105 protein-coding genes and 4 pseudogenes (1 of these 109 running past the window's edge) are annotated in these 113729 nt (G+C 55.4%); 69 read left to right on the forward strand and 40 right to left on the reverse strand.

Going from position 1 to position 113729, the window contains the following annotated elements:
- Positions 1–341: 341 nt before the first annotated feature.
- The 6 genes and pseudogenes from AC2FLE_RS09235 to AC2FLE_RS09260 all read left to right on the forward strand — a co-directional run bounded on the left by AC2FLE_RS09235 (position 342) and on the right by AC2FLE_RS09260 (position 8066).
- Positions 342–2000, forward strand: a complete 1659-nt coding sequence (locus AC2FLE_RS09235; RefSeq protein ID WP_496696606.1) for an AMP-binding protein — start codon at positions 342–344, stop codon at positions 1998–2000.
- 134 nt (positions 2001–2134) lie between these two features.
- A pseudogene (locus tag AC2FLE_RS09240) lies at positions 2135–2893 on the forward strand (IS5 family transposase).
- A 292-nt stretch (positions 2894–3185) separates the two neighbouring features.
- On the forward strand, positions 3186–4211 hold the full coding sequence (locus tag AC2FLE_RS09245) for an ABC transporter substrate-binding protein (RefSeq protein ID WP_496696608.1): 1026 nt from the start codon (positions 3186–3188) through the stop codon (positions 4209–4211).
- Positions 4212–6428 (forward strand): ABC transporter permease, encoded by a 2217-nt coding sequence (locus tag AC2FLE_RS09250; RefSeq protein ID WP_496696610.1) that lies wholly within the window; start codon positions 4212–4214, stop codon positions 6426–6428. It abuts the gene before it with no gap.
- Positions 6425–7498 carry an ABC transporter ATP-binding protein gene (locus tag AC2FLE_RS09255; RefSeq protein WP_496696612.1) on the forward strand — a complete coding sequence of 358 codons (1074 nt, stop codon included), beginning with the start codon at positions 6425–6427 and terminating at the stop codon, positions 7496–7498. The genes AC2FLE_RS09250 and AC2FLE_RS09255 overlap by 4 nt, the downstream gene beginning before the upstream one ends.
- Position 7499: 1 nt before the next feature.
- Entirely contained in the window at positions 7500–8066 is a 567-nt protein-coding gene (locus AC2FLE_RS09260) for a histidine phosphatase family protein (RefSeq protein ID WP_496696614.1), read from the forward strand.
- 6 nt (positions 8067–8072) lie between these two features.
- On the opposite strand, the gene AC2FLE_RS09265 is transcribed toward AC2FLE_RS09260, so the two are convergent.
- From AC2FLE_RS09265 to AC2FLE_RS09280, 4 genes and pseudogenes are all read right to left on the reverse strand, one after another.
- Positions 8073–8864: an inositol monophosphatase family protein gene (locus AC2FLE_RS09265; protein ID WP_496696616.1), complete on the reverse strand. Its 792-nt coding sequence runs from the start codon at positions 8862–8864 to the stop codon at positions 8073–8075.
- A gap of 271 nt (positions 8865–9135) precedes the next feature.
- Positions 9136–9246: pseudogene (locus AC2FLE_RS09270) on the reverse strand (integrase); the annotation flags it as partial.
- Between the two features lie 67 nt (positions 9247–9313).
- Positions 9314–9661, reverse strand: coding sequence for a cupredoxin domain-containing protein (locus tag AC2FLE_RS09275; protein WP_496696617.1), 348 nt, complete (start codon positions 9659–9661; stop codon positions 9314–9316).
- On the reverse strand, positions 9661–10185 hold the full coding sequence (locus tag AC2FLE_RS09280) for a DUF4142 domain-containing protein (RefSeq protein ID WP_496696619.1): 525 nt from the start codon (positions 10183–10185) through the stop codon (positions 9661–9663). The genes AC2FLE_RS09275 and AC2FLE_RS09280 overlap by 1 nt, the downstream gene beginning before the upstream one ends.
- Positions 10186–10324: 139 nt before the next feature.
- Here AC2FLE_RS09280 and AC2FLE_RS09285 point away from each other — a divergent pair, with 139 nt between their 5' ends.
- Positions 10325–11278 carry an AraC family transcriptional regulator gene (locus tag AC2FLE_RS09285; RefSeq protein ID WP_496696621.1) on the forward strand — a complete coding sequence of 318 codons (954 nt, stop codon included), beginning with the start codon at positions 10325–10327 and terminating at the stop codon, positions 11276–11278.
- A gap of 60 nt (positions 11279–11338) precedes the next feature.
- Here AC2FLE_RS09285 and AC2FLE_RS09290 read toward each other — a convergent pair.
- A pseudogene (locus AC2FLE_RS09290) lies at positions 11339–11434 on the reverse strand (IS6 family transposase); the annotation flags it as partial.
- Between the two features lie 144 nt (positions 11435–11578).
- On the opposite strand from AC2FLE_RS09290, the gene AC2FLE_RS09295 reads away from it, so the two are divergent.
- From AC2FLE_RS09295 to ccoP, 7 genes are read left to right on the forward strand one after another with little or no spacing between them, the layout of a single operon-like run.
- Positions 11579–11998 (forward strand): group III truncated hemoglobin, encoded by a 420-nt coding sequence (locus AC2FLE_RS09295; RefSeq protein WP_496692021.1) that lies wholly within the window; start codon positions 11579–11581, stop codon positions 11996–11998.
- Positions 11995–12735: a DUF2189 domain-containing protein gene (locus AC2FLE_RS09300; RefSeq protein WP_496692022.1), complete on the forward strand. Its 741-nt coding sequence runs from the start codon at positions 11995–11997 to the stop codon at positions 12733–12735. Before AC2FLE_RS09295 ends, AC2FLE_RS09300 begins: the two co-directional genes overlap by 4 nt.
- A complete protein-coding gene (locus tag AC2FLE_RS09305; protein WP_496692023.1) occupies positions 12736–13026 on the forward strand; it encodes a TehB family protein in 291 nt (96 codons plus the stop codon).
- Complete coding sequence (gene ccoN, locus AC2FLE_RS09310) at positions 13016–14635, forward strand: cytochrome-c oxidase, cbb3-type subunit I (RefSeq protein WP_496692024.1); 1620 nt, start codon at positions 13016–13018, stop codon at positions 14633–14635. Before AC2FLE_RS09305 ends, ccoN begins: the two co-directional genes overlap by 11 nt.
- 6 nt (positions 14636–14641) lie before the next feature.
- Positions 14642–15373, forward strand: coding sequence for a cytochrome-c oxidase, cbb3-type subunit II (ccoO, locus tag AC2FLE_RS09315; protein ID WP_496696623.1), 732 nt, complete (start codon positions 14642–14644; stop codon positions 15371–15373).
- The gene (locus tag AC2FLE_RS09320; RefSeq protein ID WP_281973918.1) at positions 15370–15537 is read left to right on the forward strand and encodes a cbb3-type cytochrome c oxidase subunit 3; all 168 of its coding nucleotides are present in this window, start codon (positions 15370–15372) and stop codon (positions 15535–15537) included. The genes ccoO and AC2FLE_RS09320 overlap by 4 nt, the downstream gene beginning before the upstream one ends.
- The gene (gene ccoP, locus AC2FLE_RS09325; protein WP_496696625.1) at positions 15528–16400 is read left to right on the forward strand and encodes a cytochrome-c oxidase, cbb3-type subunit III; all 873 of its coding nucleotides are present in this window, start codon (positions 15528–15530) and stop codon (positions 16398–16400) included. The genes AC2FLE_RS09320 and ccoP overlap by 10 nt, the downstream gene beginning before the upstream one ends.
- A gap of 184 nt (positions 16401–16584) precedes the next feature.
- Here the strand turns inward: ccoP and AC2FLE_RS09330 are convergent, their stop codons facing one another.
- Complete coding sequence (locus AC2FLE_RS09330; protein WP_281973916.1) at positions 16585–17049, reverse strand: RrF2 family transcriptional regulator; 465 nt, start codon at positions 17047–17049, stop codon at positions 16585–16587.
- 106 nt (positions 17050–17155) lie between these two features.
- Between AC2FLE_RS09330 and AC2FLE_RS09335 the strand changes: the two genes are divergently transcribed.
- The 12 genes from AC2FLE_RS09335 (at position 17156) to AC2FLE_RS09390 (ending at position 30634) form a co-directional block, all read left to right on the forward strand.
- Positions 17156–17665, forward strand: coding sequence for a cupredoxin domain-containing protein (locus AC2FLE_RS09335; protein ID WP_496696627.1), 510 nt, complete (start codon positions 17156–17158; stop codon positions 17663–17665).
- Positions 17666–19126, forward strand: coding sequence for a cbb3-type cytochrome c oxidase subunit I (locus AC2FLE_RS09340; protein ID WP_496696629.1), 1461 nt, complete (start codon positions 17666–17668; stop codon positions 19124–19126). It abuts the gene before it with no gap.
- Positions 19126–19725, forward strand: coding sequence for an SCO family protein (locus AC2FLE_RS09345; RefSeq protein ID WP_496696631.1), 600 nt, complete (start codon positions 19126–19128; stop codon positions 19723–19725). The genes AC2FLE_RS09340 and AC2FLE_RS09345 overlap by 1 nt, the downstream gene beginning before the upstream one ends.
- Entirely contained in the window at positions 19722–20282 is a 561-nt protein-coding gene (locus AC2FLE_RS09350; protein WP_496696633.1) for a hypothetical protein, read from the forward strand. The genes AC2FLE_RS09345 and AC2FLE_RS09350 overlap by 4 nt, the downstream gene beginning before the upstream one ends.
- A 6-nt stretch (positions 20283–20288) precedes the next feature.
- Entirely contained in the window at positions 20289–21104 is an 816-nt protein-coding gene (locus tag AC2FLE_RS09355; protein WP_496696635.1) for a formate/nitrite transporter family protein, read from the forward strand.
- Positions 21105–21375: 271 nt separating this feature from the next.
- Positions 21376–22596 (forward strand): hydroxymethylglutaryl-CoA reductase, encoded by a 1221-nt coding sequence (locus AC2FLE_RS09360; RefSeq protein WP_496696637.1) that lies wholly within the window; start codon positions 21376–21378, stop codon positions 22594–22596.
- The gene (locus AC2FLE_RS09365; RefSeq protein ID WP_496696638.1) at positions 22593–23504 is read left to right on the forward strand and encodes a UbiA family prenyltransferase; all 912 of its coding nucleotides are present in this window, start codon (positions 22593–22595) and stop codon (positions 23502–23504) included. Before AC2FLE_RS09360 ends, AC2FLE_RS09365 begins: the two co-directional genes overlap by 4 nt.
- The gene (locus AC2FLE_RS09370; RefSeq protein ID WP_496696640.1) at positions 23501–25960 is read left to right on the forward strand and encodes a PEP/pyruvate-binding domain-containing protein; all 2460 of its coding nucleotides are present in this window, start codon (positions 23501–23503) and stop codon (positions 25958–25960) included. Before AC2FLE_RS09365 ends, AC2FLE_RS09370 begins: the two co-directional genes overlap by 4 nt.
- Entirely contained in the window at positions 25950–27050 is a 1101-nt protein-coding gene (locus AC2FLE_RS09375; RefSeq protein ID WP_496696642.1) for a BtaA family protein, read from the forward strand. Before AC2FLE_RS09370 ends, AC2FLE_RS09375 begins: the two co-directional genes overlap by 11 nt.
- Positions 27047–28378: a hypothetical protein gene (locus AC2FLE_RS09380; RefSeq protein WP_496696644.1), complete on the forward strand. Its 1332-nt coding sequence runs from the start codon at positions 27047–27049 to the stop codon at positions 28376–28378. The genes AC2FLE_RS09375 and AC2FLE_RS09380 overlap by 4 nt, the downstream gene beginning before the upstream one ends.
- Positions 28375–29220, forward strand: a complete 846-nt coding sequence (locus tag AC2FLE_RS09385; protein WP_496692038.1) for a hypothetical protein — start codon at positions 28375–28377, stop codon at positions 29218–29220. The genes AC2FLE_RS09380 and AC2FLE_RS09385 overlap by 4 nt, the downstream gene beginning before the upstream one ends.
- Positions 29213–30634 carry an AMP-binding protein gene (locus AC2FLE_RS09390; protein ID WP_496696646.1) on the forward strand — a complete coding sequence of 474 codons (1422 nt, stop codon included), beginning with the start codon at positions 29213–29215 and terminating at the stop codon, positions 30632–30634. Before AC2FLE_RS09385 ends, AC2FLE_RS09390 begins: the two co-directional genes overlap by 8 nt.
- Before the next feature lie 482 nt (positions 30635–31116).
- On the opposite strand, the gene AC2FLE_RS09395 is transcribed toward AC2FLE_RS09390, so the two are convergent.
- Positions 31117–32061: a hydrogen peroxide-inducible genes activator gene (locus AC2FLE_RS09395; RefSeq protein ID WP_496696648.1), complete on the reverse strand. Its 945-nt coding sequence runs from the start codon at positions 32059–32061 to the stop codon at positions 31117–31119.
- A 96-nt stretch (positions 32062–32157) separates the two neighbouring features.
- On the opposite strand from AC2FLE_RS09395, the gene AC2FLE_RS09400 reads away from it, so the two are divergent.
- Positions 32158–33618 (forward strand): catalase, encoded by a 1461-nt coding sequence (locus AC2FLE_RS09400; RefSeq protein WP_496696649.1) that lies wholly within the window; start codon positions 32158–32160, stop codon positions 33616–33618.
- Between the two features lie 169 nt (positions 33619–33787).
- Here the strand turns inward: AC2FLE_RS09400 and AC2FLE_RS09405 are convergent, their stop codons facing one another.
- A complete protein-coding gene (locus AC2FLE_RS09405) occupies positions 33788–34318 on the reverse strand; it encodes a redoxin domain-containing protein (RefSeq protein ID WP_496696651.1) in 531 nt (176 codons plus the stop codon).
- 52 nt (positions 34319–34370) lie between these two features.
- The gene (locus AC2FLE_RS09410) at positions 34371–35120 is read right to left on the reverse strand and encodes a hypothetical protein (RefSeq protein WP_496696653.1); all 750 of its coding nucleotides are present in this window, start codon (positions 35118–35120) and stop codon (positions 34371–34373) included.
- 86 nt (positions 35121–35206) lie between these two features.
- On the opposite strand from AC2FLE_RS09410, the gene AC2FLE_RS09415 reads away from it, so the two are divergent.
- Positions 35207–35752: a MarR family winged helix-turn-helix transcriptional regulator gene (locus tag AC2FLE_RS09415; RefSeq protein WP_496696654.1), complete on the forward strand. Its 546-nt coding sequence runs from the start codon at positions 35207–35209 to the stop codon at positions 35750–35752.
- Entirely contained in the window at positions 35749–36441 is a 693-nt protein-coding gene (locus AC2FLE_RS09420) for an MOSC domain-containing protein (protein WP_496696656.1), read from the forward strand. Before AC2FLE_RS09415 ends, AC2FLE_RS09420 begins: the two co-directional genes overlap by 4 nt.
- 251 nt (positions 36442–36692) lie before the next feature.
- Here AC2FLE_RS09420 and AC2FLE_RS09425 read toward each other — a convergent pair whose 3' ends face one another.
- The 3 genes from AC2FLE_RS09425 to AC2FLE_RS09435 form a co-directional block, all read right to left on the reverse strand.
- Positions 36693–37265, reverse strand: coding sequence for a TetR/AcrR family transcriptional regulator (locus AC2FLE_RS09425; protein WP_496696657.1), 573 nt, complete (start codon positions 37263–37265; stop codon positions 36693–36695).
- Positions 37262–37783, reverse strand: a complete 522-nt coding sequence (locus tag AC2FLE_RS09430) for a dihydrofolate reductase family protein (protein WP_496696658.1) — start codon at positions 37781–37783, stop codon at positions 37262–37264. Before AC2FLE_RS09430 ends, AC2FLE_RS09425 begins: the two co-directional genes overlap by 4 nt.
- An 89-nt stretch (positions 37784–37872) precedes the next feature.
- A complete protein-coding gene (locus AC2FLE_RS09435; protein ID WP_496696659.1) occupies positions 37873–38745 on the reverse strand; it encodes a LysR substrate-binding domain-containing protein in 873 nt (290 codons plus the stop codon).
- Positions 38746–38847: 102 nt separating this feature from the next.
- Here AC2FLE_RS09435 and AC2FLE_RS09440 point away from each other — a divergent pair, with 102 nt between their 5' ends.
- Positions 38848–40416 (forward strand): trimethylamine methyltransferase family protein, encoded by a 1569-nt coding sequence (locus tag AC2FLE_RS09440; protein WP_496696661.1) that lies wholly within the window; start codon positions 38848–38850, stop codon positions 40414–40416.
- Positions 40417–40870: 454 nt separating this feature from the next.
- Here the strand turns inward: AC2FLE_RS09440 and AC2FLE_RS09445 are convergent, their stop codons facing one another.
- The 5 genes from AC2FLE_RS09445 to AC2FLE_RS09465 all read right to left on the reverse strand — a co-directional run bounded on the left by AC2FLE_RS09445 (position 40871) and on the right by AC2FLE_RS09465 (position 48218).
- Positions 40871–42535: a Na/Pi cotransporter family protein gene (locus tag AC2FLE_RS09445; RefSeq protein ID WP_496696663.1), complete on the reverse strand. Its 1665-nt coding sequence runs from the start codon at positions 42533–42535 to the stop codon at positions 40871–40873.
- Between the two features lie 304 nt (positions 42536–42839).
- On the reverse strand, positions 42840–44192 hold the full coding sequence (pbfA, locus tag AC2FLE_RS09450) for a (R)-1-hydroxy-2-aminoethylphosphonate ammonia-lyase (protein ID WP_496696665.1): 1353 nt from the start codon (positions 44190–44192) through the stop codon (positions 42840–42842).
- A 107-nt stretch (positions 44193–44299) separates the two neighbouring features.
- Positions 44300–45763 carry a phosphonoacetaldehyde dehydrogenase gene (gene phnY, locus AC2FLE_RS09455; protein WP_496696667.1) on the reverse strand — a complete coding sequence of 488 codons (1464 nt, stop codon included), beginning with the start codon at positions 45761–45763 and terminating at the stop codon, positions 44300–44302.
- Positions 45764–45766: 3 nt separating this feature from the next.
- A complete protein-coding gene (gene phnA, locus AC2FLE_RS09460) occupies positions 45767–47011 on the reverse strand; it encodes a phosphonoacetate hydrolase (protein WP_496696668.1) in 1245 nt (414 codons plus the stop codon).
- Positions 47012–47030: 19 nt separating this feature from the next.
- Entirely contained in the window at positions 47031–48218 is a 1188-nt protein-coding gene (locus tag AC2FLE_RS09465; protein WP_281995490.1) for a 2-aminoethylphosphonate--pyruvate transaminase, read from the reverse strand.
- A 119-nt stretch (positions 48219–48337) separates the two neighbouring features.
- On the opposite strand from AC2FLE_RS09465, the gene AC2FLE_RS09470 reads away from it, so the two are divergent.
- Positions 48338–49228: a LysR substrate-binding domain-containing protein gene (locus AC2FLE_RS09470; RefSeq protein ID WP_496696670.1), complete on the forward strand. Its 891-nt coding sequence runs from the start codon at positions 48338–48340 to the stop codon at positions 49226–49228.
- A 32-nt stretch (positions 49229–49260) separates the two neighbouring features.
- On the opposite strand, the gene AC2FLE_RS09475 is transcribed toward AC2FLE_RS09470, so the two are convergent.
- The 3 genes from AC2FLE_RS09475 to AC2FLE_RS09485 all read right to left on the reverse strand — a co-directional run bounded on the left by AC2FLE_RS09475 (position 49261) and on the right by AC2FLE_RS09485 (position 53546).
- Positions 49261–51282: a putative 2-aminoethylphosphonate ABC transporter permease subunit gene (locus AC2FLE_RS09475; RefSeq protein ID WP_142637689.1), complete on the reverse strand. Its 2022-nt coding sequence runs from the start codon at positions 51280–51282 to the stop codon at positions 49261–49263.
- A complete protein-coding gene (locus AC2FLE_RS09480) occupies positions 51279–52394 on the reverse strand; it encodes a putative 2-aminoethylphosphonate ABC transporter ATP-binding protein (protein WP_281973207.1) in 1116 nt (371 codons plus the stop codon). The genes AC2FLE_RS09475 and AC2FLE_RS09480 overlap by 4 nt, the downstream gene beginning before the upstream one ends.
- Positions 52395–52526: 132 nt before the next feature.
- Positions 52527–53546 (reverse strand): putative 2-aminoethylphosphonate ABC transporter substrate-binding protein, encoded by a 1020-nt coding sequence (locus AC2FLE_RS09485; RefSeq protein ID WP_281973206.1) that lies wholly within the window; start codon positions 53544–53546, stop codon positions 52527–52529.
- A gap of 471 nt (positions 53547–54017) precedes the next feature.
- Between AC2FLE_RS09485 and AC2FLE_RS09490 the strand changes: the two are divergent.
- Positions 54018–54280 (forward strand): annotated as a pseudogene (locus tag AC2FLE_RS09490) (transposase); the annotation flags it as partial.
- A gap of 49 nt (positions 54281–54329) precedes the next feature.
- Here AC2FLE_RS09490 and AC2FLE_RS09495 read toward each other — a convergent pair.
- Positions 54330–55169 carry a DMT family transporter gene (locus AC2FLE_RS09495; protein ID WP_496696673.1) on the reverse strand — a complete coding sequence of 280 codons (840 nt, stop codon included), beginning with the start codon at positions 55167–55169 and terminating at the stop codon, positions 54330–54332.
- Between the two features lie 1079 nt (positions 55170–56248).
- Here AC2FLE_RS09495 and AC2FLE_RS09500 point away from each other — a divergent pair.
- From AC2FLE_RS09500 to AC2FLE_RS09550, 11 genes are all read left to right on the forward strand, one after another.
- On the forward strand, positions 56249–56434 hold the full coding sequence (locus tag AC2FLE_RS09500) for a hypothetical protein (RefSeq protein WP_142637697.1): 186 nt from the start codon (positions 56249–56251) through the stop codon (positions 56432–56434).
- 21 nt (positions 56435–56455) lie between these two features.
- Positions 56456–57604: a TRAP transporter substrate-binding protein gene (locus tag AC2FLE_RS09505; protein ID WP_142637699.1), complete on the forward strand. Its 1149-nt coding sequence runs from the start codon at positions 56456–56458 to the stop codon at positions 57602–57604.
- A 113-nt stretch (positions 57605–57717) separates the two neighbouring features.
- The gene (locus AC2FLE_RS09510) at positions 57718–58230 is read left to right on the forward strand and encodes a TRAP transporter small permease (protein WP_281973202.1); all 513 of its coding nucleotides are present in this window, start codon (positions 57718–57720) and stop codon (positions 58228–58230) included.
- Between the two features lie 12 nt (positions 58231–58242).
- Complete coding sequence (locus AC2FLE_RS09515; RefSeq protein ID WP_142637703.1) at positions 58243–59571, forward strand: TRAP transporter large permease; 1329 nt, start codon at positions 58243–58245, stop codon at positions 59569–59571.
- A gap of 12 nt (positions 59572–59583) precedes the next feature.
- Positions 59584–60891, forward strand: a complete 1308-nt coding sequence (hisD, locus tag AC2FLE_RS09520) for a histidinol dehydrogenase (protein ID WP_271949931.1) — start codon at positions 59584–59586, stop codon at positions 60889–60891.
- The gene (locus AC2FLE_RS09525) at positions 60884–61645 is read left to right on the forward strand and encodes an SDR family NAD(P)-dependent oxidoreductase (protein ID WP_496696676.1); all 762 of its coding nucleotides are present in this window, start codon (positions 60884–60886) and stop codon (positions 61643–61645) included. The genes hisD and AC2FLE_RS09525 overlap by 8 nt, the downstream gene beginning before the upstream one ends.
- On the forward strand, positions 61642–62622 hold the full coding sequence (locus tag AC2FLE_RS09530; protein ID WP_496696677.1) for an alcohol dehydrogenase catalytic domain-containing protein: 981 nt from the start codon (positions 61642–61644) through the stop codon (positions 62620–62622). Before AC2FLE_RS09525 ends, AC2FLE_RS09530 begins: the two co-directional genes overlap by 4 nt.
- Positions 62623–62655: 33 nt before the next feature.
- On the forward strand, positions 62656–63069 hold the full coding sequence (locus AC2FLE_RS09535) for a universal stress protein (RefSeq protein ID WP_281973199.1): 414 nt from the start codon (positions 62656–62658) through the stop codon (positions 63067–63069).
- A 40-nt stretch (positions 63070–63109) separates the two neighbouring features.
- Positions 63110–63616 (forward strand): sulfopyruvate decarboxylase subunit alpha, encoded by a 507-nt coding sequence (comD, locus tag AC2FLE_RS09540; RefSeq protein WP_142637714.1) that lies wholly within the window; start codon positions 63110–63112, stop codon positions 63614–63616.
- A complete protein-coding gene (gene comE, locus AC2FLE_RS09545) occupies positions 63613–64167 on the forward strand; it encodes a sulfopyruvate decarboxylase subunit beta (protein ID WP_496696679.1) in 555 nt (184 codons plus the stop codon). Before comD ends, comE begins: the two co-directional genes overlap by 4 nt.
- A complete protein-coding gene (locus tag AC2FLE_RS09550) occupies positions 64167–65258 on the forward strand; it encodes an alpha-hydroxy acid oxidase (protein ID WP_496696681.1) in 1092 nt (363 codons plus the stop codon). The genes comE and AC2FLE_RS09550 overlap by 1 nt, the downstream gene beginning before the upstream one ends.
- Positions 65259–65486: 228 nt before the next feature.
- On the opposite strand, the gene AC2FLE_RS09555 is transcribed toward AC2FLE_RS09550, so the two are convergent.
- Positions 65487–66365: a LysR substrate-binding domain-containing protein gene (locus AC2FLE_RS09555; RefSeq protein ID WP_496696682.1), complete on the reverse strand. Its 879-nt coding sequence runs from the start codon at positions 66363–66365 to the stop codon at positions 65487–65489.
- 98 nt (positions 66366–66463) lie between these two features.
- Here AC2FLE_RS09555 and AC2FLE_RS09560 point away from each other — a divergent pair, with 98 nt between their 5' ends.
- Entirely contained in the window at positions 66464–67168 is a 705-nt protein-coding gene (locus AC2FLE_RS09560; protein WP_496696683.1) for an SDR family oxidoreductase, read from the forward strand.
- A 24-nt stretch (positions 67169–67192) separates the two neighbouring features.
- Here the strand turns inward: AC2FLE_RS09560 and AC2FLE_RS09565 are convergent, their stop codons facing one another.
- Genes AC2FLE_RS09565 through AC2FLE_RS09580 form a run of 4 tightly spaced genes read right to left on the reverse strand, consistent with a single transcriptional unit; the run spans position 67193 to position 70976 of the window.
- On the reverse strand, positions 67193–67981 hold the full coding sequence (locus AC2FLE_RS09565) for a heme ABC transporter ATP-binding protein (protein WP_496696684.1): 789 nt from the start codon (positions 67979–67981) through the stop codon (positions 67193–67195).
- A 3-nt stretch (positions 67982–67984) separates the two neighbouring features.
- The gene (locus AC2FLE_RS09570) at positions 67985–69061 is read right to left on the reverse strand and encodes a FecCD family ABC transporter permease (RefSeq protein ID WP_496696686.1); all 1077 of its coding nucleotides are present in this window, start codon (positions 69059–69061) and stop codon (positions 67985–67987) included.
- The gene (locus AC2FLE_RS09575; RefSeq protein ID WP_496696687.1) at positions 69058–69924 is read right to left on the reverse strand and encodes a heme/hemin ABC transporter substrate-binding protein; all 867 of its coding nucleotides are present in this window, start codon (positions 69922–69924) and stop codon (positions 69058–69060) included. The genes AC2FLE_RS09570 and AC2FLE_RS09575 overlap by 4 nt, the downstream gene beginning before the upstream one ends.
- Positions 69921–70976 (reverse strand): hemin-degrading factor, encoded by a 1056-nt coding sequence (locus AC2FLE_RS09580; protein WP_496696689.1) that lies wholly within the window; start codon positions 70974–70976, stop codon positions 69921–69923. The genes AC2FLE_RS09575 and AC2FLE_RS09580 overlap by 4 nt, the downstream gene beginning before the upstream one ends.
- 238 nt (positions 70977–71214) lie before the next feature.
- Here AC2FLE_RS09580 and AC2FLE_RS09585 point away from each other — a divergent pair, with 238 nt between their 5' ends.
- From AC2FLE_RS09585 to AC2FLE_RS09610, 6 genes are read left to right on the forward strand one after another with little or no spacing between them, the layout of a single operon-like run.
- Positions 71215–73245, forward strand: a complete 2031-nt coding sequence (locus AC2FLE_RS09585) for a TonB-dependent receptor domain-containing protein (protein WP_496696691.1) — start codon at positions 71215–71217, stop codon at positions 73243–73245.
- Positions 73246–73265: 20 nt separating this feature from the next.
- Complete coding sequence (locus AC2FLE_RS09590; RefSeq protein ID WP_496696693.1) at positions 73266–73712, forward strand: hypothetical protein; 447 nt, start codon at positions 73266–73268, stop codon at positions 73710–73712.
- A gap of 4 nt (positions 73713–73716) precedes the next feature.
- On the forward strand, positions 73717–74385 hold the full coding sequence (locus AC2FLE_RS09595; RefSeq protein ID WP_496696695.1) for a MotA/TolQ/ExbB proton channel family protein: 669 nt from the start codon (positions 73717–73719) through the stop codon (positions 74383–74385).
- Positions 74375–74746, forward strand: a complete 372-nt coding sequence (locus tag AC2FLE_RS09600; protein ID WP_282022023.1) for a biopolymer transporter ExbD — start codon at positions 74375–74377, stop codon at positions 74744–74746. Before AC2FLE_RS09595 ends, AC2FLE_RS09600 begins: the two co-directional genes overlap by 11 nt.
- A complete protein-coding gene (locus AC2FLE_RS09605) occupies positions 74746–75138 on the forward strand; it encodes an ExbD/TolR family protein (RefSeq protein ID WP_496696697.1) in 393 nt (130 codons plus the stop codon). Before AC2FLE_RS09600 ends, AC2FLE_RS09605 begins: the two co-directional genes overlap by 1 nt.
- Positions 75135–75956, forward strand: coding sequence for an energy transducer TonB (locus AC2FLE_RS09610; RefSeq protein WP_496696698.1), 822 nt, complete (start codon positions 75135–75137; stop codon positions 75954–75956). Before AC2FLE_RS09605 ends, AC2FLE_RS09610 begins: the two co-directional genes overlap by 4 nt.
- Positions 75957–76022: 66 nt before the next feature.
- Here AC2FLE_RS09610 and AC2FLE_RS09615 read toward each other — a convergent pair whose 3' ends face one another.
- From AC2FLE_RS09615 to AC2FLE_RS09665, 11 genes are all read right to left on the reverse strand, one after another.
- Entirely contained in the window at positions 76023–76757 is a 735-nt protein-coding gene (locus AC2FLE_RS09615) for an ATP-binding cassette domain-containing protein (protein WP_496696699.1), read from the reverse strand.
- Positions 76754–77965, reverse strand: a complete 1212-nt coding sequence (locus tag AC2FLE_RS09620; protein WP_496696701.1) for an alanine racemase — start codon at positions 77963–77965, stop codon at positions 76754–76756. The genes AC2FLE_RS09615 and AC2FLE_RS09620 overlap by 4 nt, the downstream gene beginning before the upstream one ends.
- A gap of 16 nt (positions 77966–77981) precedes the next feature.
- A complete protein-coding gene (locus AC2FLE_RS09625; protein ID WP_282022025.1) occupies positions 77982–78935 on the reverse strand; it encodes an ABC transporter permease in 954 nt (317 codons plus the stop codon).
- A gap of 61 nt (positions 78936–78996) precedes the next feature.
- Positions 78997–80046, reverse strand: a complete 1050-nt coding sequence (locus AC2FLE_RS09630; protein WP_496696703.1) for a substrate-binding domain-containing protein — start codon at positions 80044–80046, stop codon at positions 78997–78999.
- An 11-nt stretch (positions 80047–80057) separates the two neighbouring features.
- Complete coding sequence (locus AC2FLE_RS09635) at positions 80058–81323, reverse strand: M20 family metallopeptidase (RefSeq protein ID WP_496696705.1); 1266 nt, start codon at positions 81321–81323, stop codon at positions 80058–80060.
- Positions 81320–82504, reverse strand: coding sequence for an ROK family transcriptional regulator (locus AC2FLE_RS09640; protein ID WP_281995501.1), 1185 nt, complete (start codon positions 82502–82504; stop codon positions 81320–81322). Before AC2FLE_RS09640 ends, AC2FLE_RS09635 begins: the two co-directional genes overlap by 4 nt.
- Positions 82505–82761: 257 nt before the next feature.
- Entirely contained in the window at positions 82762–83775 is a 1014-nt protein-coding gene (locus tag AC2FLE_RS09645) for an Ldh family oxidoreductase (protein WP_496696706.1), read from the reverse strand.
- Between the two features lie 12 nt (positions 83776–83787).
- Positions 83788–84417, reverse strand: a complete 630-nt coding sequence (locus AC2FLE_RS09650; protein WP_496678016.1) for a DUF3726 domain-containing protein — start codon at positions 84415–84417, stop codon at positions 83788–83790.
- Entirely contained in the window at positions 84414–86102 is a 1689-nt protein-coding gene (locus tag AC2FLE_RS09655; RefSeq protein WP_496696708.1) for a hypothetical protein, read from the reverse strand. The genes AC2FLE_RS09650 and AC2FLE_RS09655 overlap by 4 nt, the downstream gene beginning before the upstream one ends.
- Before the next feature lie 4 nt (positions 86103–86106).
- Positions 86107–87081 (reverse strand): membrane dipeptidase, encoded by a 975-nt coding sequence (locus tag AC2FLE_RS09660; RefSeq protein WP_496696709.1) that lies wholly within the window; start codon positions 87079–87081, stop codon positions 86107–86109.
- Positions 87081–88523 (reverse strand): aldehyde dehydrogenase family protein, encoded by a 1443-nt coding sequence (locus tag AC2FLE_RS09665; protein WP_142637761.1) that lies wholly within the window; start codon positions 88521–88523, stop codon positions 87081–87083. The genes AC2FLE_RS09660 and AC2FLE_RS09665 overlap by 1 nt, the downstream gene beginning before the upstream one ends.
- Before the next feature lie 98 nt (positions 88524–88621).
- On the opposite strand from AC2FLE_RS09665, the gene AC2FLE_RS09670 reads away from it, so the two are divergent.
- From AC2FLE_RS09670 to AC2FLE_RS09690, 5 genes are all read left to right on the forward strand, one after another.
- Positions 88622–89509, forward strand: a complete 888-nt coding sequence (locus AC2FLE_RS09670) for a LysR family transcriptional regulator (protein ID WP_142637763.1) — start codon at positions 88622–88624, stop codon at positions 89507–89509.
- Between the two features lie 340 nt (positions 89510–89849).
- Positions 89850–90800: an ABC transporter substrate-binding protein gene (locus AC2FLE_RS09675; RefSeq protein ID WP_142637765.1), complete on the forward strand. Its 951-nt coding sequence runs from the start codon at positions 89850–89852 to the stop codon at positions 90798–90800.
- A gap of 77 nt (positions 90801–90877) precedes the next feature.
- Positions 90878–91915 (forward strand): quaternary amine ABC transporter ATP-binding protein, encoded by a 1038-nt coding sequence (locus tag AC2FLE_RS09680; protein ID WP_142637767.1) that lies wholly within the window; start codon positions 90878–90880, stop codon positions 91913–91915.
- Positions 91908–93497, forward strand: a complete 1590-nt coding sequence (locus AC2FLE_RS09685; RefSeq protein ID WP_496696712.1) for an ABC transporter permease — start codon at positions 91908–91910, stop codon at positions 93495–93497. The genes AC2FLE_RS09680 and AC2FLE_RS09685 overlap by 8 nt, the downstream gene beginning before the upstream one ends.
- Positions 93498–93548: 51 nt before the next feature.
- Positions 93549–94523 carry an arginase family protein gene (locus AC2FLE_RS09690; protein ID WP_496696714.1) on the forward strand — a complete coding sequence of 325 codons (975 nt, stop codon included), beginning with the start codon at positions 93549–93551 and terminating at the stop codon, positions 94521–94523.
- Here AC2FLE_RS09690 and speB read toward each other — a convergent pair.
- A complete protein-coding gene (gene speB, locus AC2FLE_RS09695) occupies positions 94520–95488 on the reverse strand; it encodes an agmatinase (RefSeq protein WP_496696716.1) in 969 nt (322 codons plus the stop codon). The genes AC2FLE_RS09690 and speB overlap by 4 nt on opposite strands.
- Before the next feature lie 60 nt (positions 95489–95548).
- The gene (locus AC2FLE_RS09700) at positions 95549–97066 is read right to left on the reverse strand and encodes a trimethylamine methyltransferase family protein (protein WP_496696718.1); all 1518 of its coding nucleotides are present in this window, start codon (positions 97064–97066) and stop codon (positions 95549–95551) included.
- A 184-nt stretch (positions 97067–97250) separates the two neighbouring features.
- On the opposite strand from AC2FLE_RS09700, the gene AC2FLE_RS09705 reads away from it, so the two are divergent.
- Together AC2FLE_RS09705 and AC2FLE_RS09710 are read left to right on the forward strand one after the other, a co-directional pair.
- Positions 97251–99686: a GcvT family protein gene (locus tag AC2FLE_RS09705; RefSeq protein ID WP_496696719.1), complete on the forward strand. Its 2436-nt coding sequence runs from the start codon at positions 97251–97253 to the stop codon at positions 99684–99686.
- Positions 99687–99774: 88 nt separating this feature from the next.
- Positions 99775–100746: a LysR family transcriptional regulator gene (locus AC2FLE_RS09710; RefSeq protein WP_271949993.1), complete on the forward strand. Its 972-nt coding sequence runs from the start codon at positions 99775–99777 to the stop codon at positions 100744–100746.
- Positions 100747–100748: 2 nt separating this feature from the next.
- Here AC2FLE_RS09710 and AC2FLE_RS09715 read toward each other — a convergent pair whose 3' ends face one another.
- A complete protein-coding gene (locus AC2FLE_RS09715; RefSeq protein ID WP_281973175.1) occupies positions 100749–101768 on the reverse strand; it encodes a LacI family DNA-binding transcriptional regulator in 1020 nt (339 codons plus the stop codon).
- Between the two features lie 262 nt (positions 101769–102030).
- Here AC2FLE_RS09715 and AC2FLE_RS09720 point away from each other — a divergent pair, with 262 nt between their 5' ends.
- The 12 genes from AC2FLE_RS09720 to AC2FLE_RS09775 all read left to right on the forward strand — a co-directional run.
- Positions 102031–104325: a bifunctional salicylyl-CoA 5-hydroxylase/oxidoreductase gene (locus tag AC2FLE_RS09720; protein ID WP_496696720.1), complete on the forward strand. Its 2295-nt coding sequence runs from the start codon at positions 102031–102033 to the stop codon at positions 104323–104325.
- Positions 104322–105053: an SDR family NAD(P)-dependent oxidoreductase gene (locus AC2FLE_RS09725; RefSeq protein WP_142637785.1), complete on the forward strand. Its 732-nt coding sequence runs from the start codon at positions 104322–104324 to the stop codon at positions 105051–105053. The genes AC2FLE_RS09720 and AC2FLE_RS09725 overlap by 4 nt, the downstream gene beginning before the upstream one ends.
- The gene (locus tag AC2FLE_RS09730; RefSeq protein WP_496696721.1) at positions 105050–105514 is read left to right on the forward strand and encodes a MarR family winged helix-turn-helix transcriptional regulator; all 465 of its coding nucleotides are present in this window, start codon (positions 105050–105052) and stop codon (positions 105512–105514) included. The genes AC2FLE_RS09725 and AC2FLE_RS09730 overlap by 4 nt, the downstream gene beginning before the upstream one ends.
- Complete coding sequence (locus tag AC2FLE_RS09735; protein ID WP_271949998.1) at positions 105507–106307, forward strand: enoyl-CoA hydratase family protein; 801 nt, start codon at positions 105507–105509, stop codon at positions 106305–106307. The genes AC2FLE_RS09730 and AC2FLE_RS09735 overlap by 8 nt, the downstream gene beginning before the upstream one ends.
- On the forward strand, positions 106307–107458 hold the full coding sequence (locus tag AC2FLE_RS09740; RefSeq protein ID WP_496696722.1) for an acyl-CoA dehydrogenase family protein: 1152 nt from the start codon (positions 106307–106309) through the stop codon (positions 107456–107458). The genes AC2FLE_RS09735 and AC2FLE_RS09740 overlap by 1 nt, the downstream gene beginning before the upstream one ends.
- Complete coding sequence (locus tag AC2FLE_RS09745; protein ID WP_496696724.1) at positions 107458–109068, forward strand: AMP-binding protein; 1611 nt, start codon at positions 107458–107460, stop codon at positions 109066–109068. The genes AC2FLE_RS09740 and AC2FLE_RS09745 overlap by 1 nt, the downstream gene beginning before the upstream one ends.
- Before the next feature lie 126 nt (positions 109069–109194).
- Positions 109195–110325, forward strand: a complete 1131-nt coding sequence (locus AC2FLE_RS09750; protein WP_271950002.1) for an ABC transporter substrate-binding protein — start codon at positions 109195–109197, stop codon at positions 110323–110325.
- Between the two features lie 52 nt (positions 110326–110377).
- Positions 110378–111298: a branched-chain amino acid ABC transporter permease gene (locus AC2FLE_RS09755; protein ID WP_281995512.1), complete on the forward strand. Its 921-nt coding sequence runs from the start codon at positions 110378–110380 to the stop codon at positions 111296–111298.
- Positions 111299–111300: 2 nt separating this feature from the next.
- The gene (locus tag AC2FLE_RS09760; RefSeq protein WP_496696945.1) at positions 111301–112281 is read left to right on the forward strand and encodes a branched-chain amino acid ABC transporter permease; all 981 of its coding nucleotides are present in this window, start codon (positions 111301–111303) and stop codon (positions 112279–112281) included.
- Positions 112274–113023, forward strand: coding sequence for an ABC transporter ATP-binding protein (locus AC2FLE_RS09765; RefSeq protein WP_496696726.1), 750 nt, complete (start codon positions 112274–112276; stop codon positions 113021–113023). The genes AC2FLE_RS09760 and AC2FLE_RS09765 overlap by 8 nt, the downstream gene beginning before the upstream one ends.
- Entirely contained in the window at positions 113020–113706 is a 687-nt protein-coding gene (locus AC2FLE_RS09770; RefSeq protein WP_496692991.1) for an ABC transporter ATP-binding protein, read from the forward strand. The genes AC2FLE_RS09765 and AC2FLE_RS09770 overlap by 4 nt, the downstream gene beginning before the upstream one ends.
- A protein-coding gene (locus AC2FLE_RS09775; RefSeq protein ID WP_142637803.1) for an acyl-CoA thioesterase crosses the window boundary here: on the forward strand, positions 113706–113729 show its 5' portion. It continues 384 nt past the right edge of the window; only the first 24 of its 408 coding nucleotides appear in the window; it begins with the start codon at positions 113706–113708; its stop codon lies beyond the right edge, outside the window. Before AC2FLE_RS09770 ends, AC2FLE_RS09775 begins: the two co-directional genes overlap by 1 nt.

Raw genomic sequence — 113729 nt, forward strand, 5'->3', positions numbered from 1 at the left:
CGATGAAATTCGCTGAGAGGCAAAGTTCCGATAGTCGAACGAGCCTGCCCTGACCTTGACCATTTGCACGAGCATTCACTGCATGATTTACAGTCTGGTCGCGTATCCCCGAAAATGTGAATCTTGACGCGTTTAGGTATCTCTGTAACGAGCGTCGGCTCACTCCCATTTCATCTGCCATGCATTGGACCGTTGCCCTACCGTCTCGTGCCAAATCGAGCTTTGGTTCGGGACCAATGGACCACTCATGGCGCGCTGATGTTCGCGTAATCTCCAACGTAGAAATTCGACCTATTTGAGTGCAAGGTAATTACGGGTTGCATTTGGAGGAATACGTTTTGATGGAATCGAATTCTGACTCTGGGACTTCCTCAGAATACTCCAAAGCGGTGGAGGGCTTTGATCTGGACCTCGCAAAGTCTGTCTTTCTCGGCAATTTCAGCGGCGGGATCAATGCATGCGTAGAATGCTGTGACGCCCATTTGCAGGGCAATCCCATGGCTTTGAACTGGATTGCATTGGAAGGGCACCATGAGACCCGCTACTTTAAGCAGTTGCGCGACGAAGCTGCGCGTTTTGCCAATTTGCTTAAGGAACAAGGCATCCAACCCGGCGACATCGTGGCGGGTCTGTTGCCGCGCACCCCGGATCTTGTGACAGTTGTTCTAGGCGCCCTCCGGGCAGGTGCGGCCTATCAACCTTTGTTTACAGCCTTTGGGCCCAAGGCCATTCAGGACCGTTTGACCATGAGCGGCGCGAAGATGGTTGTGACTGACGCCGCGAACCGCAAAAAGCTCAACGAAGTGGAAGGTTGCCCGCCTGTCGCGATGATTGCTGACGCGCGACAAGAGGTTGTTGGGGGAGACATTGATTTCCGCCGGGCAATGGCCTCGCAATCGCCTGAGTTCGTCCCGGTATTGCGGAACGGCGATGACCTGATGTTCATGATGGCGACATCTGGAACTACAGGTCCCGCAAAAGGAGTTCCCGTGCCCCTAAAGGCGCTGCCTGCCTTTCGATCGTACATGGTCGAAGGGATCGGTCTGCGGCATGAGGATGTTTTCTGGAACATTGCCGATCCGGGCTGGGCCTATGGTCTATACTATGCGTTGATCGGCCCGCTACTATTGGGTCATGCAACCACTCTGGTCGAGGGACCATTCACAGTGGACAGTACATATGACGTGATTTCGAGATTGAATGTGACTAACTTTGCAGGCGCGCCTACTGCGTTTCGTCTAATCATCGCCGCCGGAACCGAGCGCGCGGCACAGCTGCGCGATCAGATCCGGTGCATCAGCAGCGCAGGCGAGCCGCTAAACCCCGAAGTCATCCGCTGGTTCGAGACCGAACTGAATGCGCCGATTAAAGATCACTATGGGCAGACCGAAACGGGTATGCTGGTGAATAACCATCACGGGCTCGAACATCCGGTTCGCCCAGGATCTGCAGGCTATGTGATGCCGGGATACAGTGTTGAGGTTCTGGCTGAGGACGGCAGCATCGCCGATTTCAATGAGCCCGGTCAATTGGCCGTCAACATCGCGGATTCACCTCTCTTGTTCTTTAGCGGCTACCTGAACAAGGGCAACAAATCGATCGAGAACGGATACTATCTTACCGGGGACACGGTGGAGCGGGATGAACACGGATGTATCACTTTCGTAGGGCGGAACGACGACGTCATCACCTCTTCGGGGTATCGCATCGGACCGTTTGACGTTGAAAGCGCCCTGATCGAACACCCTTCTGTGACGGAGGCGGCAGTCGTAGGCGTGCCGGACAAGGAACGGACCGAAATAGTGAAAGCGGTGGTCGTACTGGCGGAAGGCACAGAAGGTAATGAGGCGTTGGCTGCAGTGCTGAAGGATTATGTCAAACAGCGCCTTTCTGCACACGCCTATCCTCGGCTTATCGAATTCGTTAAAGAACTGCCAAAGACACCCAGCGGCAAAATTCAAAGGTTCCTGCTCCGAGAAGCGAGTGTCGGCGCCACGTGATCGAGCCTATCGAAGGCAAGCTTCGTCGTTCAACTACATGGCAATTCTGCTGGGCAGCAACCGGCGACTTAGGGTCAGGACCCATTGACTTTCACCGCTCTGCATGATTCACGGGTGGAAAATCAAGCGGTGACATGAGAGATCTTTATTGGCTAAATGACGTGCAGATGGCACGTCTCGAGCCCTACTTTCCAAAGTCACATGGCAAGCCACGTGTCGATGATCGACGCGTGCTGAGTGGTATTATCTTCATCAACCGCAACGGTTTAAGTTGGCGAGATGCACCCAAAGAGTATGGACCGCATAAGACCCTGTACAACCGCTGGAAGCGATGGAGTGAGAAAGGTATTTTTGCCCGGATCATAATGGGATTGGCCACCGAGCACGGCGAAGAAAAGACTGTCATGATCGACGCCACCTATTTGAAGGCCCACCGGACTGCGACCAGCATGGGCGTCAAAAAGGGGGGCGTGGACGCCTGATTGGACGGACCAAAGGCGGTATGAACACCAAGCTGCATGCTGTCTGCGACTGTCAGGGACGCCCCATCAGCTTCTTTGTAACGGCTGGACAAGGTCAGCGATTACATTGGTGCAAGGGCACTATTGAGCAGCCTGCCGAGCGTCGAATGGCTGCTTGGTGATCGCGGCTATGATACTGATTGGTTCAGAAAAGCCCTGCAAAATAAGGGTATACGGCCATGTATCCCTGGTAGAAAGTCGCGTGCCAAAGCCGTGCGCTATGACAAGCACCGGTACAAACGGCGCAATCGCATCGAGATCATGTTCGGCAGATTGAGAGACTGGCGGCGGGTCGCAACCCGCTATGACCGATGTCCAAAGGTCTTCCTCTCAGCAATCGCTCTCGCAGCAACTGTCATCTATTGGTTATGAGTCCTGACCCTAAACAATGCGGCATCAAAATACGCTCCCGATACTCAAACTTGGTGCTGTAAACAGGCTTGGCGGTTCAAATCCCACCGGTGCAAAAAACCAATGCTCGTTGAATTTTCTTGCAGAACCAGCAGTACAGTGTTGAGATTGCTTCTGTCATTGGGAGGCTGGTCGGATGTTGATCTGGCCAACGCAAGTAGATCAACTAGCGACTTAGAGCGACCGCCACTAGCGACGAATTGACGAGTATCGCGCTGAAAATTTCGGCACGACACATAGGGGAGGAAAGAAATTGAAAAATCTGACGACGACGCTGGCGGGATCGCTGATAGCATTTGCGGCTTCGCTAACTGCGGCCCAAGCTGAGAAGCTGACGCTTTACTGCTCGGCACAGGAAGATTGGTGTCAACTCATGGCGCGCAGTTTCGAGGATGCCACCGGCATAGACGTCAATATGACCCGCAAGTCCTCGGGCGAGACGTTTGCACAAATTCGCGCGGAAAGTTCTAACCCTAAAGGCGATGTATGGTGGGGCGGTACCGGTGATCCCCATTTGCAAGCCGCCGAAGAAGGCCTGACGATGGAATACGTGTCGCCGATGCGTGACCAGCTTCACGACTGGGCGATCTCGCAGGCTGAAAGTGCAGGTAACAAAACCATCGGAATTTATTCAGGCGCACTCGGCTACGGCTACAACTCCGACCTCTTGGCCGCGAACAGCTTGCCCGAGCCCGCATGTTGGAAAGACTTGCTGAAGCCCGAATATAAAGGGCACGTGCAAATGGCGAACCCGAATTCCTCGGGCACCGCTTATACGACGCTTGCCTCGATGGTTCAGATATTTGGCGAAGACGACGGCTTTGAGTTCATGAAGGGCCTGCACTCGAACATCAACCAATACACCAAGTCGGGTTCGGCCCCAATCAAGGCCGCCGGCCGGGGTGAGAACACCATCGGCATCGTCTTTATGCATGATGCGGTCAAGCAGGCCGTATCAGGTTTTCCGGTCAAGGTCGTGGCCCCATGCGAAGGCACAGGTTATGAGATCGGCTCGATGTCGATCATTGACGGCGCTCGAAATGAAGAAGAAGCCAAAAAGTTCTATGACTGGGCGCTCAGCCCCGAGGCCCAGAACCTTGCGCTTGAGGTTAACGCCTTCCAGGTTCCGTCCAACAAAAATGCGGAAACCTCTGAAAGCGCACCTGACATGAGCCAGATCAAGCTTATTGACTATGACTTCAAAAAGTACGGCTCGTCTGACGAACGCAAGCGTCTCTTGCAGAAATGGGACGAAGAGGTCTCAGTACTGCCACAGTAAGTGACTGACACCACACCAAAAACGAACCACCCGGTTCTGATCTTCTGGATTGTTGCCGGGTGGGTCGGTTTCTGTCTGCTGCCATGGTTCATGGTGGAGGATGGCATTTGGTCATTCGTATGGCTGGTCGATGGATATCCGTTCGATGAAGATTATGCGCCCGCCGCTTTCCTGATCGGACAGGGCGAAAAGCTGTGGCTTACGCCGCTTTTGGTCCCGCTTACCTTGCCTTTGTTGATACTCGGCAAACCGAAGTCCGATCCACAATACGCACGTATCCTGATTTTGGCTGGTGCCTTGGGTTTTGGCTGGCTGATTGCGCAAGGGTTCTCAATTGGCATTCGCGGGTTCAATTTCGACTGGATGAAGGCGCTGTTCGGAGAGCCGAAGATCCGCCAGTTCGGCATGGGATACGGCGCGATGATCTGCGCCACAGCGTTCCTGTTCCTTTTAACTCAGGGTATTGCGGCCCGCGGCGCAATAAATGGCGACGTTTTCGTCGTCAGCGCTATTGGTGGCGTAATCACCATTGTTACAATTTTCGTTTTCTTTCCAATTGCGAAGATGTTGTTTGCCGCCTTCGTTACCGAAGATGGTGCCTATTCAGTTTCGGTTTTTGCCTCGAAATTCTTTGATGACCGACTTTGGGGATTGGGCTGTTTTGCCGGTGCCAAATGCGGGGCCGCGTGGAACTCTCTGTTTCTTGCAGTTCTTGTGGGCTTCATCACAACCGCGCTTGGCCTTTGTTTCGCGCTTGTCGTCACACGGTCAGGTTTTCGTTTTAAACGCGGGATGCGCGCGTTGACAGTTTTGCCGATTATCACACCGCCCTTCGTGATTGGTCTTGCACTGATCCTGCTGTTTGGGCTTTCCGGTTCGGTCACCAAATTTGTTGCCGAGATCTTTGGTGTGCAGCCTACGCGCTGGCTTTATGGCATGCCCGGGGTGCTAATCGCTCAGACTCTGGCATTTACGCCGATCGCCTTTCTGGTTTTGATCGGGGTGGTCGAAGGGGTGTCACCTTCTATGGAGGAGGCCGCCCAAACCCTTCGAGCCAATCGTTGGCAAACCTTCAAGACTGTGTCCCTGCCTCTGATGCGCCCGGGCCTGGCTAATGCTTTTCTGCTGGGGTTCATCGAATCCATGGCCGATTTTGGCAACCCACTTGTTTTAGGCGGAAACTTCGATGTGCTTTCGACTGAGATATTTTTTGCCATCGTCGGTGCGCAGTACGATCAGGGCCGGGCTGCTGTTCTGGCCATGGTGCTCTTGTTCTTCACACTTTCTGCCTTCTATGCGCAGCGCGCGTGGTTGGGGAAAAAGAGCTATACCACCGTTTCCGGCAAAGGCGACGCGGGTGTACATCCCTTGATGCCAAGGGGCCTTGCCATACCGGTTCTGGGCATTGCAGTTGCCTGGGCGGTTTTCACTGCTGTGGTTTACGGGATGATCATCTACGGAAGTATTGTCGAACTGTGGGGCGTCGATAACTCGCTGACGTTCAAGCACTACGTCACTGCCTTTTCGGTCCGCTTCGAGGAAGAGGGTATTCGCTGGACCGGAGCCGCCTGGGACAGTTTCTGGACCACGATCACTATTGCCGCAATAGCCGCGCCATTGACTGCCGCCGTGGGGCTGGTCACGGCCTACCTGCTGACACGGCAAAATTTTGCGGGCAAAAATGCGTTTGAATTTGGCACGATGCTCTCTTTCGCAATTCCCGGCACCGTTATTGGCGTCAGCTATATTCTGGCATTCAACGTGCCCCCGATCGAGATCACTGGCACGGGCGTTATCCTTGTCGTCAGCTTTATCTTCCGCAATATGCCGGTTGGGGTCCGCGCGGGTATCGCGTCGATGTCGCAATTGGACAAATCCCTCGACGAGTCCTCGCTAACGCTTGGTGCGAACTCGTGGCAGACATTCAGGCGTGTGATCCTCCCGCTTTTGCGGCCGGCAATCCTGGCTGCGCTGGTCTACAGCTTTGTCCGGGCAATGACGGCGATTTCGGCGGTGATATTCCTTGTTTCCGCCGAGTATGACATGGCCACCAGCTACATTATCGGTCGGGTCGAGAACAACGATTACGGTCTTGCAATCGCATACTCCACAACGCTGATCTTCGTGATGCTGGCGGCAGTCGGGATGTTACAAATCCTCGTAGGCCGTGTTCAGATCGGGCGACGTACACAACTCGGAGCAGAGAAAACAACATGACCGAAACGACTATTGCAAGTAAGGCCGCGCCTGTTCGTTTCGACGGTGTTTCGAAAGTGTTCGGCAAGGATGTGGTGGCCGTTGATGGCATCGATCTGCACGTCCAAGCGGGCAAACTGGTGACGCTTTTAGGCCCCTCAGGCTGCGGTAAAACGACGACGTTGCGCATGATCGCAGGTCTGGAAATGGCGACCTCGGGCCGAATTCTGATCGGCGACCGAGACGTGACCAAATTACCCGCTACCGACCGTGACGTGTCGATGGTATTCCAATCCTACGCGCTTTTTCCTCATATGAGCGTGCTAGAAAACGTCATGTATGGGTTGACCTTCTCCGGCTTCGACAAGCGCGAGTCCCGATCGCGCGCGCTGCATGGGTTAGACTTGGTTGGCCTGAAGGGCTTCGACAATCGTTTGCCAAGCGAACTTTCCGGCGGGCAGCAACAGCGCGTTGCCGTCGCTCGTGCATTGGTTTTGGAACCGCAGGTTTTGCTCTTTGACGAACCTCTCTCAAACCTCGATGCGAAACTGCGTCGCCAAGTGCGCGAAGATATCCGTGCCATTCAGCAAGATCTTGGTTTGACCGTCGTTTATGTGACACACGATCAGGAAGAAGCCCTTGCCGTTTCGGACGAGATTGTCGTCATGCGCAACGCTGCCATCGCTCAGATCGGCACACCGCGTAAACTCTATGATGCGCCGGTTGACCGGTTCGTGGCCGACTTCATTGGTGAGGCTAACCTGATCAATTGCACTATCCTTTCCGTCGAAGGCGGCTTAGCCACGATCGAGATCGAGAGCTATCAACACACGCTCCCCTCTCGTGGTCTAACGCCTGGTCCCGCAACGCTGGCCGTGCGTCCGTCACGGATTTTGATTGGATCTGATACCGGCATCCCGGCCAAAGTCGCCAAGGCGACTTATGTTGGCGTGCGGATGGAGTACACTCTGGCCGGTGCCTTCGGGCAGGTATTTGCTGTGCAGGACGACGTGGACGAACCGCTGGAAATCGGCTCGGAAGTCAAAATGTCTTTTGCCGGACGTGGCCCTGTTCTGTTGCCGGAAGGGTGACGTGGGTAAGCTTTTAGTCGTCTCTCACCCGGAGGTCGTCGTCGAAACTGAGACACCGATCACCGAATGGGGTTTGAGTGAAATTGGCCGCGCCCGAGCCGACACGTTTGCACAAAGTCAGACCCTGTCGTGCGTGACAGATATATGGTCCAGCACCGAGCGAAAAGCGTCCGAGACGGCGGCTATCCTTGCAAAGCCTTTGGGGCTGGTCGCGAAATCCGATCCTGAACTGGGAGAGAACGACCGAAGCACTACCGGTTTCCTTCCCCCCTCGATATTTGAGTCCGCCGCTGACACCTTCTTCGGTGCACCCAATTCCAGCTTCCGCGGCTGGGAAACAGCCCATGCTGCTCAATTGCGTATCGTTCGAACAGTCCTGTCAATCGTCAAAAACCACGACGGAAGAGACCTGGCCATTGTAACCCACGGCGCGGTCGGAACGCTGCTTTGGTGCCATCTGGCAGGGAAGGAAATTGACCGGCGGTTTGATCAACCTGGGCAGGACCACTTCTGGCGCGCGGATATTAAAACTCTTCAACCCGAATTCGGGTGGCGCCCGATTGCCTGAAAGACGTCATTCGTTCCAAGCGTCGTCGCAGATCATTTTCAACGCCTCGAACACAGCTGGCGTACCAGCGATCACGCGACCACCGTCCCGGATCATCCCGTCGGCGTCTTGATCCTCGATCTCGCCACCTGCCTCGGCAATCATCAACTGACCGGCTAGGCAATCCCAGGCGTTCATGTGCTCTTCAATGTACCCCAAAAGACGTCCCGCCGCGACATAGGCCAGCGAAAGCGCACCGCTTGCATTGCGATGATAGAGAGCGCCACGTTCGATAAGGGCCGCAATCACCGGAACGACGTTTGATGCTTCGACCCGGTTCGAATAGCCAATTGAGACGGTTCCACTTGCCAATTCCACGCTTGAGGCAACCTGCATGGCGTGTCCATTCAAAGTGGCACCTTCGCCTCGGACCGCCACGTAAGTTTCACCAACGTTTGGCTCGAAAATTACGCCGACCTGCGTCTGACTGTCTGAGACGCCCGCTAAGACAATCGTCCAGGCCGGAATGCCATTGACGAAGTTCGTTGTCCCATCAATCGGATCGATCACCCAGTCAAAACCGCTGGAGCCAGCTTTTTCCGCGTGTTCTTCGCCATAAATCCCATCATCGGGAAAAGAGTTCATAATCTTTTGACGAATGAAGGTTTCGACGTTGCGATCCGCCTCGCTGACCCAGTCTTGCGCGCCTTTTTGATCAATGACCAAGGTATCTCTGGAAGCAAAATACTCTAGTGCAAGCGCGCCTGCCTCTTCTGCTACCGCAACGGCGAAGTTTCTTCGAGCAATGATGTTATGCATAGGTCGGCTCACTTCCTGCTAAATGCAACACCATCCCTAGTGGATGGGGTGTCAGAACACAAAACAGTGTTTGCCAGACAAAAATCCACTTTCTTCGAGTCGCCCGAGTTTCTGTCGAAAGAATATGCCAATTAAAGCACTCATTCACTTCCGTGCAGTGAAGTCGCATATTGCTCGTGACCCTCGCCGGATTTTGAGAACACTGCATCGCAGCACTTGAAGTTGCGATGATGGTCCGCTTCGGGTTGCCAGCGAGAGCGGCCCAGAGATGTTATATTTCAATGGCTTCAGAGATAGCCAAGGCATCTTCAAGTTCAACGCCAAGATACCTGACCGTGCTGCCCATCTTTGTGTGCCCCAACAGAAGCTGGAAGGTGCGAAGCACAAAGTTCCATATGCTGCGACCTGCATCATAGTCCGCTTTCGTTCAGTCGATCCAATGAGCCAAATCACATAATCACAATTGTTCCCTTCATATGTGGATGAAACGCACAGAAATATTTTGTTTCCATACCTTTAGTAACCTCAACTTTGGCGCTGACACCGTTTGGGATCTCCCCAGTGTCCCATCCGAACTCATCGGCCGTGGCCGTATGTGGTGCCAGATCTTCATTGGTCCATTGAATGGTATCACCAACAGACACGTTCAGAAGCTTTGGCGTGAATGCAAATGCTTTGATCTTGACTTCGTGGACTACGGGTTCTGCCGCCCGGGCCCACGTTCGGGTTAAAGCGAGAGCGGCCGCCGATGCGACCGCTCCAACCATTACGCGACGGCGTGAATGGGCTTTTCCCATCACTGCAGTGCCTCGACCATCATTTCGGCGTGACCTTCATGGGCTTTAAAGATCTCAAGCCCCTGCTCGAACAGAGCCTTCACCTCGGCATTGTCGATATTGGGGATCATCGTGTTCTCCACCAGATCATTCACCGCCTGGTGATAGGCCAATTCATTGGCTGCATAAGCGGCATCAAACTCTGCTCCACGCAGCTTGACGAAGCCATCGATGATCTCTTCGGCATTGGCATTCAGCGTTTGGCTGAACGCATTGTCCTGCGCTGACGCGCCCAGTTTTTCGAGCAGGCCCAAGGCCGCTGCGTTCACGGCAGTATGGTCGCGGATCATCGTGTTTGCGAATTCATGGATGTCGGGGTTCGAAGACAAAGCCAGCGCCAGATAGGCATACCGAATGTCGATGTTGTCGGCCGTATAGGCAATGTGAGCGTATTCGAGATCGCTCATCTCGGCGACGTCCTGCGCAGAGGCTTGAGCGCCAGTCATGGCAAGTGCCACAGCAAATGCGGAAATCAGTTTCTTCATTTTGGAGACTCCACTGAGTGTTACGATGGCAATAGGAGTAATCCGAACCGGGAAGTGAGATATATGCGGGAACGTTCGATTTTCTGTGCAGATCGTTCAAGCTGCTGTACAAAAACGCCAAATACTGCCATGAAAATGCATGCTTGATTTGCTTAGCGATATTCTTACGAAACTGTCTGTTCAAGGCGCGCTCTATTTTCGAACTTCGTTGACCACCCCTTGGGGGATTGAAGTTCCCAAGTTCAAAAACGTCGCCCGATTTCATTTTGCTCATAGGGGCAATTGCCTGATCGAAGTTGAAGGATATGAAAAAGTGGTGGCGCTGGAGCAGGGCGATCTGTTGATTGTTCCGCATGGCGCGTCACACAAGTTGTACTGCGCGGCTGAAACAAGAAATGCAGTTTTGCCGCTGGACACGGTCATCGAACGGTCGGGATACACTGGGACTGGGGTTCTGGTTTACGGCGGCGACGGCGATGAACGTGACACGCAACTTATCTGCGGCCATTTTTCATTCGACCCTCATGCAAAACATATACTGTTGGAACGCCTTCCACCGATCATTCACCTCAGGAATTACGGGGAATCCGCTGGAAAATGGATGGAGGCTACACTGCGCATGATCGGAGATGAGGCCGGGGGTCTTCGCCTCGGTGGCGATCTCATTGCTTTGAAAATGTCAGAAGCCATTCTTGCGCAGGCCATACGTTCGTTTGTGGAAAGTGACGAATCCTCGAGGTGGGGCTTGAACGGATTCTCTGATCACCATCTGGCCCGGGCTCTTGACGCGTTTCACAAGGATCCAAGCGCATCCTGGACGATAGAAACAATGGCGCGCATTGCAGGCATGTCACGAACAAACTTTGCGGTTCAGTTTCAGAAAAAGATGGCGATGTCGCCAATGCAATACGTAACAGCTTGGCGGCTGGAGATCGCCAAACGCTGTCTTACTGACCCATCAAGTTCTGTTTCGGATGCGGCAGAACGTGCTGGATACGCATCGGATTCTGCTTTCGCACGCGTTTTCAAGAGGGAAATTGGCCTCTCACCTGCCGGCTTCCGTCGGCAAATCACGTTATCATCAGCGCAATAAACCGGACGGGATCTGTTGCGAAGTTTTAACTTGCCACAGTGATATCTTTGTACCGGCGGACTAAGCCGCCAGCTCCGCAAATTGCCGAAACGGACAGACACCGGGCGTGATTTGTCCTTTGCGGATTATGTGCACCACTTCTATTCCGTCGAGCGTTTTGCTGTGGATGTCGCCGGTTGGGTAAAGATAGACCCACGCGCCTTTCCCCTTGATGTAGGTCGTACCATGCGCACTATAATAGGTATTGACAATACCTATTATAGTGCGCAGATAGTGAGGCGTATCGTTAAGGTAGATCCGATGACTCGTACCATGCCAATTCGGCCACATATGTTTGACATCACAGCGGATGAAATCGCGACTTTGGTCAACCGGTTCTATGCGCGCATCAGAGTGCATCCTGATCTGGGGCCGGTATTTGACAGGGCAATCGAAGATTGGCCCGAACACGAAGAAAAGATCGCAGCCTTTTGGCGCGGCGCCATTCTACGAGAGACAGGCTATTCGGGTAACCCGATGCAGGTTCACCTGGCGAACTCTGAAATCCTGCCAGAACATTTTCGCCTGTGGCTCGACCTGTTCGAAGACACCGCAAAAAAAGCCCTTAAACCTGCAACCGCCGAAGCGTTCTCACATTTGGCCAGGAGGATCGGTAAGGGCTTGTCATTCGGAATTGAGAACTTTCGTCGAGAGGCTGACGCTCCGCCGGTGTTGTCATGACGGTCTCTGTCTATACCAAAGCTCAGGTCATCTCTGATCCTCCCGCACGCGTTGTCAAACGTTGGCTGCAGTCGGGCTGGGGCGACGTGAAACGCAACCCGGGATATTCCTTGCTTTACGGTGGTTCACTCGTAGTTCTGGGGTGGATTTGCGTTGCGGCCCTGATGCTCAACGATCTTGGTTGGGTTTTGTTGCCTTTGCTAGCTGGCGGCGTTTTGGTCGGACCACTTGCAACGATTGGTCTTTATTCCGTAGCAAGCGGTAAAACAGGGCTCAGAGCGGCCACGGGTCAGATTACGTTGGTGGGCGTCATACTGATGGTTTTTGCCCTAATCTGGATTCGCGCGGCCACAGTTATGTTCGCCATAGTCTACGGGCTGCGCCCATTCTCAAGCTTCGCAGATACGCTGCTTTTGCTGATTACTACGCCATCAGGATGGGCGCTGTTGATCGCAGGATCATTGGTTGGCGGGCTGTTTGCGGCATTAGGGTTTGCGGTGTCAGCGTTTTCATTGCCAATGCTGATCGACCGCAAGATCGATGGCTTCTCGGCTATGGGGCTCAGCTTCAACGCCACCACTCACAACTTCAAGCTTTGCTTGTGCTGGGGAGCCATCATCACTCTTTTGACTTTGGTTGGAATACTGTCCGGGCTACTGGGTTTGGTCGTGGTGTTCCCATTGCTCGGGTACGCGACCTGGCATGCTTATGCCGAGCTTTTTCATGGAGATGCATAAATGACTGAAGCGCTTCCAAAAGGCGTGGTGCACTATGCGACCTCGCGGTTCACGCATGAGACATTGCCAGAAAAGCTACGCAAAGATCACAGCACCAAAGCGGGTGTCTGGGGTCAATTGGCTGTGCAACATGGGCAGCTTCTACTGTGCCGGGATGACAAGGATGACCTAGTTCTGGGCGCAGGGGATACTGCTGTGTTCGCACCACAGCAAACTCATTCGGTGAATCCGATTGGCGAAGTCGAGTTTGAAGTACGCTTCCACCGGCAGGAGGCGCCCGATGCAGCGTGAGAGTTTTCTTGAGGATGCTGCCGTCCTGTGTGCCCTTGCTTTGATCTTTGTCGGTGGCGTAGCCATACTTGGTTGGGGGGTTCCTACCGCCTACGTGCTGCATGGTTGGTTGATCGCAATAGCCGCTGGTTGGGGGTTGATGTGGATGATCAACCGTTTGAGCGAGGCCCCAAAGGACATCCCTTTAGAATACAATGACAAGGTCATTCGGTTTGGTGTCATCGCCGCGCTGATTTGGGCAATCATAGGGTTCACGGTTGGAGATATCCTCGCCTGGCAGTTGGCGTTTCCAGCACTGAACGGCGATATGTTCTGGTCGAACTTCGGCCGGTTGCGCCCGGTTCATACATCTGCCGTGATTTTTGGTTTTGGCGGCAACGCGTTAATCGCGACGTCGTTTTATGTGGTCCAACGTACCTCGCGCGCCAGATTGGCCAGTGAATCGCTGCCCTGGATGGTGTTCTGGGGGTACAATCTGTTCATGGTCCTTGCGGCGACCGGCTACCCCTTGGGGATCACCCAATCCAAGGAATATGCCGAACCGGAATGGTATATGGATCTGGTTTTGCTGATCGTCTGGGTTGGTTATCTTGGTCTGTACCTAAAGACGCTCTCTCGCCGGGCTGAACCGCATATCTATGTGGCTAACTGGTACTACCTGGCCTTCATCGTTGTCATCGCGATGCTGCATACGGTGAACAACCTCTCGGTTCCGGTTTCCATTGCCTATCCCAAAAGCTACTCGCTATTTTCCGGCACACAGGATGCAATGACGCAATGGTGGTATGGGCACAATGCTGTTGGCTTCCTGCTGACCGCCGGGTTCCTAGGGATGCTGTATTACTTCTTGCCCAAAGCTGTGAACCGGCCAATCTACTCTTACCGAATGTCAATTGTTGGCTTCTGGGGGATCACCTTCCTGTATCTCTGGGCTGGCTCACATCACCTTCACTACACGGCACTACCGGACTGGGTTCAGTACCTTGGCATGACCATGTCGATCATCCTGCTGGTCCCGAGCTGGGCCTCTGTGTTCAACGGCATCCTTACGATCAACGGGGCTTGGGATAAGGTCCGGACGGATCCGGCGGTCCGGTTTATGATGGTCGCGATTCTGTTCTACGGACTGTCGACATTCGAAGGGTCGTTCATGGCGATCCGTCCGGTCAATTCGCTGAGCCACTACACGGATTGGACCGTCGGCCATGTACATGCGGGGGCGTTGGGCTGGGTCGCCTTCATCACCTTTGGTGCCATGTATAAAATGGTGCCCTGGATTTGGAAACGAGATGGCGTGTATTCATTGCGGCTGGAGGCATGGCACTTCTGGCTCGCCCTGAGCGGGACGCTGATTTACGTCGGCGCAATGTGGAACAGTGGCATCACACAATCACTGATGTGGCAGACCTATGATGCGGATGGTGCGTTTCTTTATTCCTTCCTCGACAGTGTGATCGCGATGCATCTTTACTATGTCGCCCGTGCGATCGGGGGGCTGCTGTATCTAATCGGAGCGTGCATCGGTGCATACAACATCTACATGACGGTCAGTGGGCCGCGGCAAGCCGAGACCAGGCAATCCGGACCTTTGGTCCAGCCGGCGGAGTAGCAGCCCATGAGTACACAACACCAAAAGCTCGAACGCCACTCACTTGGCTTTGCCATGGCTATCCTGCTGGTTGCATCAATCGGTGGCATTGTTGAAATCGCCCCTTTGTTCACCATCGAAAACACGGTGGAAGAAGTCGACGGCATGCGGCCCTACACTCCGCTGGAACTGGCAGGGCGCGATATTTATGTGCGCGAGGGCTGCTATGCCTGCCACAGTCAAATGATCCGCACCCTACGGTCGGACATCGAACGCTATGGGCACTACAGCCTGGCCGCCGAAAGCATGTATGACCACCCGTTCCAATGGGGCTCGAAACGTACAGGGCCGGACTTGGCGCGAGTTGGCGGTAAATACTCTGACGCATGGCATGTGGCGCATCTGGAAGCGCCACGAGAGCTGATGGAAGGCTCGATCATGCCTGGTTATGCGTTTTTGTCTGACGCGCGGCTGGAAACAGGCCACCTGCCTGCCTCTTTAAGAGCCCTTAGCCGCGCCGGGGTGCCTTACACAGATGCTCAGATCGAAAATGCGGAAAAGGATGCTGCATGGCAAGCAGATGCCGAGCAATATTATGAAGGTGAACTGCAAGAAAGTTACGGTGAAAACGTTCAGGTCAGGGATTACGACGGGCACCCGAGTGAGTTGACGGAAATGGATGCCCTTGTGGCCTATCTGCAGGTTCTTGGCACATTGGCCGATCTGGATTCGGTAGATCACGAGGAGATTAATCGATGACACATGATACCGTTCTTGTCTTCTCCAAGACCTGGGGTGCAATCTACCTGCTGGTCGTCTTCCTTGCCGCAGTTGTCTGGACCTACTGGCCCTCACGGCGAAAAGTCTACGATGACGCTGCGCAATCTCCGCTGGACCATCAGGAGGATCAGCCGTGGCGCTAAAGGAAAAGGATCCGATTTCCGGTACTGATCTGACCGGCCACGAGTGGGACGGTATCAAAGAGTTGGACACACCTGTTCCCTGGGCGGCCCGATGGGCTTTGTGGATCAGTATCATCATCGCAGCACTGTTTTGGGTGTTCTACCCATCCTTCCCAGGTGCGCGCGGCTATGCAAAAGGGCTGTTGGGGTATTCATCCCGATCAGAGGTTGTCGCAGAACTTCAGCAAGCGAATGCTGATCGTGAAATGACATTTGCGCCTTTTGCGTCACAGGATCTCGAAGAACTGGCCGCAGACCCAACACTGGAGGCAAGGTATAGCGCGTCGATTTCCAAGCTTTACGCTGACAATTGTGCCGCTTGTCACCGGAATGACCTGAAAGGGCAGCCTGGTTTTCCCAATCTGGTAGACGGACATTGGCTGTGGTCAGGCGCACCGGAAGAGGTTGAGGCGACCATACGCTATGGGATCAATGCGCAGCATGACGATACACGGATTGCACAGATGCTGGCGTTTGGCGCAGACGGCATGATCGAAAAGCAGCAGGTTGAAGAGGTTACAGAATTTGTCTTGGCCCTCTCTGGAAAGCAGCATGATGCGACGGCGGCTGGCGCCGGTAGATTGATCTTCGAAGAAAACTGCGCGGCCTGTCATGGCGATGACGGGCGCGGGGGCTATGAAATCGGCGCGCCCGATCTGGGTGATGAACGCTGGATCTATGGAGGCGACCGGGATGAGATTTACCATAGCATTTATCACGGTCGGCAAGGTGTGATGCCTGCGTGGGAAGGACGTCTGAGCGACGCCCAGATTCGAATGCTCACGTTGTATCTACTGTGGAATGCAGAAGATGCACCAAGTTGAAGAAAATCCACGATTCCGAAGGGCAATGTATCTGATGATACTGGCCCTTCTGGTCGGCTACATCGGGTTCAAGGCATGGCACCTTTCCATGGCTTTCGAGGCATGGGAAGGACAGGCGATTGTAAAGGCTGTGCCTGGCGCGGCCAAGTAACAATCAAATTATTATAGGACTACAGTTTGCGTATTAATCGCTTGATGCCAGCGCATGGCTGACTTCCAACGCTCGGATCAGGTTTTTCATGCCACGGTTCCCTTCCAATACGTCCTGTAAAGTCTTGGTGTCCAAGGCAGCAAAAAACGCCTCCTGAGCTTCGTTCAGAATTGGCAACAATCCACAAGCGGGCGTCATTACACAACAGCCGCCGTCTTCCTTCATGCATTCCACCAAAGGTGTGCCGCGTTCGGATTTACGCAGCAGGCCGCCAATCGATATCGCATTGGGAGGTAGGGCCATACGCATGCCACCGTTGCGCCCACGCATGGATTCTACATAGCCCTCGTGTGTAAGCCACTGCGAGATCTTGGCCAGGTGATTAAAGGGCAAGTTTTGCATAGCCGCGATCTCACGCGTCGACATCAACCCTTCTTCGTGGGTGGCAAGATGGATCAGGATGCGCAGGGCATAGTCGGAGAACTTGGTAATTTGCATAGTTATTCTTCCCATAAAAAATAGGCTTTGAAAATGCCTATTTTATTGACATCTTTTTCTTACCTTTATAATAGGTATTCAAGATACTTAATAAAGGAGATGGCTCATGCAGCCCGTTGTGTTATTGATCTCGCTGATCCTGATGGCAGTGCTGTCACTTGTCTTCTGGTTGGCCGTGCGGGCTTCTGATGGGCCGGAACCCGGACCCAAGGCCAACTCGAAACGTTCGGGCTTGATCTGGGCAATGACGATTGTCGGCGTAATTGTTGCGGTTGGCACATTGCGACCGTGGCCGCATGCCGTAGCCAGCACAGACGACGCCTTGACCGTCTCTATCACCAGCGGGCAGTGGTGGTGGGATATCGACACCGTCGAGATCCCCGCTGGAATACCCATAAATTTTAGCGCCACGACCGAAGACGTTACCCACGGATTGGGCATTTACACCTCAGACCTTCGCCTTCTGACGCAGGTCCAGGTGATCCCGGGCTACACAACCGAAGTCACGTATACGTTCGATGATCCGGGCTCCTACCAGATCCTGTGCATGGAGTTCTGCGGAGTGGCACATCAGGACATGGTCAACGAATTCGAAGTCGTCGCGGTGGAGGACTGAATGAGCACTGCATCTGAACCTTTTGCGGGGAAATCAATCGCCGCTGAACCTCAAACCGGAGCAGTCAAGCTCACGATGATCCTTTCAGGCGTGGTTTTTGCCTTGATGATGGTCTTTGGCCTGATCATGCGCGCCGCGCAGGGTCAATGGATCGAAGTGGATCCGGCATTGTTCTATCAGCTCCTGACGGCCCATGGTGCCGGAATGGTCGGTACAGCGGCGCTGTCTGGCGCCGCGATCATGTGGTATTTTTGCGGACGTCACATTGTCCTGACAGCTGCAATTTTCTGGGCTTTCCTTGCCCTGTTCATGTTGGGTCTAGTTCTGATCCTAGGCTCGATCTTTATTGGCGGATATGGAGGCGCATGGACATTCCTGTTTCCGTTGCCCGCGATGTCCGGCGGAGCGTGGGAAGCGGGTGCAGCTGCAACGTTTATGCTGGGTTATGTTTCAATTGGCGTTGGTTTTCTGCTTTATTACCTCGAGCTTGGCCGCCAGATCCATGCCCGCTATGGCAATCTTGTCCGGGCGCTAGGTTGGAATCTGATCCTCGGGCGAGAGGACGACAATCCTCCACCACCAACCATCGTTGCAGCGGCGGCGGTGACCATATTCAATTCGATCGGGATCATCCTGGGCGCAGCGGTTTTGGTGGCAAGCCTTGTCCATCTGCTGGTACCGGGATTTGAAGTTAATGCGCTGCTGGCCAAGAACCTGATCTATTTCTTTGGCCACGTTTTCATCAATGCCTCGATCTATATGGCGGTGACTGCGGTTTATGAAATCCTGCCGGAATACACCGGTAAGCCTTGGAAATCGAACCGACTGTTTGCGATAGCCTGGAATGCAGTACTGATCTTCGTGATGGCTGTATACTGGCACCATCTGCTTCAGGATGTGGTCATGCCACCCTGGATGCTGGTGGTCGGGCAATTGGTCTCGTACTTCAGCGGCATTCCCCTCATCGCGGTCACGGCGTTTTCCACATTCCTCTACGTGCGCGGCTCAAAAATGACCTGGGATCTGACGTCCTCGCTGCTGGTTCTGTCCGTGGCAGGCTGGGCGGTTGGCTCAATCCCCGCGTCGATCGATGGAATGATCAGCGTGAACAAGGTGATGCACAACACTATGTGGGTCCCCGGGCATTTCCACACCTATCTATTGCTGGGTGAAGTGGCGATGGCTTTTGGTTTCATGACCTGGTTGGTCCGTGGCAAAACCATCGCCCAGATGAGCGGGCTGGACCGTGCCGCCTTTGTGACCTACCTCGCGGGTGCTGCTGGGTTTGTGACAGTGTTTCTGTTCTCTGGCGCGGCTTCGATTCCCCGCCGTTGGGCGGTGCACTACGAAGAATGGCTGACCCATGACCGTATTGGCACTTTGTTCAGCGTGCTTGTTGTGTTGGGAACGTTGCTCTTTGTTCTGCGCTTTGTGCTGCGTCTTGGGCGGAGTAACAGCTGATGATGGTCCGCGCTCTTCCCTCGGTTCTGGTTGCAAGCATAGGCTTGGGGACACTCTGGCATGCCACCGACGGAGTGCAGGCATTCACTAGCGAAGCCGCGCGGAGACTGGATGTGGAACGCGCTCCACGTCCAGTTTCAGCCCTGCAACTGGAAGATATGTCAGGTCAGTTGCTGCCTCTGTCGCCGCAAGGGCAAGAGGTGGTTCTGGTCGAGTTCATCTACACTGTCTGTGGCGACATCTGTCAGGTTGCAGCAGCGGATTTTGCCGAGATCCGAGATCAACTGAAGCTGCGTGAAATGCCCGTCCGGATGATCTCGGTCAGCTTCGATCCTGAGCGGGATACACCAGAGCAGATGGCAGTTTATGGAGAGGCCCATGAGGCAGATGGCAAAATGTGGACCGTCGCGCGGCCTAGGCCGGAAGAGTTGCCGGCATTGTTGAAGTTGTTTGACGTGACTGTCATCCCGGATGAGTGGGGCGGGTTTCAGCACAATGCCGCGATCCATGTGATTGACAGCGACGGCAGATTTTCGGCGGTGTTTGATACCGATGCGATCGACGCTGTTCTAAACCATTTGGAGGAGCGTAACTCATGAAGTTGCTTGGTAGTGCCTTCCTCGCGGCGGCCGAAGCTGTCGCACTTCGTTATGCGGTCATTGAAAGCCCGATCCAGCATGTCTTGGTGCAGATGCCATTGCTGGTTTTGGCCGGGGTTTTGTTAGCCTGGAACAGGCAGGTTCGGCAAGAATGGGCGGTTCCATTGCTGCTTGTGGCTTTGACTGTCTTTCTGTTCTGGATGTTGCCAAGAAACGTTGATTGGGCGCTGACTCCAACAGGTGAAACGGTCAAATACCTAAGCTTGCCACTGTTGTTGGGCGTTCCTCTAAGGGTGTCCTGGCCCAGGCTGGGCCCGGTCCTGAGGGGGTTTCTGAAGGCGAATGCGCTGTCGATGCTGGGCGTGCTGGGATTTCTGTACACGCATGCACCTGTCAGGATCTGCAACTCTTACTTGGTCTCGGCTCAGAAGGATCTGGGCATGGCCTTTCTCTACCTCGCTGCTGGCTTGGCCTGTCTCTGGGCTATCCCGATCCTGTTTGGAATTCCAAACGGCCAAAGGTCGAATGCGACCAGCTGCGCAAGCTGTGGAGTGTAATACGAAATGACCTATGCTGACACAGTCATTGGGTTTGCAGAACTGGCGCAAAAGAAAAGCGTCAACCTGCGAGCAGATCCAATCGCCTTTCTGATCCTCGCTGTAAAGGCAGGTGCGTTTGTTGGGGCGGGCATCCTGCTGATCTTTTCCCTGGGGCAGGGCGCGGATCCATCCATCCGTCCCATCGTCATGGGGGCTAGCTTCGGTATCGCCTTGACCCTTGTGGTCTTTGCAGGGGCCGAGCTGTTCACCGGTCACACCATGTACATGACGCACGGATTGCTTGCCAAAAGTATTGCGTGGTCGGATGTGCTGCGCTGTTGGTTTGTCAGTTGGGCAGGAAATCTGATCGGGGCCATATTGTTGACGTTGCTGTTCGTCGTAGGCGGTGGCGGACTTATCCTGGGAGCAGGAGAAGACGCTTTGCTTTACAAGGTGGCCACCAAGAAGATGCACGGCACCGAGTTGGAGCTGTTCGCCAAAGCGATCCTGTGCAATTGGCTGGTTTGTCTCGCCTTGTGGTGTTCGGCGCGCGCAAAAGACGATGTTACCAAATGCATCGTCATCTTCTGGTGCCTGTATGCATTTATCGCCGCCGGGTTTGAACACAGTGTTGCGAACATGACTGTGTTTTCACTGGCGCTACTCTCAGATCATCCCGACAGCATCACCCTGGCCGGAGCCGCCCACAATTTGATGTATGTCACCTTGGGCAACGCACTCGCCGGTGCCGGGATCATGGGCTACGGCTATTGGCGAGCGGCGTCGAAACCCACGGTCAAGGGTGTCGCGACGCCCGCGTCAACCAGACATCCTGTCTAGTGGGGGCGTGATCATGAGCGTGATACAACTTGCCAATATCCCCGTCTCCAAAGACCGATAAGCAAATGCCGGGCCTGTGTCTGGGGCCGAGCAACTCAAAAAGGTAGGATCACTCACAATCTCCAACTGGATGTATTCGCTGGAAATCGCATACTTTCTTGTTAGGGTGCAGCCGGCGCAGAATTCAATCTGCAGCCGTTTGCACAGCGTTTATTGGAGCTGCCATTTGATCATTCCATTTCATGTGCGGGAGATGCTGCGGCGCATCAAAATGCGATATGATGTTGAACGCACGCCACAGCAGATGGCCCCAAGCGACGAAGTGTTTTCGCCTTTACGCCCTTCTCGCAAGGCTGACCGTAAGACAGTTGCGCGGTTCTGGGATCATCTAAAGCCCAAGGCAAGCGGCGCAGATCAGGCATTGATTGCGGATCCTGCAACAGTCGGGGCAGCTGAAACCTACAGCGCCAATATTGAAAACTTCATTGGAACTGTGAAAGTGCCAGTTGGCATCGTCGGGCCTTTGCGCTTGAACGGTATGAACGCCAACGGGGATTTTTATGTGCCTCTGGCGACGACTGAGGCCGCGCTTGTTGCCTCTTATGCGCGGGGGGCCTTTGCAGCTGGCCGGTCTGGTGGGGTCAGCACAGCTGTTTTGTATGAAGGTGTTTTGCGTACGCCGGCCTTTGTGTTCGAAAGCCTTTTGCAGGCCGGTCAGTTCGTGGATTGGGTGGTCAGCAATGTCGATGAACTCCAGGCGGCGGCTGATGCCACAACCGGGCATGGTAAACTTGTCTCGCTGGAGCCTTTCATAGACACAAATATCGTCTTTCTGATTTGCCGCTACACCACAGGTGATGCGGCCGGTCAGAACATGGTAACCATTGCAACGGATGCGCTGTGCTGCACCATCACCAAAGACTGTCCAGTTCCAATTGAGAACTGGTATATTGAGGGAAATTTTTCAGGCGACAAAAAAGCCTCGGCGCTTGGATTGGTAACGGGTCGTGGCCGAAAGGTTAGCGCGTCGGTAACCTTGCCTGCGGACGTCGTGGAAAAGACGCTTGGCACCACCGTGGATGCCATGCTGGCTTATGGTCGGGTCGCCAATCTTGGGTCACATCTGTCGGGTCAGCTTGGAGCTCAGGCCCATTATGCCAATGGGCTTGCGGCCTTTTACATAGCAACTGGGCAGGACGCGGCCTGTGTCGCCGAAAGCGCGATGGGGGTGACGCGGATGGAGCCCAGAGGGGATGATCTTTTCTGCTCGGTGACGCTCCCGAACATTCTTGTCGGCTCCGTGGGCGGTGGTACCGGTTTGCCCAGCCAGACTGCGGCACTGAACATTCTGGGATTGAAAGGCGCCGGCCACGGCACGGCGCTGGCCGAAGTGGCTGCCGCCATATGCCTGTGCGGAGAAATATCGATTGTCGCCGCAATCGCTGCGGGGCATTTCACGCGAGCCCATGAAAGTTTGGCCCGCCAAAGATGACTTTGCTGGCTCGACTGTGGATATATCAATCCGAACGCTTCCCACTGAAGAAAACTGTTCCGCTTTTGCTGGTGTTTTCAGCAGCAAGTATCTGCGTATCGGCCCGGCTTGCTGATCGACCATTGCCCGAGTGGTCTGCCTTTGTGGTGGGGTTCGTACTGGCGATGACGCTGTTTTTTCAGATGCGCGTTTGCGACGAATTCAAGGATGCCGAAGAGGACCGCCGCTACCGGCCCGAGCGACCGATACCCCGAGGGCTGGTGTCCCCGGCTGAGGTGCTTGTGCTTGGCTTGCTGACCCTTCCCATGGCCGCCGCCGCTGCATGGTTTTGGTACCTCCCGGTTCTGTGGTGCCTTTTTTTGGTTTGGGTATGGCTGGCGGCAATGACGGCCGAGTTCGGGGTGCCAACCTGGTTAAAGGCGCGCCCAGTTCTATATCTCGTCAGTCATATGGCGATCATGCCGCTGATCGACTTGCTGCTGACCAGCATCGAATGGCTTCCGGCCGGAAAGGCCGCATCAATGCTGTGGTTATTTCTGGCGTTGTCTTTCGTGAATGGCTGCGTTCTTGAGATCGGTCGCAAGCTATGGTCGCCCGAAAACGAAATTGACGGGGTGGACACCTATTCCGGTCTTTGGGGGTATCGCCGCGCCGCTATCATTTGGCTGTGCTGCGTTGTGCTGTCATTCGTGTTTCTGGTTGGCACGGGGTTTGCGTCTGGAGCTGGTTGGTTAACCGTATTGGTCGGGGCCGCTGCGTTCGTGCCTTGTGGTCTTGCGGCACGCAGCTATGTGAAGGCTCCAACACCCAAGGCACAAGACAGGATGGACGCAATCGCGGGACTATGGGTATTTTTCTGCTATGCCACTGCGGGCTTTCTGCCGTTCCTGATTGGAGGCTTTAGATGACCCTTATCATCAATCAATCCGATGCGACTGACCCAACAGTGGTCGGAGGAAAAGCCGCTGCGCTATCAAACCTCGCTCGTCGCGGATTCAATCCACCTGCGTTTTTTGTTATCACCGATGCCGCATTCCGTGCAGGTAAGACAGGGCCTGTGGCAGCACGTGGGTTGAGTAAGGCGCTTGCCGCTGCGCTGGATGCGTTGGGTCCGGGATATTATGCAGTGCGTAGTTCCGGTCGGGCCGAAGATGGTGTCGAACACAGCCATGCAGGTCAGTTTGATACGGTTTTGAATGTCACCGGTAGCAAGGTCATACAGGCGGCAAAACAGGTTTGGCAATCGGGGTTTGCGGATACAATCGCCACCTATCGCTCGGTCAAATCCGGGGGCGAGACAGAAGCGCCTGCGATAATCGTACAGCGCATGATTGATGCGACGACCGCGGGTGTTGCTTTTTCGGCCGATCCAGTGACCGGGCAGCGAAACACCGTTGTCGTGTCTGCCATCAAAGGTTTAGGCGATGCGCTAGTAGCAGGTGAGGTCGATGGTGAGGATTGGATTATTGATCAAGCCAAACAGCCCGAGTGCGCGCAAACCACGCCTCAGGTTTTGACACCGGAACAGGTGCTGCAGGTTGCGATGCTGGCGCGCAAAGCGGAAGAGGCTTTTGGCGTCCCCCAAGACATCGAGTGGGCGTTCGATGCGGATGGGCTGCACATTCTTCAGGCTCGGCCGATTACGACCGAGCTGCGACCAGTGGCGGTGCCGGATGATGCACTTACCATTTTTGACAATTCGAACATCGTCGAAAGCTATCCGGGCATGGTCAGTCCACTGACCTATTCTTTTGCCCTGCACGTCTACTCACGGGTTTATCGCGCTTTTGTGCGGCTTCTGGGCGTTTCGAATAAAACTGTCGCGCAGAACTCAGCCATATTCGACAATTTTCTTGGGCGTATTGATGGGCGTGTCTACTACAATCTGGTCAACTGGTATCGGGCGCTGTCGTTGCTGCCGGGGTTCTCGCTGAATCGCGATTACATGGAAACGATGATGGGTGTGTCCGAACCCATGCCCCGCGAGATCACAGATAGCATTGGACCTGCTCCTGCCAGAGGTGTGCGCAAGATACTGGAATACGCCAAACTAGCGACGGTAGCGGGCAGTCTGATCTGGCAGGCCGTGCGTTTGCCGCGTACGCGGCGTAAATTCTATGTCAGGCTGAACGATGTTCTGGACCGTGGTCTGGACATAGAAGCTGCGAATGCAACCGAACTGGCCGCCGAGTATCGTCAGATCGAAAGCACCCTACTGGATCGCTGGGATGCGCCGCTTATCAATGATTTCCTTTGCATGGTTGCGTTTGGTGCATCGCGCAACTTGCTGCACAGGTGGTTGGGTGAAGACGGGCTGTTGCTGCATAACGACGTCATGATTGGTCAGGGTGATATCGTCTCAGCCGAACCGGCGCAGCGTATTGCCCGCATGGCCGGCTTGGTCCGCAAGGCCGGGATTGCTGATCAGCTTGGTGCGAAATGCCGGTTGGAAACCCTTGCTCCTTACCCTGAGATTGAAGCCGAGGTTCGGTCATATCTCGATAAATTCGGGGATCGATGCACTGAGGAGTTGAAGCTGGAGAGCATTCCGCTGCGCGATGATCCCACCAGCCTGTTGATGGCCGTCGCAGCCAGTGCCGCCCGTACTGAGGGTAAGCGACACATCGGCACCGAGCCGGATTGGAAAGCCCTGTTTCCCGGCAATCCGCTGAAACGCTACCTATCCAAATGGTTCGTAGGCTGGGCCAAGGGCCGCGTACGAGACCGTGAAAACCTGCGCTTTGAACGCACCCGTATCTTTGGCCATGCGAGACGTGTTTTTCTGGGAATTGGTCGAGAGTTTTCGGCAAGGGGGCTGCTTGCAGAACCCCGCGACGTATTTCATCTGACGACGTATGAGGTCTTGGGAGCCGTCGAAGGGTTCAGCCTATCGCCTGATCTGAAAACCATAGTCGCGCAGCGTCAGCGCGAAGAATCCGCTGCGTCCCAGCGTCCGGATCCGCCAGAACGTATAGAAATTCGAGGTCCCGCCATTGCTCCGATTTGGGCGGAAATAGAAGAGGTAGACAGCGATCCGGAGCGGATAAAATCCGGTACCGGCTGTTCAGCTGGACAAGTTATCGCAAAGGCCCGTGTGATCCGTGACCCGCGGACTGAGGCGCTGCAACCTGGTGACATCCTCGTGGCGCGTCACACCGATCCGGGCTGGATCGCAGTATTTTCGAACGCCTCGGCCATTGTTGTGGAACGGGGGTCACTTTTGTCGCATTCCGCAATAGTGGCGCGAGAGTTGGGAATCCCTTGTGTGGTCGGTCTGAAAGGGGCCACTCAATGGATCATGGATGGCGAAACCCTGTCGGTCGACGGGGCAAGTGGCAAGGTGGAACGGTGCGATGGGGCATAGTGAAATCGAGGGCAAGGCTGATTTTGATCACATCCGCTATGCACAGCTGTGGGAAGATGCAGACGTTTTGACCGACGCGCTGGGCGATTGTGCGGGGGGAACGCTGGTATCCATCTGCTCGGCCGGGGATAATGCGCTGGCTATGTTGACACTCGATCCAGCGAAAGTTGTGGTTGTCGATTTGTCGCCAGCACAAATCGCCTGCCTAAAGCTACGAATTGGCGCTTTCCAGACCCTGACTCATCCCGAGTTTCTGGAGCTGACGGGATCGCAGCCCAGCAAGAGGAGAGCAGCCCTGCTGGCGCGAGCTTTGCAGGGCACCGACCCTGAAACCCGAACCTTCTGGAGTGGTTTTGTCCCTGACGTGGAACGTTACGGGGCAGGCGGGGTTGGCAAGTTCGAGCGGTATTTTCGCATCTTCCGCACCCGGCTTTTGCCGTTTGTGCATTCACGACGTACGATTGATGACGTTTTTACACCCCGGTCACCTGAGGCGCGCGAGGTTTTTTTCGATACGCGCTTTGACACCTTCAGATGGCGGCTGTTGTTGAATGTGTTCTTTTCCCGCTTTGTGATGGGGCGCATGGGCCGCGATAAGGCGTTTTTCGATCACGTAGAGGGTAGCCCCGCCCAGCATGTGGCTCGTCGCATTCGCCACGCGGGCGTTGATACCGACCCGTCACAGAATCCCTATTTGCACTGGATTCTGAAAGGCACGCATGGAGACGCGTTGCCGATGGCATGGCGGCCCGAGCATTTTGACACGATCCGCACCCGCTTGGATCGTCTCGATATCCGTCCGGGATCATTAGAGGCTTTTGTCTCGACCGGTGAAAAAGCCAACGGGTTCAACCTGTCTGACATTTTCGAATACATGTCGCCTGATGTATTTGAGCAAGTCTATGGCTCGATCCTGTCAGCTGCCGCGCCCAAGGCACGTCTCGTGTATTGGAACATGATGGCACCGCGCCGCGTGCCTGCGCGATACAGGAGCAAAGTTGAAACACATCGCACGACTGAGGATCGACTGAAGTCACGCGACATGGCGTTTTTCTACTCGGATTTCGTCGTGGAAGAGGTGCTTTCGTGAGCATCCAGGCCCAGATTTTACTGGCCTTGGCGTCTGTTGCGGCCCTGTTGGGATTGATGGCCGTTGTCCGATGGCTGGCGCAAAAGGTCGGCTTGAGCGCAGAAGTGCAACGTAAACTGATGCATGTTGGAACCGGGCTCTTTACACTGGTTCTGCCGTGGATTTTTCCGGAACGCTGGCCAATATACATGCTAATCGGGGTAACGCTGATCGTCATGCTGATCTTGCGCCTGCCCCGGTTCTCACAAGGTCTGGGCGCAACCCTACACAGCGTCGAGCGCACGTCATACGGCGATTTCCTGTTGGCACTATCCGTTGGGCTTTGCTTGTTGCTGGCCGGGGAAAACACCCTGTATTACGTGCTTCCGATCGCCGTTTTAACACTGGCTGATGCCGCAGCCGCGCTTGCCGGGACCACGTACGGGACCAAACGCTATGTGGTCGAAGATGGCGAAAAAAGCCTAGAAGGGTCAGTGGTGTTTTTTGTCGTAACGCTATTGGTTGCGATCATCTGCTTCTTGTTTTCGTCGAAACTCCCACCGTCCAACATCATGATGCTGTGCCTTATGGTTGCGGCCTTTGGCACATTGGTCGAGGCACAAAGCTGGCGGGGGTTTGACAACTTGTTCCTGCCGCTTGGCTTGCTGATTTTTTTGAAAGTTCACTACTACAGCTCCTTGGCAGAGCTGGCTTTGCTGGCCATTTTGTTCTTTGCCGCACTTGCCAGTTTTGGGGTGGTGGGAACCAAGCTGGGCCTGACCAAACATACGACCCGTGTGTATGTTGTTGCGGTTTTTCTGCTGCTGGCGACCGCGAAACTGCAAAATACAGTACTGCCGATAATGGTTCTCGCGGCACACGGCTGGGCACGTACTGCTTCTCCTTGCGACAGTAAGTTCCCCGATTTGGATATCGTAGCCGCCTTGGGGCTAATAGGGTTCGGCTGGCTTGCAGCGGGAAATGCAACGGGATGGGATGCAATATCCTTTTTTGGACTGAGTGCAATGGGGTTGGCCATGGGGCTCACAGCTGTGGCGCTGCGTGCCATTCCTATTGCGATACCGCTTGCTGCCGCTGTCCTGTTTCTAATCCGTACCTGGGCGGTTTCCCTGAATTCTGACCAGTCAAACTGGGCCGAGCCATTGACCGCGCTCTCACTTGTATCACTCGCATTTATGGCGATTGTGCCCTTGGTGCTTCCGCATTTGCTCCAAAAGAACCGCGTTTCGAGGCTCACGCTTTTGGCGCTGTTACCTCCGCTTGCCTATTACATCTGGTCCATAGCAGGGTCTATTGACGGCGGGATTGTTGCTAGAGTTGTATCATGACGAAAGAAAACATTCAGACCAAAGGCGCCAAACTATCTGTTTATCTGCAGGGCCCTGATTGGGATGGTGCCCCAGCGGCAACAATAGGCGACTTCTCGTGCGAGACCCCAGAGGCCGGTCTGGAGGTACTGCAAACGGCTATTGGACGGGTCCGGTACGCCGGGGTTGATCGGATAATTGGACCTATGTCCGGTGATACATGGCACAGCTATCGGTTTGTATCGGACAGTGACGGATCAGCACCCTTTTTAATGGAGCCGACGCACAAGTCACATGAGCCCGATGTGTTTAGGGCGGCAGGATTTGCCGCCATCAGCAAGTATTTCTCGGCGCGAGTATCATTGGCGCAAACGGCCAATTCGTCTCTAGCTGCAGTTGATGGGTTCGACGTAGAACCCTGGGACGGAACCAACCCTGAGGAGTTGTTCCGGCAGGTGTATCAACTATCTGTCGAGGCTTTTTCTCGAAACGCTTTCTATAAACCTATTTCTGAGCGCGATTTTCTTGCAATGTATATGCCTGTCGTTCCGATGTTGAAGCGCGAGCTTATCTTTTTTGCCCGCCGTCCCGACAGCTCATTAGCGGGCTTTCTGTTTGGTATTCCGAACTATGCTGAAGGCCCAAACCCAACAGCCGCGATCCTGAAAACTTATGCAAGCCTTGAGCGTGGTGCGGGTCGCCATTTGGCCAGTCATTTCCACAAGTCTGCTCTGAAGCTAGGCTTTGATTCCGCTATCCACGCGCTGATCCATGATGACAACCAATCCGCGGATCGCAGTGTTGTTGAAGGGGCCACCGTATTTCGACGGTACAACCTGTTAGGACTGCGCCTGGATGACTAACTTGTTGGATCAATTTGCCGTAGCGGTTGATAGACACCCGGACCGGACGGCCATTGTTGAAGGCAGCGGTCGCGAAGTCACCTTTCGTGATGTGCAGATACGCGCGCAGCAAATGGCTAGGAAGTGGAGACGTAAGGGGATTGGGCGTGGCGACCGCGTTCTTCTGGCGATGCCGGTCAACGCTGATCTCTACGCTAGTCTTGCGGCCTTGTGGTCGTTGGGCGCAACGGTGGTTTTGCCTGAACCCGCGATGGGACTCGCGGGGCTGCGTCATGCAGCGAGAACGACCCGGCCCAAGGCTTTTTGCGCGTCGGGTTATTTTGCGTTGCTCAGGTTTGTTGTGCCGGAACTCTTGAGGCTGCGCCTTTTGCTACCAGGCAACGCCCGGGGTGATCTGAGCGTCGCGCCCGTTCAAGACGGTGACACGGCGCTCATTTCCTTTACATCCGGCACTACAGGTCAGGCCAAGGCCATCCCCCGCAGCCACGCGTTTCTGATGGCACAACATGATGCCATTGCGCCGCTTCTGGACAGTGATGCAGTTGAACGGGATCTGGTAGCGTTCCCGGTGTTCACCCTGATCAACCTGGCGGCTGGGCGCACGACAGTTCTGCCGAATTGGAGAATGAGTAATCTGGATCGACTATCCTCCGAACAGTTTGCGGGCTGGATATCGAAGCAGCAAGTGACCCGTCTTTTGATACCTCCGTCGTTGTGCGAAAAACTTGCACAGCGTAAAGATACGGGCCGGCTGCACACAGTCTTCACCGGCGGCGGTCCGGTATTCCCTGACCTGATTGAAAGGCTTCTCGCCAATTCCGATCTGGACGTGGTCTGTGTCTATGGGTCGACTGAAGCTGAACCGATTGCGCATCTTGATGCGCGGGAAATCACCGAAGTTGATCAACTTGAAATGGCGGCGGGCAAGGGGCTTCTTGTTGGGCATCCGGTTTCGCAAATCAAACTCCGAATTCAGGACGATGAAGTTCAGGTGGCGGGCGATCATGTAAATGATGGCTATCTTGATCTCGCACACTCCAAGGAAAACAAAATCAAAGACGGTACTACGATTTGGCATCGAACCGGTGACGCGGGTCGGTTAGATGATCAGGGGCGATTGTGGCTGTGGGGCAGACTGGGGAGCGATGTGACAACCCCGGCTGGTCAAACCTATCCTTTTGCAATCGAAGTAGCTGCCCGGCAATGGCCGAGCGTGACGAACAGCGCGCTCATGAGCTTCGATGGGCGTCCGATTTTATGCATTGAAGGCGACGCGGATCAGCTTTCAAACTGGAATAGCCTGGCGCAGGAATTCGGTGTTGCCAATGTGACCCATGTGAAAAAAATGCCTATGGACAAACGGCACAGGTCCAAAGTTGATCGGAAAAAACTCACCCAATTATTGGGTTATTAAATCACAGAATTTTCACCTTAAGAGCTCCAACGGAAAACCGTGGTCGAGCACACTTTTTGCCTTCCAACCGAAAGGCAGGAAAGTCCGGGTGCTTATGAAAAACCAGTGCCAGCATAGCTGCTCGCCGCATGAATGACTATTCCTCCCACTGCAAGTTGGCTGTGAGAAAGCGCAAGGGACAGGTCGGGCTCATTTGAGACATTTATCGCAGCGTCGATGAGTGGTTGCTGTTCGTTCTGGGTTAGATACGCTTGATGTTTGGGTCAGAATTAAATGAATCAGACCCAACCGTCACAGTTGGACTAGAAATGTGATGAACGTTCGACGTCAGAAGGCGCCCCAATGTAGGGCATCAGCCGAATTTGATCTTTGGGTGGCTTTGTTGATGGCTTAAAAAACATCACATTAGCACATTGCGATGTCGTCAGGAGGAGGCATCCACGTCATCAGCAAAGCCTATCCCAACCTTGGCTGGTCTCGCTCTAGGCATTTCCGTTCAAATATCGCGTCATATCCGGAGCGGCCATAAGTGTCTGAATGAAAGTCCCGAAGTGTTCAAGCGACCCTGCGCGCGGGTCGCTGTCGCGCCATGCCAGTCTGATAGAACGGCCAAAGATACCATCAGCAATGGGATGTGTCGTTGCCAAGCCGCCGAAACGATCAGGGCCACTCACAGACAATGCCGGAAACAGCGCACAACCCTCTCCGAGTGCGACCATTTGCCGGAGCATTTCAAGGCTGCTCGCCACCCTCTGTCCAGGTCGGTCAATCCGGTCGCAAAATGCTACGGTCTGATCCCTTAGGCAGTGCTCTTGAGAAAGCAGAACGAGCTGAGAGGACAGAACCTTGGACCAGCGAACTTTCTCATTGGGTCTGAAGTCGAGATCCTTGGGGCAGGCAAAAACAAATGGTTCGTGAAACAACGGAAGCGCTCTCAGTACAGGCTGTTTCGGGGCCGTCGCAATTAGTGCAGCGTCCAGCGTCCTCCTGACGAGCATCTCTTCAAGAACGTGAGTGGGTTCTTCGAACAATGACAACTGGAGGTTGGGGTACGCATTTTTGAGAGACTTGAGGATAAGCGGCAGCAAGTAAGGCCCAAGTGTTGGAAGTACACCAAATTTTAACTCTCCCTCCAGATTGTCACTTAGGCTCAGCGACAATTCCAGCAATTCACGGGCCTCTGTCAGAAGGATTTCTGCTTTTTGCAGAACTATCTGGCCATTTTGCGTCAACGAAATATGCCGTCCGTGGCGTTCGAATATCGAAAAGCCAAGACGCGCCTCCAGCTTGGATACCTGTTGGCTGATTGCAGGTTGTGAAACCCCACAGATATCAGCCGCCCGGCCAAAATGACCTTCTTCGGCAATGCTTTGAATGTACTCAAGATCTCTGAGTGAAAGGCCGGCGACTGAGGTTCTTCTAACCATGCATCACCTCTGATTATCGATCGGACAATTTATATAAGTTGGAGTAACTTGGCGGATTTCGGTTTTGTCCTTTTCATACCAACACAGGAGATTGACATGACGAGCAAATCGAAGCTGACCACCGCATTTGGCGCGCCAGTGCCTGACAACCAACACACACTGACGGCGGGGCCGCGTGGACCAGCGCTGCTTCAAGATGTTTGGTTTCTCGAGAAGATGGCCCACTTTGATCGCGAGGTGATCCCCGAACGTCGGATGCATGCCAAAGGATCCGGCGCTTACGGCACATTCAAAGTGACCCATGACATCACCCAGTATACGCGTGCCAAAATGTTCTCTGATGTTGGCAAGAAGACGGATCTCTTCCTGCGGTTCTCGACCGTTGCGGGGGAGCGCGGCGCAGCGGATGCAGAACGGGATATCCGCGGTTTCGCTATCAAGTTTTATACGGAAGAGGGCAACTGGGATCTTGTGGGCAACAACACCCCTGTGTTCTTCCTTCGCGATCCGCTGAAGTTTCCCGATCTCAACCATGCCGTCAAACGCGATCCGCGGACGAACATGCGCAGTGCGGATAACAATTGGGATTTCTGGACCAGCCTTCCCGAAGCCTTGCTTCAGGTGACGATTGTTATGTCTGATCGGGGGATTCCGGCCACCTACAGACACATGCACGGCTTTGGCAGCCACACGTTCAGTTTTATCAACTCGGACAACGAGCGGTTCTGGGTCAAATTCCATTTCAAAACGCAACAGGGGATAAAAAACCTCACCGACGAGGAAGCAGCACAGATCATCTCCGGTGACCGTGAAAGCCACCAGCGTGATCTTTTTGACGCAATTGAAAACGGCGATTTTCCTAAATGGACGCTTTATGTCCAAGTCATGCCAGAGAAGGATGCGGGTACATATCACCTCAACCCGTTTGATCTGACCAAGGTTTGGCCACATGGGGATTATCCGTTGATTGAGGTTGGCGAGCTGGAATTGAACCGGAACCCCGAGAACTACTTTGCCGAGGTTGAACAAGCAGCCTTCGCCCCCTCTACAATCGTGCCTGGTATCAGCTTTTCGCCGGACAAGATGTTGCAAGGACGTCTGTTTTCTTATGGTGACACTCAGCGGTATCGGTTGGGTGTCAACCATTCCCAGATCCCTGTGAATGCGCCTCGTTGCCCGTATCATTCCTACCATCGTGATGGCGCGATGAGGGTCGACGGCAATGCCGGATCTCGGATTGGCTATGAGCCCAACATGCATGGCGAATGGTCCGAGCAACCGGATTTCTCTGAACCACCTTTGTCCATCGAAGGTGCTGCGGATCATTGGAACCACCGCGAGGATGATGACTACTTCTCGCAGCCCGGTGATTTGTTCCGCCTGATGACGCCAGAGCAGCAAGAAGTACTGTTCGAAAACACTGCCCGCGCAATCGGGGCTGCACAAAGAGAAATTCAGATCCGCCACATATCGAACTGTCTCAAGGCAGATCCTGCATATGGTGCCGGTGTAGCAAGGGCTCTTGGTTTGACCGATGAAAGTGGGTTCCCCGCGTAAAGACAATTGGCAAGCCCCCGATCTTCGGGGGCTTGCCTGATACTGCGGGGTATTCGACGGCGGGCACCGTTTGGTGTGATCGGGTATTCCGTCGCTGCGTGTGGCTAAACTGCCTTTTGGCGATGACCTTGGGGAAAGACGGTTTCCATACGCGGGCGCATTGGCCGGCTCACACATTGCAGCTACCTGATGCGCCTTCGTTTTGATTGACGGTGGCGGGATTGCTTGTGACCGATGCGGCCCCTCGTGTCAGAAGACTGCCAATCTCAGACCCCAACTGCAGTTCTGAGACCTGTCCAAGGTGATGCACAACGATCCGTCCCGACTGATCCAACAAGACAAGGCTTGGTGTACCGCGCATGCCAAAGCGGGACATCGTGTTTGGCAATTGCCCCACCCCCTGCCTGTCCACGCCGACAGGGAAGGTGATGCGATATTCATGCAGGAAGGCTTTCAGAGACACCGGTGTCATGGCGTCGTGATGCTCGAACACAGTGTGCAAGCCAATCACGGCTACCTTTTCTTCAGGAAACGTCTTCTGAATCGATTGCGCCAAGGGAATACCGTGCAGGACGCATCCCGGGCACAACATTTGAAATGCCTCAATAACAACAATCCGTCCCCTCAGACCGCCTAATGTTAGGGGTGTGTCTGTATTTAACCATTCCGAAACGTCTAGTTCTGGTGTTTGCATTTTCATTGCCCTCAATAACACGCAGCCGCCTTGGGTTCGGCGGCTGCGTGGTCGAATGTCAGTGAAGCTTCCCCGGCAGGCTCAGGTCACCAGATGCGACGTCGAAGACATCAGTGACGCACAGCAAGGGCGCATGGATGTTAGCGTTCACTCGCAATGCAGAAGTGACACCATCGTAAGCGACACCATCCAGTTCTACGTCGCTGGCAAAGCCTGCGTTCACCACAATTTCGGGCCCATCAAACAGCGGTGTAAACCCTGGGCTGTCCAGAAAGATCGGGAACCCAGGCCATGTCGCAGGTAGCTTGGGCGAGGAACCCTCGGGGATGTCACGTACGGCAAGCGCGTCGGGTCCGCACGCTTCGGTCGGGGTCAACACAACCCAGTGGCTGTGCCATTCGATGCCGTCATTCGCCGGATCTCCGTCGCCGTTCTCGTCAAAAAGCGGTGTGTCATCAAAATCTGGATGACTGGTTGCGGCCATTGCAAGGATGCCTGTGCCGCCTTCGAACCCAACGGCCGAAGGGTCCAAAGAAGTAGGCCAGACATATGACCAGACGTCTGATCCACCGACCTCTCCGGTTGCCGCTGGAACCGAAGCGCCAGCCGCTCCATTCGTTGTCATGTGAAAAGTGACCGTGTTTCCATTGCGATGCGCATGCGCTGCCAGAATGTCAAAGTCCGCGACTTTACTGGCGTCCGGCGAAGATATGATGGCGCCATCTTGATGGATAGCATGGTTCCCATCTGCAAGAGCCGTGCCTCCGATGACCAGTGCCAAAGTAGAAGTGAGCGTTGAGAGTTTCATGAGCGTCTCCAAATAAATAATATCGAGTCGCTACTATAATGAGAAATGCATTGCAACTATAATTTCGACTCGCTACTAAAAGTGTTATGAACACAGACCACCGCATACGCACGCTAATCAACCGTTTGGCCCGTATTGATGCTTCCGAAGGATGGGCGGGAGATTTGAACCCGACTCAGAGGATGGCGCTGGAATACCTCGCAGAGGCGAACATGTTTTCGCGCTCGCCGTCGCAAGTTGCGGAGTATATCGGAACAACCCGTGGAACGATGTCACAAACGCTCAAGGCTTTGGCGCGCAAGGGCTATGTAGAAGAGCAACGCAAAGAGCTTGATCAACGGTCGATCTCTTATGACCTGACCAAGGAGGGGGTCAAAATTGTACGTCAGCCGAACCCTGTTGCACAGGCAATTGGAGATATGCCCGTAGAAAACCAAGCCATGCTTGAGCAGGGGTTGATGCAAAGCCTCAGTCTGGCTTTGGCCGCAAATGGAGGTCGGTCATTCGGCCAATGCAAATCCTGCACATACCATGATGCCACGACGGAAAACGGTTTCTGCAAACTGTTGGGTGTATCATTGGACGTCGGTGAAAAAGACAAGATCTGTATCGAGCACGAGGAAGCCAGATGAACCATTTTAATTTATCGGCGAACATCGACGGCATATTCTTCGGAGCGGTCAAAGATTGTTGGGAAGGCAAACCGCCATCGGCCATTCAAAAAGACAGGGTGAACGGGCGGCAGTTGATTACCTCGCTCGGATTTTCCGAGGATGCACAGGCAGATTTGACCGTGCATGGAGGCGAAGACAAAGCCATCCATCATTATGCTTTTGATCACTATTTGGTTTGGCAAGCAGAGGGCCTATTGGCACCCGGCACAATGCCAGTGGCGTTCGGTGAGAACATTTCAACAACGGGGCTGACCGAGGAAAACCTCTGCATTGGCGACATCCTGTCACTGGGTACGGCGGTTGTTCAAATCAGTCAGGGGCGGCAACCGTGCTGGAAACTCGGGCTACATACGGGGCGCAAGGAAATGCCTTACCAGTTTCAGAAGACGGGCCGAACCGGATGGTACTATCGTGTACTCGAACCTGGCGAAGTTGGTTCCGGTGATCGGATCACCTTGGTTGAAAGGTTAAATCCCAATTGGTCTGTATTGGCCGTCACACGTGCAAGGTTGACTCGTCGCATTCTGCCAGAAGATGCAGAGGTGTTGTCTCAGATGAAAGAACTGGCTCAAGGTTGGCGACAAGCGTTCTGCCGAATGGCGGAAGGCAACGCCATAGAGGATACATCGGCGAGGCTAGGTGCCTGAGGCATCGTATGAAGCATTTAAGCCGTGGTTGGCGATAACGCACCTCCCTCGAGCCGAAAACAATCGAGAACACGAAAGCAGCTAACCACCTACTATCAGTCCTTTGGCAAACCGAACTCATTTGAGACATAAGCCTCAGCCTCGATGAAAGTTAGTAGCCTTGGGGCAGAAATACTTGACGTTAGGGTCAGAATTGAATGACGCAAACTGCTCATTGCTTGAGGACACCCTCTGATGGGCATGTTTTCATATCACGTCTCCGCGAAGTCACCCGCCGCTTGCGCAAGAATCCAGTCAACCCCCCGCAGAAAATCGTCTATTGTCAGGGGATTGTCTTCTCCGCTCGAGGCTGAGAGCACAAACCCATGTGCATAGTCGATCAGCACGTGAACAAGAACATCACCGCCATCGCTGCATTCGAGTTGGTCCGTGCTGACCTTTAATTCCTCGGCCACGTTCATGAGGTCCGCGCTCATGAGCGTTACATCGTCTAGGATTGCACGGAGTAGATTGGCGTTCTTCAAAGCGCAACCATGGTAAGCCGCCATAATGCAGCGGGCGCGTTTGACCGGGTTGCCACCATTCACTCCATCCAAGACGCCTGCAAAGGCAAGTTCCACCAGATCGGACAATAGTTGCTTCTTGCTACCTGCGTGATAGGTCACGGCCATCGGAGTGACGTCAAGCTGATCGGCAAGTATGCGAAACGATAGCGCATCAACACCTTTGCTTTGGACGATCGGCAATGCGGCCTGCAGGATCACTTGCTTCGAAAGGCGCTGTGCAGCCTTTGACGGTCGCCCTGGTGGAGAAGCTTTCGTCACCTGGTTTTCAGTCTGTAATCGAGATCTACCAGACCGGAGGAAAAGCTGCTAACCGAAACCAATTCCAGATCAACGTCACCTTCTGTTTCACCAAAGATCCGAATGCCTTCACCGATCAGAATGGGAACCAAGGTAATCCGCATGTCCTCAATCAGCCCGGCTTTGAGGAAGGATTGGATGATTGCACCGCCATCCACATAAACTCGATTGTAATCACGCGCGCCAAAATCCTCCATCAAATCAGTGGGTGTTTTGTCTGAAACTTCAACTCTATCGCGCAGTTCATCTGGAATGCCTGAGGGTTTCATTGAGCGACTGAGAACCACCACCGGTTTCGTGTAAGGCCACTCTCCAAATCCCAGAACTGTCCGGTACGATCCGGACCCCATCACGATCACGTCGACGCTACTCTGAAACGCGGCAAACCCGTGATCTTCGTCTGCAGTGGGTTGCTTTTCCAACCAGTCCAGCCTGTGATCTGGCCTTGCGACAAAACCGTCTAGGCTCATTGCCATCATGATATGTCCTGTGGGCATCCTCTGGGTCCCTGTAATTTATTTATATGCCGTATAATAATGGCTCTGAGGATACTCAAGGGGAATGACTGCTACGATTGACCCAGAATCCAGTCCGAGAAGGACTGTACTGCGCCGGTTGGTGCGGAGCTATACGGTTGAACCAAAAAATACCCATAGTCGGGCAGATCGGTTTCCGACAACCGAAACAGTCTTTCAGCTTTTAGATCGTCCCGAACCAGATCATCCATCAAAGCTATTCCCTGTCCGTCGATGACTGCTTGCGCCCGGACATTTGGGTCAGGAACGATTAGCGCATCTCTCCTTGATTGTCGGGGAAGCTTTGCGACGTTCAGCCAATCAGACCAGGCTTTGCTGTCATCACGATCTCTCAGCAGCGTAAGATGCGATATTGCCTCTTTCATTCCTAACTCTATCACTAGGTCAGCTGCCGCCCGGTCACCCACAGGATAGGGCGGCATGGGCATGAACGGAGTAACGGTGCCGCCGATCCAATTCCCGTTACCCCACCTGATTGCAAGATCCACATCCTGCATCCCAGCTTGTGAAAACTCGATCATCGGTTGAATGCGAATCTGTACGTCCGGGTGGCTTTGCATGAATGACATCAGGCGTGGCGACAGCCAGCGCGCAGCGAAATAGGTCGAGACCCCAACGGTTAGAGAACGCGTTGAAATCCCCTTTAACGCATGAATTTCAGCTTCGATTTCTTCGTATCGGGTCTGACAGATCGCGAGCAGTTTTAATCCTTCATCAGTGAGTGTGACACCACGCGATGTGCGCTGGAACAGGATCATTCCAAGATCGGCTTCAAGCGTTTTGATCTGATAGCTGATGGCGCCCTTTGTCATGTTGAGCGCCGATGCTGCCGTCGAGAAGCTGGAATAACGAGCTATCTCAGCAAATAGCCTGAGTAAGTCATGGTGATGAAATCGGGTACTCATATTCTTAGTGTACAAATTTTCTAAACGCTAAGAGTAGTTTTTTTCGATTTTCAAACATGTTTTTAAGGTCGACAACCGCATTCAAGCTCGTGGAGCGATGAAATGACGTTGGACTCGTTGAACGCAATAGCAGAAACACCGACACCGGCGGGGCACCGCGGCCGCGCGCGCAGACGCCGCTTGGCCCGTAGTATTGCCCCTTCTGAGAGCACACCGTTCACGGGTCGCAGGATACCTGCATACAATCTACTAAGTGAAACGGTATTGGCCCGGATCGAAGATCAAGCCGACTGGATTCTAAGCAATATTGGCGTCGAGTTTCGGGGGGATCGAACGGCACTGGATCACTTCGCCCAAACGGGTGCCCGCATCGATGGCGAACGCGTGCGGTTTGAACCGGGTCATGTCCGTGCGCTTTGTGCTACGGCCCCAGGTGAATTTCAGTTGCATGGCCGAGACCCGGTCAGAACGGTGACACTTGGCGGTGACAACGTTGTGCTGATGCCGGGATACGGCTCTCCCTTTGTCAGCGATCTGGTGAAGGGCCGACGATATTCGACGCTGAAGGATTTCCGCAATTTCGTCAAACTGGCCTACAGTGCGGCTGCCTTGCATCATTCCGGCGGCACGGTTGTCGAGCCGACAGATGTGCCGGTGAATAAACGGCATTTGGACATGATGCTGGCGCATCTGACACTCTCAACCAAGCCCTTTATGGGCTCTGTTACGGCACCCGAGCGCGTGCGTGACAGTATCGAGATGGCACGCCTCGTCTTTGGACGCGACTTCATGGAGCACCACGCGGTGATGCAGGCAAATATCAACGTCAATTCGCCGCTGGTTTATGATGATACCATGTCGTCGGCTCTGCGTATCTATGCGGAGGCAGGCCAATGTGTCTGCGTCTCCCCTGCGATTTTCGCGGGTGCCATGGGGCCGCTTTCGCCGGCGGCGGTGGCGGCGCAAACTCTGGCAGAAGCGATGGTTGGCATTGCGCTTGCGCAACTGGTGCGCCCCGGTTGTCCGGTGGTGTTCGGCTCGTTCCACTCCACAATGAACTTGCGCACGGGCGCTCTGACCTTTGGATCGCCCGAGGCGAACATGACCACGATGGCGCTGACACAATTGGGACGAAGGCTTGGCGTACCTGTGCGCTCTGGCGGTGGGCAGATCACCGCCTCCAATGCGCCAGACGGGCACGCTATGCAGGACAGCACAGGTGCCATGTGGTCCACGCTTTTGTCCGGAGCCCATCAGGTCTGGCATGCGGCAGGCTGGCTCGAAGGTGGGCTTGTGATGTCCTACGAGAAATTCATCATGGATCTAGACCACTGTGGCGCGATGCTGAAACTGTTGCAGGGCTTCGAAACGGATGAAGAGGCCTTTGGCAGTGATGCCTATTTTGAAACGGGCCCGGGCGAAAATTTCCTGTCGACCAAACACACGCTGCGCCACTATGCGGCAGCAAATTATGAGCCACAAATTTCTGATGCAGGGCCATTCGAGACCTGGTCTGAAAATGGTGCTCTCACGTCAGATCAACGCGCCACCGCGCGGTGGCATCAGATGTTGAACGATTACCAGCGTCCTGAAATGAAACCCGGCATACAAGCCGCGCTTGAAGACTTCGTGTCAGAACGCAAAGCGCGAATGCCGGATGAATGGTACTAGAACGGAATACCCAATACCTAAGAACTCTGCCGGGATTGCCAACTTGCTTGAGCAAGATTGAAGAACGTCGGCGCCTATGTCGTCAGGAGGACATTTCGCGGGCATAGCTGATCCAAAACTGGAAGGCATCTGATCGGGCATGGTGGTATAAAGCTGAAGTAAGTTGATAGCGGGGAGACGGGAGCTGATGGTGATCTGGTCATGGGCAACCAGAAATCTCTGAGTCTGCCAGAGTGACTTGTCGGGACCGATGATCTTTTCGCGTTTTCGGGTTGATTGGTGGGATCCTTCAATCCGGTTACTTAGACCCTTGTGCACTGCGCAGTGCTGGGCTCCGGTTTTGGAAGACACTGAACAATTTCAAAATTTGATTTCGAGAACGAACTCACTTCGGTGTTTCCAGTCGCCTTTGTTCTCGCGCTTTTCTTGTCTTCGCATTGAGACCGGCCCGGGCCTATTCAGCAATTTCGTTGATCAATCGTGTCTCGAGAAGTTGACCGTTCTGGTAAAGGACCGGGTAAGCAATCGATGCAATATGACTGTTGAACTCCCGGAAAGCCCGCAATGTCTCTAGATGAATATCACTGGTTTCGAAGCTTTCCGTTGTTCCATGCTGCAACCGGCGCAGGTGACGCTTGCGGCTTTCACGTTCCACGCGTTTGATTTCGGTTTTCTCAAGGCTGAGAAGCCGGGCGCTTTCCAGATCGTCTGAAACAAGTACATTTGATGCCAGTTTCATGTTTGCAAGGATACCTTCATGCATCTGAACAAGTTCAGACCAGCCATCTTGCGAAAAGCTAGAGCCTTTGGCCCGCATTTCACCGGCCAATACAGTCAGGCGTTTGGCGACAACGTCACCCGCCGTTTCAAGCCTGATCGCAAACTCCATAAGGTCGCGCGCGGTTTTAGCATCGTGTTTTTCATATAGCTCAGGGGGTATCGCGGCGACAAAGGCTCGAATACCCGAGAGGCACCGGTTTACGTCCTCGTCAATGGCCTGAACTGACCGGATCTGTTCTTTGTCTCCGCTGCGGTAAAGTTCAAGAGCAGGACGGAACATGGTTTCGAGAAGATCGCTCATCCGCAGCAGCTCACGCTTGAGGCTCGGCAAGGCCTGATTGGGATTTGCCACATCTTCCATGTCCAATGCGCTGACCGGTTGTGCGGGTTGCGACTTCTGTACTTTCTGCTGGTCTGGCAAGAGCCTTTCGAACAAGTTCTGCCAGTGTCCACAAAACGGAAGGGCTAAAACCAAAAGCGACAGGTTGAAAGCAAGATGCACGTTGACTAGCATTTGCCCCCCTTGCGGGTCGCCCAAAAGCCCGGTTCGTAGGGCAAAATTTGCTGCAAACAAACTAGCCAACGCCCAACTGCCTCGCAGCGCCAAATTTGCATAGGGTATTCGTCGGGCAGTCACTGGCATTCCTCGGGTTAGCCATACCGGAATGAAGGCCGAGCCAAAGTTCGCGCCAAAAACCAAAGACATTCCGGCGGCAAATGGGATCGCTCCAATTTGCACAAGTGTCACACACATAAGGATGGCCGCTACCGAGGAATGCATGACGAAGGCTAAGGCACTCCCGACAAGAAATGCAGTGATATAGTCGCGCGACAAGTAATCCGCCACTGCGGGTAAAAATGCACTGTCCCGAATTGGGTCCATCGCCTCACGAAGGAACCGAAGTGAGATCAGGATAAAGGCAACGCCCATCAGAATGCGCCCTAGTTGTCGGGCTTTTTTGGCTTCGGTCTTGACGAATAGATAGCCTCCAATCGCCAGCAGCATTGGAATAAGCCAGTCCAACCGGAACGTAAGAATCTGGATGATCAGTGCTGAACCCAGATCGCCTCCGAGCACAATCGCCAGACCGGCAGGAAAACTCAACATTCCACTGGCAGCAAACCCAGAGGTCAACAGCGCCACTGCCGCCGAACTTTGCAGTACAACCGCCATCATCAGACCTACAAGTGAGGCCTGCAGGTAACTGTGCTGTCGCGTCAAAACGCGCTGGAACGACGCTCCATAGCTGCGCTCAATTCCAGTGCGTACCATTCGAACTGCAAAAAGCAGCAACATCGTCGCGCCAGCAAGGCTGATTAAAAAGCTGACTATCGCCATGCTCTACCTCACTCCCACGGTTTGCTTGGAATAACAGGGTGCGCTGCAATCTTGCCAACCAACGACCGGAGACCGACCCGGTGATTTTGCGGCCGAGTAATTTCGATAAAACGCTCAGCGCCCGAGTTTGCTGAAATAAATCGGACGCGCCTGTTCCACCGGGAAAACGCATTCACTTTCTTGGCGGTAGGTAATGGCCCTTGGCGCCATAACTGAGAATTGATCTCCACGTCCATTGACCACTGTTTTCCTGGAAGCAGACAGAGCAACGGCGTGTTTTGCTCTAAAGGTATGGCCACAAAGATCAACATTCGTCCTTAATCGCGTTGACAACAATGTCGATTGCACAGTCGAGATCCTTGCGCGTGATCGTTAGCGGCGGTGACAATGTAAGCACACATCCCTGACTGATTTTGTAGCTTAGGCCAGCTTCCAAACAAGCATAATAGATCCGCTCGGCTCGTGCATTTCCAGGTGTCTTGTCGGCACGGTCATCGACAATTTCGACACCAAACATCAGACCACGGCCGCGAATGTCACCGACGATCGGGATATTCTGAAGCTCGCCCATCAGACGATCCATAGCGTGCTCGCCCAACTCAGCCGCCCGGTCAACCAACCCCTCATCTTCGATGATTTGTATTGTGGTAAGCGCGGCGCGTGCAGTCACCGGGTTTTTTTCGTGTGTATAATGTCCAATGGCAAAGTCTCCGCAGACGTCCAGTTTGGATCGCGCGATACAAGCTGCAATCGGCAGGATGCCTCCGCCAAGTGCCTTACCCAAGGTGACGATGTCAGGGATAATCTCGTCATGCTCAAAGGCAAACATCTTGCCGGTCTTTCCAAGCCCCGTGGGAATCTCGTCCATGATCAAGAGAGCCCCGTGACGATTACATGCCTCCCGCACAGCTTTCCAGAAGCCCGGTGGCGGCACATAAGGCACCGCGCGCATAGGCTCAGCGATGACCGCAGCTACGTCTCCCTCGCGTTCTAGAACGAACTCGACCATTTTTGCACAAGCCAACCCACAGGTATCTGGGCCGGCGTGATTGTACGGGCATCGGTAACAGGCAAAAGGTGCCACGTGCTCTGCACCCGGGAGAAGCGGGCCGGCTATATGGCTGCGAAATGTCGCCTCGCCGCCGACGCTTGCGGCGCCAAAACCGGCACCGTGGAAGGCATCCCAGAAGCTAATTGTTTTGAACCGACCGGTGGCAGCGCGCGCTATCTTGAGAGCGACCTCGTTTGCATCAGAGCCGCCGGTCGTAAACAGCATTTTCCCAAGGTCGTCTGGCGCGATTTCGGCGAGCTTTTCGGCCAATTCAACCGCGGGATCATTGGTGAAGCGACGGGGTGCGAAAGACAGGTCATCCAGTTGCGCCTTGATCGCGGTGATCAAACGGGGATGTCCGTAACCGATATGATGCACTGAATTGCCATGGAAATCCATGTAACGGCGGCCGTCCAGGTCTTCGACCCAAATCCCCTCAGCTTTGGCAATGGTGCTAACGCATGGCGAGGACAGTGACTGGTGGAGAAACGCGTTAGCGTCGCGTTTCAGCAAGGGTGAAGATTTAGGCCCTATAGATTCCTTCATCCATGCTTTTCGCGCGCTGGAAGTATTGGATTCGCCTTCCGTGTGGACGATTTGTGACATGCTTTTTCCTCAACGCCGCTTGTGAAAAAATGCGGACCTCGCAAAGTCCGCCAGTACCAGGGAGGAACTTGTGGTGCCCCGACCCGGGTCGGGTCGGGGCACAAAAACTAGCGTGGCCAGGGCAGCGAGTAAGTTTTTACGTTAGTAAAAAACTTCATTGCCTCGATGACACCTTCTTTAACCCCATTACCGCTGTCCTTGATGCCTCCGAAGGGGGACATCTCGATACGGTATCCGGGTTGTTCCCAAATGTTGCAGGTGCCCACGTTCAGACCGTTGATAAAGGCAATCGCACGGTTCAAGTCGTTCGTACAGACGCCTGAGCTGAGGCCGAATTCGGTACCGTTCGAAATACGCATCACCTCGTCGTCATTGTCCGGAACCCGAACGATGGGCACAATCGGGCCAAAGGTTTCTTCCATCACCAGCTCGCTGTCATGGGGGACCTTATCGACCACGATGGGCGGCAGTAGTGCGCCCTGACGGCCCGGATGATAGAGGATTTCTGCGCCGTCGGCCTCGGCCATGTAAACGCGTTTTTCGAATAGTTCAGCTGCCTTGTCATGGATGACACAGCCCAGTTCGGTCTCGGGGTCTTGTGGGTCGCCGAACTTGATCTTCTTCGCCTTTTCCAGAACCAATGGCACAAACTTGTCGGCCACGCTTTCTTGCACCAGAATACGTTTGATCGCAGTGCAGCGCTGACCCGAATTGCCGGTGGCGCCTGCCACAGCAATGGTCGCGGCCTTCTCAAGGTCCGCGTCAGGAAGATCGTTCAAAACGATCAGAGGGTCATTGCCCCCCAGTTCCAGAGCTTGCCGCTTGTAAACGCCTTTTTCGGCGATCATCTTACCCACCGGCACGCCGCCGGTGAATGTGATGATGTCGATGTTGTCATTGGTGATCATCTCATCGCCAATGTCACCTGGCCAGCCGGTAACCACTTGGAACATCTCGGGTGGTAGACCCGCGTCGTAGAGGATGTCAGCTAATGTCAGCGCCGTCAGTGGCGTCAGTTCCGTCGGCTTACACACCATGCAGTTGTTGGTCGCGATTGATGGCGCGATCTTGTGGCTGACCATGTTAAGTGGATGATTGAATGGTGTGATTGCCGAAATCGCATTCACCGGCTCGCGCATGGTGAATATTTTTCGATCTTTGCCATTATGGGTCAGGTCGCATGAAAAGATCTCGCCATCATCCTTCATCGCTTCAGCGGCGGCGAACTGATAGACATCTTGCGCACGCTTGGTCTCATAAATTGCATGCTGGTGACAGATACCCAGTTCCAACGTCAGCCATTTGGCAAGGTATTCACGACGTTCACCAATCAACTCGCCCGCACGCTGCAGGATCTGGCTGCGCTCATACCGTGTGAGCTTTGGAGTGTAATTCGCCGCGATTTCGAACGCTTTGCGCGCATGTTCTGCCTTGCCGGCGGGTACATGCCCGACAATCTCGTTTGTGTATGGGTACAGAACCGGCACCGTTTCGTCGGTAAAGACGATCTCGCCCCCGATGCGCATTCCTTCATTGCGGATTTCGATTTTCGACATGGTTTGATCTTTCATGGATTACTGCGCCGCCGCTGTGGTTGCATAGAAAAACGCATCAAAATTGCGCAACTCGGGCGCAGTCCCCAAGTCGATAACCCGGTTTACGATGAAAGGAACTTCCTGCTCGGTCAGTCCACCGTGGCTGCGCAGCGGCTCGTTGAGAGCGGCCAGATCGTGGCGGTCTTCAGAGGTACCGATACAGATGTTCTCACCCGAGACCATCACAATATCACCAATGCGGTCACCGGGCAGTTCAAAACGCTTGATCGCTTCTTCCTTGGTCAACACGTGGGTGATGCCGGCTGTGGCTTTCAGTTTGCCGATGATGTCGCTGAGATCCGCGTCTTCGGGCAGATAGCAGGTGGCAAACGACCCGAGTGCGCCGTGGTGCACCACATAGGGGTCCGTGATCGGCAGGATGACACGGGCCGCGTCCTTGCCCAGCCATTCATCCACCAGATCCTGCACATATACTACGCTGGGCGATCCATCGGCGTGGTGCTTGGGCTTCATGCCGTGGTCGGCGGTGACCACGATGGCAGCGCCCATGGCGTCCAGTTCGGTCAGATATTTGTCAAACATCTCATAGAATGCCTTGGCCTCGGCCTGATCGGGTGCGTATTTGTGCTGCACGTAGTCGGTGGTGGTCAGATACATCACATCTGGTTTCCACTCTTTCAGCAACTTGACACCCGCAGCAAAAACAAACTCGGACAACTCTGCCGAATAGACCTCGGGTTGGGCCATGCCCAACCATGCGCTTGCTTTCTCCTGACCATGCTCAGCCTGGGTCGACGTGTCGGACTTTTCCGCAGAGAAACATTTGGCCCGGTCGTCGTCGAACTTCAGACCCGCCCCCAACAACGCGCGCAGCTTGTCCTTCGCGGTGACTATGGCCACCTTGGCGCCAGCGTCATAGAACTGCTTGAACACGGTCGGTGCACGCAAAAAGCGCACATCGTTCATCATCACTTCTTCACCACTGTCCGGATCAATCAGATAGTTTCCACAGATGCCGTGCACGATAGGTGGACGGCCTGTCGCAATGCTGAGGTTGTTAGGGTTGGTAAACGACGGGATCACCGAATGGGCCAGCCGGTCAGTGCCGGTTTCGCGCATCCGCTTGAGAGTCGGCATCAGACCGTCAGCAATAGCTTTGTCCAGGTATTCTGGCTCACAACCGTCAAGGCAGATGGCAATGGCGGGCACTTTGGGCATCGGGTAGACACGCTCGTTGGCTTCAACAGGGGTGTGGATGGTCATTTGGTTTGTTCCTTGATCCTTAAGCGGCCAGTTTGGCGCGTTCTTCTAAAGCTTGGAGAGGAGGTGTGGCACTCGACACACCCATTTTTTCCAAAGTTTCCTTGGCGGCAATTACAACTTTCCGCATAACCTTGTCGTCCATCTGACCGATGCACCCAACGCGGAAGCTGTCGACGACGGTCAACTTGCCCGGGTAAATGATGAACCCTTTTTCTTTCATCAGATTGTAGAACTGATCAAAGACAAAGTTTTCATCGGCCGGGCAGAAGAATGTTACGATGATTGGGCTCAGCCAGCGATTGTCGAGCAGAGTTTCGAAACCCAGCTCACGCATGCCGGCGACCACAACATCCCTGTTGCTGGTGTATCGGGCTCCGCGACCGGAAACGCCGCCCTCAGCCGCATGTGCCCTGAGGGCTTCGATGAAAGCGGCAACCACATGGGTGGGCGGCGTAAATCGCCATTGACCGGTTTTGTTCATATGCGCCCACTGCGCGTGAACGTCCAGAGACAGCGAATGACTGTTACCCTTGGCATCCTCAAGCTCGTTCTTGCGCGCGATTATGAACCCAAACCCCGGAACACCCTCAATACACTTGTTGGCGGACGAAACCATTGCCTCATAGCGGACTTCCGTAGGCTTCAACTCGATCGCACCAAAGGCTGACATTGAGTCGACAAGAAGCTTGCGACCAGCGGCGTAAACCGCCTCCGATATTTCCTCTACCGGATTCAGAATGCCCGAGCTTGTTTCGCAGTGGATAGCAACGACATGGGTGATCGCGGAATCATTCGCCAGAATCTCGGCAACTTCTGAACCACGCGGCGGCAGATAGTCGCCCTTGTCCAAGACAACATGATCGCGTTCCAGATACTCGAGCGTTTGCGCCGAGCGTTGACCGTAAGCGCCATTGGCCAGCACCAATGCCTTGCCATCGCGCGGAATGAACGAAGCCAGCATTGCCTCTACTGAAAACGATCCGCTCCCCTGCATCGGTACGCAGTCAAACTCATCGGCGCCCTCGCCAAGCAATGCCAAAAGACTGGAGCGCAACTCCTGGGTCATACCCCGAAAGTCATCATCCCAGCTTCCCCAATCCCTCAACATGGCTTCTTTCACGGCGTATGACGTGGTCAAGGGGCCAGGAGTTAGTAGATAGGGCTCGCCGAGACGCGGTTGTTCAATTTGAGGAAAAGAAGACGTCATAACCAAGCTCCAGATCAACGTTTCAAAGACACAGTTGCAGCAACCGCAGCTATATGTGAAATTGCAAATATCAATCTAATTATAAGCTCAGCCTATGCTCGAACCTTCAGGAGTTTGAAATGCGACATAGCCAGCTCAAAGCCTTTCATTTCGTGGCCAAATATGGTGGGTTTTCGCGTGCTGCAGAGGCGCTTTTTTTGACGCAGCCAGCAATTTCAGAGCAGGTTCGCAAACTTGAGCAGGATCATGATTTGTTGTTGTTCAAGCGTGAGCGAAAAAGAGTGAACCTAACCCCGGAGGGGACGCAGCTTTACCGGTACACCAAGCAGTATTTTGAGATCGAGGATCAGATCGAGGACTATCTGTCTGAAACGAGGGCTGCGATCGACGGCGAGCTGCGGATCCTTGCCGATTCCGCGCACCACTTGACCGACTTTCTGGGGCCGTTCCGAGAAAAATATTCAAACATTACGATTACCGTTCGCGCTGGCAACACCGAGGACATTTTGGAGGAACTCAGATCTTACAACGCAGAAATTGGTGTTGTTGGCAGCGTGTCTCCCGGCAAGGACATGAGCGTTCTTAGCCTCGGTTCGACCGAGATCGTGGCATTCACGGCCCGCAGTTTGCTTCTCGCCTCAAAACCTACATTGTCCCTCGCAGAGCTGGCGGAGTTGCCTCTCATCTTCAGGGAACAGGGATCAAAAACACGTCAAAAGCTCGAAGATGAAGCCAGTAAACGGGGGGTATCCCTGAAACCGGCAATTGTGGCCGAAGGAAGAGAGGCCGTCAGAGAGTTGGTGGCATCAGGTGCAGGTATCGGGTTCGTGTCCCAGGCAGAATACGGTCACGACGACCGTCTCAGACAAATCAAGTTGCAAGACGTCGACCTGCAAATGGGAGAAAGTATGATCTATCTCTCCCAACGGCGTGAGGTGAAGACCATTCGCGCCTTCATGAAATTCGCCTATTCTGTTCTAGAAGAAAAACAAAACCCCACCAATCAGTGATCGGTGGGGAGATGCCTAAATGGGTTTTCTTGTTAGCGGGTTCGCCAGGCTTGCGTGCGACCGAGGACGCCTTTGGAAGCAATCAGGTGGATGATCCGCGCTGCGGCGTTTGTGTAGAAGATCATCATCCCCATTGCGGCAGCCGGCGCAATATCGCCCGCATCGTCCATGTTTAGCACTGCAATAGATGCCAACGTGGTTTTGGGCGAGTATAGGAACACAACCGCAGATACCGTCGTCATTGCGTTTACGAACAGATAGATTGATATGTCCAGCACGGCTGGCAGGCAAACAGGGACCGTGACACGGGCAAACAACTTCATCGTCGGTTGCTTGAGCGAGGCTGATACCGACTCGAATTCTCTGTCCATCTGCTTGAGCGCTGTCACTGCCGTCAGGTGCGACACAGTATAGAAGTGTGTCACCGTACAGATCACCAAAATTGCCATTGTTCCGTAGATACCGTTCAGCGGATTAGACGGGCTATTGAAGAAGAAGATGTATGACAGGCCCAGTACCATGCCCGGGATCGCCATTGGCAGCATCGCGAACATCTGAAAGATCGATCGACCTGTTCTGAACCCGTTCGACTTTTCAACCAGATAGGCACCAAAGAAGACGACTGAAGTACCGATCACCGCCGTCAAAAGCGCTAGCTTGATCGAGTTAATGTAGGAGCCCCAACCGCCACCATCCATCTTGTTGAAATCGTAGTTCTTCAGGCTCAGGCTCAGGTCGTAGGGCCAAAACTTGATGAGCGCCGCGAATTGGCACACAGCCAGCAGCCCAACGATGAACAAACCGATCAGACAGCAATAGACTAGAAAGAACCGATCTGCCTTTCGATTTGGGGTTGGCTGGTACGGGACCGACCGGGCCGACAATAAGGCAACCTGCTTTGATTGCACCATGCGGTCGATCGCGAACGCCAGGATTGCGGGGATCACCAGAACGACCGAGACTACGGCACCCATTTCAAAGTTCTGCTGGCCGATCACCTGCTTGTAGATATCAACCGCCAGAACGTTGAACTGACCTCCAATCACTTTTGGCAGACCAAAATCAGTTATGACCAGATTAAATACAACGAAAGCGGCCGAGATCAGACCATATCGCGCGCCAGGAACGGTGACCGTCCAAAAAGTACGCCAGGGCGTCGAACGCAGGCTGACTGCAGCTTCGTATAGTCGTGCATCAGAGATCGCCAGCGCCGTTGAAATGATCAGGAAGGCGTGCGGGAAGGTGAAGAACACCGAGCCTATCACGATGCCAATCGGACCATAGATACTGGCGCCGAACAGCAACTCTTTTATCATGCCCTGATTGCCGAACAGATAGACCAGCGCGATCCCGGGCAACAGCGAAGGCACCAGGATCGGAGCCATCGCAATCAGACGAAACACACCCTTGAACCGCATGCAACTCCGGTTCAGCGCATAAGCGAACCAGAACGCCAAAGTTACTGTGACAATGGTGCTAATTACAGAAATCCAAAGGGAGTTCTTGATAGAATTGAACAGTGCCGGGGTTGAGAAGTAGTTGACGAAATTTTCCAAGCCTCGCGATTGAACTGGCCTCAGCTGAACCCGCCGGAACTGATTGGAATCGAGCGTGACCCAATCCGTATTGTCTTGCAGCGTAGAACCGACAAGAAACCGCCCGGTGTCGCTCGTGTTACGGATTTGGTACATGACCGGACTGCGAAAGCTGAAATCGGGAAAAAGCTCGGTTACCGATAGCCGCCCGTCTGAGCCGGTAGACAGTTCGGTGCCTGAAAAAGCCCCGATTTGTTCGTTCAGTGTGTCGGCTGACAGGATGGTTCCGTCAAATTGCCCCGCTTCATCACTGACCTGAAACTCGTATTGTGACAACTCCATCCGATAGGTCGAGAATGACTTGGAAAGCATCGTGTAAAGCGGCAGGACCAACGTCGCGACCAGATAGAGTGCGATCACGATCATGCTGCCGCGCATCAGGATGTCATCCCTGCTGAGCTTGGGTTTGATGTCAGGCCCGGCTGGAAGAGTCCCCGGGTTGGTTGAAATCTCGCTCATGCTGCCGTCTCCGGAACATCAAAGGCCATTAGCCGGTTTTCGGGCAGTTCAATCACCATGGTCCTACCCTCTTCCAGTTCTAGGCGGCGCACGGCATTGATCGAAAAATCTGCGATCAGTTCCGAAGATCCAAATCGCTCGTTGCTCAAGCGGCATCGCCAGAATGAACCGAGGAATTCCATTTCATCGAGAGTGACGTCGATGCAATTCCTGTTGCCGCCGGTATCGAGATAACCAGCCTCATGCGGGATGATATCCTCCGGTCGGATCGCCGCAATCGCTGGCATTCCGTCGTTGAACGTGTGGCTGAGGCACGCAAAGGTCTTTTCGCCGACGCTCAGTCGACCACCCTTGGTGACCTGAGACTGGATCTGGTTCATTTCCCCGATGAAGTCTGCCACGAACAAGTTTGCGGGTTCTCGGTAAATTTCTGTAGGTGACCCCACCTGCTCGATAACCCCATGATTCATGACCACGATCCGGTCCGCCATCGCCAGCGCTTCTTCCTGATCATGCGTAACCATCACAGTAGTCACACCCAGTTTGCGCTGCAGCTCTTTGATTTCGTGACGTAGATGGACGCGCACCTTTGCGTCCAATGCCGAAAGCGGCTCATCCAGCAACAAGAGACCGGGGTTGGTCGCAATGGCGCGGGCCAACGCAATCCGCTGCTGCTGGCCACCGGACAATTGCGCAGGATACTTTTTGCCTTGTTCAGGCAACCCAACCAAATGAAGCAGTTCGCTGACACGAACGGCAATATCCGATTTGCTGCGACCAGTGTTTTCCAAGCCGAAAGCAATGTTCTTTTCGATCGTCAGGTTCGGGAACAAGGCGTAAGACTGAAACACAATCCCGAAATCACGCTCTGACGGCGGCAGATTTGACACATCCTTGCCGTCTTGCATGACAGTGCCCTTGGTTTGCAGATCGAGACCCGCAATCGCCCGGAGCAAGGTTGTTTTGCCGCAACCCGAAGGCCCCAGAAAGCAGACAAATTCGCCTTCGTTGATTTCCAGGGATATGTCCTTGAGTGCAAGAAAGCTGCCGAACGCTTTCCACAAATTCTGGATGCTTAGATACAGTTCACCGGGTGGGGTTTTCTGAAGCACGGGAGCGGTCCTCATATCTGCACCTCGGGAACGGCCGATCTGGGCCGGTTGAAGCCGGGCGCGCTGGTCGCGTTGTTTGGAAAAATAGAGTGGTGTGCAGAAGAGGTGCTTACACCTCTTCTGCAGGTTGGTTTACTTCGCTTCAGACTTCCCGTCATAGCGAGACTGCCATTCTTTCAGTATCGCCGCGCGGTTGTTGGCGGCAAATTCAAAGTCGTTGTCGATCATCGCATCCAGAAGACCTTCAGGGAAGTGCTCGACCGGTTTTGCGACGCCAGGATAGGCGACAACGGCGTACCCTGTGTTGTACATCTCGTTGGCTTCCTTGGTGACGGTGAAATCAACCAGTTTCTGCGCGGCTTCGAGATTTGCAGTACCGGCAACAATAGCGGTCGCTTCCATGTCCCAGCCGACACCTTCTGACGGGACAATGATCTCAAGCGGCGCACCATCAGCTTTCGACTTAGCACCACGGAAAGCAAAAGAGATGCCAATCGGGATCTCACCTGCAGCAGCCAGTTTGCACGGCTTTGAACCAGAGTGGGTATATCGCGCGATGTTCTCGTGCAATCCGTCCATGTACTCCCAGCCGCCTTCTTCGCCGAACATCTGCAGCCAGCTTGACACATCAAGGAAACCGGTGCCCGACGAGTTCGGATTTGGCATTATCACCTGATCCTTATACATGGGGTCTGTAAGATCCTTCCACGATGTCGGCGGCGTCAATCCCGCTTTCTCGGCCTCGACGGTGTTGTAGCAAACTGCGGCAACCCAAGCGTCCATGCCAACCCACGCCGGAGGATTGTCGCCATCGACAAATTTCGCGTCTAGGTCGCCAACACCCGCAGGCGCGTAAGGCTCCAGCATACCTTCCGACTTGAGCAACAACAGCGAAGTGGCTGCGAGACCCCACACGACGTCTGCCTGAGGGTTGTCCCTCTCGGCCAACAGTTTGGCGGTGATGATCCCGGTCGAATCCCGCACCCAGTTGATTTTGATGTCCGGATTGCTCGCATTGAACGTCTCAGCGTAGCGCGCCAGGTCTTCAGCTTCGACGGCTGTGTAAACTGTCAATTCGGTTTCAGATAACGCAACTGTAGCAGTCAAGGAGCTTACGGCCAGGGCTGCAAGAAATTTGGTCTTATGTTTCATCGTGATCCTCTGTCGGTTGATTATTCTCGGGAACGCCATTCTTGAGCAGCGCTTATTTGCAGTTCCATGCCCCGGCAGTGTGACAGATAAATAGATCAAGAAAAATCGATTATACCTTCCACATCATAAGCAAAACCTATGTAAGGCAATCCGGCCTAGCGTTCGGAATTGAGTGTCATACCCCATTGATATGAGATAGGAACTCTCCCTGCGCCAGTCACCCAAGAGTTCCGTTTAAATCAGTGCGCTTTGGCATTGGCCTATCGAACTGGCGGTGGGCTACGAAATCCGAGGCTACATACTGCTACCTGTCGACTGGACAGCCGCCAATCGAACATGACGGTCATAGTGCTCGCAAATACCTTCGCAAGTGTCTGACGTCAGCACTTGCGGGACAGTACAGGTCGATTTGATAAGAGAGATTTTCTGGCACATCGTACCCGTCAAGGAGTGGAGGTGAGATAGAAATCCATAACACGTAAGAGCCACGGCGAAAAGATCGTCAAGGATATCCGTCGTGCTACCCGCAAGCGCTATTCAGCAGAGGAGAAGATCAGGATCGTTCTGGACAAGCTCAAGGGCGAAGGCAGCATTGCGGAGCTGTGCTGCCGGGCAGGCATCGCTCAGAGTCTGTACTATAGCTGGTCCAAAAAGAACTCCCTGAAGCAGGTAAGAAGCGCCTCGCGGGCTATAAGACACGTGCGGCGACCTTATCCGAAGCTAAAGACCTGCGCCTTGGACTCGTTATCGCGCAACTTCCTTCGTCTTAGTCCAACTTGTACGTCATCTTGTTAGGGCCAGGACCACAATTCCAACTGCCACGATTATCGCCGCCAGGAGCCTGTTGGATTTTGGACCCTCTCCAAACCACATCACACCTATTACTGAAGCGAAGATGACCGAACTTTCTCGGAGCGCCGATACGACACCCAACGGTGCGAAACTCTTAACATAGAGCACCAGACCATAGGCTAAGCCGGAAATGATTCCTCCTGCTAAACCTGACCAGACATATCTCTTTGGAAGTGCGATGAGGCGCTCCCATCGGGTCGAGAAGATGAACCCCGCCACGAAGATCTCAGCCACGAACAATACCGTGATGTATCCAAGTGTATTCCCTGACAGTCTCACACCAATACCGTCAACCAAAGAGTAGGAAGCAATCATCAAACCAGTTCCGAATGCCGCCGCGATGCCTACCCAGTTCGTGCCCTTTCCAAGTCCGCCAAAAGACAGGCAACCAATGCCGGCTGAAATGCAGACAATACCGATCCACGCGCCCGGAGGAAGGAATTCACCGGCAAGAAAGACCGCTCCCAACGCCACTAATATGGGCGTTATCCCGCGCGAGATGGGGTACACCACCGATAAATCGCCGTAACGGTAGGCGGTGTTGAGAAACCAATAGTATCCCCAATGAATCAAGGTGGAACCAATAATGTATGGAATTGCAGCCAATACTGGAAAGCCCGTAAAAGGAAGCACGGCAAGCGCAGGTATGGCATGCCCGATCGAGATTAATCCCAACATAATGGCCTTGTCAGGCGCGCCCTTTACGACCGCATTCCACAGCGCATGAAGGAAAGCCGCAAACAGTACGATGAGGATCGCATGTACTGTCATTGCTCGTCGCAATCAGCGAAATCGCCTTGTAGACACATATGATTTTGCACCTCTATGCGCTCTGGTTCATGCGCTGATCGACTGGCGTTCTACTAAATCTTTGCTTGTATCGCTGCGAAAGCGTCGTACAGGAAACAAATCCACAGGCCAATGCAATTTCTGTCATATACAGGTCAGTGAATTCGGCGATGGCATGAGCCTTCTCCAACCGCTCTGCCATATAGTTTGGCTTTGAGTTCGTCATGGTTCGTAACGAGGTTAGGCATTGATTGGCGGTCAAAACCGTCAGGCTTCCGTGTCTTGAGAGAATTCAATCAGAATTGAAGAAAACGTATTATATGCGAAATGAACGCCGCAGGGCCCTATACCCGCCTCAAGGCCAAATCCGTTAACAACATTCAACACGCCAGCAGGCAGGATATCCGCGATCAGTTCACAGAACACCATGATTGTCGCTGGCGTTGCTTGGCCGGATTCAGAACCACGCAATAGCCAGCAGCTCCAGATTGTCTTCCAGCTATTGCTCTATCCGCATGAGAACATTCGCGCGCTCGGTCACGCTGGTCGAACCTCAGGCATCGGCAGCCGAATGCGCTGGGTCCAGCGCGGCCTCAACGTCTGAAGCATCAGACCGTGTGATCTGGCCAATAGGCTGGACGGGAATCAGGCTTAGATTGTCAAAATACCGGCCTGCCTTTGGCTTGCAAAAGCCGCCTCCGATCAAATTGTCATAACGGGATGCAGGGGGCGAGATACTCGTTACCGCCTGCAGATTGGTCATCTCATTTATTGATTTTCTCCATAAGTTCACGGTCGGGGCTTTTGATATCCCGCGCATCGGCTGATGCAGCGGTGTGGAACCCGGCCTACCGTTCTTGTTGTACGGCGACTTGGCTAACATGATGAATTTTTGGAATGTATCCGAGCACAATAGTAATACTTTGGTCGCTGCTTGGGGTCTTCCTGTCCGCAATCGCCGAGAGCGCCAAAAAATGCGCCTCGAATGTAAGCGCTTGCACGAATCAAATGTAAGCGCTTACAGTGTCGCTCAGAACTGCAACCTTTTCGGATCCTGTTTTATGTTCCTTACCGCCTCGCTGATCGTCTTTGTCATCTACTTCGCCAACGTCGCTCTGGGGGCCTTTGCAGCAAGCGCATTCCTTGGGGACGTGGGCGAAATGCTGGTTCTGTTTGCCGCGTCGATATTGTTTGTCGTCGCCATTCTTCAAAAAGAGGCTGACCGAAACAAAAAGAACGGCAGCTAAGGATTTCTGGGAGGAAACATAATGGACAAAGATCGCAAGGACCTTGCGTCGGCAGCACGCCGAAATTTTCTGAAATTGACGGCAACAGGCGGCTTCACAGCGGCCATGGTAGCTGGTGCTGCGGGGACGTTGTGGTCAACTGAAGCTGCAGCGCAAAGTGCCAGCGAAGAGCGCGACCGCGAGGCTGCAGCGGACCATATCATGGTTCTGGCAACTGCCTATCCGGTCGGTGCGTCGCGTGGTTATCCAATCATGCAGCTGGACCTGAAGGAAAACATCCAGAACGCGACCAACGGCAAGGTCTATGTCAAACTCGCGCCTGGCGGGCAGCTGGGTGCAGGCGGCGCGCTGGTGCAGGCGGTGCAGGGTGGCACAATTCAGGCAGCACAGCATTCGCTTTCGAATTTCGCGCCGTTTGCGTCGACCGTTGACCTGATCAACATGCCGTATCTGTGCGGGTCAAACCAGCGTTTCACAAACCTCGTCAACTCGCAGTTCTGGAAGGACACGGTCGAGCCGAAGGTTGAGGAGAACGGCTTCAAGGCGCTGTTTTATATCAACATCGACCCCCGTGTCGTTGCCATCCGCAAGGGTGGCCCCGGACCGGTCTTGACACCTGGCGACCTGTCCGGCGTCAAGTTCCGCGTTCCCGGCTCGAAGATGCTGCAGCAATACTACCGCATGGTTGGTGCAAATCCGACGCCTGTGGCCTGGGGAGAAACCCCGTCTGCGATCAAACAGGGCGTCGCTGACGCGCTTGACCCGTCCGTGGGTGCGCTCGAAGTCTTTGGTTTCAAAGATATCCTGAGCCATGTGACTTTCACCCAGGCCGTGCCAGACAGCCAAGTTTATTCGTGCAACCTGGAATGGTTTAACTCAATGCCCGCCGACGTGCAGGAAGGGATCATGTGGGGGTCCGAGATGACCTCGCACCAGAACCTTGCCAAAGTGCCATCGGCCCGCGCCTACGCTATGGCCGAACTGATCAAAGCAGGTGTCGAATTCCACTCGCTCAGCGAAGAGCAACTGGCCGAATGGAAAGCCGCTGGTGGCTACCAACGGTCCGAATGGGACGAGTTCAAGATCGATCTGGCCGGGTCCATGGACAACTTCGCCAAGATGGAAGAAGCCGCAGGTACCCAAGGCAAGTACTACGTGCATGACGCTTAACTGTCGGGTCGGGCGTGCCTCCACGCGCGCCCGATCACCAATCTTTCCCGCCTCAGTAAAATCCAAACGCGTCAGCGCGGTGCGTTTTGCTAGGCAAATCAGCAGGTTCTCACATGAGCTTTTTGCGCCGAATTGATAGAGACGCCGAGCGCTGGTTGCTTCTGGTCTTCTACGTGATGCTTGTCATCACCATGGCGATCGAGGTGCTGCGCCGGGAAATATTCTCTTTTTCCTCGATCTGGGGCGAAGAAATTGTGCGGTACTCCTTCATCTATCTCGCATGGATTGGTGCTGCGGCTGCAGTGAAAGAGCGCGCGCATATCCGCATTGACGTGCTGATGCACTACCTTGGGCCGCGTCCGAAGGCTTTGCTGTATATCTTTGGCGACCTGGTGATGTTCGGTGTTGCTGTGATTGCCCTCTATTGGTCCTACGAAGCCGTGCATGTGTCTGCCAAATTCGGGTCGGTCACGGACGGGCTGCGCATTTCCAAAGTATGGTTCCTGATGGCGGTTCCATTGGGGTTCGGCTTGATCATATTGCGGCTGATTCAATCCCTACTGCGCGACATCCATTCTCTCAGAACGGGCAAACCCGTTTTTGAGGGCGACACACTCTTTGATTGAGGGATGATTTGAATGCTTTGGCAAACCTTTGATCAAACCGTCGAGCTGGGTTGGGATTTCTATCTGCCCGTTATCATATTCGTCTCGCTGATTGCTCTGGCGGTTCCGGTTTGGGCCGCCATCGGGACCTCGGCGATCCTGATGTTGGTCATGTCCGGCGACCTTCCCCTGAGCCTTGTTGGTGAAAAGCTGTTCACCGGCATTGATGCCTTTGCGCTGACCGCGGTGCCGCTGTTTATCCTGACAGGGGACGTGCTGGTCCGAACCGGGCTCAGTCGAAAATTCCTTGATGTTGCCGAGGCATTGACGTGTTTCACCAAAGGTGGTTTCGGGTCTGCCACGGTTCTTGTCTGTGGCATGTTTGCGGCCATTTCGGGATCGGACGCAGCTGGTGCGGCCGCGGTCGGACGTATGACTATCGCACGCTTGGTCGAAAGCGGCTATCCGCGCCCCTATGCCTGCGCTCTGGTGGCGGCAGGCGCCTGTACCGGCATTTTGATCCCACCGTCGATCGCCTATATCATCATCGGCCTTGTTCTGGGGATATCCGCATCGACCTTGTTCCTTGCAGCCTTGATCCCGGGGATCGCGATCCTGTTGTCGATCCTGATCACGAACCTGATCGTGAACCGCATCTACGCCTATGAAGGTGGCGGACAGATGACGATGGCCGAATGGTTGGGTAATCTGGGCCGTGCTCTAAAATCCGGTTGGTATGCGTTTATCGTGCCGGGCATCATCTTTTACGGCATATTCTCGGGCCGCCTGACACCAACAGAAGCGGGTGCAACGGCCGTCGTCGTGACAATCATCATGGGCTTTATTCTGCGGACGCTGTCCCTTGCGGATTTTCCCGCCATGCTGGTCAGTTCGGCAAAGGTGAACGGCGTCATCCTTCCCATAATCGCTTTCTCGGCTCCGCTGGCCGAAGCGCTGGCCATCATGGGCGTGCCGCAAGGTTTTGTGACATCGGTGACCGGGCTGACAGATGAACCATGGTTACTTATCCTGCTGATGATCGGAATCCTAATCGCCGCCGGTTGCGTTATGGAAACCACGCCGAATATCGTGATCCTTGCGCCTATCCTGAAACCACTCGCGGACAACATCGGCATGAACGAGATACAGTTCTGCATCATGATGATCACAGCTCTTGGCGTAGGCTTCATCACGCCGCCATTGGGGCTCAACCTGTTCGTGGTGTCTGGCATAACCGGGGAATCCATCCTCAAGATTGCCGCCCGTGCCGTTCCCTTTGTTCTTTGCATGTTCTTGGTTGTGTTGCTGATTGCTTATATGCCAGCGATTTCGACTACGTTCTTGCCCGAAATCTACAAGTAGGACCTCGCTAAGATGAAACGTGAATACCTGAAAAAAGCGACCCTAACCGCTAAATCGGATGCTTCCGAAGTCCACGAGACGGTCAGGACAATTCTGGCCGATATCGAAACGGGCGGAGATGCAAAGGCTCTGGAATACGCAGCCAAGTTCGACCGTTACGATGGCAATGTCCTATTGACCGCCGAGGAAATCGAGGCTGCAGCCGCGCTCGTGCCGGAAAAGCTGAAAGCGGACATCCGGTTTGCACATGACAACGTCAAACGGTTTGCCGAGGCGCAAAAGGCCACGGTATCCGATGTCGAGGTTGAGATCGTACCGGGCATGGTTGCGGGGCAAAAGGCGATCCCGGTTGATGCGGCGGGCTGTTATGTGCCCGGTGGTCGCTATAGCCACATTGCGTCAGCCATCATGACGGTGACAACGGCCAAAGTTGCAGGCTGTGGTCACATCACCGCTTGCTCGCCCCCCCGTCCGGGTGTGGGTGTTGCCCCGGCCATCATCTATGCGGCGCACCTGTGTGGTGCGGACAAGATCATGGCGCTGGGTGGCGTTCAGGGCGTGGCCGCAATGACGTTCGGACTGTTTGGCCTGCCCAAGGCCAACATCCTTGTGGGGCCGGGCAATCAGTTTGTCGCAGAAGCCAAGCGTATTCTCTTTGGCCGCGTAGGGATCGACATGATCGCGGGCCCAACGGACAGTTTGATCCTGGCAGATGCGACCGCTGATCCACATATCGTGGCAACGGATTTGGTCAGCCAGGCCGAGCATGGCTATAATTCACCTGTTTGGCTGGTCACAGATGACCGGGTGTTGGCCGAAAAGGTGATGGAGCTTGTGCCTGCCCTGATCGATGATCTGCCCGAAGTGAACCGCGACAACGCCTTTGCCGCCTGGCGCGACTATGCCGAAGTGATCGTATGTCCAGACCGCGAGGAAATGGCCGCGTGCTCCGATGATTACGCGCCCGAACATCTGACGGTACAGGCTGAAGATCTGGATTGGTGGCTTGATCGGCTCACCTGTTACGGCTCGCTGTTCCTTGGGGAAGAGACAACCGTTTCCTATGGCGACAAGGCAACGGGCACCAACCATGTGCTGCCAACGTCAGGGGCCGCGAATTATACCGGCGGTTTGTCGGTCCATAAATACATGAAGATCGTCACTTGGCAGCGCGCCACACGCGAAGGTGCCAAGCAGGTGGCCGAAGCCACAGCGCGCATTTCCCGCCTTGAGGGGATGGAAGGGCACGCCCGTGCTGCGGATGTTCGTCTGGCCAAGTATTTCCCGGATGAAGCGTTCGACCTGACTGCAAATGGCTGATCCAAGATCTCTGTTTGACCTGACTGGCCGCGTGGCCTGTGTAACCGGCGCCAGCTCCGGCCTCGGGCGGCGTGCGGTCATCGCACTGGCAAGCGCCGGGGCCCGCGTGGTGGGCGTAGCCCGGCGCGAAGACGCCCTGCAGCGCTTGCAAGACGAGGTCGGCAAAGATGTGGATTACGTTGCAGCAGATGTCGCCGACCGTGATGCACTCTCACACTTGGTAGAAGCGGTCAGCGCACCGTTCGGAGCGCCAGACATCATTGTGCACGCCGCTGGCATCAACATCCGTCAGACGGCGGATGACGTGACCCCGGAAGGCTGGGATCAGACCGTGGCGCTGAACATCTCGGCTCCGTTTTTTCTGAGCCAGGCGTTGGTGCCCGCGATGAAAGCCAAGGGGTGGGGGCGGATCGTGAATTTTGCGTCGCTCCAAACCACGCGCGCTTTTCCCGGTGGCATCGCCTATGGGACGACCAAGGCGGGCATTGCCCAACTGACCCGCGCTATGGCCGAGGCGTGGTCGACTTATGGCATCACAGCCAATGCGATTGGGCCTGGGTTTTTTCCGACAGAGCTGACCGAGGCCGTCTTTGCCGATCCGAACCGAGCCACGCGCAATGCCGCCCAGACCTGCATCGGACGCAATGGCCGTTTGGAAGACATGGACGGCCCCATGCTGTTTCTCTGCTCGGACGCGTCCGGTTACGTGACCGGACAAACCTTGATGGTCGACGGAGGGTTCACAGCAAAATGAAAGCGTTGGTCTATGAAGGCGTCGAAACGCTTGGTGTGCGCGAAGTACCCAACCCGACAGTCGGTCAGGGCCAGTCGCTGGTTCGTATCGAAGCCTCGGGCATCTGCGGGTCGGACATGCACGCGTATCTCGGGCATGACGGCAGGCGCCCTGCGCCCCTGATCCTTGGCCATGAGGCCGCAGGTGTGATTGAAGGCGGCGCCCGTGACGGCGAACGGGTCACGATCAACCCGCTGGTCAGTTGTGGCACCTGTCCCGCGTGTCAGACGGGCCGCGATAATCTGTGCCCGGACCGTATGATCATTTCCATGCCGCCGCGCGAAGGAGCCTTTGCTCAATATGTGGCAATGCAAGGCAGCAATCTTATCGTGGTGCCGGATCATGTTCCGTTGCAAAAGGCTGCGCTGGCCGAACCTCTGGCCGTCAGTTGGCATTCCATACGGTTGGGGCTGACGGCGCTTGATCCGGGTGCCAGCCGCACGGCGCTTGTACTGGGGGGCGGGGCTATTGGTCTTGCCGCGGCCCTTGCCCTCAAGGCGCAGGGGGTCGATGACGTAACTGTTGCTGAACCAAGCGACAAGCGACGCACATTCCTGGAAGATCAATGCCTTGTGAAATCTGTACCCACAGGGGCAGGGCAGTATGGCATCGTGATCGACGCCGTCGGATACGCGGCAACACGCGCTGCAGCTTCTGCCATGGCTGAACCGGGGGGTGTCATCGTCCATATCGGCCTGGGCGAAGACACGGGTGGCCTCGATATCCGGCGGATGACCTTGCAAGAGGTGACGTTCATCGGAACCTATACCTACACACCGGAGGACTTCCGGGATACCTGCACCGCGCTTTTCGATGGCGCGCTTGGCCCGCTAGACTGGGCAGAACATCGCAGCCTGAATGATGGACCGCAGGCATTTGCCGATCTACGATCGGGAGTGGTTGCAGCCCCCAAGATCATCCTCGACCCGTGGGCCTGACACTTATGATCACCAACCAAATGGAGACACTTCATGTACCATAAAATCCTCGTCCCCATGGCGCTGGACCATGGCGTGTCGACTCATACACTTGAGATAGCCAACGCACTGCGTGCAAAAGATGCCCAGATCTTCGCCCTTCACGTTCATGAGGCGCCCCAAGGCTCTGTCAGTGCGTATCTGGACGAAGAAATGGTTGCCGCCGGGTTTGAAAAAGCGCGTGCTGATCTTGAGGGCAAGTTGTCTGGACATCCCGGTGTCACGCCTGTGATTGTAAAAGGGCATTCGGCCCGCACTATCATCGACTATTCCGAGGCGCATGGCATCGACTGCATCGTGCTTGGATCCCACAAACCTGGTCTGAGAGATTATTTCCTGGGCTCTACAGCTGCCCGCGTCGTGCGGCACGCAGGCTGTGCCGTCCATGTGCATCGCGCGTCCTCTTGATGACGCTCTCCTCTCCTTTCAAGAAAGGCCCTTCTGCAACATGAACATAGACAAGAAGATCACCGATGATCTTGTCGCGAATGACATCTCATTCGTGACGACGGTGCCCTGCAAACAGCTTGCGGGCGTTATCGAGGAAATCGACCAACACCCCGATATCTTTCATATTCCGTCGAACAAGGAAGACGAGGGCATGGGCCTGTGTGCCGGTGCGTGGATGGGTGGAAAACGCCCTGCGATCATCATGCAGAACACAGCCATTGGGGTGACGATCAACACTCTTGCGACGTTGATCCAGTATTACCGGATGCCGCTGCCGATGTTGATCAGCTACCGCGGAGAGCTCCGCGAACCTGTGGCTTGCCAGGTGGAAATGGCGGTGCATACTAAGGCGCTGCTCGCGCAGATGAATATCCCCACCTACCACTTCCATCACCAGAAGGATGTGGAAGAGCTGGATATGATCCTGAAGTATACCTTTATGTGCAACAAACCCGTGGCAATCCTGACCGATGCCAATTTCTGGGGAGGCTATGGCGACCAATGATCCGTTCTGAAATCCTCAGGGAAATTGCACCTCAACTCCGTGATCAACTAGTGGTCTGCAACATTGGCATCCCCAGCCAAGAACTGCATGCCATCGACGATCAACCAACGAATTTCTACATGCTGGGCACTATGGGCCTTGCCTCGTCCATCGGCTTGGGTCTGGCGCTGGCGCAGCCAAAAACCGTGATCTCTATCGATGGGGACGGGTCGGTGTTGACCAATCTGGGCACCTTGCCAACCATTGGGAACAACATGCCCCCGAATTTCATCCTGATGGTCATCGACAACGGATCATATGGATCAACCGGTGATCAGCCGACTTATACCGGGCGCAAGACCGATCTGGCAGGCATGGCGCGCGCGGCCGGATGTGACAATGTCGTTGAAGTGCAGGATGTTGATACCGGGAAAGCATTGCAAGAGGCGATGGACGCGCAGGTCGGCACGGTCATGATCGTGAAGTGCGACAGTGGAAATGCCAAGATGCCGGTCATCACGATGGACCCGGTGATCATCAAGGATCGCTTTATGAAAGCGGTGGCTGGTTGATGAACCGCGCCGCGCGAATTCATTCCAGTGAGGATGCGCGGCGTTTGGCCAAGGCACGTCTGCCTTGGATGGTGTTTGACTATATCGATGGGGCCGCAGGGTCAGAAACGGGGGCTGCGCGTAACCGCGCTGCTCTGGATGACATTTGCCTTGAACCCCGGATATTGAAAGACGTCAGCAATCGGTCTTTGGACATGCCGCTGTTTGGCAAGATTGCCAAGCGGCCCTTTGGCATTGCGCCGATGGGGATGTGCAACCTGTCCAGACCTGGTGCCGATCTGATGCTAGCGCGGTTGGCCGCACGCGAATCCGTGCCTTTGGGGGTCTCGACCGTGGCCTCAACCCCGCTGGAAAAAATGATCGAGGTTGCCGAAGGGCACGCGTGGTTCCAGCTTTATTTCAGCGGAGACGGGACGGGGTCGTTCAAACTGGCAAAGCGTGCGCAAGATGCCGGTTACGACACCCTGATCGTCACGGTTGACGTGCCCGAGGTTGGTCGCCGACCGCGTGAGTTGCGCCATGGTTTTACCATGCCATTCCGTATCGGACCCCGCCAATTTCTGGACTTTGCCCTGCACCCGCAATGGTCGCTTATGTCACTTGCCGCAGGTCGTCCGCAGATGGCAAATTTCGAGATGCCGGGCTTTGAGTTCGACCGCACCGAAAGCCGCGCGAGGGCGACTTGGACAACATTGAAGGCTCTGCGCGATTTGTGGCAAGGCAACCTGGTAGTAAAAGGCGTGACCAACGCCGAGGATGCGCTGCAGCTGAAATCCGAAGGCGTTGACGCCATTCAAGTATCAAATCATGGCGCGCGGCAACTTGAAAGCGCACCCGCTGCCGTTCACGCGCTGGGCCGGATACGAGACAGCGTTGGTGCGGATTTTCCGCTATTTTACGACAGTGGCTTACGATCTGGCGAAGACGTTCTGAAAGCCCTCGATCAGAGTGCAAATTACGTGTTCTTTGGCCGCGTATTGCAATTTGCCATCGCCGCGGCCGGCGAAGAAGGTTTGCATAGACTGTGGAATATCCTCAGCGAAGAGTTGTCCAGTGCACTTGCTCAGGTTGGTCGGACGAAACTGACCTGAAGCAACTGAACAAATGTGAATGCCGTCGGTAACGCCTCTAACGCACACGATCCGGATGCCGCTACGAATTATTTTGCCCCGGACGCTGTGTTCGACTACGCCAGCGGCCCGAGGTGTTTGCCCGCCGGTTCGAGAGCACCAAGACCCTGAATTGGGAAGCGTTGGGAAACCTAAGCAATCCTTCATTTCAGACGCGCATGCGTGCGCTTTGCAGGAATCGAAAGCCGATCACGTTTCTTTCGCCGACCGCGATTTTAGCCAGTTTACGACTTGCATCACCGCGTGTTGGTTTGCGGCCGAACGCTCTATGAGGAGGTAAAAATCGCTACCACCGATGTCTCTTGCCGCACCTACCTCTACCAGGCGTCCTGCCTCAAGATCTCGGGAAACCATGAAACGGCTGACAAGGGCCACACCCTGCCGCGCGATGGCAGCGTCGACCGCAAGCGCTGTCTGGCTTAATCGAAGGCCGCGTTGCGATTTGTCACGAACCCCTAGGTCTGCAAGGTATCGCGGCCAAAGGTCATGAGTGTCATGAATTTTGGGCAGGCGTGCAAGGTCATCTGGTGTTAACGAATCGAATGCTTCGCAGATAAACTCGGGTGCGGCTACGGCAATCACCTCTTGTCTGAAAATAAGCGCCGCCCGAAGCGCGGCGCCAAACGGCGGCGATCCCTGCCGGACGGCAAGGTCGATCCCGTCGCTGTGAAAGCTGGAGACTTTTTCAGTGGCCATGATCCGCAAGTCGATTTCCGGATGGCTCTCTGCAAAGTCCGGCAGATTCGGGATCAACCATCTGGCAGCAAAAGTCGGGGTGACGCTTATTATAACCTTGTCCGGTTCCGGCTTTAGCTCGGCGGTTGCAGATCTAAGGCTCGCAAAGGCAATCGATATACGTGCGTGATAGCTACGGCCAACCGAGGTGAACTCCAATCCTTTGGGTACCCTTTCGAACAATGTGACTTCTAGGTGAGCTTCCAGCAGTCGCACCTGCTGCGCCACCGCCCCTTGTGTTACGCCCAACTCATCGGCAGCGGCGCGGAAACTGAGGCGGCGCCCAGCGACTTCGAAAGCCCGTAAACCGTTGAGGGGAGGAAGATCAGCCATGAGACAATAGTATTTCTACTGTAATGAAACATCAAATCTCAATCGAACGACCCATTGAAACAGGATATTTTCGCAGAATACATAAGGGGAATCGTCAGATGGCAGTAGAAAAAGTAGCTTTGATTACCGCGGGCGGGAGTGGCATGGGGGCTGACGCGGCGCGCCGGCTTGCCAAAGATGGCTTCAAAGTAGGCATCCTCTCTTCTTCGGGTAAAGGCGAAGCACTCGGCGCCGAGCTGGGTGGTTTTGGCGTCACTGGTTCTAACCTCAGTGGTGACGATCTGACTGCTTTGGTCACGGGCGCGAAGGAGCGTTGGGGCCGCGTCGATGTCTTGGTCAATTCCGCCGGTCATGGCCCGAAAGGGCCCGTATTAGAGATCGGTGACGATGACTGGCATCAAGGGATGGAGGTCTATCTGATGAATGTGATCCGCCCAACACGGCTGGTGACACCCTTGATGCAGCAACAGGGCAGGGGGGTGATTATCAACATCTCTACTTTCGCGGCGTTCGAGCCCGATCCGCTGTTTCCAACATCAGGCGTCTTCCGGGCAGGATTGGCCGCCTTTGCCAAACTCTATTCCGATAAATATGCCGCAGAGAATATTCGCATGAATAACATCCTGCCGGGTTTCATCGACAGCTTGCCCGAAACAGAAGACCGCAAAGCCCGGATTCCGATGGGACGTTACGGTCATGCTGCGGAGGTCTCTTCGCTTGTCTCATGGCTGGCGTCTGAAGGCGGTGGCTATATGACGGGTCAAAACTTGCGCGTTGACGGAGGATTGACCCGCGCTGTCTGAGGCAACGTATCTGTTTGCACAACATCAAGCCTCAATGCATTTGTGCATTGCCTGAGGCAGTACAAAAGGAAGCGGGCCGGTCGGCACAATGCCGATCGGTAGGTTGATGCCGTAAACTTGCTGCATCAGGTCGTCGGTGAGGATATTTGAAGGTGTGCCAGAGCCCCAGACAGTGCCCTGTGACATCACGTAAACACAGTCTGCAAATAGCGCGGTGAGGTTTAGATCGTGCATCACCACCACCACACCTCCACCTTGGGCGGCAAAATCGCTTGCGATACCAAGGACCGTAAATTGATGCGCGATATCCAGGCTGGCAACCGGTTCGTCCAGTAAAAGCCAACTGGGATGATCGGCCCGTTGCGCCTGCCAGACCTGCGTCAAAACACGGGCTAACTGTACGCGCTGCTGCTCACCCCCGGACAGGGTCTGGTAAGACCTCTGTTCGAACCCAGCTAAGTCGACATGTGCCAGGGCGGTAGTGGCCGAACTGTCATCTTGTGCGGCCAACCCGTTTGCCAGCCCCAGTCTGACAATCTCGTGCACTTTGAAAGGAAAGGCCACGCTGGTCGATTGTGGCAGCACGCCCCGTTTCGCGGCCAGTTGCCAGGGCTTTAACTCTGAGATGTCGTGGCCGTTCAGGGTGACGGTTCCGGTCGAGGCAATCTCTCCGGCCAATGCCTTTAGTAAGGTCGACTTGCCCGATCCGTTCGGCCCGATGATTGCGGTGACCTGACCGGGATCGGCCTTGAAATTCACGTCGTGCAGGATGTCCTTTCGGCCCAGACTGACGCAGATATTCTTACCTTGCATGATTTACATTCCCATAATGCCGTGGCGGCGCAGGAGGATCCAAAGAAAGACCGGTGCGCCGAGAATTGCCGTGACGATCCCGATTGGCAGTTCCGCCGGGGCCACCACGACCCGGCTGATCATGTCGGCGCATAGCAGCAGACTGGCACCCAGCAGGGCGGAATTCATCAAAAGCCTGTGGTGGTCCGGCCCCGTTGCCAGACGTAGCAAATGGGGGACCACAATTCCGATGAATCCGATGCCGCCGGACACGGCAACAGCGGCCCCTGTTGCACCGGAAACTGCAAGAATGGCGATGTTCTTGCTGCGCTGAACCGGGATGCCCATGTGATGGGCCACCGCCTCTCCCATCGCCAGACCGTTAAGCGCGCGAGCCAGAAATTGTGTGCTTGCAAGGGCAACCAAAATGATTGGCGCAGCCGAGGCGATTTTGGTCCAGGTTGCCCCAGCTAACGATCCCATTCCCCAGAACGTCAGGTCGCGTAATTGCTGATCATCGGCCATGTAGACCAGAACACCCGATGCAGCGCCGGATAAGGCACCTAATGCAATGCCGGCCAGTAGCATGGTTGCGACCGATGTCTGCCCCCCGCTGGTCGAGACACGGTATAGGATCAGAACAGACGCCCAGCCACCAAGAAAAGCAGCAATGGCCACTAACCCGTTTCCGGTCCAGACCAAAATTGACACTGGCAAGTGGCTGCCAAGGATGATTGCCGAAATCGCCCCCAGACCGGCGCCCGCGCTGACGCCGACAATTCCGGGGTCCGCCAACGGGTTTCGGAAAAGCCCTTGCATGACCACCCCTGAAACAGCCAGTGCGGTACCGACCAGTATCCCCATTGCAAGCCGGGGCAAGCGTATGTCCCAAAGGACAATCCGATTCAGGTCAGACAGGGACCGCCCATTGATTAGGTCGATCACCGCCATGTTTAACGACGCATCCGAAGCACCGACTGAAACGCTTGCGGCGCTGGTCAGGCCAAGCAATACCAGTAAGGCCAAGGTAACCCGCCGTGCGGTTGCTCGCCGATTGTACCCGGGTGCCTCGGCGCTTATATGATCCAACGTCAGCGTCATGAGCCACCTTCATCCTGCAGGGCTGCTGACAGATCAGAAATGGCACTGGCGGTTCGAGGGCCAAACCCAAGCAGATATGCACCCTGCATGCGGATCAGCATCTTGTTCTGGCCCGCCGGGGTCAGCTTGACTGCGGGCAGTGAAAAGAGCGCGGCATCCTCGGTATTTTGATCACCCCGCCGATCCATCATAAGGATGACATCAGGCGCAGCTGACACCAGCGCTTCGGGCGTCATTGGCTTGTAACCTGACACTTTGGCGGCGGCATTTATACCGCCAGCCAATCGAATGATGCTGTCTGCTTGGGTATCCACACCTCCCACTGTGATCCGGTTATCTTGCGCCGACAGAACAAACAGAACCCGTTTCGGGTTGGATCCTGCGGCACTACTAGCCGCCAATTCCGCCTGATTGATCTGGCGTATGGTTTGCGCTGCCAATCCCTCGGCAGCAACGTCAGCGCCCAGCACGGCCCCAACGGTTTGGATTTTTTCGACCACGCCTTCCAGAGAGAACTCATCCTTGATCGTGACGTATTGCACGCCCGCTTCCTGCAGAACCGCAATCGCCTCTGGTGGTCCTGAACCTTCAAGCGCCAGGACCAAGTCTGGTTCTACCGACAAAACGCCTTCGGGCGACAGCGCGCGTCGGTATCCGATATCGGGCAGGTTCATCGCTTCTGTCGGGTAGGTTGATGTTCGGTCGCGACCAACAAGCCTGTCTTGCTGACCCAGAGCGTAGACGATTTCAGTGATGGAACTGCCGATCGCGATGATCCGCTTTGGTTCGTCGTCCGCAGCCTGCGCGACCTGTGTACTTAGCAGCATAGCCAAGGCAGGCCAGATCACTCGCATCCTGTTCATGTCAGCGCGGCCTCGGGTTGTGGTTCAAGTGCGGCAACTAACTCATTCCAGATTGGGCGATGGTCGGATTCGCCGGCGCGGTGGCCAAAAATCTGGAAGATCAGGCCACCTTCGGCATCGAATGCCTCGACCGAGACGGCGGGGCCGCGCTGCGTCGGTTTGGTGACAGCCCAGACCTCTGCAATATGGTCCGTCCTCAGATGCAGATTGAAACGCGGGTCAAGCACATTGAACCAGGGTCCCATCTGCTTGATCGTTCCGATACGGCCACCGTGAATTTCGATACATCCACGATTGCCAACAAAGATCATCACCTCAATTTCCTTGTCGAACACCTGTTCGAACATTGGTGATATTGCCGACGGCGTCAGTTCCCTGACGAGCGGTTGGCCGGCGATGCGATAGGCCCCCAAGCGGTTCATCTTGAGCTTTGAGGTCAAGCGCATGAACTGGTGGGTGTCCGTCATCTTGGCCCATTCCGCACGTAGGATTTCCGTCTTTTCGGGGTTGGCCTTGGGCGCTTCGGTCGGTCGGCGCGGTTCTAGATCAAGAGTTTGCGATTGGTTTTCAGACGCCAGGGTACTGACAAGCTGGTTCCAATGATCCAGGTCCGAACCCTTGCGCAGGAAAATCTTATGCACTGCGTCGCCTGCGGCATCAAAAATCTGCAGGGACCTTTTCACGCCGCTGTCGGTTTTGCGTTCGATCGCAAAGGTATGGACCCAATGGCTGGGAAACATGCGCAAATCAATCTCATCCGTCAGAACCATCGAGGCATGAGCACCCGAATGGTAGTTGTCGTATTGTCCGACCTTTTCGATCACGCATGAGGTATTGCGCGTCAAAGCCATAACCTCTCCCAGACCGTTAAGCCTTGGAAAAAGGTCATCAAGTTTTGCTGTCAGCCGTGTAACGTCGTTCCCGGCGAAGGCAGCGACCAACTGGCTTTCGGTAAGTCCGATCGATTCCGCCAGATCACGGTCACGTTTGCCGCTGTTTTGCGCATAGGCTGCACGAATTTGAGCCGGGGTGTTAGGCACCTGTTCCGTCATGGGTTTTCCCATCTTCGAGTTGATTTTCAGAGGCGCTGGCCCGGCAGCCGAATTGTTCGGGTGCCCGCTGGCGAGAGTCGGCGATGCGACGACGATTTATTGTTGACTGTTTTAGTAACCTTTATTAACGAGCACAAGTCGTCAAAAAAAGGCGGCTCCAAAAAACAATAAAACAGACTGACCAAAGCCAGCATGGCGCAAGCATTTCAGGTCCTCCCACTGTTTCGAAGGGACAGAGATGCGTGTGCAAATACGGAAGATAGCTTTGCTGGGAACGGCTTCGTGCCTCAGCATGATTGCGGCTGGCGCTATGGCGCAAGAACAAGACGATGGTTTCCTTGGCACCCTGATACTTGGGGAAAGCAAACGAGAGATTCAGACAGACACCGCCGTGCCGGTCACAAATATTGATCAGGAAGAGATCGATGACCGGCAGGCCAATACGGTTGCAGAGCTGATCGACTCGGTTCCGGGAGTAAGCCTGGTGAACGGCTCGACCCCTCAGGGATCGGGCATCAATATTCGCGGCTATGGTGCAAACGGCACGTTCGGAACCGACCAGAAGGTTCTGATCCTGGTCGATGGCGCCACAACGGGCGCGGAAGAGCTGTATCGGATCGGCAACCAGCTTTTTACTGACCCCCAGCTTTACAAAAGCGTCTCGGTCATTCGGGGCACTGTCGGGTCATTCGAATATGGGTCCGGGGTTGTTGGCGGTGTCGTTCAGCTGGAAACCAAGGACGCGTCAGATTTCACCGGTGGCGAGCCGGGTTTCCGGTTCCGTCAAACCTTTGAGGGGTATTCGAACGGCAACGGTTTTGCCTCGTCCTCGATCCTGGCGTGGCAGCCGAATACGCAAACGGAATTCCTGTTCAACTATACCTATCGGGATCAGGACGATCAGGAAGACGGCAATGGTGACGAGATCGGGAACAGCGCCTTCACGCTGCCGTCGCTTCTGGCTAAGGGCAAATACAGCTTCGGCAACGATCTCGAACATTCGTTCACCGCATCCTACAACCAGTCCACATCTGAAGAGCGCGACGTCCCTTATGACTCGTTTGGCACCACGTCGGATGCCTTTGGTAATGTAGACCGTGATATCGAAACAAAGATCGGAATCCTGCGGTATCAATATCAACCCGTTGGAAATGATCTGGTCGATCTGGATGTGAACCTCAGCTATTCTGAGCAGGCGATCGAAAGCAGCTATGTTCCCGGGTCTTCCAGCCTTGAAGGCACGCCATTCTTCCCCGGCATTCAGGCCCTGGCGGATGCCACGCATAACTATGAAACAACAAAGCTGACGATCAAGAACACGTCGTATTTCCAGACCGGCATCGCCTCGCATGATCTGCGGGCCGGGATCGAGTTTATCAACCGCGAACGGTTGGACGCGGCCTCGGCCCCGGGTGGAACTGACCGTCGATTTGCCCTGTTTGCTGTGGACGATGTGCAGATCGGTGACAATCTGACGATTACCCCCGCGGTGCGATATGAGATGCAGGACATCGACGGTGATGATGACGCCGCGGCCCCGTTCAACGAAAGCTATGACAACAACGCGCTTATGGGCGGGTTGTCGGCGCGGTACGCGTTCAACAGCGGTTTCGCGATATTTGGTGGTGCGGCCTACACGGAAAGCCTGCCGATCATCGATGATCTGGGCACGCCGCTTTACATGACGCAACCCGAGAGATCCCGCACGTGGGAAGCTGGTTTTTCCTATGATCGCGGTGACGTGTTTGCCGAGGGCGACGTGATCCGCGCCAAGGTCAATTTCTATCAAACGACCCTGTGGGATATCACCTCCTACGTCTCTGGCACCCCGTCTCAACCCCTGTCCGAAGTGGAAACAAAAGGCGCCGAGATCGAAGCCTCTTATGCCAATGCGGGTGGGTTATACGTCGATTTCAACTCGAACATCGTGACGGGTACGGAAACCAGCGCCACCGGCGATGACTCGCGTTGGCGGAATGAGCCGTCGGATTCCGCGCGCCTGACATTGGGCAAGCGGTTCGGTCAGACGTTGGACGTCAGCTGGGAAATCTTCGGTGCCCGGGCCGGAACAGACTCGAGCGGGGACGCGACCGCGGGATACGGAGTAAACTCTCTGCGTGCGACCTACATGCCGCAAGAGGGTGTGTTTGAAGGCTTTGAGCTGCGCGCCGGTATCGAGAACATCCTTGATAAGGACTACCGCCCGAACCTGTCGACCCGCAATTCGACGGGCCGGACCTTCAAGCTCGGCCTGGCCAAAACCTTCTGATCCCAAGGAAAGGACCCGTTATGCGAAGTGCGGCAGCAAACAAAGCCAGCGCTGTCTTGTCGACCCTGCTCTCAGTCTTGGGGGCAGGGATTACCAGCGCAGAAGACGTGCCCAAGACTGGCGGCGTATCAATCGAACTCAGCTCTGCCGAAGCAAGGGGGCAAAACTGTCTGCTCAGCTTTGTCGCCGAAAATATGCATGAGGTCGACATCAACAGTGCGGTCTATGAAACCGTCCTGTTTGGCAAAAACGGTGCGGTCGCGTTAATTACCCTGCTGGATTTCGAAGAACTGCCTGCAGGCCGCCCACGGGTCAGGCAGTTTCAATTCACCGACATGGCCTGTGACCAGATCAGCCGGATTCTGTTCAACGGCGTGCAGGAATGCATGACCCAGAGCGGTAACAAAGATGCCTGCATGAATGGCCTCAGTCTAAAAAGCCGCCTTGAAACTGAGATGATTGGATAAAGCTATGTCCGAAATGCTTCAAAAACTGATGGAAATCCTGCAATTAGGGGGCCCGGTGGTGGCGATCCTGATTGCAGCCTCAATCGCGACCCTCGCCTTGGTCTTTTACAAAATCTGGCAATACAAAGCGGCGGGGGTCGGCCGTCACGTCGAATTGTCCAGGGCGATCGACGCATGGGACCGAGAAGACCCCGCGGCCGCCAGAATTTACCTGAACAAAAGCCGTAGTTACTTGGCGCCGGTGATCGCAATGGCATTGTCCGGGAATGATCGCACCTTGTCCGAACGGGTCGATGCCGAGGCTGAGACGCGATTTGCAAAACTGGAACAGGGTCTCAACGTGCTGGACATCGTCTCGCAACTTGCGCCCCTGCTTGGATTGTTCGGCACGGTGCTGGGCATGATCGAAGCCTTCCAGACCCTGCAGGGGGCAGGCAATGCTGTTGACCCATCGTTGCTGGCTGGGGGCATCTGGGTGGCGCTGATGACAACAGCAGCGGGGCTGGCCGTAGCCATGCCGACGTCACTGATCCTGACCTGGTTTGAGGCCCGCGTGAACCGGGAACGCGTCTTTGCCAACCGTGCGATTAGAACAATCTTTGCCCCAGGCCATGCTGAAGAGGCCGAGCAAACGGCAGGGGCCGCGATTACGGCACTGGCACATGGCGCTTGAGGTTCAAAGAAAGCGGCGCAAACGCCTGTCGATGACATCGCTCATAGATGTCATCTTTTTGCTGCTGTTGTTTTTCATGCTGACATCCACATTCTCGAAATTCGCCGAGATTCAGTTTTCGACGGCCTCAGTCGGCGGCGCGGAGCCAGACCAAGCCATCCGGTTTATTAAACTGGATGCAGACCGAATTCTGGTCGATGGTGCGCCTGTACCATTGGCGCAGGTGGCTCCAATGCTGCTCGACGCCAAATCCCAAATCGCGCTCATCAGCCTGGGTCCGAGGGCAACCTCTCAGCAGCTGATTGATCTGCTCATCGTGCTGGCACCTGTCGAAAACCTGCGCACTCAGGTTTTGGGCTGATGCAGTTGAAATCGAAGCCCAGACAAAGCCGAGAGCCAACCATCGCGCTGATCAATGTCGTGTTCCTGATGCTTATATTCTTCATGATCGCAGGCACCCTTACGCCGCCGCTGAACGGATCGGTTCAGCTTGTCGAAACGATGGATCTGGAGGGACGCGAGCCGCCAGATGCTTTGGTTATTCGCGCCGATGGCACACTTGAATATCGCGGGGCAGAGCTGACCAATGCTGCGGCCTATGTCGAGAGGGCGGCTGTTGATCTGCCCCTTGATGCGGTTCGGATCGTGCCGGATCGATCCTTGCCTGCAGTCACGCTCAAACAGATCAGCGATGACTTGCGCGGATTGGGTGCAAGTCAGGTTTATGTCGTGACCGAAAGGGGACTACGGTGATAACCAAATCCCGCGTGGTAGTTGTGATTTCTGTCGCATTGGCCGTAGCGACACATGGCCTTGCGCTTTTGGATTATTCGACCGCCGAACAGGTGCAGGTCGAAGGTGGCAGAGAAGAGAGGGCCGCCGCGCTGGGATCTGTATTCAAGGACTTCGTCGCCGGAACAAATGCACCAGCGCCGGCCAGCACGCGCAAGAAACCGGCAGCACCTCATCGGTTGCAACCCAAGGCCCGCCCTGTCAAGCAGCAGCGCACAACGTCGCCGCAAACTCTCAGCTCGGTTGTGAGCAGCGCTACGGCCGCGACCGCTGTTGCGCCAAGCCCTCTCAGGCCTCAGGACGCTGAAACACCGAACAGACAGGGTGATGCTGCTTCGGTGTCGCCGACCGAGGATGCCAAGCCGCCGGAACCGAAGAAACAGGCAAGCAATCAAACTGCCACCGCGCATGGCAACGCGAAACAATCGGGAAAAAAAGGCGATGCCACCGGGAAAACCACGAAAGGCGCGGCAAATGTTGCTACATCCAAGTCAGCGCTGACCGCATCCGGCAATGCTGACGCCAGCAACTATGCCGGACAGATTAAACGCAAGATTATCCGCGCCCGGAGAAAGAACGCCAATATTCGAGGTGCCGCGTTGGTGGCCTTTCGAATAGCTGAGAACGGGACATTACAGGCGGTTGGAATAGTACGCAGTTCAGGATCAAAGCGGTTGGATCAGATCGCCCTTGCCCAGGTGAAAGCGGCTGCACCCTTCCCGCCACCTCCGGCAGGGGTGAGACGAGATTATACTTTCGAAATCATCGGGCAGCGATAGGTGTCATATCCCATCGAGCCAAAGGGCCCCTTCGTAAAGATGGGGACACGGCTGCGCTTTGCGCCATCATCTATGAACACCGGTGATCATGGCGACAATTTCGTTCTTGTCGGTCTCGGCAGTTGTCCTGACGCCTATCTGTTCACCCCGGCGTAAAATACAGATGCGGTCGGCAAGACGAAAAACCTGATCCAGGGAATGGCTGATGATCAAGATTGCCAGATTGCGATCCTTAAGTGACGCGACGAGGTCCTCAACCTTCGCAGTCTCTGCAACGCCAAGTGCTGCAGTGGGTTCATCCAGAAGGATCAATTTGCTGGCCCAATGGGTTGCTCGCGCGATAGCAATGCCCTGTCTTTGGCCTCCGCTCAAATCACGTATGGCTGCGCGCTCAGAGGGGATGCGCACGTCAAGCTGATCAACAAGGCTTTGGGTTTCGGCACGCATGCGTGCTTTATCGAGCAGTCCAAAAGGTTTGCGCGTCAGTTCGCGGCCCAGAAACATGTTCATATAAACCGGCTGTTCGTCAGCCAATGCGAGGTCCTGATAGACCACTTCAATACCATGTGATCGAGCCGCGCTTGCATCCGAAAAACCGACTTCTTCGCCGTCGAGCGCGATCTCGCCGCTGGTTGGTCGATGCACGCCAGAGATGATCTTGACGAGCGTGGATTTACCCGCGCCATTATCACCGACCAGAGCCACGATTTCACCGGGGTAGAGGTCCAGTGAAAAATTCTGGATCGCGACCACTCCGCCAAAAGATTTGTGGATTTGCTTGAGGGAAAGAACCGGAGTCATTGCGCAAATGCTCCCGGCCAGCTGACGTGGTCGCCAAAGCCGTTTTCGATTGAGGTAAGCTCTGGCATTCCGCTGTCTACGCCTTTTATCCCGGCAACCAAAGCGCGGGTCACAAAGGCCTGCCCACGAAAACCGAAGACAACCGTGTCGCCTGGTGCGGGGTTTTGATCGCTGTCGCTGTCGATCATGGCGTAGTAATCTATTGCGGAATAATCAGGAATTTCGACATTTCGCAGGGCTGACCGGCGGATTGTCGGGCTGTTGCCGACCAGCGCCCGAACCTGGTATTTCGGGAAAACCGGATCGATATAGAGCCCGCCGCCAAAGCAATAGGTTTTCCCGCCGTGATGGTGCGAGACCTCGGAAAGGTAAAGTACGGCGGGATCCTCAGGAAGGTCTTCTACCGCATGGAGAGGCGTCGTGCCATGTAGGCCATTGCCCGGTTCAACCTGCGTGGCCCCGGCTTCGGCTAATGCTGGAAGAACAGCTGAAGATGTCGTTCCGGGGGCATTGATTTCGATCTCCGTACGCCCAGCACGCGCCAGAGCTTCTGCAGCCATGTTGAGCGTGTGGAGGTTTGGGGTCGGCACAACCTTGCGGGCATCCTGGTCGAAAAGCAGGGCGGGAAAGGTTGTAATGCCTGCAAAGCGCCCGCCCTGCAGCGCATCCAAACGGTCGGCCACCGCCAGGATATCATTCGCGTCAAATCCCCCCTCGTGGCCACGATAAAACGTATCCCCTTCGGTCTGGATGCGCGCCATCAGTGCCTGTTCTCTCTCGGCCCGAGCAGAGGCGTCTGCCGCCTCTTTTGCCTTGTTGTCCGAGAATACCGTCCAATAGTCCGGGCGTAGTTTGGCCGCGGCGAAGAAAGCTTCTTGGCGGGGCACCTGTACAAGGTGACCCAAATGACCTGTCCTTAAGCCAGCGCGGTCACATGCCAAGGCACAGGCCATATCCACGGCGACGGACCGGCTGATGCCACCGCGCATGACCGCCTGACAAAAGCCGGAATGGCGGCCCACCTGTTTGGTCATGGCAAAAGTTGTAAGGCCATGCCCACGGGCCACATCAGAGAAAAGGCGCGCGTTGCGTTCGACGGCATCCAGGTCAAGCACATAGGCGTTTGCGGGGATCTTCCCTTGTTGATGCAAGGCCATGGCGGCCTCGATGAACTTGGGGTTGCGGCGTATGAGAAGATCAAGAAACATTGGGTTGCTCCGGTGTCTATCGGCGGATTTCGCGGAGTGAAATTGCTACGGCGATCAGTATGATCAGCCCGCGTACGATCATCTGGTCCGAGACCTGAAGCCCCATCAGGATCAGCCCGTTATTCAGCATTCCCATCATGAGCGAGCCCAAAAGCGCACCTATTATGGATCCCTTGCCGCCATTAAGCGCAGTGCCACCTACGATGACAGCGGCAATGACCGTCATCAGATCGCTTTCGCCCATTGTATATTTGGCGGCTTGAATACGCCCGGCATAGAGCAAACCAGCCAGCCCAGCGGTTGCACCGCACAAGGTCAGAACCATCAGCCGGATACGGGGAACCCTGATGCCAGAGACTTGGGCTGCGCGGGCATTGTCCCCAACGGCCAGAACGTGTGCGCCAAAACGTGTGTGTCGGTAGATGACATGGCCAATCAGCACTGCAATCACGGTCCAGATGACAAGTGAAGGTACACCAAACAGCTTGCCCGAGCCGAAGACCCCGGTGAAAGTCCCGTTAACGACAGGAATGGATCGCAGATCGGTCATCGAACGCGCAATTCCGGCAAATAACCCCATGGTGGCCAAGGTCACCAGAAATGATGGCAACCGCAGATAGGCCACCAATGCACCATTGAACGCGCCGATCAGAATGCCTGCGCCAAGCCCCGCTGCGACACCCAGGATCATTGGGCCGTTCTGCATCGCAACAGCTGCCGAGAGGGCTGCAACAGCTACGACAGAGCCAAAACTCAGGTCGATCTCTCCGGCTGACAGGGCAAAGACCAATCCGATGGCCATGATCGTGGCGGGGGCTGTCTGAAGGACGATATTTGTCAGATTCCGACTGGTCAGAAACCCGTCATCGTAGAGAGTGATCCCAAAAAACAGAAAGATCGCAAGAAAGCCGAAATAAATGACGCAGCGCTGTAGATCCAAGTCGCGCATACGTTGAAAAGCCTGTTCCATGGATGCCTCTGGGAATATCCGGTTGCGGCAGGTCGCCAGAGGCGACCTGCCCATCAGGTCTCTACTTCGATGTCAGACTGGCTGGTGCATCAATATTCAGCGAGTTTTGCCATCCATCGGCAACGTTGTCCGCTGTCACTGTCAATGCAGGGGCTACAACAAAGGATGGTACGTCCTCGCCCAGCAGGTCGAGCACGGCACTGGCGGCCATTGCACGCCCCAGTTCATAGGCTTCATCGGCAACAATCGCCGCGACATTACCACCCTGAACCATATCAAGGGCAATCGGCTCTGACAGATCCAATGTCACGATCTTGGTCGAGGTGTTTCCGTTCGTCCGCAGCGCTGCAAGAATACCCTCTGCCGGACCAGCCCAGGTTACGTAGATTCCACCCAGGTCTGGGTTTTTCAGCAGCATCGCATTGGCAATCTCTTCGGCGCGCGCAGGATCAGATATGCCTTGTTCTGCAACGATTGTGATGTTCGGATAGTCGTTCTCAATCGTGGTCTTGAAAGCGTTGTCGCGCTGATTGGTCACATAATAATCTGCGTCGTGATAAATCCATCCAACTGTTCCTTCATTGCCCATGGCAGCCGCAAGCGCATCCGCCGCTTGTTTGCCCATCTGAAACAGGTCATCCGTCACGATTGCCGCATAGTCGTCCGGGTGCTTGTAGCCGGCCGGCAGGTTCGAGAGGAAACTTAGGGCAACTCCGGCCTCTTTTGCCTCTGCAAATGCTGCGGCAGAGGTCACCGGGTCCAGAGGAAGCGACAGAATGATATTGGGCGATTTGGCCATGACCGTCTCGATATCGCTACGTTGTTTTGCAGCATCAAATCCTGCGCTTGTCACGGCAACGACCTCGATCCCCAGACGTGCAAATTCATCGCTGGCACCTGCTGTTACCGCATTCACAAAGTCGGATTGGTCATGCCACAACAAAGCCGCTGAATATCCAGCCTCTTTCACCTTTTCGACATCGTCTTCAGCGACAACAACCATTGATGAAGGGGTGGCACTTTCCCCCGCTGGACCGATGGTTTCGGCGTATAAGCTGCCCGCCAGCGCGAACATCGCGGTTGCGGCAAATGTGCTTCTAACAAGTGACATGTTTGTCCTCCTCAGGTTGGATGCATTGCGAGTGTGTCCGACGCACCGAACTGCGCTATGAAAAGCGCAAAGGCCCGGACGGCGGCGAGGTATTCTTCGACCTCAATTCGTTCTTCAAAAGTATGCGCCACGGCGATATCACCCGGTGCGCAATAAACGGTTGGACAGCCGATCTGTTCTGTTAAAAATGGCATCTCAGACCAGTAGGGCGCGCCGCCGATTTCTACTTTTCGGGACAGAGTTTGCTGTACACAGTTTTGCAACAGGCGAACCGCCTCAGTATCGGGGTCGTTTTCAACTGGTGAGCCGCCCTTGGGATGATCACGACCGGCTGGGTAGTCGATGCACACCTCTATGCCCGTGGGTAGGTGATCCAGGCCAAGCGCTGATTCCAATGCTGCCACTGCAACATCAAGCATTTCGCCAGGTCTAAGTTTCCGGATCAGCGAGAGCCTGCATTCTCCGGGCACTGCGATAAACCCGCCGCCATTGATATGCGTCACCAGAACGGAAGAGGCACCGACAAGGTCATGACGCGGGCCCGCGTTCAGTTCTTTTTCATGATCCCAGATTTTCGACAGAAGCGTATGCGTTGCTTTCAATGCATCGACCCCCAATTCGGGTCGGCCGAAATAAGCTGTTTTTCCAGTTATCGTGATCTCGGCGATAAAGAACCCGATCTGGGCGGAATAAATGTCCAAACTCGTTGGCTCGACATAGATCGCGAAATCAGGACGGGGGATTTCGGCGGATTTGATGCGTCCAACCAGATCTTTCGCCCCGGCGCTGACGCCGCTGCCAGGTTCACCGCTTTCTTCGTCACCGATGAAGGCAAAGGTCAGACTGGCTGAAGGCATAACGCCAAGTTTTTGCAGCAGGCGATACCCGGCAATCGCAGCGCAAATCCCACCCTTGAGGTCGCTTGCCCCACGTGACCAGATGTGCCCGTCCTTTTCGGCCGCGCCGAATGGATTTTTGCGTGCATCGTCTTCCCAATATTCCTCCCAGCCCCGGACATGCACCGTATCCGTATGGCCCAAAATCATGAGGTTGGGTCCCTCCACAGAAGCAATTCCCCAGACATTTTCGCGTTCACCCGTGAAACAGCCCCGTCCGGTATTCAGCCCCAGGGCCATAAGTTGCTGGTCCAGAAAACGCGCAAAACGTGTTTCATTGCCCGTCACGCTTTCGATGGACAGGGCATCGCGCAACAGAGTCAGGTCTGCATCAGCATCCTGTTCTTGACTCAAGCGTTCTGAAAGAGCCTTAGCGGTCATGACATACTTGCCTTGAAGGTATCGAGCGCTGGAGGTGGTACGTTGATCTCGGCACCTTTCTGACCCTCGGCGAAAAGAGAGATATGTAAATGCGACAGGGCAATAGACACACCTCCGGCAAGGGCAGCATGCGGACCCAGCTTTGAGGGCTGGATCTCTATTTCACGGGGGTAGCATTGGGCGGCAAAGCGTCTGATCCGGTGCATCAACTCGTCACGCGCGCCGATAGAGCCCCCCATCACGATAAGGGACGGATCAAGGACCGCTACAATCGACGCCGAAGCCCGCGCGATCTGATAAGCGACATTGTCCAGCGTTTGCTCGGCTGCTTTGTCGCCGTTATTGGCAGCCTCAAAGATCGCAGGAACTGAGCAAGTTTTGCCCGTAAGCATCCTGTATTCGCCGATGATTGCATCGGTGGCGGTTACGCGTTCTAGCGCGCCTATTTTATGGCTTTCCTTTGCAATGGGATCGGCACCAAAGGGAAGAAAACCTATTTCGCCAGCTGCACCAGATGCGCCACGCAGCAAAATACCTCCGACGACGATTCCTGCACCAATTCCGGTTCCGACGGAAACGAAGACCAGGTCATCCTGGTCGCTTCGATGATCCATCCAATGCTCGCCCAGAGCGGCAAGGTTCACGTCATTTTCGACAAGGATTTCTATCCCAAGCCGTTCGTTCAAAGTGCCAGCAAGATCAATCTGATCCAGCCCGGTTATGTTAGGCGCCATCAGGACCGCGCCGGTCCTGCTGTCCGGCACGCCTGGGACACCGACGACAGCTATTTTCAATTCGCCTGACGGGCATTGGGGGTCGTCTGCGGTTGCGCGAACCATACGGGCAACCTGATCGACCACTTGTCTGCCGCCGCTTTGTTCTGTCGGCTCTACGCGCTCGGCCAGAACGCGACCGGTCAGATCGCATAGTGCGACCCTGATCTTTGTTCCACCCAGATCGACGCTGGCGACCGTTGCCGCATCCGGAGCGATTTCATATACCACAGCGCGGCGTCCGACATGCCCCTCGGTCTGACCGACTGTCCGCACCCAGCCATCGCTTTCTAGGTTTCCGACAATTTCCGAGATTGTCTGTTTCGAAAGACCGGTCAGCTTCGACACGCTGGCGCGCGAAATGGGCCCATAGGTCGCAATCGCCTGAACGACCGCACTTTGAGACATTCGTCGAGAGATTTTCGTCTGCGCTGCCACGTCGATTCCATTTATTCGTTCTGTTACCGAACTAAATATGGAGTGCGATTTGAGTCAACCCCGTTTTTCTGCGCTAAAGCATGAAATACGAAAAATGAGCCTGCTGCGTCCGGGTCGAATTTTGGCTAAAGGCTTGGAAGCCGTTCTGAAATTCGGTGCTGGGTCAGAAGGTTTGGGTAAGGGTGCCCGAACCAGAAAGAATCTGATTGCGGGCTAAGAAAACCGGCTTATCCCAAGATGGTCTCGATCTTTTCAAGGGTCGCAATATTTACAGCCACGCCTTGTGTGGCCGAGGCGACGCGTTTTGCGCGTCGGCCATCGCCAGGCAAATGTGCATCGTCTTGCGATCGAATGGCACCGACGAGTTCCTCGATGCCCTGAGCAAAGCCACCCGACGACGATGTCGCCACAGGGTCGATCGCAATGAAAAACTGTCCGGTCTTGGGCGGACCGCCAGCGGTTCCGGAAAAGGGCGAGGCGTTGATGCCCAGAGTGGCCCCTGTAAGAGCGGCCGCCATAACTTCGGTCAGAAGGGCCACACCGACGCCCTTGTACCCACCAGAAGGTGCCATGGAGCCCTTGAGGCCCACATTGGGATCAGTGGTCGGGTTGCCCTCGGCGTCCAATGCCCACCCAACGGGGATCGGCTTTCCTTCTCTGGCATGTTTCATGACCTCGCTCTTGGCGATTGTACTGGCGCTTTGATCGATCAGCAGGGCGGGTTGCCCATCTGTACCGGGTACGGCAACGGAAAAGGGGTTGGTCCCTACAACCGGCTTTGCGCCACCCGATGGCGCGATCGAGGCTGGCGCGTTGGTAAAACCAAGCCCGACAAGCCCGGCCTGTGCCAGACGATAGGTGTGATAGCCCAGCACGCCGCAGTTATAGCTGTTGCAGATGCTCAGCACGGCAACGCCCTGTTCGCGCGCAGCGGTGATCAGCGTCTCATACCCGAGATCGATGGCTGAATGGGCAAATCCGGTTGCGGCATCTACGGTAACTACACCTGGCTTGGGCCGTGTCATGACCGGTTTGGCAAGCCCGTCGACCTTGCCACATTGGACATGCTCACAATAGATCGGGATATAGGCCAGCCCATGGCTTGCCACGCCGTCCGCCTCGGTTGCCGCGGTCGCAACCGCCAGCGGGCGGGCGTTTTCCGGTGAAGTCCCCGCAGCAACAAGCGCGCGAAACGACAGGTCTTCGATTTCGTTCAGAGTAAGGGTCCGGGTCTCGGTCAAATCAGTACCTCATCAGTCATTATCAGAAAGCCCGGCCCCTGCACCCAGCAGGCGGGATTCCTCGGTTGCGGGGGCATAGGTGCGGTGGGCAAAGCGATTCAGCGTTGCCCAAGCCTGATCAGTCGGGGCGGCGCGGGTCTGATGTGGGCGGGGGCCTGTGCGCTGTTCCCCCAGCGAAACCACCACCCTGCGCGCCTGGGCGGGTAAGGTATCTGGGGTCGACACGGAATACCCATCACATGCCGCCAGATGCCCATCACAATCAAGCACCACACAGCCCTTGAGTTCACGTGCCGCATAGGCAGCAAAGGGCAGTAACAGTGCAGGGATTGCAATGTTGGCCATCTCAACCGGTCCGGCGCGCAGCTGTTCGGCACAATCCGACAGCAAGGTGCCAGTGGCCAGAGGGCACAAAGCGCCCTTGCCCTGCCATGGGCCCTGCATCGCATCTGGTCTGTGATCTGCCGGCGCCGCAGCCAAACCCAAGTCCAGCAGGTGGGCCAGCTCTGCCGTCCCGTCCAGCCCATGCCCGCACAACCAGCGTGTGGCCTTGGCGGCCTCTTCTGCCAGACCCCAGGCATACCCGGCCCCTCGGGCAGCGCGTTTAGAGGTGGCTTCGATCTCGTTCAGTGAATAGGTCATTGCGGCAACTCCGGATAAACCCACAGATCGGCATTTTCCGGCGTTAGCTCATCAGGATATGGTGCGCCGGAATACATGCAGATCCGCACCCAGCGGTCCGACCGGGGGTCAAAATGCGTTGCCCCAAAAAACGACAGCTTGGCCCGCAGCATGTCGATAGGCAGGACAGTGGCGCTGATCGTATTGTCGTGGATTTCACCATAGGGGGCTACTCGGCTCATTTGAGCGCGGCGCAGGGTGTGGCGATGTTCAGGATGGCGCAGCAGAAACTCTGCAACGGAGGAGCGAGTATCCCATTCGGCAAGCGCCTTATACGCCATCGCGGCGTCACGGGCCGGGGCAAGGGGCTGTTCGTAACCGGCTATCGGTTCCTCAAAGCGCTCACCCAGTCGCGGCTCCAGCTTCTCCTCGGAGACATACCAGGCCCGCGCACAGTTTTCCGCTGCGTTCCAATCCAGATCCAAGGCCCAGCCAAAACTGTTACTGATCAGATCGCGCGCAGCGCCTACCGACATTGATCCATCAATCACATGGGCACTTGAATTGCTGTCGGCCATACAACAGCTCAGCCCATCGACCAATTCGCCATAGGGCTCAAGGATAAGCGAGGCGAGCAGTTCCTGGCCCTCCTCGCTCAGCGCGGATTGCGACCACAGGATCAACCGATCCCAGGGTTGGTTCTGCGTCAGATCATCCCTGCCCAGATACCCAGAGATTGCCTGCAGATCGTTGTTGAGTGCCGCCAGCTTATCGCGCTGGACCGGATGCTCAGACTGCCACCAGGACATCGAGAGTTTGCTACGATCATAGATGCCACGGAATTGACGGGCCTCATCTTCCGAGGCGGTCAAGAGCGACCGTACCCGGGCGATGGCCTCCTCTCGCGCCATGATCCAGTTGTTGAACAAGATCGGATGGTTGACGATGAACGGGGCCATGCCCAGACCTGTGGAATTGCCAATGCCGAGCCAACTGGCGATCTGCGGATCTAACTGCGCGGTTTGATCGCCGCCCTTCACTTGGGCCATATGCTGCACCAGATCGCGCACAAAGGTCCGGGTCAGGTAGACCGACAACATCTCGGTCTGGAACGGGCCGTTGACCTCGGGGCGACTGGCTGTTTTCTCGCGATCTGCAGCCCCAAACTTGCCGGAACCATACACGGCGGTTGTCCGCATCAGGTAGCCAACCTGATAAATCTGTTCCAGATCGGGTTGTTGACCAGCGGCCAGACGGTCGACCACATGTGCCCACAGGCGGACTGACCGGTTGGCGCGCGACAATGACAGTTCTGACTCGCTGACGCGCCCGGCCTCTTGCACTGGTACGTTTTGCGACAGGCGGTGAATATCATCCGCCGTCGGAATGCCGTCAAATAGCGCGAAGGTGGCATCCCAGGCCTCGGCGATGACCCGGTCCGAGCGTTTTTCGGGCGGCAGATCATGGGCAAACGCCACTAGAGAATATGCGTGATCAGGGCCTTGCGCGGTATAGACCGCATGGCCAACTCCGTGTTCGTCAATCTCGAACGCAGGGCGGGAAAAACTCCAGTTTTCCTGCGCCATACGGCGGGTCAGTTGCCGCATGAAGCTGAGACGGCATTGATGCAGCGAGCCCAGCCGCGACAGCCGCATGACCATCGCGGGATCACGTCTGACATTTTCAGTCTGCACGCGTGTATTCATAGTGTTACCCTTGTGGGACGAAGTTCTCGGCGAAGAACTGATACCAATTCCTGCCCATGATCCCGGCCACTTCGTCATCGTTCAGGCCGGTCGCGCGTAACCCTTGTTCGATGTTCCCAAAATCTCGGTTGTCCTGAAACCAGCCCGGCATGGGCGGAAAGCCTGGTGCCGAAGCGGATCCCTCGCCATAGTCGATTTCCTTGGTCCAGCGGCCAACCCGCATCCATTCCACAATGCTGTCGGGTTGATCCTGACACAGGTCTGTGCCGATCCCCAGATGCTGCGCGCCGTATTTGTCGGCGGCGCGTGCGATCATCTCGCAAAAACTGTCCAGCGTGCAGTCGGATTTATCTTTCAGATGGTGGGGATAAACCGAAAAGCCAAGCATCCCGCCATTTTCCGTCACTGCACGAATGACATCGTCACGCTTGTTACGCAGCGCGGGCGACCAATCATACGGGTTCGCGTGAGTGATGGCTATGGGACGCTCGGACCATTCTGCGGCCTCGATGGTGGAACGGTCCGCCGAATGGCTCATGTCCACTACAAGACCTACACGGTTCATCTCTTTGATCACCTGCTTGCCCATACGGGTGATGCCTGTGTCTTCGGCCTCATAACAGCCGGTCGCCAGCAAGGACTGGTTGTTATAGGTCAGCTGCATGAAACGGGCGCCAAGATCGTGCAGGATTTCGACTAGCCCGATATCGTCTTCGATGGGCGAGGGGTTCTGAAAGCCAAAGAACACAGCCGTCCGGCCCGTTTTACGAGCCGTATCGATATCGCTGGCCCAGCGCCCTTTCATGATCAGGCCCGGGTATTGTTCGAACCAGCGGTTCCATTTCTCGAAATTCAGAACCGTTTCGCGAAAGTTCTCGTGGTACGAGATGGTGACGTGGATCGCGTCCACGCCCCCGTCACGCAGTTGGCGGAAAATCTTTTCCGACCAGTTGGCATATTGTAGCCCGTCAATCCGCATCACACGGGGCCCGCGCTGATATAGGCGGTTTTGACCGTGGTATAGAACTCGGCCGCAGCCTTACCCTGTTCGCGTGGCCCGTAAGAGCTGTCGCCGCGGCCGCCAAAAGGCACGTGGTAATCAGTGCCTGCAGTGGGCAGGTTCACAGTCACAACACCAGTGCGCGCATTGCGACGGAAATGCGTGGCGCGGGCCAGCGATTTGGTCACGATGCCCGAGGTCAGGCCAAAGTTGGTGTCGTTGACGACGCTCAGCGCTTCGTCATAGCTGCCAACCTTGATGACACAGGTCAGGGGCGCGAACATTTCTTCGCGGTTGATGCGCATGTCGTTGTTGGTGTTCAGAAACACGCCCGGCGACATGTAGAACCCGTCATGAGGCATCTCCAGCCGGGTTCCACCACAGGCCAGCTCGGCTCCTTCGGATTTGCCCAGATCAACATAGGCCAGGTTTTCGCTCAGCTGCTGTTGGCTGACGACGGGACCCATCTGCACGCCTTCCTCCAGCGCGTGGCCGACCTTCATCGCTTGCGCACCGGCCACCAGCTTTTCGACAAACGCGTCATGGATACCCGCATGCACGACAAGGCGCGAAGACGCCGTGCATTTCTGTCCGGTGCCGCCAAACGCTCCTCCCAATGCCAGAGTAACGGCCAGATCCAGATCGGCATCGTCCATCACAGCCAGAGCGTTTTTTGATCCCATTTCCATCTGAACTTTGGTCAGGTTCTGGATGGCGGCTGCTGCGATACCCTTGCCGACCGGAACTGACCCGGTAAAGGAAATTGCATTGACCTTGGGGCTTTCGACCAGGCGTTGCCCGATGCTGCGCCCTGAACCCATGACCAGACTGAACAGACCTTTGGGGATGTCCTGACGTTCGATGATTTCGGTCAGTGCGACAGCGGATGCCGGGGTGATGTTGGCGGGTTTCCACACAACCGCGTTGCCATAACACAGCGCCGGAGCAATCTTCCACGAGGCAGTCGCGGTAGGGAAGTTCCATGGGCTGATGATGGCGACAACGCCGACGGCTTCGCGGCGAACGTCTACTTCGATATCGGGGCGCACAGAATCCGCGTTCTCACCGATTTGACGCAGGCATTCAGCTGCGTAGTAGGTAAAGAACTGCCCGGCGCGGAACACTTCGCCTTTGCCTTCGGCCAGCGGCTTGCCTTCTTCGCGCGCCAAGAGCGTACCCAGTTCTTCGGCCCGGGCCATCATTTCATTGCCGATAGCGTTCAGAACGGCTTGCTTCCGTTCGATGCCATAGGCGGCCCATTCAGCCTGTGCAACACGGGCTTGATCCAGCGTCGCCTCAAGCTGGTCAGCGCTGGCCTGTGCAAACATGCCGACCAGATCGCTCAGGTCCGAAGGATTGCGGTTTTCGATTTCAGACTCACCTGCCAGCCATTCGCCAGCAATCAGATTCAGTTGTGTCACGTTACGCCCCAGTGCGATTTCATTTGACCTAGGATGGATTTTTTGGCGAACATCAGTCAAACTCAATTAAATGAAACAAATTGCAGAAAAATTGAAGTATGGCGATCAAGATTGAAACACTGCGCAGTTTTTGCACGGTTGTGCAGACTGGTAATCTGACCGAGGCCGCCGACCGTCTTGGGCGAACGCAATCGGCGGTGTCAATGACGCTGAAGCAGCTTGAGGAGCACCTGGGTAAGAAGCTGTTCGAGGGAGAGCGCAAAAACCGACTGTCAGAAGTGGGTCGGCAGGTTCATGATTTGGCTTTGAAGCAGGTCAGACAGTTCGATCAAACAGTTCAGGATATCGAGGCAATAGCCAGCGCAGAGTACGGCCTGTTGCGGATCGTGTCTGTGCCGTCGGTGGCGGCTCTTGCCTTTCCCAAGGTGCTGAGTCACATGAATAGCCATTTCCCCGATATCAGGATCGAGCTCCGCGATACCGATACACAGCAGGTACTGGACGCGGTTGTGCAAGGAAAAGCAGATATCGGTATTGCATCCGGGTATCTTGCGCTAAACGGGGTCACAGCCACGCCCTTGTTCGAAGACAGGTTTGGGGTGGTTTGCACGGCTGCTCACCCGCTGGCACAGCAATCGGAGATGCCAACCATCGAACAGGTGGCTTCGGTTCCCTTCATACGCAATGCTCTGTGCGATCTGGTTCAGTCCCCGCGGTTTCACGCGGCGATTTCGAAGGCCGGTGTGACCATTCAGAACACCCATTCACTGATCGCATTGGTGCGCACCGAGGAATGGGTGACGGTTTTGCCGCAAACCGTTGCACGGTCTCTCCCTGAGGCTATCGTCTTCCGTCCTATCGCTGATCTCGAAGATCAAAGGCAGGTGTATCTTTATGTCTCGCAACGCTCGCGCTTTCAAACGCTGACGGACGCGTTTGGGGACTTCATCCTGAAGCAGGATCTTGTACTGGGATCTGAGGACTGACTGGATAAAACCTTTGCCCTCGTCTGAGATGGCGCCGCTTAGAAGATATTAATGGCAGACAAGCCCACTCAAGAATCGGTTGTACCTATTTCAGGCGTCATATCGATCAAGATCAGAATAAACCGAAACTAACCTGCGAGAAAGCCGCATAAATCGATTTGTGGCATCTTGCTCTTGATGGGCTATATGTCGGCATGTTTGAATTTTCATGTCACACCGGCGCGCCCGGGTATTGGCTGAAAAGGGGGATGGAACCTCATCCCGATATCGTTTGACAGGCTCACCGCTGCCCCTAGGGTAAGAAGAACAGCGCCTCGAACGTCCAACACGGAGAAATAATATGAACAAACTCACTATGTTACTGGGAGGCGCGTCGATGATGGTCGCTGTGCCTGCTTTTGCTGCTGACATTGTGATCGGTGTGCCGAACTGGCCATCGGTAAATGCAACAGCGCACATTCTAAAGGTTGCGATCGAACAAAATCTGGGGCTAGAGGTCGAGCTTCAGAATGGCACCAACCCGATCGTGTTCGAGGCGATGGATTCCGGCGCCATGCACGTACACCCCGAAGTGTGGATGCCGAACCAGCAGAACCTGCATGACACCTATGTAACCGAAAAGGGTACAGTTACCTTCAATTCCAATGGCGTTGAGGCGTTTCAAGGAATGTGTGTCGACAAGGCGACCGCTGATGCCAATGATATCCGGTCCATTGACGATCTGACCAATCCCGACATCGCGGCACTGTTCGACAGCAATGGCGACGGGCAGGGCGAAGTATGGATCGGTGCCCCCGGCTGGGCGTCGACCAATGTCGAGAAAATCCGGGCCAAATCATATGGCTATGACCAGGTCATGGAACTGACCGAGATAGACGAAACCGTCGCCTATGCGAACCTTGATAACGCGATCAAAGCGGGTGAGCCTTGGGTGGGTTTCTGCTATACGCCGCATTACGTGTTTGAACTGCATGATCTTCAGATCCTGGAAGAGCCAGCCTATGACGCGGCAAAATGGAATGTCCTGCAGCCCACGGATGATCCGGATTGGCTGGAGAAATCCGAAGCAGGTGTCGCCTGGGATTTGGCCTATCTGCACCTTCACTATGCCAAATCTCTTGAGGATGAGTACCCCGAGGTTGCTCGGCTGTTGTCCAACATGAAACTGGATACTGCCGCTGTCTCGGCCATGACTTATGCGCTTGTCATAGATGGCAAAGAGCCGCTCGCATATGCCGAAGAATGGGTCGGTGCGAACGAAGATGCGGTTCTGAACTGGATGTCAGAGTGATCGGTAACGCTCGGAACTGAATTACAGATAGGCCGCCGGGAATGCCTGGCGGCCTGTTTTGCATTGAAGGGGCAAGTATGACCGAAACAGTCGTTAAACTGACAGATGTCTGGAAGATTTTCGGTGCGCGGGCAGAGGAGGCCATGACCGCAGTACGGGATGAAGGGATTGGAAAGCCTGAAGTTCTTGAAAGGTATAATTGTGTGGTCGGCGTACAGGGTGCGTCTTTCGAAGTTCCGCGCGGCGAAATCTTCTGCATTATGGGTCTTTCGGGATCCGGGAAATCCACGCTGGTGCGCCACGTGAACCGCTTGATCGAGCCGACCTCAGGCAAGATCGAGATTCTGGGCCAGGACGTATCCAAAATATCCGAGGCTGAACTGCGCCGTATCCGCGCGCAGCAGATCGGGATGGTTTTCCAGCATATGGCGCTGATGCCGCACCGATCTGTCAGAGACAATGTGGCCTATCCTTTGGAAATTCGAAAAGTGTCCAAATCCAAGCGCTGGGCAGTCTCGGACCATGCGCTGGGTCTGGTGGACCTGACCGGGTACGAAGATCGCCTGCCCAAAGAATTGTCGGGCGGGATGCAGCAGCGTGTTGGAATTGCCCGCGCCCTGGCCTCTGATCCGGAAATCCTGTTAATGGACGAGCCCTTTTCTGCGCTCGATCCGCTGATCAGGCTGCAGTTGCAGGACCAGTTCAAAGCGCTGGTCGCCCAGTTGCAGAAGACCACATTGTTCATCACCCATGATCTGGACGAAGCTATCCGCATTGGCCACCGAATTGCGATCATGAAAGATGGTGTCATCGTTCAGATCGGCACACCGGAAGACATCGTGATGAATCCGGCTGATGACTATGTGCGCGAGTTTGTTCAGGGCATATCCAAACTGAAACTGGTCAAGGCGCATTCAATCATGGAGCCACTGGACAGCTATTCCGGCCCGACCGACGGCGCGCCGCGCGCGGATGAGGGGGCCGATCTGGATCAGTTGATCGACCTGGCTGTCGACACGGACCTGCCGGTGATCATCACCGATGCAGGACAGGACGTGGGCGTCGTGACCAAACCGCGCCTGCTGCGCGGAATTCAGGGGGGCAAAAATGACTGATGTAACCACCGAAGTGAAAGTCACCGCCGCCTCGGATATCGAGGTCGACCATGAGGCACTGGATCGGTCCATTCACGAGTTTGCTGGTCCGAATGGGGACTATTACGTCAAGGCTTTTCACAAGATCCATGATGCAACCAGCGCGGTTCCGAATACGTTCAATCTCTGGGCCGCGGTTCTGGGGCCTTTGTGGTCAGCATCACGAGCCATCTGGGGGATGTTCTGGACCTTCCTGATCCTGGAAATCATCGCTTGGGTTCAGATCGGGCGTGGCGCCTGGGGCAATCCGGGCGCTGACATGGTGGAACGTGCCGAACGTCAGCAGGCACGCGCCGACGAGCTGCTGGCGCGAGCGGCCGATGCGACAGAGAAGGCCGATATTGACCGTTTCACCAAGCTGGCAGCGAATATACAGAAAGCCGCCGATACCAGCTTTGGAAAAGCCGCGGCCGCGCAGTCTGAAGCGCTGAGCATCATGATCACTGGATTGCTGATGCTGCTGGTCTTTAAACTGGCACAGGGCTTCTATGCCGACCGCGTCTATGAAAAACAGTATTCAAAATGGCGGACCGATCCGGACAGTACCGAAAGTGGCCAGTCCAGGCGAAATATGGTGCTGGGGGCTGTGCTTGTTGCGGCGATTGGCCCGTTGATTGTCTACAAATTCACGGTCAATGCCTCGCTGGCCATGTTGGATGCATTCCCTGAAAAAGAAGTGTCCGCACTGATATTGGGTGAGGGCGGCGGGACCCTGTTTTCAAACCTTGCAAGCTGGATGGAGGCGCAGATAGATGCGGCCGCTCTTGCTGGCGGGGACGTATTCGATGGGATCGTCGCTGGGGTTCGGTCGGTTCTGGATGCCCTGACCATTGCGCTGATCGGGTCGCCTTGGCCGGTTGTGATGTTGGTGATATGTGTGACGGCTTGGCGGGCTGCAGGCCCCCGAGTGGCGATCTTCACGGCGTCTTCATTGGCCTATATCGCCTTGCTGGGATATTGGGATGTGGCGATGGAAACTGTGGCGCTGGTCGGTGCGGCGGTGCTGTTATGCGTTGTTTTTGGCATTCCACTGGGCATTTGGTTTGGCAAGTCCAGGCGTGCCTACCGCGCGGCAGAGCCCGTGCTGGACTTGATGCAGACTTTGCCGGCCTTCGTCTATCTGATCCCGATTATCGCCTTCTTTGGCACCGGCAACCCGCCCGGCATTCTGGCAACGATCATCTTTGGCATGCCGCCGGTCATCCGACTGACCGCGCTGGGCATGCGCGGAGTGCCCGACAGTATCAAAGAGGCTGCTGTGGCTTTTGGGGCCTCGAAATGGCAGCTGTTGAAGGATGTCGAGATACCTCTGGCCTTGCCGTCGATTATGACCGGGGTGAACCAGACCATCCTGATGTGCCTATCGATGGTGGTGATCATTTCGCTGATCGGTGGCGGAGGGCTGGGCAAGGAAATCCTTGAGGCGTTGCAATACGCAGCCAAGGGTCCCGGCCTGTTGGGCGGCTTTGCCATTTTGTTCCTTGCTATGGTCATGGACCGTATTGTTCAGGGCGCATTCCGGCGAGAAGACGAAAGAATCTGAACTTCTATGCCCTCGGCCCAGGCCGGGGGCATTTTTTTACCGGAGGATGAAATGGTCGACCGCTATGAGCAGTCCATGATGGACAATTTGTACTGGTGGGGCATACCGACGATGTTTCGCTGCCCCAATATCGGACCCGAGGGGCAGGATATTGCACTTGTTGGTGTGCCGCATTCGACCGGAAACGGGACAACCGAAAGGGATCAGCATCTGGGCCCGCGCGCCTTGCGGAATGTCTCGGCGGTACAGCGCAGGGTCCATTCGGTTTTTGAGATCGACCCCTGGAGCCGCGCCAAGATTGCCGATGTCGGCGATGTACCCTTTCCGCGCGCCAACGACAACGAAGACTGCATCGAACGCATTACCGCCTTTTACAAGGGCATAGATGCGGCAGGTGCGCGCCCGGTATCCGTTGGCGGTGACCATTCCATTACCGGCGGGATCGTACAGGCGCTGGGATGTGGGAAGCTGGCCGGAGGAGAGCCGATTAGTTTTCTGCATCTGGATGCCCATACGGATGTGTTTACAAAGGTCGATCACTTTTTGGGTGCAAAGAAATCGGCAGCCCATTGGGGGGCTTATCTGGCCGATCAGGGGCAGGTTGATCCAGCCCGTTCGATGCAAATCGGCCTGCGAGGCCATCCGCGCAGCCTGGACTGGCTGCAGCCTTCTTACGACTATGGGTACAACATCGTCACCATGCGCGAATTCCGTCAGCGCGGGCTTGCAGATGTAGTGGCGCAGACCAAAGAGGTTCTAGGCGAACGACCGGTCTATATTACCTTCGATCTGGATTGCCTTGATCCGACAATCGCTCCGGCGGTTTCTAATCTGGAACCGGGCGAAAAGGGGTTCGACATTGACGAAGCCGTTGGTATCCTGCGTGCCGCGCGCGGTTTGAACATTGTCGGCGGTGACGTTGTTTGCATGATGCCGACTAAGGACAGCCCCAACAACATCACCGCCCTGACCGCGGCGGCGGTGATGTTCGAGATGATCTCGATGATTGCCGAAAACACCGGTTAGCGGCGGGCGTCTACGGCCTGTGCCAGAACACACAGTAGCTCGAACATCAGTGAGATGCCCAGCCAGGCCGTGCCCCCAGCGGCATCGAAGGGGGGCGCGACCTCAACCAGATCAGCGCCGACCAGATTGACGCCGCTTAACTGGCGGATCACCTGCTGCGCCTGAAAACTGTTCGGCCCGCCGATCTCTGGCGTGCCGGTACCGGGGGCATAGGTGGGGTCCACAAAGTCGATGTCATAGGTGCAATAGGTCTGACCTGTTCCGACGATCTCCCGCACCTCCGCCATGACATCGTCAATGCCGCGGTCGAACAGTTCTTCGATGCGGATGATGCGGATGCCCTGTGCCTCGGCCCAATCGATATCGTCTGTGTTATAGGCCGTCCCGCGTATGCCGACTTGGACAAAGCGCTTGGGGTCCACAAGGCCCTCTTCAACGGCACGACGAAACGGTGTGCCATGGGTGTATTTGTAGCCACCGAAATAGCTGTCGAACAGGTCGGTGTGGCTGTCGAATTGAATAAGGCCTAACGGCTCCGACTTGGCCAGAGCGCGCAAGACGGGCAGGGTGGTCAGGTGGTCGCCGCCCGCGGTTAGCGGCGTTATGCCCCGTTCGGTCAGATCGTTATAGAAAGACGTGACTCGGTTCATGGTGTCTTCGATGTCCACCGGGTTCGGCGCGACATCACCCAGATCGGCGCAATTCACCATGGAAAACGGCGCAATACCGGTGACCGGGTTCATTGCACGGATCATGGTCGAAAAGTCGCGCAACTGCCGAGGCCCATGCCGCGCGCCGGGGCGGTTGGTGGTGCCACCATCCCACGGGATTCCGACGATGCCAATATCCACCTCGTCAATCCGGTCGTCCTTGGGCGTCAGCCCGGGAAGGCGCATGAACGTCGGGACACCGGCAAAACGCGCAAGCTCCATTGCCGAGACCGGCTGAAAGAAGGGGTTTGTCATGAGGGCCTCATCTGAGTGTATGTGCTGCAAGCCTACTGGCTAAGATCGTTCAGCGTAAGTCTAATAGAGAATGCGAAACCGTCTGCGGATTTCAGCGTCCTGTTCTTCGGTCAGGTATTGCGGATGATGTCGTGCCAGGATGTCCTCTGCGTGCCGGCGGGCAACCGTCCACGCATCTGCGGCCCCTTCGGTCTGCCATGTCCGGGGTTCGTTCCGGTCAGCCAGCGCTGGATAGAAGTAGTCCCGTTCCATCGCAGCATAGGTGTGGGCGCTTCCCAGAAAATGACCGTCGCCCAGTACCGCATGACAAATGGCGTCGAATCCCAGGTTTTCGTCGGTCACTTCGATGCCGCGCAAAGCGCGATAGGTGTGAGAGTGCATTTCGTCGTCAAGGACGAACCCTTCGAAACTGACGCCCAGCAACGAAGCGGTCATGCCCGAGCTTTCGTAGATCAGATTGCCCCCGGCCAGCGCTGCAGCCAGCGAGGTCATTCCTTTCTCGGCCCCGTACTGTGCGTCGACAGCTTTGGCATCAGTCATCGAGGCGGCCACTCCCGAAGGCAGCCCCAGCGCGTTAGTGATCTGTGCCGACGCCGCGTTCAGGATGGCGGTCTCACCGCTGCCGCCTGCGAAAGAGCCGGTGCGCAAATCAACGATGAAAGGCCAGTTGGAAAACACCATCGGGAAGCCGGGTTTGATCGCATTGACCATAACAAGGCTGGCCAGCGTCTCGGCCAAAGACTGCGCCAGAAACCCGGCGAGTGTCGCGGGTGCTGTGGCGCCCGCCTGTGCGGCGGTAATGCAGGACATCGGGATATTATGTGCGATACATTCATAGACAACATCCACCGCATCCTCGCCATAGCGCAGCGGTGAAATCACCGGGCTGATATGGGCCTTCAGAAACGGCCGCTTGGCGAACTCACCCGGCCCGCCTGCAACGATGTCGAGCATTTCGACGATCGGGGCCACATGTTCGGCAAGGGTAAACGACGTGGCAATCGGTTTGGTGGTATTGCGAACCAGAGCGTAAACCGTGTTCAAGTCCAGATCGAAAACATCTGGCAGATCAGTCGCGACACAGCAGCGCGTGAACCAGCTGACATTGGCCAGCGTATCTTGAAGCCGCGTGAAATCATGCAGATCGGTCAGCGTGGAGGGGCGATAGTGACCGCTCTCCAGATCCAGCGTCTGCACCGCCGCGCCGCCGGTGCCAAAGAACACGCGGTCTCCGCCCACTTCGATCGAGCGCGCTTCGTCCCGGCCATGAAACGAGAAAGTCTTGGCAGCGGACCCAATAGCGTCTTCAACCATGTTTCGAGGAAATAGCAGCCGCCCTTGCTGTCCGGTTTGTGCACCGGCTGACCGCAGGTCGTTGGCCAGCCTGTCCGGGACCTCGCCCATGCCCAGAGTTTCCAGAAGCCTTAAGGCGGTATTATATATTTGTTTGACTTCGGACTGTGTCAAAGGTTGAAAGCGACCACCGGCTTGCCCGGGGGGGCACGGATCTATGGCGGGCTCTGCTGCGCGTTGCGCAAGACGCGCATTTCGACCGCTTCTTTTACTGCCCTTTGACAACGCCCAATCCTTTTCATGTCAGAATTCCCGGAACCGTAAAGGGCGATGCGGGGTCTCTGCAAAAGGGAAATGCGCCTTTCAGAATCCTCAATCGTAGTTTCGATTTTTCAGCACAAGCCATTCGTAAGCTGTTGCGAAGACCCGTTTTCAGCAAAACCTATTGGGGTTCAGAGGAGCAAAGCCAATGAAGTCGCGGACAAAAGTAGTGGTAATTGGTGGCGGGATCGCTGGGTGTTCAACGCTGTATCACCTGACGCAAGAGGGATGGGCAGATGTTGTCCTGGTCGAGCGAAACGAGTTGACCTCTGGTACCACCTGGCATTCCGCGGCGCAGGTGACGAATTTCGGAACAAACCAAACCATGGTTGGGCTGAAATCTCATTCGATCAAACTGTACCAAGACCTGTCTGCGAATCCCGACTATCCCATCAATTACCACCATGGTGACGGCGGAATCAGGTTGGCGAACACCCAAGCGCAAATGCAGGGATACCGACATTTCGCTTCGATGGCCCGGGGGATGGATGTCCATTTCGAGGTTATTGATGCCGAAGAATGCGCTCGGCGGCACCCTCTGATCTCGACCGAAAACCTGATTGGTGGGCTATGGGATCCCTCGGACGGGGATATTGATCCGGCTCAGCTGTGTCAGGCGTTGGCCCGGGCTGCACGTTTGGCCGGGGCCGAGGTGTACCGGAATACCCCGGTTGTCGGGTTGATCCAGCACAAGGATGACACCTGGACGGTACAGACCGAACACGGTGATATCGACTGTGACATCGTGGTGAATGCCTGCGGATATCGTGTGAACGAAGTGGGCGCCTTGATGGGGGTGCACCACCCCGTGGCCTCGATGGAGCATCAGTATTTTCTGACGGAAGAAATTCCTGAAATCCGCGATGCCGGCCACCGAATGCCTTTGCTGCGATGTCCGATCAGCGATTTCTACTGTCGACAAGAAAAGAACGGCCTCTTGCTGGGGTTCTATGAACAGGGCTGCAAGACCTGGGGCATGGACGGGATCGATCCAAATTTTTTAAATGCGCTTTGCCCGGACGATCTGGACCGCGTGTCGGACGTGCTGGAAGGCGCTTTTGCTCGGATGCCTGCGTTGTTGGAGGCCGGAATTCACACGGTCGTCAACGGGCCGATAACCTATACGATTGATGGTGCACCACTTGTCGGGCCGATCCCGGGCAAGCGCAACGCCTTCTGTATTATCGGCCTGCGGGCTGGATTGGGTGAGGGCGGTGGCCATGGTTGGCTGTTGGCCCAGCAGATTGTGCATGGAGAGGCATGTTATGACACCTGGTGTCTGGACCCGCGCCGGTTCACCGACCATGCGAATGTCGAACTGACGGCACTGAAGGCGGTTGAGGATTATCAAAACGAATTTCGCTTTCATCTCCCGCATGAACACCGCCCCGCGGGGAGGCCTGCTAAGACCACTGCTTTGACCCCGGTTCTGGCGGCAGAGGGCGCCGAATTCACTGTCGTCAATGGATGGGAAAGGGTGGATTACATCAAGCCTGACCCCAGCTTTGAACCGACCCTCAGTTTCGATTTTGACGAAACCTATGATCTGGTCGGAGCCGAGGTGGCAAATGTTCAGTCCAATGTCGGGTTGTCTGAGGTGAATGGTTTCAACCGTATCGAGATTACCGGCGCGGATCGGCATGCTTTTCTGGATCGTCTGTTTTGCGGTGCTGTCACGCGCCGCGACGGCAGGGTTGGGCTGGGCTATCTTTTGAACCATCACGGGATGGTCAAAGCCGAAGCGACTGTGGCGAACCTGCCCGCCAGCGATCGCGGCCCTGCCCGGGTCTGGTATGGCTCGGCGGCGGCAAGTGAATTCCACGATATGGATTGGCTAAAGCAGAACCGCCACCCCGATGAAGACGTGCATTTACGCAGTCTGACCAACGACTGCACCATTCTGATCCTTGCCGGCCCGAAATCACGTGATGTGCTGGCGTCCTGCGCGCGCGGTGATTGGTCCCCGGCGGCTTTTCCATGGCTGAGCGTCAGGGAGTGCTTTGTTGGGTTCGCTCAGGCAACGGTGATGGCGGTAAGTTTTTCTGGCGAACTGGCATATGAAATCCACGTTCCCAACCCTTCGCTTTATAGCGCATATCTGGCGCTGCGGCGGGCTGGAGAGCGCTTCGGCCTCAAGCTGTTTGGCGCTCGGGCGATCGACTCCATGCGGATGGAAAAGACGTTCCTGCACTGGAAGGCTGATTTGATCACCGAGTTTGATCCTTTTGAAACAGGTCTGAATCGGTTTGTGAGGTTGGAAAAGGGCGACTTCATCGGGCGCGATGCCCTGCTGAACCGTGATGCTGATGGGCCGCGGAGAAAACTCGTGCCGCTCCGGTTGGAAACCGGACAGGGACCTGCCCATGCCGGGGCTTCGCTGATGCTGGGTGACACGGTTGTCGGGACAATCACCTCGGGCGAGTGGGGGCACCGCACCGGCCTCAATCTTGCCCATGGATTTGTCGATCCGTCACTTGCAGAAATCGGGTGCAAGATAGAGTTGGATCACTGTGGAATACGGGTCAACGCAACGGTGATCGCACCTTCGCCCTATGACCCGGACTATAGCAGGCTCCGGGCTTGACGCAGAACGGGTTGCAAGTTCCTCATTGCAATGAGGGGCGTTCTTTGTTTCGCTAGTTTTGATGTAATCGAAACAACGGACTGTAAATGTGCCAAAGTCGCTAAGCCTCCGCTGGCTGGAAGTTTTTCAGTTGGTCGCAAAGTCAGGATCGATCCAACAGGTCGCATCGGAAACCGGTTTGTCTATCAGCACAGTTTCCAATCACCTACGAAGCCTTGAGACCGCGTTGGGCATTGATTTGGTGGATCACGGGCGTCGTCCAATGGGTCTGACACCTGCCGGTGAAGTCTATGCGCGCCATGTCCGCGATGGGCTGATCGTTTTGAAAAAGGCCGAGGCGGAGATCCGGTCGGGTAACTGGCGCCATGCGACGGATTTGAGGCTGGCACTGATTGATGATTTCGACAATCAAATCTCGCCAGACTTGTTTCGGTTTCTTGCGCATGCTTTGCCGCGCTGCAGTTTTCGGCATTTCACACGCCCCAGCCATGAGATCATTGCCAAGTTACAGGAACACAAGCTGGATGCAGGGGTGGCGACCCGACCGTTCGAACGGACCGAGGGCCTGATCGAATACCCGTTGATGCGCGACCCTTTTATCGTTGTTTTGCCCGGAGCGTTCAGTGGCATGCCCGAGGAGATGTTTTCATCAAACGCAGAATTGCCGTTGCTGCGCTATTCGCGTGATTACGTGATCGGCAAGCAAATTGAGATACAGCTCAGGCGAGGTAAATTTGATCTGCCCAACAGGTTCGAACTGGAATGCAATCAGTCGATCATAGGATTGGTCGCTGAAGGCACCGGTTGGACCATCACCACGGCCGCAAGTTTTCATAGGGCCCACAGATTTCACGACCAAGTTCGGGTGGTGCCATTTCCCGGCCGAAACTTTGTAAGAACAGTGTCTTTATTCACGACCGACGTATACCCCGAGACCACTTCGAAGCTAATCCAGAGAGCGATGGGAAAGCTTATCCGTCAACATTTCACCGACCCGATGTGCGCAAGTCACGCCTGGTTGAAAGGTGAGTTTCGCACCATGGAGAACGAGGCCGCCTGAAGTCAGCCGGGGCGCCCCAGCGATTGGCGTTCGACCAAATTGGTTCGCAACTGTACATTGCAACTTTCGGTGGGCTTTTCGATCAATCCAACCAGTTCCAGCGCAGCCCGTCGACCCATTTCCCGATGTGGGACATGCACGGTCGTCAAGCCTGGATCGGTGATCTGCGCCAGTTCGATATCGTCGAACCCTGTGACGGAGACGTCCTGAGGAACTCTAAGCCCCATCTCCTTGGCCCGGCGCGACGCACCGATAGCCAGAACATCGTTCCCGCACAGCACCGCTGTTGGTCGATCTTGCCGAGACATCAGACGGGAAAACGCCTCTGCCCCGTTTTCGATTTCATATGGCGTTTCTACGATCGTCAGCCGGTCATTTGGGATGTTGTTGCGGCGCATTGCTTCTTGCACCCCTTCGATCCTCAGTCGGGCACGGTCGTTTCCGGTGCTGACACCAGAAATCATACCCAGGGTTCGGTGACCCAGCTTGATCACTTGATTTGCCAGTTCGGCCATGGCCGCACGGTTGTCAAATCCGACCGAAGGGACTGGTGCGTCTGCCTGAAACGACCAGGCTATCAGAACCGGAATCCTGCGCTTTGCGAGATAGTCATAGATCCGCGAGTCTCGATCATGCCCGATCAGCAGCAACCCATCCGCCCCCCGTGCGACCAGGTTGCGTATCTGCTCTTCTTCGATCTCAGGCTGATAGGCCGAACTAGAGACAAGCAGGGTATAGCCATGCTGGCGCAGCTCTTCCTGAAAGGCCTGAAGTCCACGCGCAAAGATCGCGTTTTCCATGGTGGGAATGATGGCGCCGATGGTGTGCGACCGTCTGGCAGCCATAACACGTGCGGCAAAATTCGGCGTGTATCCCAAAGCGTCAACGGCAGACTGAACCCGATCACGCGTAGCCTGCACCACCAGGTTCGGAGAATTGAGGCAACGTGATACCGTGGCGGTCGATACGCCCGCGAGTTTCGCAACATCCTCCAGGGTCGGTGCAGTTTTTGCCTTTGGCATTGTCAAACCTGAAATTTGATTTTGCAAATATGTGTAAGCTCTGCGCCGTTCAGGTGAAAGCGAAATGTAACCGCTTACAGAGATTGATTGCTTTGTCGCAGGCAAACCGGTGCCGGCTTGGCTCAGGAAAATACCAACCCGTCGCGATTTTGTGGGTGGATATTCAGAACGTAGAAACTTCAAGTATAAAATATTTTTACTTGAAGGGATGAGCCGCCTGGTCTAGCGTTTCAGGTAAAGCTGCGAATGGGGGAAGGTAACGATGCGTGTTGCATGTCTCGGCGGCGGGCCGGCTGGCCTCTATTTCGGGATTTCAATGAAGCTCCGCGATCCGGATGCCGAAGTGGTTGTTATCGAGCGAAACCGCCCGGATGACACCTTTGGCTGGGGCGTCGTGTTGTCTGATGAGACGCTGGATAACCTTGCCGCCAATGACGCAGCCAGCGCGGCGGTGATACGTAAACACTTTGCCTATTGGGATGACGTAGCACTTGTGCATAAAGGTCAGCGCACCGTGTCCAGCGGCCACGGATTTTGCGGGATCGGACGCAAGCAACTGCTGCTCATTTTGCAAGACCGAGCGCGCGAGCTTGGTGTAGAGATGCGCTTTGAGACCGAGGCGGCATCAGCCTCGGACTATATGATGAACTACGACATCGTTGTGGCTTCGGACGGGCTGAACTCCAAGTCACGAGCCGAGTTCGCAGAAGTTTTTCGACCCGATATAGACCAACGACGGTGTCAGTTCGTCTGGCTGGGTACGCATCAGAAGTTTGACGACGCCTTCACCTTTATTTTTGAGGAAACGCCAAAGGGCTGGGTCTGGGCACATGCCTATCAGTTCGACCGGGATACGGCGACTTTCATCGTGGAATGCTCGCAACAGACCTTCGATGCTTTTGGGTTCGGTGAGATGGCCAAACAAGAGTCCATCGCTTTGTGCGAAGACATTTTCAAAGATCATTTGGGCGGCCATCCCTTGATGAGCAATGCCAGTCATATCCGCGGCTCGGCCTGGCTACGGTTTCCTAGGGTCTTGTGCGAAAAATGGAGTTACAAAAACCTGGTATTGCTGGGAGATGCCGCAGCGACTGCACATTTTTCCATTGGCTCGGGAACAAAGCTGGCACTGGAAAGCGCTATAGCGCTGGCTGACTTCGTCCATAAAGAAGATACGCTTGAAGCGGCTTTCGCGCGGTATGAGGACGAGCGTCGTCTTGAAGTGTTGCGCCTGCAATCGGCAGCGCGGAACTCGGTCGAATGGTTCGAGAATGTCGAACGTTACCTCGATCAGGATTCGGTTCAGTTGAATTACGCGATGCTGACACGGTCTCAGCGGATCAGCCACGAGAACCTGCGCCAACGCGATGCCAACTGGCTGGGGCATGCCGAGGCATGGTTCATGCAACAGTCTGGGGGCGCGGTTGATGGTCCGGCCCGGCCCCCGATGTTTGCGCCATTTCGCCTGCGGGGGATGCAGTTGAAGAACCGGATCGTGGTGTCACCCATGGCGCAGTACAAGGCGGTTGATGGGTGCCCGGTTGACTGGCACCTGATCCATTACGGTGAAAGGGCCAAAGGTGGCGCCGGGCTGGTATACACCGAAATGACCTGTGTCAGCGCCGAAGGCCGGATCACCCCAGGATGCCCGGGGTTTTATGAGCCCGAACACGAGGCCGCATGGGCTCGACTCACCGAATTTGTCCATGCGGAAACCGACGCCAAAATATGCTGTCAAATCGGCCATTCGGGCCGCAAAGGTTCAACCTGCATCGGGTGGGAAGGAATGGACCAGCCGCTGAAGGAAGGAAACTGGCCTTTGATATCAGCTTCGGCGATCCCTTGGTCCGACGGTAACGCTGTGCCCAGCGCGATGGATCGTGCAGATATGGATAGGGTCACGTCCCAATTTGTGACCGCAACCCGGATGGCAGATCGTGCTGGGTTTGACATGATCGAACTGCATGCGGCGCATGGCTACCTCATCTCGTCCTTTATCTCTCCTTTGTCGAACACGCGCGACGACATGTATGGGGGCAGTCTTGAAAACCGTATGCGTTATCCGCTTGAAGTTTTTTCAGCTATGCGGTCGACCTGGCCCAAAGATAAGCCGATGGCGGTGCGCATTTCTGCCAATGACTGGGTCGGACCGACTGGCGTGACGCCGCAACAAGCTGTGGATATAGCGGCGATGTTCGATGCGGCGGGTGCAGATATCGTGGATGTTTCCGCCGGGCAGACTTCGACCGATGCCAACCCAGTTTACGGCCGTATGTTCCAGACCCCTTTCGCGGACCGCATTAGAAACGAATGCGGCATCAGTACAATGGCGGTGGGGAACATCTATGAAGCCGATCACGTAAATTCGATTCTCATGGCCGGTCGTGCGGATCTGGTGTGCCTTGCCCGGCCTCATCTGGACGATCCGTACTGGACCTTGCACGCGGCTACGGCGTTGGGGGACCGGCAGGAAACTTGGCCCCGCCCCTATGAAGCCGGGCGGGATCAGGCTTGGCGCCTGGCAGATCGCATGGCGGAAACGGCGGGTGAAGTATGAAACATGTCGTCATAACCGGCGGCGGCACCGGCGTTGGTGCGGCTATAGCCCAAGACTTCGCGAATGGCGGAGCAGCCGTTACCATTTTGGGCCGTACAGAGGCCAAGCTGCAGCAGCAAGCTTTGCCGTATGTCCTTTGTGATGTGACCGATGACAAGCAGGTCCGAGCTGCTATTGAAACAGCACGGGCAGAACGCGGCCCGATTTCAATAGCGATTGCGAATGCCGGCGCGGCCCATTCGCTTCCGTTTCATCGGATGACCGCCGATGATCTGCGGACCCTGACGGATGTGAATCTGGTGGGTGTTTTCAATCTATGGCAAGCGGCTTTGCCTGACATGCAAGCCGCAGGAGCGGGCCGTCTGATTGCCATCGCGTCCACCGCCGGATTGAAGGGCTATCCTTATGTTTCCGGCTATTGTGCGACAAAACATGCGGTGGTCGGGCTGACGCGGTCTCTGGCGGTCGAACTTGCGGCGACGGGCATCACTGTCAATGCGGTTTGCCCGGGGTTTGTGGAAACGCCGATGTTGGATCGCTCGATTGCGAACATCGTCGAGAAGACGGGAATGAGCGCAGAAAATGCGGTGAAAAGCCTGAAAAAGATAAACCCACAGGGTCGTTTCATCCAGGTCGAAGACGTAGCAGGTGCCGTGAGGTGGTTGTGCTCGGATGCGGCAAATTCAGTCAATGGCCACGCGCTTAGCCTGTCCGGAGGCGAGATATGAACCCAAACCCGCTTCAAGCACCATTGGAAGATCCATCCAAAGAGAGGTTGCGGTTATGGCTGCGGCTGCTCAAGACCACGCGTGGCATCGAGGCGGCACTAAGAGAGAACCTCAGAGTAGAGTTTGACACGACACTACCGCGTTTTGACGTGATGGCAGCCCTGTCGCGGTTCGAAGATGGGCTGAAGATGAGCGAAATCTCGGGTGCGCTGCGCGTTTCGAACGGGAATGTGACCGGAATCGTGGATCGGCTGGCTGATGACGGCCTGCTAGTGCGCGTACCTGTGCCTGGGGATCGTCGTGCCCATCGCGTACGCATGACACAAAAAGGATGCGAGGAATTCGCACGTCAGGCCGCGGCGCATGAGGCGTGGATATCCGATATGCTTGGTCAGTTTTCCGCCGAGGACGCCCGCACTCTGACAACCGAACTCACTATTTCGGAGGAAATCGATGGCTAGTGACGTCAAACATTTTCGCTGCGAAATCCGGAACCGGGTTGCAACGATTGCACTGAACCGACCAGAGCGTAAGAACCCTTTGACCTTCGACAGCTATGCCGAACTGCGCGATTGGTTCAGGGATCTGGTCTATTCAGAAGAGGTAGATGCAGTGGTGTTCGCCTCAAATGGTGGCAATTTCAGCTCGGGCGGCGATGTGCACGATATCATCGGTCCGCTAACGCGCATGAAAATGAAGGACCTGTTGCTCTTCACGCGAATGACCGGAGATCTCGTCAAGGCGATTGTGAATTGTGGCAAGCCGGTGATTGCTGCGGTGGACGGTATTTGCGTGGGGGCCGGGGCCATCATCGCTATGGCTGCGGATTTGCGTATCGCCACCCCGCAGGCCAAATGTGCATTCCTGTTCACGCGGGTGGGGCTGGCAGGGTGCGATATGGGGGCCTGCGCCATCCTGCCCCGTATCATCGGGCAGGGGCGTACGGCCGAGCTGCTCTATACCGGACGCAGCATGACCGCTGATGAGGGGCTTTCCTGGGGGTTCTACAATGCGGTGGTTGATCCATCCGAGCTTGACGCTACCGCGCAATCTCTGGCTGACCGTATCGTGGCAGGCCCCAATTTTGCGCATATGATGACCAAGACCATGCTGGCGCAGGAGTGGTCTATGTCGATCGAACAGGCAATCGAAGCTGAGGCGCAGGCCCAGGCGATCTGTATGCAAACCGGAGATTTTGAACGCGCCTACAAGGCCTTTGTTGCAAAAGACAAACCAGTATTCGAGGGCGATTGATGGCAGATCAGAGCTTTCTTTCGTGGCCATTCTTTGACCCTCATCACCGGGGCTGGGCGGATCGGGTGCAAGAGGTCGCTCGGGGACTAGCTATTGACCATGGCGACCCGGACCAGGCTTGTCGCGATCTGGTCCGCCAGCTGGGCGACGCCGGGCTGCTGCAGCCTACTTCGGACGAAAGCGGCCGTTTGGATGTCAGGACGCTGTGCCTCAGCCGTGAAACACTTGCCCGCCATGATGGGTTGGCCGATTTCGCCTTTGCAATGCAGGGGCTTGGAACCGGTGCGATCTCGTTGTTCGGCTCAAAAGGCCAAAAGGCGCATTGGCTGCCGCAAACGCGCTCTGGTCAGGCTATCGCGGCCTTTGCATTGACTGAACCTCAATCGGGGTCGGATGTGGCAAATTCGACAATGACGGCTATCCGTGATGGCAACGACTTTGTCCTGAACGGTGAAAAGACATGGATATCGAACGGGGGTATCGCAGATGTCTATACCCTGTTCGCCCGTACTGGCGAGGCACCCGGGGCCAAAGGGTTGTCAGCTTTTGTCATCACTCCTGATCTGCAGGGTTTCGAAGTTGTCGGGCGACTGGACACAATCGCGCCACACCCATTGGCGACTTTGCGTTTCAATGATGTGCGTGTGCCGGCTAGCGCGATGATCGGTCAAGCTGGCGCAGGATTTCGTATTGCAATGTCTGTGCTGGACCTGTTCCGCCCGACGGTGGCCGCCGCTGCGCTGGGATTTGCACGACGCGCGCTGGATGAGGCGCTGACACGGGTATCGGAACGGCAGGTGCAAGGCGCCCCGTTGTTTGATTTGCAGATGGTGCAGGGGCACATCGCCGAGATGGCATTAGATGTCGATGCTTCGGCGCTTTTGATCTATCGGGCAGCGTGGGCCAAGGATAGCGGAGCGGCGCGCATTACACGTGAGGCGGCGATGGCCAAGCTGTTTGCTACCGATCAGGCGCAGTTGATTATCGACAAGGCGGTTCAGTTGTTTGGTGGCGATGGGGTGCGTTCTGGGATGGCGGTTGAATCTCTGTACCGAGAAATCCGTGCCTTGCGCATCTACGAGGGCGCCTCGGACGTTCAAAAAGTAATCATTGCACGTCAGACGATGGCCGCGCACATGGAGGGAAGGTGATGCTTGGACCGTCTGCACATACCGACACGTTCAGCCGCGATAACCTGCCCCCCCAGGATCAGTGGCCCGACTTCCTGTTGGCGGGTTTTGCATATTCCGATCATGTGAATGCAGCATATGAGCTGACCGATGCCATGGTTGCCAAGGGCTTTGGTGATCATACCGCTTTGATCGGCAATGGTCGGCAACGAACTTATAAAGAGCTCAGCGACTGGACCAACAGGCTGGCACATGTATTGGTCGATGACTTGGGGGTCGAGCCGGGAAACCGGGTGCTGATCCGATCGGCTAACAATCCGGCAATGGTTGCGTGCTGGCTTGCCGCAACCAAGGTGGGTGCGGTCGTCGTCAATACTATGCCGATGTTGCGCGCTGCAGAACTGACGAAAACTGTCGATAAGGCGGAAATCCAGTTTGCATTATGTGATACCCGGCTGATCGACGAAATGCAGTCCTGCGCCAGTGATAGCCGATTCCTGCAGCGAGTCGTCGGGTTCGACGGAACTTCAAACCACGATGCCGAGCTTGATCGTCTTGCACTTGAAAAGCCGGTACAGTTCGATTGCGTTAATACCGGGCGCGACGACGTGGCCTTGTTGGGTTTCACCTCCGGCTCGACAGGTGAGCCCAAGGCCACCATGCATTTTCACAGAGATATTCTGATCATTGCCGACAGCTATGCGCGTGAGGTGTTGCAGGTCGTTCCAGAGGACGTTTTTGTTGGTTCTCCACCTTTGGCCTTCACATTCGGGTTGGGCGGTTTGGCGGTGTTTCCGTTGCGGTTCGGCGCGACTGCAACCCTGTTAGAACAAGCCTCGCCTGCGGGCATGATCGAGATAATCGAAAAATACAAAGCGACTGTCTGTTTCACTGCGCCAACCGCCTATCGGGTCATGCTGCAGGCGATGGATGACGGTGTTGATCTGTCTAGTCTGCGTGCGGCTGTGTCGGCGGGCGAGACCTTACCGCAGCCAATCTATGACGAGTGGATTTCCAAGACAGGCAAACCAATGCTCGACGGGATCGGCGCGACCGAGATGTTGCACATCTTTATTTCAAACCGGTTTGACGATCACCGCCCAGCCAGTACCGGCAGGCCGGTTACCGGATATGAGGCCAAAGTACTAAACCCAGACGGTACTGAAGCTGCAGTTGGGGATATCGGACGCCTGGCTGTTCGTGGTCCGACAGGGTGCCGGTATCTGAATGATAAGCGGCAGGCGGGTTATGTGACAGATGGGTGGAATATCACTGGTGACAGCTTTTATCGGGACGCAGAGGGGTATTTTCATTTTTCTGCGCGCAATGACGACATGATTATCTCGGCCGGATACAACATAGCCGGACCCGAAGTCGAAGCCGCACTTCTGGCGCATGAGGTCGTTGCGGAATGCGCGGTGATCGGCGTCCCAGATGCTGAAAGGGGTCATATTGTCCAAGCACATATTGTTCTGGCTTCAGGCACGGCTGATGACGCTATGCGCGAAGCCCTTCAGGCTCATGTGAAATCTATGATTGCTCCGTATAAGTACCCGCGCTCGATCCGGTTCTGCGATGGTTTGCCCAAAACCGCGACCGGAAAAATCCAGCGTTTCCGCCTGAAATCATGATCAATGTATGTAGAATATAGCGGGCAGAAAGAAAGTAAGAAAAAGACCGAATTGCCAAAGGCATAGACCGAACGTTGAGAATAATGACATAAATCGCGTTCATAGGGCCAACGAAGGGAGAAGACGATGAAGAGACTATTGGCGGCTGCAGCGATCACCGCGCTGTGCGCGACGGGTGTTACAGCGGAAGTTAAGGTGGGGATGATCACAACGCTTTCAGGCGGCGGGGCCGGTTTGGGCATCGACGTACGGGATGGGTTCATGCTTGCGATTGCTCAATCGGGGCGGGATGATATCGAGGTGGTGATCGAAGACGACCAGCGCAAACCGGATATCGCGGTACAGCTGTCAGACAAGATGATCCAATCCGAACGTGTAGATGTGATGACCGGTATCATCTGGTCAAACCTGGCGATGGCGGTTGTGCCAGCCGCCGTGAACCAGGACGTTTTCTATCTGTCACCCAATGCGGGCCCGTCACCTCTGGCGGGGAAGGGCTGTCACCAGAACTATTTCAACGTCGCCTGGCAGAACGACAACCTGCACGAGGCCGCGGGCGCATACGCCAATGGTGCGGGTTACAAGAGCAGCTTCATACTTGCTCCGAATTACCCGGCGGGTGTCGACGCGCTGACTGGCTATAAACGCTTTTTCGAAGGTGATCTGGCCGGTGAGATCTATACCGAGCTTGGCCAGACCGATTATGCAGCTGAAATCGCGCAAATCCGCGCAAGCGATGCGGATAGCGTCTTTTTCTTCCTGCCCGGCGGGATGGGGATTTCGTTTCTGAAGCAATATGCCGACAGCGGGATCGATCTTCCAGTTGTTGGCCCAGCCTTCAGCTTTGATCAGGGCATTCTGCAGGCGGTAGGCGATGCAGCTCTGGGCGTGGTGAACACTTCGCAGTGGAACAAGGATATCGACAACCCGACCAACGCTGCCTTTGTTGAAAGCTTTCAGGCAGAATACGGACGTCTGCCCTCGCTTTACGCCAGTCAGGGATTCGATACCGCTAACCTGTTGCTTGCCGCGCTTGACAAGGCTGACCCGTCAGATGCGGATGCCTTCCGCGAAGCGCTGAGGGCGGCGGATTTCAACAGCACACGAGGGGATTTCAGCTTTGGCCCGAACCATCATCCGGTTCAGACCATCTATGCGCGCGAAGTGATCAAAGAAGGTGATGTATTTACCAATAAGATCCTTGGCGTAGCTCTTGAAAACCACTCTGATGCCTACGCGGCCGAGTGCAAAATGTAACTGAATTTCTGCCTGCCCCTAAAAGTGGGGCGGGCAGATCACCGGAGTTTCCATGTCCTCGATCCTGATTATCGAGCAGATCCTGAACGGGCTGCAGTTCGGCGTCATGTTGTTTTTGATGGCTGCTGGCCTGACGCTGATCTTCGGGGTGATGGGCCTGATCAACCTGGCCCATGGCTCTTTGTACATGGTGGGAGCATTTGCCGCTGCAGCAGTTGCAGGGGCGACCGGGTCATTTCTGCTTGCTCTGATTGCTGCTCTGGCTGCGGCCGCACTGGCCGGGGTGATCGTAGAAATGCTCGTTATCCGGCGGCTTTATCAGGCACCACATTTGGATCAGGTTCTGGCCACCTTTGCACTGATCCTGATCTTTTCCGAAGGGACAAGGTGGGTCTTTGGGTCTTTCCCATTGTTCCTGGATATTCCAGCGGCACTTTCGGGTCCGATCACGCTGCAGGGCGGGATCGAATATCCCCTCTATCGCCTAACCCTGATCGGGATTGGTCTTGCTGTTGCAGTGGGTTTGTGGGCCCTGATCGAACGCACGCGTTTGGGTGTGCAGATACGGGCCGGTAAGAACGACCGGGAAATGATTGCCGCACTGGGCGTCGACATCTCGAAACTTTACACGTTGGTATTTGCACTAGGGGCGGGGCTGGCGGGGCTTGCCGGTGCTTTGGTTGGGGCAATTCAGTCGGTACAGGTGGGCATGGGTGAACCTGTTCTGATCCTGGCCTTCGTGGTTATCGTAATCGGTGGCATAGGCTCGGTTCGAGGGGCGTTCATCGGGGCGCTGTTGGTTGGGCTAACCGACACGCTGGGCGGGGTTTTCCTGCCCGAGCTGTTCAAACTGTTCATGGAACCGGGAGCCGCTCAGAAAAGCGGCTCGGCTCTGGCATCAATGGGAATCTATGTCCTGATGGGATTGGTCCTGATCTGGCGCCCAACAGGTCTGTTCGGAGCCCGCGCATGAGAATGAATGAAAGATACATCAATGGCCTGATGATCGCCGGCCTGCTGGCGCTGCCCCTTTGGGCGCTGGCCGCGGACCAGCCCTTCACAATCACGCTTGTGACGCGGGCGGTGATCTTGGCGCTTGCAGCGGTTGGTCTGAATGTCATCCTGGGAATTGGGGGGTTGGTCAGCTTTGGCCATGCTGTTTTCTTCGGGATCGGCGGCTATGCGATGGGCATTCTGACCTATCACGCGCAGACCTACACTGCACTGGATCTGGGCTTGATTTCTATCGAAGGCAGTAAATCCATGCCCGTGATCTGGATAGTTGCGATGCTTACTTCGGGCATTGCTGCCTTTTTCGTCGGTCTTCTGTCCCTAAGAACGTCAGGCGTTTATTTCATCATGATTACGCTGGCCTTCGGACAGATGTTTTACTACTTCGCGATTTCTTGGGCGCAATACGGGGGCGAAGACGGATTATCCATCTATGTTCGCAACGGTTTTCCCGGCCTCAACACATTGGATCCGATCCAGTTTTACGGCATCTGTTTCGCGCTGCTATGTCTCGTCCTGGTCCTGTTTGCACGGATGCAAGCCGCGCCATTCGGGCTGGCTCTTAATGCGACGCGGCAATCTACGGCGCGGGTCGAGACCGTGGGATTGAACCCCATGCGGCTGAAACTTCTGGCCTTTGTTCTGTCCGGCGCTGTCACTGGTCTGGCCGGGGCGCTGTTTGCCGATCTCAACCGGTTCGTTTCGCCGTCTATGTTCAGTTGGCAGCTTTCGGGCGAATTGATTGTGCTGATAATCATCGGAGGTGTCGGACGCCTGATGGGTCCGGTAATTGGGGCTTGCGTGTTTGTCGCGCTCGAGCATTTTCTGGGTGAACTAACCGATTTCTGGCATGTATATTTGGGTATTGTTCTGCTGTGCATCGTTCTGTTTGGTCGCGGTGGCCTGATTGGGCTGCTAACCGGGAAAGAGGGGGCACATGTCTGATCCCGTCCTTGCCACCGAGAGTCTGAACAAAAGCTTTGGTGCGTTAAAGGCTACGGATAACGTCTCGATTGATCTCAGGCCAGGAGAGATCCACGCCATCATTGGTCCGAATGGAGCGGGAAAATCCACGTTGATCCAGCAGATTTGCGGAGGTTTGCAACCGGATTCGGGGCGTGTTTTGCTGTGCGGACAGGATGTGTCGGACCTTGGCACGCAAAAGCGGGCAAGGGCAGGGATGGGGCGGACGTTCCAGATATCGGAACTGTGCATGGAAGATACGGTTCTGGGAAACGTCGTGTTGAGCGCCATGGGTGCGGAAAACCTCGTATGGCGGTTCTGGAAACCTGCCTTGAAACGGCCCGAGCTGCTCGAAAGGGCCGAGGCTGCGCTGGAAAGGGTGGGCCTGGGCGATGAACGCGAAACGCGTTGCGCAAATCTCAGCCATGGTCAACGCCGCCAGCTTGAAGTCGCAGTGGCTTTGACTTTGTCACCTAGGGTCTTTGTCATGGATGAACCGATGGCCGGGCTTGGCGCTGGAGGGTCCAAACGGTTGACCGGGTTTCTTGACGGTCTGCGGGAAGAGGCGCCCATACTGCTTGTCGAACATGATATGGACGCCGTTTTTGCGCTGGCTGACCGGATCAGCGTTTTGGTCTATGGCAAGGTGATCGCAACCGGGACGGCAGATGAAATCCGCGCAAGCCGTGAGGTGCGCGATGCCTATCTGGGGGATGAGGCATGACTTTGTTGCGGGTAGAAAACCTGACCGCGACATACGGCGTCAGTCAGGCTTTATTTGGTGTCGATCTTTCTCTGGCGCAGGGCGAGGTTACAGCCCTTATGGGGCGCAATGGGATGGGCAAGACCACGACTGTCAAAGCCATTTGCCGGATGATCCGGTCCGAGGGCACCCTGTCGCTGAACAATCAGAATCTGCACGCTTTGCCCAGCTATAAGGTCGCGCGTCTTGGTGTCGGGCTGGTACCCGAGGGGCGCCGGTGCTTTGCCGACCTGACGGTGCGCGAGAATCTGATCGCCGCTGCCAGACCCGGCGAGTGGACATTGCAGAAGGTGGCTGAACTGTTCCCACGGCTAGAGGAACGTCAGGGCCAAAGGGCAGCCTCACTATCCGGCGGAGAACAACAGATGCTGGCTATTGGGCGCGCCCTGATGACAAATCCCCAGCTCTTGATCCTCGATGAAGCAACCGAAGGGCTGGCTCCGATCGTGCGGCAGGAAATCTGGTCGGTCTTGCATCGCCTGAAACAGGAAACCAATGTTTCGATCCTGTTGATCGACAAGTCTCTGAAAGAGTTGGCGCTGGTGTCTGACCGCGCGGTCATTCTTGAGCGCGGTAAAACAGTCTGGTCTGGCGCGATGGTGGATCTCGGTCATGACATCACAGAAAAATATGTGGGGGTCTGATGACTTTTGAATTCCACCAAAAG

The sequence above is a fragment of the Ruegeria sp. CDSA077 genome (assembly GCF_059612265.1).

What these genes read in the sequence shown, in the direction of transcription:
- AC2FLE_RS09235 (WP_496696606.1), top strand. Translation starts at nt 342, where the DNA reads ATGGAATCGAATTCTGACTCTGGGACTTCCTCAGAATACTCCAAAGCG.
- AC2FLE_RS09255 (WP_496696612.1), top strand. Translation starts at nt 6,425, where the DNA reads ATGACCGAAACGACTATTGCAAGTAAGGCCGCGCCTGTTCGTTTCGAC.
- AC2FLE_RS09265 (WP_496696616.1), bottom strand. Translation starts at nt 8,864, where the DNA reads ATGCATAACATCATTGCTCGAAGAAACTTCGCCGTTGCGGTAGCAGAA.
- AC2FLE_RS09275 (WP_496696617.1), bottom strand. Translation starts at nt 9,661, where the DNA reads ATGGGAAAAGCCCATTCACGCCGTCGCGTAATGGTTGGAGCGGTCGCA.
- AC2FLE_RS09280 (WP_496696619.1), bottom strand. Translation starts at nt 10,185, where the DNA reads ATGAAGAAACTGATTTCCGCATTTGCTGTGGCACTTGCCATGACTGGC.
- AC2FLE_RS09285 (WP_496696621.1), top strand. Translation starts at nt 10,325, where the DNA reads ATGCTTGATTTGCTTAGCGATATTCTTACGAAACTGTCTGTTCAAGGC.
- AC2FLE_RS09295 (WP_496692021.1), top strand. Translation starts at nt 11,579, where the DNA reads ATGACTCGTACCATGCCAATTCGGCCACATATGTTTGACATCACAGCG.
- AC2FLE_RS09300 (WP_496692022.1), top strand. Translation starts at nt 11,995, where the DNA reads ATGACGGTCTCTGTCTATACCAAAGCTCAGGTCATCTCTGATCCTCCC.
- AC2FLE_RS09305 (WP_496692023.1), top strand. Translation starts at nt 12,736, where the DNA reads ATGACTGAAGCGCTTCCAAAAGGCGTGGTGCACTATGCGACCTCGCGG.
- ccoN (WP_496692024.1), top strand. Translation starts at nt 13,016, where the DNA reads ATGCAGCGTGAGAGTTTTCTTGAGGATGCTGCCGTCCTGTGTGCCCTT.
- ccoO (WP_496696623.1), top strand. Translation starts at nt 14,642, where the DNA reads ATGAGTACACAACACCAAAAGCTCGAACGCCACTCACTTGGCTTTGCC.
- AC2FLE_RS09320 (WP_281973918.1), top strand. Translation starts at nt 15,370, where the DNA reads ATGACACATGATACCGTTCTTGTCTTCTCCAAGACCTGGGGTGCAATC.
- AC2FLE_RS09330 (WP_281973916.1), bottom strand. Translation starts at nt 17,049, where the DNA reads ATGCAAATTACCAAGTTCTCCGACTATGCCCTGCGCATCCTGATCCAT.
- AC2FLE_RS09335 (WP_496696627.1), top strand. Translation starts at nt 17,156, where the DNA reads ATGCAGCCCGTTGTGTTATTGATCTCGCTGATCCTGATGGCAGTGCTG.
- AC2FLE_RS09340 (WP_496696629.1), top strand. Translation starts at nt 17,666, where the DNA reads ATGAGCACTGCATCTGAACCTTTTGCGGGGAAATCAATCGCCGCTGAA.
- AC2FLE_RS09345 (WP_496696631.1), top strand. Translation starts at nt 19,126, where the DNA reads ATGATGGTCCGCGCTCTTCCCTCGGTTCTGGTTGCAAGCATAGGCTTG.
- AC2FLE_RS09350 (WP_496696633.1), top strand. Translation starts at nt 19,722, where the DNA reads ATGAAGTTGCTTGGTAGTGCCTTCCTCGCGGCGGCCGAAGCTGTCGCA.
- AC2FLE_RS09355 (WP_496696635.1), top strand. Translation starts at nt 20,289, where the DNA reads ATGACCTATGCTGACACAGTCATTGGGTTTGCAGAACTGGCGCAAAAG.
- AC2FLE_RS09360 (WP_496696637.1), top strand. Translation starts at nt 21,376, where the DNA reads ATGCGATATGATGTTGAACGCACGCCACAGCAGATGGCCCCAAGCGAC.
- AC2FLE_RS09365 (WP_496696638.1), top strand. Translation starts at nt 22,593, where the DNA reads ATGACTTTGCTGGCTCGACTGTGGATATATCAATCCGAACGCTTCCCA.
- AC2FLE_RS09370 (WP_496696640.1), top strand. Translation starts at nt 23,501, where the DNA reads ATGACCCTTATCATCAATCAATCCGATGCGACTGACCCAACAGTGGTC.
- AC2FLE_RS09375 (WP_496696642.1), top strand. Translation starts at nt 25,950, where the DNA reads ATGGGGCATAGTGAAATCGAGGGCAAGGCTGATTTTGATCACATCCGC.
- AC2FLE_RS09385 (WP_496692038.1), top strand. Translation starts at nt 28,375, where the DNA reads ATGACGAAAGAAAACATTCAGACCAAAGGCGCCAAACTATCTGTTTAT.
- AC2FLE_RS09390 (WP_496696646.1), top strand. Translation starts at nt 29,213, where the DNA reads ATGACTAACTTGTTGGATCAATTTGCCGTAGCGGTTGATAGACACCCG.
- AC2FLE_RS09395 (WP_496696648.1), bottom strand. Translation starts at nt 32,061, where the DNA reads ATGGTTAGAAGAACCTCAGTCGCCGGCCTTTCACTCAGAGATCTTGAG.
- AC2FLE_RS09400 (WP_496696649.1), top strand. Translation starts at nt 32,158, where the DNA reads ATGACGAGCAAATCGAAGCTGACCACCGCATTTGGCGCGCCAGTGCCT.
- AC2FLE_RS09405 (WP_496696651.1), bottom strand. Translation starts at nt 34,318, where the DNA reads ATGAAAATGCAAACACCAGAACTAGACGTTTCGGAATGGTTAAATACA.
- AC2FLE_RS09410 (WP_496696653.1), bottom strand. Translation starts at nt 35,120, where the DNA reads ATGAAACTCTCAACGCTCACTTCTACTTTGGCACTGGTCATCGGAGGC.
- AC2FLE_RS09415 (WP_496696654.1), top strand. Translation starts at nt 35,207, where the DNA reads ATGAACACAGACCACCGCATACGCACGCTAATCAACCGTTTGGCCCGT.
- AC2FLE_RS09420 (WP_496696656.1), top strand. Translation starts at nt 35,749, where the DNA reads ATGAACCATTTTAATTTATCGGCGAACATCGACGGCATATTCTTCGGA.
- AC2FLE_RS09430 (WP_496696658.1), bottom strand. Translation starts at nt 37,783, where the DNA reads ATGATGGCAATGAGCCTAGACGGTTTTGTCGCAAGGCCAGATCACAGG.
- AC2FLE_RS09435 (WP_496696659.1), bottom strand. Translation starts at nt 38,745, where the DNA reads ATGAGTACCCGATTTCATCACCATGACTTACTCAGGCTATTTGCTGAG.
- AC2FLE_RS09440 (WP_496696661.1), top strand. Translation starts at nt 38,848, where the DNA reads ATGACGTTGGACTCGTTGAACGCAATAGCAGAAACACCGACACCGGCG.
- AC2FLE_RS09445 (WP_496696663.1), bottom strand. Translation starts at nt 42,535, where the DNA reads ATGGCGATAGTCAGCTTTTTAATCAGCCTTGCTGGCGCGACGATGTTG.
- pbfA (WP_496696665.1), bottom strand. Translation starts at nt 44,192, where the DNA reads ATGTCACAAATCGTCCACACGGAAGGCGAATCCAATACTTCCAGCGCG.
- phnY (WP_496696667.1), bottom strand. Translation starts at nt 45,763, where the DNA reads ATGAAAGATCAAACCATGTCGAAAATCGAAATCCGCAATGAAGGAATG.
- phnA (WP_496696668.1), bottom strand. Translation starts at nt 47,011, where the DNA reads ATGACCATCCACACCCCTGTTGAAGCCAACGAGCGTGTCTACCCGATG.
- AC2FLE_RS09465 (WP_281995490.1), bottom strand. Translation starts at nt 48,218, where the DNA reads ATGACGTCTTCTTTTCCTCAAATTGAACAACCGCGTCTCGGCGAGCCC.
- AC2FLE_RS09470 (WP_496696670.1), top strand. Translation starts at nt 48,338, where the DNA reads ATGCGACATAGCCAGCTCAAAGCCTTTCATTTCGTGGCCAAATATGGT.
- AC2FLE_RS09475 (WP_142637689.1), bottom strand. Translation starts at nt 51,282, where the DNA reads ATGAGCGAGATTTCAACCAACCCGGGGACTCTTCCAGCCGGGCCTGAC.
- AC2FLE_RS09485 (WP_281973206.1), bottom strand. Translation starts at nt 53,546, where the DNA reads ATGAAACATAAGACCAAATTTCTTGCAGCCCTGGCCGTAAGCTCCTTG.
- AC2FLE_RS09495 (WP_496696673.1), bottom strand. Translation starts at nt 55,169, where the DNA reads ATGACAGTACATGCGATCCTCATCGTACTGTTTGCGGCTTTCCTTCAT.
- AC2FLE_RS09500 (WP_142637697.1), top strand. Translation starts at nt 56,249, where the DNA reads ATGTTCCTTACCGCCTCGCTGATCGTCTTTGTCATCTACTTCGCCAAC.
- AC2FLE_RS09505 (WP_142637699.1), top strand. Translation starts at nt 56,456, where the DNA reads ATGGACAAAGATCGCAAGGACCTTGCGTCGGCAGCACGCCGAAATTTT.
- AC2FLE_RS09510 (WP_281973202.1), top strand. Translation starts at nt 57,718, where the DNA reads ATGAGCTTTTTGCGCCGAATTGATAGAGACGCCGAGCGCTGGTTGCTT.
- AC2FLE_RS09515 (WP_142637703.1), top strand. Translation starts at nt 58,243, where the DNA reads ATGCTTTGGCAAACCTTTGATCAAACCGTCGAGCTGGGTTGGGATTTC.
- hisD (WP_271949931.1), top strand. Translation starts at nt 59,584, where the DNA reads ATGAAACGTGAATACCTGAAAAAAGCGACCCTAACCGCTAAATCGGAT.
- AC2FLE_RS09525 (WP_496696676.1), top strand. Translation starts at nt 60,884, where the DNA reads ATGGCTGATCCAAGATCTCTGTTTGACCTGACTGGCCGCGTGGCCTGT.
- AC2FLE_RS09530 (WP_496696677.1), top strand. Translation starts at nt 61,642, where the DNA reads ATGAAAGCGTTGGTCTATGAAGGCGTCGAAACGCTTGGTGTGCGCGAA.
- AC2FLE_RS09535 (WP_281973199.1), top strand. Translation starts at nt 62,656, where the DNA reads ATGTACCATAAAATCCTCGTCCCCATGGCGCTGGACCATGGCGTGTCG.
- comD (WP_142637714.1), top strand. Translation starts at nt 63,110, where the DNA reads ATGAACATAGACAAGAAGATCACCGATGATCTTGTCGCGAATGACATC.
- comE (WP_496696679.1), top strand. Translation starts at nt 63,613, where the DNA reads ATGATCCGTTCTGAAATCCTCAGGGAAATTGCACCTCAACTCCGTGAT.
- AC2FLE_RS09550 (WP_496696681.1), top strand. Translation starts at nt 64,167, where the DNA reads ATGAACCGCGCCGCGCGAATTCATTCCAGTGAGGATGCGCGGCGTTTG.
- AC2FLE_RS09555 (WP_496696682.1), bottom strand. Translation starts at nt 66,365, where the DNA reads ATGGCTGATCTTCCTCCCCTCAACGGTTTACGGGCTTTCGAAGTCGCT.
- AC2FLE_RS09560 (WP_496696683.1), top strand. Translation starts at nt 66,464, where the DNA reads ATGGCAGTAGAAAAAGTAGCTTTGATTACCGCGGGCGGGAGTGGCATG.
- AC2FLE_RS09565 (WP_496696684.1), bottom strand. Translation starts at nt 67,981, where the DNA reads ATGCAAGGTAAGAATATCTGCGTCAGTCTGGGCCGAAAGGACATCCTG.
- AC2FLE_RS09570 (WP_496696686.1), bottom strand. Translation starts at nt 69,061, where the DNA reads ATGACGCTGACGTTGGATCATATAAGCGCCGAGGCACCCGGGTACAAT.
- AC2FLE_RS09575 (WP_496696687.1), bottom strand. Translation starts at nt 69,924, where the DNA reads ATGAACAGGATGCGAGTGATCTGGCCTGCCTTGGCTATGCTGCTAAGT.
- AC2FLE_RS09580 (WP_496696689.1), bottom strand. Translation starts at nt 70,976, where the DNA reads ATGACGGAACAGGTGCCTAACACCCCGGCTCAAATTCGTGCAGCCTAT.
- AC2FLE_RS09585 (WP_496696691.1), top strand. Translation starts at nt 71,215, where the DNA reads ATGCGTGTGCAAATACGGAAGATAGCTTTGCTGGGAACGGCTTCGTGC.
- AC2FLE_RS09590 (WP_496696693.1), top strand. Translation starts at nt 73,266, where the DNA reads ATGCGAAGTGCGGCAGCAAACAAAGCCAGCGCTGTCTTGTCGACCCTG.
- AC2FLE_RS09595 (WP_496696695.1), top strand. Translation starts at nt 73,717, where the DNA reads ATGTCCGAAATGCTTCAAAAACTGATGGAAATCCTGCAATTAGGGGGC.
- AC2FLE_RS09600 (WP_282022023.1), top strand. Translation starts at nt 74,375, where the DNA reads ATGGCGCTTGAGGTTCAAAGAAAGCGGCGCAAACGCCTGTCGATGACA.
- AC2FLE_RS09605 (WP_496696697.1), top strand. Translation starts at nt 74,746, where the DNA reads ATGCAGTTGAAATCGAAGCCCAGACAAAGCCGAGAGCCAACCATCGCG.
- AC2FLE_RS09615 (WP_496696699.1), bottom strand. Translation starts at nt 76,757, where the DNA reads ATGACTCCGGTTCTTTCCCTCAAGCAAATCCACAAATCTTTTGGCGGA.
- AC2FLE_RS09620 (WP_496696701.1), bottom strand. Translation starts at nt 77,965, where the DNA reads ATGTTTCTTGATCTTCTCATACGCCGCAACCCCAAGTTCATCGAGGCC.
- AC2FLE_RS09625 (WP_282022025.1), bottom strand. Translation starts at nt 78,935, where the DNA reads ATGGAACAGGCTTTTCAACGTATGCGCGACTTGGATCTACAGCGCTGC.
- AC2FLE_RS09630 (WP_496696703.1), bottom strand. Translation starts at nt 80,046, where the DNA reads ATGTCACTTGTTAGAAGCACATTTGCCGCAACCGCGATGTTCGCGCTG.
- AC2FLE_RS09635 (WP_496696705.1), bottom strand. Translation starts at nt 81,323, where the DNA reads ATGACCGCTAAGGCTCTTTCAGAACGCTTGAGTCAAGAACAGGATGCT.
- AC2FLE_RS09640 (WP_281995501.1), bottom strand. Translation starts at nt 82,504, where the DNA reads ATGTCTCAAAGTGCGGTCGTTCAGGCGATTGCGACCTATGGGCCCATT.
- AC2FLE_RS09650 (WP_496678016.1), bottom strand. Translation starts at nt 84,417, where the DNA reads ATGACCTATTCACTGAACGAGATCGAAGCCACCTCTAAACGCGCTGCC.
- AC2FLE_RS09655 (WP_496696708.1), bottom strand. Translation starts at nt 86,102, where the DNA reads ATGAATACACGCGTGCAGACTGAAAATGTCAGACGTGATCCCGCGATG.
- AC2FLE_RS09660 (WP_496696709.1), bottom strand. Translation starts at nt 87,081, where the DNA reads ATGCGGATTGACGGGCTACAATATGCCAACTGGTCGGAAAAGATTTTC.
- AC2FLE_RS09670 (WP_142637763.1), top strand. Translation starts at nt 88,622, where the DNA reads ATGGCGATCAAGATTGAAACACTGCGCAGTTTTTGCACGGTTGTGCAG.
- AC2FLE_RS09675 (WP_142637765.1), top strand. Translation starts at nt 89,850, where the DNA reads ATGAACAAACTCACTATGTTACTGGGAGGCGCGTCGATGATGGTCGCT.
- AC2FLE_RS09680 (WP_142637767.1), top strand. Translation starts at nt 90,878, where the DNA reads ATGACCGAAACAGTCGTTAAACTGACAGATGTCTGGAAGATTTTCGGT.
- AC2FLE_RS09685 (WP_496696712.1), top strand. Translation starts at nt 91,908, where the DNA reads ATGACTGATGTAACCACCGAAGTGAAAGTCACCGCCGCCTCGGATATC.
- AC2FLE_RS09690 (WP_496696714.1), top strand. Translation starts at nt 93,549, where the DNA reads ATGGTCGACCGCTATGAGCAGTCCATGATGGACAATTTGTACTGGTGG.
- speB (WP_496696716.1), bottom strand. Translation starts at nt 95,488, where the DNA reads ATGACAAACCCCTTCTTTCAGCCGGTCTCGGCAATGGAGCTTGCGCGT.
- AC2FLE_RS09705 (WP_496696719.1), top strand. Translation starts at nt 97,251, where the DNA reads ATGAAGTCGCGGACAAAAGTAGTGGTAATTGGTGGCGGGATCGCTGGG.
- AC2FLE_RS09715 (WP_281973175.1), bottom strand. Translation starts at nt 101,768, where the DNA reads ATGCCAAAGGCAAAAACTGCACCGACCCTGGAGGATGTTGCGAAACTC.
- AC2FLE_RS09720 (WP_496696720.1), top strand. Translation starts at nt 102,031, where the DNA reads ATGCGTGTTGCATGTCTCGGCGGCGGGCCGGCTGGCCTCTATTTCGGG.
- AC2FLE_RS09725 (WP_142637785.1), top strand. Translation starts at nt 104,322, where the DNA reads ATGAAACATGTCGTCATAACCGGCGGCGGCACCGGCGTTGGTGCGGCT.
- AC2FLE_RS09730 (WP_496696721.1), top strand. Translation starts at nt 105,050, where the DNA reads ATGAACCCAAACCCGCTTCAAGCACCATTGGAAGATCCATCCAAAGAG.
- AC2FLE_RS09735 (WP_271949998.1), top strand. Translation starts at nt 105,507, where the DNA reads ATGGCTAGTGACGTCAAACATTTTCGCTGCGAAATCCGGAACCGGGTT.
- AC2FLE_RS09740 (WP_496696722.1), top strand. Translation starts at nt 106,307, where the DNA reads ATGGCAGATCAGAGCTTTCTTTCGTGGCCATTCTTTGACCCTCATCAC.
- AC2FLE_RS09745 (WP_496696724.1), top strand. Translation starts at nt 107,458, where the DNA reads ATGCTTGGACCGTCTGCACATACCGACACGTTCAGCCGCGATAACCTG.
- AC2FLE_RS09750 (WP_271950002.1), top strand. Translation starts at nt 109,195, where the DNA reads ATGAAGAGACTATTGGCGGCTGCAGCGATCACCGCGCTGTGCGCGACG.
- AC2FLE_RS09755 (WP_281995512.1), top strand. Translation starts at nt 110,378, where the DNA reads ATGTCCTCGATCCTGATTATCGAGCAGATCCTGAACGGGCTGCAGTTC.
- AC2FLE_RS09760 (WP_496696945.1), top strand. Translation starts at nt 111,301, where the DNA reads ATGAATGAAAGATACATCAATGGCCTGATGATCGCCGGCCTGCTGGCG.
- AC2FLE_RS09765 (WP_496696726.1), top strand. Translation starts at nt 112,274, where the DNA reads ATGTCTGATCCCGTCCTTGCCACCGAGAGTCTGAACAAAAGCTTTGGT.
- AC2FLE_RS09770 (WP_496692991.1), top strand. Translation starts at nt 113,020, where the DNA reads ATGACTTTGTTGCGGGTAGAAAACCTGACCGCGACATACGGCGTCAGT.